Annotated in this window: 109 protein-coding genes, 4 pseudogenes and 1 riboswitch (1 of these 114 running past the window's edge); of the genes and pseudogenes, 22 read left to right on the top strand and 91 right to left on the bottom strand. The window is 28.3% G+C overall.

Annotation, left to right across the window (positions count from 1 at the left end; translation table 11 throughout):
• From B3603_RS09940 to B3603_RS23255, 3 genes are all read right to left on the bottom strand, one after another.
• Window positions 1-629: the 5' portion of a GNAT family N-acetyltransferase gene (locus tag B3603_RS09940; protein WP_291564036.1), read on the bottom strand. Its footprint begins 172 nt before the window's first position; 629 of the gene's 801 nt are visible here — the first part of the coding sequence; it begins with the start codon at window positions 627-629; its stop codon lies beyond the left edge, outside the window.
• A gap of 158 nt (window positions 630-787) precedes the next feature.
• Entirely contained in the window at window positions 788-1,363 is a 576-nt protein-coding gene (locus B3603_RS09935; protein WP_291564033.1) for a GNAT family N-acetyltransferase, read from the bottom strand.
• 163 nt (window positions 1,364-1,526) lie between these two features.
• Window positions 1,527-1,730 (bottom strand): 5' nucleotidase, NT5C type, encoded by a 204-nt coding sequence (locus tag B3603_RS23255; RefSeq protein WP_396153210.1) that lies wholly within the window; start codon window positions 1,728-1,730, stop codon window positions 1,527-1,529.
• Between the two features lie 95 nt (window positions 1,731-1,825).
• Here B3603_RS23255 and B3603_RS09930 point away from each other — a divergent pair, with 95 nt between their 5' ends.
• Window positions 1,826-2,713 carry an alpha/beta hydrolase gene (locus tag B3603_RS09930; RefSeq protein WP_291564030.1) on the top strand — a complete coding sequence of 296 codons (888 nt, stop codon included), beginning with the start codon at window positions 1,826-1,828 and terminating at the stop codon, window positions 2,711-2,713.
• A gap of 592 nt (window positions 2,714-3,305) precedes the next feature.
• Here B3603_RS09930 and B3603_RS09925 read toward each other — a convergent pair.
• From B3603_RS09925 to B3603_RS09855, 15 genes are all read right to left on the bottom strand, one after another.
• Entirely contained in the window at window positions 3,306-3,800 is a 495-nt protein-coding gene (locus B3603_RS09925; RefSeq protein ID WP_291564027.1) for a GNAT family N-acetyltransferase, read from the bottom strand.
• Window positions 3,801-4,049: 249 nt separating this feature from the next.
• Window positions 4,050-4,802: a carbon-nitrogen hydrolase family protein gene (locus B3603_RS09920; protein WP_291564024.1), complete on the bottom strand. Its 753-nt coding sequence runs from the start codon at window positions 4,800-4,802 to the stop codon at window positions 4,050-4,052.
• A 547-nt stretch (window positions 4,803-5,349) separates the two neighbouring features.
• Entirely contained in the window at window positions 5,350-6,075 is a 726-nt protein-coding gene (locus tag B3603_RS09915; protein ID WP_291564021.1) for a class I SAM-dependent methyltransferase, read from the bottom strand.
• Window positions 6,076-6,440: 365 nt separating this feature from the next.
• Window positions 6,441-6,977, bottom strand: a complete 537-nt coding sequence (locus B3603_RS09910) for a GNAT family N-acetyltransferase (protein ID WP_291564018.1) — start codon at window positions 6,975-6,977, stop codon at window positions 6,441-6,443.
• Between the two features lie 331 nt (window positions 6,978-7,308).
• The gene (locus tag B3603_RS09905; RefSeq protein ID WP_291564015.1) at window positions 7,309-7,812 is read right to left on the bottom strand and encodes a GNAT family N-acetyltransferase; all 504 of its coding nucleotides are present in this window, start codon (window positions 7,810-7,812) and stop codon (window positions 7,309-7,311) included.
• Window position 7,813: 1 nt separating this feature from the next.
• Entirely contained in the window at window positions 7,814-8,803 is a 990-nt protein-coding gene (locus tag B3603_RS09900) for a GNAT family N-acetyltransferase (RefSeq protein ID WP_291564010.1), read from the bottom strand.
• Window positions 8,804-9,074: 271 nt separating this feature from the next.
• Window positions 9,075-9,545: a hypothetical protein gene (locus B3603_RS09895; protein WP_291564006.1), complete on the bottom strand. Its 471-nt coding sequence runs from the start codon at window positions 9,543-9,545 to the stop codon at window positions 9,075-9,077.
• Between the two features lie 39 nt (window positions 9,546-9,584).
• Window positions 9,585-10,196 carry a CPBP family intramembrane glutamic endopeptidase gene (locus B3603_RS09890; protein ID WP_291564003.1) on the bottom strand — a complete coding sequence of 204 codons (612 nt, stop codon included), beginning with the start codon at window positions 10,194-10,196 and terminating at the stop codon, window positions 9,585-9,587.
• Between the two features lie 142 nt (window positions 10,197-10,338).
• Window positions 10,339-10,614, bottom strand: a complete 276-nt coding sequence (locus B3603_RS09885; protein ID WP_291564000.1) for a hypothetical protein — start codon at window positions 10,612-10,614, stop codon at window positions 10,339-10,341.
• A 305-nt stretch (window positions 10,615-10,919) separates the two neighbouring features.
• Window positions 10,920-11,390 (bottom strand): GNAT family N-acetyltransferase, encoded by a 471-nt coding sequence (locus B3603_RS09880; protein ID WP_291563997.1) that lies wholly within the window; start codon window positions 11,388-11,390, stop codon window positions 10,920-10,922.
• 293 nt (window positions 11,391-11,683) lie between these two features.
• Window positions 11,684-12,190, bottom strand: coding sequence for a hypothetical protein (locus B3603_RS09875; RefSeq protein ID WP_291563994.1), 507 nt, complete (start codon window positions 12,188-12,190; stop codon window positions 11,684-11,686).
• Window positions 12,191-12,544: 354 nt separating this feature from the next.
• Window positions 12,545-13,066, bottom strand: a complete 522-nt coding sequence (locus B3603_RS09870) for a GNAT family N-acetyltransferase (protein WP_291564261.1) — start codon at window positions 13,064-13,066, stop codon at window positions 12,545-12,547.
• Between the two features lie 153 nt (window positions 13,067-13,219).
• The gene (locus B3603_RS09865) at window positions 13,220-13,759 is read right to left on the bottom strand and encodes a nitroreductase family protein (RefSeq protein ID WP_291563991.1); all 540 of its coding nucleotides are present in this window, start codon (window positions 13,757-13,759) and stop codon (window positions 13,220-13,222) included.
• Between the two features lie 246 nt (window positions 13,760-14,005).
• Entirely contained in the window at window positions 14,006-14,920 is a 915-nt protein-coding gene (locus B3603_RS09860) for a peptidoglycan-binding protein (RefSeq protein ID WP_291563989.1), read from the bottom strand.
• Between the two features lie 446 nt (window positions 14,921-15,366).
• Window positions 15,367-16,410, bottom strand: coding sequence for a serine hydrolase domain-containing protein (locus tag B3603_RS09855; protein WP_291563987.1), 1,044 nt, complete (start codon window positions 16,408-16,410; stop codon window positions 15,367-15,369).
• A gap of 551 nt (window positions 16,411-16,961) precedes the next feature.
• Here B3603_RS09855 and B3603_RS09850 point away from each other — a divergent pair.
• Window positions 16,962-18,158: an alanyl-tRNA editing protein gene (locus B3603_RS09850; RefSeq protein WP_291563984.1), complete on the top strand. Its 1,197-nt coding sequence runs from the start codon at window positions 16,962-16,964 to the stop codon at window positions 18,156-18,158.
• A gap of 177 nt (window positions 18,159-18,335) precedes the next feature.
• Here B3603_RS09850 and B3603_RS09845 read toward each other — a convergent pair whose 3' ends face one another.
• The 3 genes from B3603_RS09845 to B3603_RS09835 all read right to left on the bottom strand — a co-directional run bounded on the left by B3603_RS09845 (window position 18,336) and on the right by B3603_RS09835 (window position 21,056).
• A complete protein-coding gene (locus tag B3603_RS09845) occupies window positions 18,336-18,797 on the bottom strand; it encodes a hypothetical protein (RefSeq protein WP_291563982.1) in 462 nt (153 codons plus the stop codon).
• A 154-nt stretch (window positions 18,798-18,951) separates the two neighbouring features.
• A complete protein-coding gene (locus B3603_RS09840) occupies window positions 18,952-20,343 on the bottom strand; it encodes a sensor histidine kinase (RefSeq protein WP_291563980.1) in 1,392 nt (463 codons plus the stop codon).
• Window positions 20,340-21,056, bottom strand: coding sequence for a response regulator transcription factor (locus B3603_RS09835; RefSeq protein WP_291563978.1), 717 nt, complete (start codon window positions 21,054-21,056; stop codon window positions 20,340-20,342). Before B3603_RS09835 ends, B3603_RS09840 begins: the two co-directional genes overlap by 4 nt.
• A 167-nt stretch (window positions 21,057-21,223) precedes the next feature.
• Between B3603_RS09835 and B3603_RS09830 the strand changes: the two genes are divergently transcribed.
• Genes B3603_RS09830 through B3603_RS09815 form a run of 4 tightly spaced genes read left to right on the top strand, consistent with a single transcriptional unit; the run spans window position 21,224 to window position 24,007 of the window.
• Window positions 21,224-22,135: an ABC transporter ATP-binding protein gene (locus B3603_RS09830; RefSeq protein ID WP_291563976.1), complete on the top strand. Its 912-nt coding sequence runs from the start codon at window positions 21,224-21,226 to the stop codon at window positions 22,133-22,135.
• Window positions 22,135-22,884, top strand: coding sequence for an ABC transporter permease (locus B3603_RS09825; RefSeq protein WP_291563974.1), 750 nt, complete (start codon window positions 22,135-22,137; stop codon window positions 22,882-22,884). Before B3603_RS09830 ends, B3603_RS09825 begins: the two co-directional genes overlap by 1 nt.
• A gap of 14 nt (window positions 22,885-22,898) precedes the next feature.
• On the top strand, window positions 22,899-23,630 hold the full coding sequence (locus tag B3603_RS09820; protein WP_291563972.1) for an ABC transporter permease: 732 nt from the start codon (window positions 22,899-22,901) through the stop codon (window positions 23,628-23,630).
• 23 nt (window positions 23,631-23,653) lie between these two features.
• Window positions 23,654-24,007 carry a YxeA family protein gene (locus tag B3603_RS09815; RefSeq protein ID WP_291563970.1) on the top strand — a complete coding sequence of 118 codons (354 nt, stop codon included), beginning with the start codon at window positions 23,654-23,656 and terminating at the stop codon, window positions 24,005-24,007.
• A gap of 336 nt (window positions 24,008-24,343) precedes the next feature.
• Here B3603_RS09815 and B3603_RS09810 read toward each other — a convergent pair whose 3' ends face one another.
• Window positions 24,344-24,733: a hypothetical protein gene (locus tag B3603_RS09810; protein WP_291563968.1), complete on the bottom strand. Its 390-nt coding sequence runs from the start codon at window positions 24,731-24,733 to the stop codon at window positions 24,344-24,346.
• A gap of 28 nt (window positions 24,734-24,761) precedes the next feature.
• On the bottom strand, window positions 24,762-26,144 hold the full coding sequence (locus B3603_RS09805) for a rhodanese-like domain-containing protein (protein WP_291563966.1): 1,383 nt from the start codon (window positions 26,142-26,144) through the stop codon (window positions 24,762-24,764).
• A 476-nt stretch (window positions 26,145-26,620) separates the two neighbouring features.
• Here B3603_RS09805 and B3603_RS09800 point away from each other — a divergent pair, with 476 nt between their 5' ends.
• Together B3603_RS09800 and B3603_RS09795 are read left to right on the top strand one after the other, a co-directional pair.
• Window positions 26,621-26,977, top strand: a complete 357-nt coding sequence (locus B3603_RS09800) for a hypothetical protein (RefSeq protein WP_291563964.1) — start codon at window positions 26,621-26,623, stop codon at window positions 26,975-26,977.
• A gap of 9 nt (window positions 26,978-26,986) precedes the next feature.
• Window positions 26,987-27,241: a hypothetical protein gene (locus tag B3603_RS09795; RefSeq protein ID WP_291563962.1), complete on the top strand. Its 255-nt coding sequence runs from the start codon at window positions 26,987-26,989 to the stop codon at window positions 27,239-27,241.
• A gap of 113 nt (window positions 27,242-27,354) precedes the next feature.
• Here the strand turns inward: B3603_RS09795 and B3603_RS09790 are convergent, their stop codons facing one another.
• Window positions 27,355-28,239 carry a LysR family transcriptional regulator gene (locus B3603_RS09790; protein ID WP_291563960.1) on the bottom strand — a complete coding sequence of 295 codons (885 nt, stop codon included), beginning with the start codon at window positions 28,237-28,239 and terminating at the stop codon, window positions 27,355-27,357.
• Window positions 28,240-28,363: 124 nt separating this feature from the next.
• Here B3603_RS09790 and B3603_RS09785 point away from each other — a divergent pair, with 124 nt between their 5' ends.
• On the top strand, window positions 28,364-29,554 hold the full coding sequence (locus B3603_RS09785) for a coenzyme F420-0:L-glutamate ligase (RefSeq protein ID WP_291563958.1): 1,191 nt from the start codon (window positions 28,364-28,366) through the stop codon (window positions 29,552-29,554).
• 324 nt (window positions 29,555-29,878) lie between these two features.
• On the opposite strand, the gene B3603_RS09780 is transcribed toward B3603_RS09785, so the two are convergent.
• From B3603_RS09780 to B3603_RS09680, 21 genes are all read right to left on the bottom strand, one after another.
• Complete coding sequence (locus B3603_RS09780) at window positions 29,879-30,298, bottom strand: acyl-CoA thioesterase (RefSeq protein ID WP_291563956.1); 420 nt, start codon at window positions 30,296-30,298, stop codon at window positions 29,879-29,881.
• Window positions 30,299-30,439: 141 nt separating this feature from the next.
• Window positions 30,440-31,633 (bottom strand): alanine racemase, encoded by a 1,194-nt coding sequence (gene alr, locus B3603_RS09775; RefSeq protein WP_291563955.1) that lies wholly within the window; start codon window positions 31,631-31,633, stop codon window positions 30,440-30,442.
• 212 nt (window positions 31,634-31,845) lie between these two features.
• Entirely contained in the window at window positions 31,846-32,238 is a 393-nt protein-coding gene (locus B3603_RS09770) for a GNAT family N-acetyltransferase (protein ID WP_291563953.1), read from the bottom strand.
• Between the two features lie 430 nt (window positions 32,239-32,668).
• Entirely contained in the window at window positions 32,669-32,872 is a 204-nt protein-coding gene (locus tag B3603_RS09765; RefSeq protein ID WP_291563951.1) for a hypothetical protein, read from the bottom strand.
• Window positions 32,873-32,921: 49 nt separating this feature from the next.
• The gene (locus B3603_RS09760; protein WP_291563949.1) at window positions 32,922-33,500 is read right to left on the bottom strand and encodes a DUF2628 domain-containing protein; all 579 of its coding nucleotides are present in this window, start codon (window positions 33,498-33,500) and stop codon (window positions 32,922-32,924) included.
• Between the two features lie 114 nt (window positions 33,501-33,614).
• Entirely contained in the window at window positions 33,615-33,857 is a 243-nt protein-coding gene (locus B3603_RS09755) for a hypothetical protein (RefSeq protein WP_291563948.1), read from the bottom strand.
• 415 nt (window positions 33,858-34,272) lie between these two features.
• A complete protein-coding gene (locus B3603_RS09750) occupies window positions 34,273-34,917 on the bottom strand; it encodes a helix-turn-helix domain-containing protein (RefSeq protein WP_291563946.1) in 645 nt (214 codons plus the stop codon).
• A 231-nt stretch (window positions 34,918-35,148) separates the two neighbouring features.
• Window positions 35,149-35,289 (bottom strand): hypothetical protein, encoded by a 141-nt coding sequence (locus tag B3603_RS09745; RefSeq protein WP_291563944.1) that lies wholly within the window; start codon window positions 35,287-35,289, stop codon window positions 35,149-35,151.
• A gap of 28 nt (window positions 35,290-35,317) precedes the next feature.
• Window positions 35,318-35,752, bottom strand: a complete 435-nt coding sequence (locus tag B3603_RS09740) for an NUDIX hydrolase (protein ID WP_291563942.1) — start codon at window positions 35,750-35,752, stop codon at window positions 35,318-35,320.
• Window positions 35,753-35,836: 84 nt separating this feature from the next.
• A complete protein-coding gene (locus B3603_RS09735; protein ID WP_291563940.1) occupies window positions 35,837-36,196 on the bottom strand; it encodes a hypothetical protein in 360 nt (119 codons plus the stop codon).
• A 93-nt stretch (window positions 36,197-36,289) separates the two neighbouring features.
• Complete coding sequence (locus B3603_RS09730) at window positions 36,290-36,517, bottom strand: hypothetical protein (protein WP_291563938.1); 228 nt, start codon at window positions 36,515-36,517, stop codon at window positions 36,290-36,292.
• 141 nt (window positions 36,518-36,658) lie between these two features.
• Window positions 36,659-37,183 carry a GNAT family N-acetyltransferase gene (locus B3603_RS09725; RefSeq protein WP_291563936.1) on the bottom strand — a complete coding sequence of 175 codons (525 nt, stop codon included), beginning with the start codon at window positions 37,181-37,183 and terminating at the stop codon, window positions 36,659-36,661.
• Window positions 37,184-37,478: 295 nt separating this feature from the next.
• Complete coding sequence (locus tag B3603_RS09720) at window positions 37,479-37,937, bottom strand: GNAT family N-acetyltransferase (RefSeq protein WP_291563934.1); 459 nt, start codon at window positions 37,935-37,937, stop codon at window positions 37,479-37,481.
• Window positions 37,938-38,392: 455 nt separating this feature from the next.
• Window positions 38,393-38,896: a hypothetical protein gene (locus B3603_RS09715; RefSeq protein WP_291563933.1), complete on the bottom strand. Its 504-nt coding sequence runs from the start codon at window positions 38,894-38,896 to the stop codon at window positions 38,393-38,395.
• 235 nt (window positions 38,897-39,131) lie between these two features.
• A complete protein-coding gene (locus B3603_RS09710) occupies window positions 39,132-39,563 on the bottom strand; it encodes a GNAT family N-acetyltransferase (protein ID WP_291563931.1) in 432 nt (143 codons plus the stop codon).
• 449 nt (window positions 39,564-40,012) lie between these two features.
• Window positions 40,013-40,633 carry an HD domain-containing protein gene (locus B3603_RS09705; RefSeq protein ID WP_291563929.1) on the bottom strand — a complete coding sequence of 207 codons (621 nt, stop codon included), beginning with the start codon at window positions 40,631-40,633 and terminating at the stop codon, window positions 40,013-40,015.
• An 81-nt stretch (window positions 40,634-40,714) separates the two neighbouring features.
• Entirely contained in the window at window positions 40,715-41,296 is a 582-nt protein-coding gene (locus B3603_RS09700) for a flavodoxin family protein (RefSeq protein WP_291563927.1), read from the bottom strand.
• Window positions 41,297-41,362: 66 nt separating this feature from the next.
• Entirely contained in the window at window positions 41,363-42,178 is an 816-nt protein-coding gene (locus tag B3603_RS09695) for a TIM barrel protein (RefSeq protein WP_291563925.1), read from the bottom strand.
• A 163-nt stretch (window positions 42,179-42,341) separates the two neighbouring features.
• Window positions 42,342-42,881, bottom strand: coding sequence for a GNAT family N-acetyltransferase (locus tag B3603_RS09690; RefSeq protein ID WP_291563923.1), 540 nt, complete (start codon window positions 42,879-42,881; stop codon window positions 42,342-42,344).
• Between the two features lie 396 nt (window positions 42,882-43,277).
• On the bottom strand, window positions 43,278-43,571 hold the full coding sequence (locus B3603_RS09685; protein ID WP_291563921.1) for a hypothetical protein: 294 nt from the start codon (window positions 43,569-43,571) through the stop codon (window positions 43,278-43,280).
• Between the two features lie 257 nt (window positions 43,572-43,828).
• Window positions 43,829-44,665, bottom strand: coding sequence for a GNAT family N-acetyltransferase (locus B3603_RS09680; protein WP_291563920.1), 837 nt, complete (start codon window positions 44,663-44,665; stop codon window positions 43,829-43,831).
• A 452-nt stretch (window positions 44,666-45,117) separates the two neighbouring features.
• On the opposite strand from B3603_RS09680, the gene B3603_RS09675 reads away from it, so the two are divergent.
• Window positions 45,118-46,062 carry an AEC family transporter gene (locus B3603_RS09675; RefSeq protein ID WP_291563919.1) on the top strand — a complete coding sequence of 315 codons (945 nt, stop codon included), beginning with the start codon at window positions 45,118-45,120 and terminating at the stop codon, window positions 46,060-46,062.
• A gap of 74 nt (window positions 46,063-46,136) precedes the next feature.
• On the opposite strand, the gene B3603_RS09670 is transcribed toward B3603_RS09675, so the two are convergent.
• The 7 genes from B3603_RS09670 to B3603_RS09640 form a co-directional block, all read right to left on the bottom strand.
• Complete coding sequence (locus B3603_RS09670) at window positions 46,137-47,012, bottom strand: FUSC family protein (RefSeq protein WP_291563918.1); 876 nt, start codon at window positions 47,010-47,012, stop codon at window positions 46,137-46,139.
• 499 nt (window positions 47,013-47,511) lie between these two features.
• Window positions 47,512-48,897, bottom strand: coding sequence for an MATE family efflux transporter (locus B3603_RS09665; protein WP_291563917.1), 1,386 nt, complete (start codon window positions 48,895-48,897; stop codon window positions 47,512-47,514).
• A 244-nt stretch (window positions 48,898-49,141) separates the two neighbouring features.
• Window positions 49,142-50,314: a GH39 family glycosyl hydrolase gene (locus tag B3603_RS09660; protein ID WP_291563915.1), complete on the bottom strand. Its 1,173-nt coding sequence runs from the start codon at window positions 50,312-50,314 to the stop codon at window positions 49,142-49,144.
• A complete protein-coding gene (locus B3603_RS09655) occupies window positions 50,295-51,233 on the bottom strand; it encodes an AraC family transcriptional regulator (protein WP_291563913.1) in 939 nt (312 codons plus the stop codon). The genes B3603_RS09660 and B3603_RS09655 overlap by 20 nt, the downstream gene beginning before the upstream one ends.
• Window positions 51,234-51,244: 11 nt before the next feature.
• On the bottom strand, window positions 51,245-52,111 hold the full coding sequence (locus B3603_RS09650) for an MBL fold metallo-hydrolase (protein ID WP_291563910.1): 867 nt from the start codon (window positions 52,109-52,111) through the stop codon (window positions 51,245-51,247).
• A gap of 562 nt (window positions 52,112-52,673) precedes the next feature.
• On the bottom strand, window positions 52,674-53,507 hold the full coding sequence (locus B3603_RS09645) for a hypothetical protein (protein WP_291563908.1): 834 nt from the start codon (window positions 53,505-53,507) through the stop codon (window positions 52,674-52,676).
• A 739-nt stretch (window positions 53,508-54,246) separates the two neighbouring features.
• On the bottom strand, window positions 54,247-57,501 hold the full coding sequence (locus tag B3603_RS09640; RefSeq protein ID WP_291563906.1) for a DEAD/DEAH box helicase: 3,255 nt from the start codon (window positions 57,499-57,501) through the stop codon (window positions 54,247-54,249).
• Between the two features lie 576 nt (window positions 57,502-58,077).
• On the opposite strand from B3603_RS09640, the gene B3603_RS09635 reads away from it, so the two are divergent.
• The 3 genes from B3603_RS09635 (at window position 58,078) to B3603_RS09625 (ending at window position 62,030) form a co-directional block, all read left to right on the top strand.
• Window positions 58,078-59,388, top strand: coding sequence for a putative DNA modification/repair radical SAM protein (locus tag B3603_RS09635; protein WP_291563905.1), 1,311 nt, complete (start codon window positions 58,078-58,080; stop codon window positions 59,386-59,388).
• Between the two features lie 191 nt (window positions 59,389-59,579).
• Complete coding sequence (locus B3603_RS09630; protein WP_291563903.1) at window positions 59,580-60,323, top strand: TIGR03915 family putative DNA repair protein; 744 nt, start codon at window positions 59,580-59,582, stop codon at window positions 60,321-60,323.
• A gap of 141 nt (window positions 60,324-60,464) precedes the next feature.
• On the top strand, window positions 60,465-62,030 hold the full coding sequence (locus tag B3603_RS09625; RefSeq protein ID WP_396152418.1) for a ClC family H(+)/Cl(-) exchange transporter: 1,566 nt from the start codon (window positions 60,465-60,467) through the stop codon (window positions 62,028-62,030).
• Window positions 62,031-62,285: 255 nt separating this feature from the next.
• Here B3603_RS09625 and B3603_RS09620 read toward each other — a convergent pair whose 3' ends face one another.
• The 13 genes from B3603_RS09620 to B3603_RS09560 all read right to left on the bottom strand — a co-directional run bounded on the left by B3603_RS09620 (window position 62,286) and on the right by B3603_RS09560 (window position 76,674).
• The gene (locus B3603_RS09620; protein WP_291563901.1) at window positions 62,286-63,092 is read right to left on the bottom strand and encodes an energy-coupling factor ABC transporter ATP-binding protein; all 807 of its coding nucleotides are present in this window, start codon (window positions 63,090-63,092) and stop codon (window positions 62,286-62,288) included.
• Window positions 63,073-63,930: an energy-coupling factor ABC transporter ATP-binding protein gene (locus tag B3603_RS09615; RefSeq protein ID WP_291563899.1), complete on the bottom strand. Its 858-nt coding sequence runs from the start codon at window positions 63,928-63,930 to the stop codon at window positions 63,073-63,075. Before B3603_RS09615 ends, B3603_RS09620 begins: the two co-directional genes overlap by 20 nt.
• Entirely contained in the window at window positions 63,927-64,694 is a 768-nt protein-coding gene (locus tag B3603_RS09610) for an energy-coupling factor transporter transmembrane component T family protein (protein WP_291563897.1), read from the bottom strand. Before B3603_RS09610 ends, B3603_RS09615 begins: the two co-directional genes overlap by 4 nt.
• 149 nt (window positions 64,695-64,843) lie before the next feature.
• Entirely contained in the window at window positions 64,844-65,446 is a 603-nt protein-coding gene (locus tag B3603_RS09605) for an ECF transporter S component (RefSeq protein ID WP_291563896.1), read from the bottom strand.
• 697 nt (window positions 65,447-66,143) lie between these two features.
• Complete coding sequence (locus B3603_RS09600; protein ID WP_291563894.1) at window positions 66,144-68,096, bottom strand: sensor domain-containing protein; 1,953 nt, start codon at window positions 68,094-68,096, stop codon at window positions 66,144-66,146.
• 275 nt (window positions 68,097-68,371) lie between these two features.
• Complete coding sequence (locus B3603_RS09595) at window positions 68,372-69,535, bottom strand: iron-containing alcohol dehydrogenase (RefSeq protein ID WP_291563892.1); 1,164 nt, start codon at window positions 69,533-69,535, stop codon at window positions 68,372-68,374.
• Between the two features lie 305 nt (window positions 69,536-69,840).
• Window positions 69,841-70,521 carry a ribose-5-phosphate isomerase RpiA gene (gene rpiA / locus B3603_RS09590; protein WP_291563890.1) on the bottom strand — a complete coding sequence of 227 codons (681 nt, stop codon included), beginning with the start codon at window positions 70,519-70,521 and terminating at the stop codon, window positions 69,841-69,843.
• A gap of 48 nt (window positions 70,522-70,569) precedes the next feature.
• Entirely contained in the window at window positions 70,570-71,115 is a 546-nt protein-coding gene (locus B3603_RS09585; protein ID WP_291563888.1) for a GNAT family N-acetyltransferase, read from the bottom strand.
• Between the two features lie 513 nt (window positions 71,116-71,628).
• Complete coding sequence (locus B3603_RS09580) at window positions 71,629-72,027, bottom strand: hypothetical protein (protein ID WP_291563886.1); 399 nt, start codon at window positions 72,025-72,027, stop codon at window positions 71,629-71,631.
• On the bottom strand, window positions 72,024-72,554 hold the full coding sequence (locus tag B3603_RS09575) for a sigma-70 family RNA polymerase sigma factor (protein WP_291563884.1): 531 nt from the start codon (window positions 72,552-72,554) through the stop codon (window positions 72,024-72,026). The genes B3603_RS09580 and B3603_RS09575 overlap by 4 nt, the downstream gene beginning before the upstream one ends.
• A 500-nt stretch (window positions 72,555-73,054) precedes the next feature.
• The gene (locus tag B3603_RS09570; RefSeq protein WP_291563882.1) at window positions 73,055-73,741 is read right to left on the bottom strand and encodes a cadmium resistance transporter; all 687 of its coding nucleotides are present in this window, start codon (window positions 73,739-73,741) and stop codon (window positions 73,055-73,057) included.
• A gap of 163 nt (window positions 73,742-73,904) precedes the next feature.
• On the bottom strand, window positions 73,905-76,040 hold the full coding sequence (locus B3603_RS09565) for a M1 family metallopeptidase (protein WP_291563880.1): 2,136 nt from the start codon (window positions 76,038-76,040) through the stop codon (window positions 73,905-73,907).
• Between the two features lie 259 nt (window positions 76,041-76,299).
• Window positions 76,300-76,674, bottom strand: coding sequence for a hypothetical protein (locus B3603_RS09560; protein WP_291563878.1), 375 nt, complete (start codon window positions 76,672-76,674; stop codon window positions 76,300-76,302).
• A 194-nt stretch (window positions 76,675-76,868) separates the two neighbouring features.
• Here B3603_RS09560 and B3603_RS09555 point away from each other — a divergent pair, with 194 nt between their 5' ends.
• A complete protein-coding gene (locus tag B3603_RS09555) occupies window positions 76,869-77,594 on the top strand; it encodes an HAD family hydrolase (RefSeq protein WP_291563876.1) in 726 nt (241 codons plus the stop codon).
• Window positions 77,595-77,937: 343 nt separating this feature from the next.
• Here B3603_RS09555 and B3603_RS09550 read toward each other — a convergent pair whose 3' ends face one another.
• The 9 genes from B3603_RS09550 to B3603_RS09510 all read right to left on the bottom strand — a co-directional run bounded on the left by B3603_RS09550 (window position 77,938) and on the right by B3603_RS09510 (window position 87,131).
• A complete protein-coding gene (locus B3603_RS09550) occupies window positions 77,938-78,345 on the bottom strand; it encodes a VOC family protein (RefSeq protein ID WP_291563873.1) in 408 nt (135 codons plus the stop codon).
• Window positions 78,346-78,618: 273 nt separating this feature from the next.
• Complete coding sequence (locus B3603_RS09545; protein WP_291563870.1) at window positions 78,619-79,857, bottom strand: nitrogenase component 1; 1,239 nt, start codon at window positions 79,855-79,857, stop codon at window positions 78,619-78,621.
• A 268-nt stretch (window positions 79,858-80,125) separates the two neighbouring features.
• Window positions 80,126-80,320: riboswitch (cobalamin riboswitch) on the bottom strand.
• Window positions 80,321-80,598: 278 nt separating this feature from the next.
• Entirely contained in the window at window positions 80,599-81,960 is a 1,362-nt protein-coding gene (locus tag B3603_RS09540; protein ID WP_291563867.1) for an MATE family efflux transporter, read from the bottom strand.
• Window positions 81,961-82,026: 66 nt separating this feature from the next.
• Complete coding sequence (locus tag B3603_RS09535) at window positions 82,027-82,851, bottom strand: MerR family transcriptional regulator (RefSeq protein WP_291563864.1); 825 nt, start codon at window positions 82,849-82,851, stop codon at window positions 82,027-82,029.
• Window positions 82,852-83,023: 172 nt separating this feature from the next.
• The gene (locus tag B3603_RS09530) at window positions 83,024-83,590 is read right to left on the bottom strand and encodes an NUDIX hydrolase (RefSeq protein ID WP_291563861.1); all 567 of its coding nucleotides are present in this window, start codon (window positions 83,588-83,590) and stop codon (window positions 83,024-83,026) included.
• A gap of 393 nt (window positions 83,591-83,983) precedes the next feature.
• Window positions 83,984-84,295, bottom strand: coding sequence for a DUF3795 domain-containing protein (locus tag B3603_RS09525; protein WP_291563859.1), 312 nt, complete (start codon window positions 84,293-84,295; stop codon window positions 83,984-83,986).
• Between the two features lie 125 nt (window positions 84,296-84,420).
• On the bottom strand, window positions 84,421-84,837 hold the full coding sequence (locus tag B3603_RS09520) for a pyridoxamine 5'-phosphate oxidase family protein (protein WP_291563856.1): 417 nt from the start codon (window positions 84,835-84,837) through the stop codon (window positions 84,421-84,423).
• A 68-nt stretch (window positions 84,838-84,905) separates the two neighbouring features.
• Entirely contained in the window at window positions 84,906-85,814 is a 909-nt protein-coding gene (locus B3603_RS09515; protein WP_291563854.1) for a helix-turn-helix transcriptional regulator, read from the bottom strand.
• Between the two features lie 480 nt (window positions 85,815-86,294).
• The gene (locus B3603_RS09510) at window positions 86,295-87,131 is read right to left on the bottom strand and encodes a class I SAM-dependent methyltransferase (protein WP_291563852.1); all 837 of its coding nucleotides are present in this window, start codon (window positions 87,129-87,131) and stop codon (window positions 86,295-86,297) included.
• A 584-nt stretch (window positions 87,132-87,715) separates the two neighbouring features.
• Between B3603_RS09510 and B3603_RS09505 the strand changes: the two genes are divergently transcribed.
• Window positions 87,716-88,537, top strand: a complete 822-nt coding sequence (locus B3603_RS09505; RefSeq protein WP_291563849.1) for a GNAT family N-acetyltransferase — start codon at window positions 87,716-87,718, stop codon at window positions 88,535-88,537.
• Window positions 88,538-88,903: 366 nt separating this feature from the next.
• On the opposite strand, the gene B3603_RS09500 is transcribed toward B3603_RS09505, so the two are convergent.
• A complete protein-coding gene (locus B3603_RS09500; RefSeq protein WP_291563846.1) occupies window positions 88,904-89,593 on the bottom strand; it encodes a Crp/Fnr family transcriptional regulator in 690 nt (229 codons plus the stop codon).
• Window positions 89,594-89,687: 94 nt separating this feature from the next.
• Here B3603_RS09500 and B3603_RS09495 point away from each other — a divergent pair, with 94 nt between their 5' ends.
• The 4 genes from B3603_RS09495 to B3603_RS09480 all read left to right on the top strand — a co-directional run bounded on the left by B3603_RS09495 (window position 89,688) and on the right by B3603_RS09480 (window position 92,921).
• Window positions 89,688-90,110, top strand: a complete 423-nt coding sequence (locus B3603_RS09495; RefSeq protein ID WP_291563843.1) for a DMT family transporter — start codon at window positions 89,688-89,690, stop codon at window positions 90,108-90,110.
• 11 nt (window positions 90,111-90,121) lie between these two features.
• On the top strand, window positions 90,122-90,586 hold the full coding sequence (locus tag B3603_RS09490; RefSeq protein WP_291563840.1) for a DMT family transporter: 465 nt from the start codon (window positions 90,122-90,124) through the stop codon (window positions 90,584-90,586).
• A gap of 358 nt (window positions 90,587-90,944) precedes the next feature.
• On the top strand, window positions 90,945-91,634 hold the full coding sequence (locus tag B3603_RS09485) for a YjjG family noncanonical pyrimidine nucleotidase (protein WP_291563837.1): 690 nt from the start codon (window positions 90,945-90,947) through the stop codon (window positions 91,632-91,634).
• A gap of 228 nt (window positions 91,635-91,862) precedes the next feature.
• Window positions 91,863-92,921, top strand: coding sequence for an NAD(P)-dependent alcohol dehydrogenase (locus B3603_RS09480; protein WP_291563834.1), 1,059 nt, complete (start codon window positions 91,863-91,865; stop codon window positions 92,919-92,921).
• A 60-nt stretch (window positions 92,922-92,981) separates the two neighbouring features.
• On the opposite strand, the gene B3603_RS09475 is transcribed toward B3603_RS09480, so the two are convergent.
• Both B3603_RS09475 and B3603_RS09470 read right to left on the bottom strand, forming a co-directional pair.
• Window positions 92,982-93,209, bottom strand: a complete 228-nt coding sequence (locus B3603_RS09475; protein WP_291563831.1) for a hypothetical protein — start codon at window positions 93,207-93,209, stop codon at window positions 92,982-92,984.
• A gap of 81 nt (window positions 93,210-93,290) precedes the next feature.
• Complete coding sequence (locus tag B3603_RS09470; protein ID WP_291563828.1) at window positions 93,291-93,437, bottom strand: hypothetical protein; 147 nt, start codon at window positions 93,435-93,437, stop codon at window positions 93,291-93,293.
• A 149-nt stretch (window positions 93,438-93,586) separates the two neighbouring features.
• Between B3603_RS09470 and B3603_RS09465 the strand changes: the two genes are divergently transcribed.
• Both B3603_RS09465 and B3603_RS09460 read left to right on the top strand, forming a co-directional pair.
• Window positions 93,587-93,772 (top strand): DUF4177 domain-containing protein, encoded by a 186-nt coding sequence (locus B3603_RS09465; protein WP_291563825.1) that lies wholly within the window; start codon window positions 93,587-93,589, stop codon window positions 93,770-93,772.
• Between the two features lie 16 nt (window positions 93,773-93,788).
• Window positions 93,789-94,298, top strand: a pseudogene (locus tag B3603_RS09460) (cob(I)yrinic acid a,c-diamide adenosyltransferase).
• 344 nt (window positions 94,299-94,642) lie between these two features.
• Here B3603_RS09460 and xdh read toward each other — a convergent pair.
• The 10 genes and pseudogenes from xdh to xdhA form a co-directional block, all read right to left on the bottom strand.
• On the bottom strand, window positions 94,643-97,198 hold the full coding sequence (xdh, locus tag B3603_RS09455) for a selenium-dependent xanthine dehydrogenase (protein WP_291563822.1): 2,556 nt from the start codon (window positions 97,196-97,198) through the stop codon (window positions 94,643-94,645).
• Window positions 97,199-97,346: 148 nt separating this feature from the next.
• Window positions 97,347-98,297 (bottom strand): carbamate kinase, encoded by a 951-nt coding sequence (arcC, locus tag B3603_RS09450; protein ID WP_291563819.1) that lies wholly within the window; start codon window positions 98,295-98,297, stop codon window positions 97,347-97,349.
• A gap of 15 nt (window positions 98,298-98,312) precedes the next feature.
• Window positions 98,313-99,530, bottom strand: coding sequence for a YgeY family selenium metabolism-linked hydrolase (locus tag B3603_RS09445; RefSeq protein ID WP_291563817.1), 1,218 nt, complete (start codon window positions 99,528-99,530; stop codon window positions 98,313-98,315).
• A gap of 25 nt (window positions 99,531-99,555) precedes the next feature.
• Complete coding sequence (gene ssnA, locus B3603_RS09440) at window positions 99,556-100,884, bottom strand: putative aminohydrolase SsnA (protein ID WP_291563814.1); 1,329 nt, start codon at window positions 100,882-100,884, stop codon at window positions 99,556-99,558.
• A 30-nt stretch (window positions 100,885-100,914) separates the two neighbouring features.
• Window positions 100,915-103,924 (bottom strand): annotated as a pseudogene (gene ygfK / locus B3603_RS09435) (putative selenate reductase subunit YgfK).
• A 49-nt stretch (window positions 103,925-103,973) separates the two neighbouring features.
• Entirely contained in the window at window positions 103,974-105,170 is a 1,197-nt protein-coding gene (gene ygeW / locus B3603_RS09430) for a knotted carbamoyltransferase YgeW (RefSeq protein WP_291563812.1), read from the bottom strand.
• 379 nt (window positions 105,171-105,549) lie between these two features.
• A pseudogene (locus tag B3603_RS09425) lies at window positions 105,550-105,852 on the bottom strand (amidohydrolase family protein); the annotation flags it as partial.
• A 26-nt stretch (window positions 105,853-105,878) separates the two neighbouring features.
• On the bottom strand, window positions 105,879-106,370 hold the full coding sequence (xdhC, locus tag B3603_RS09420) for a xanthine dehydrogenase subunit XdhC (RefSeq protein ID WP_291563809.1): 492 nt from the start codon (window positions 106,368-106,370) through the stop codon (window positions 105,879-105,881).
• Window positions 106,363-107,250 carry a xanthine dehydrogenase subunit XdhB gene (gene xdhB / locus B3603_RS09415; RefSeq protein ID WP_291563805.1) on the bottom strand — a complete coding sequence of 296 codons (888 nt, stop codon included), beginning with the start codon at window positions 107,248-107,250 and terminating at the stop codon, window positions 106,363-106,365. The genes xdhC and xdhB overlap by 8 nt, the downstream gene beginning before the upstream one ends.
• 15 nt (window positions 107,251-107,265) lie before the next feature.
• On the bottom strand, window positions 107,266-109,551 hold the full coding sequence (gene xdhA, locus B3603_RS09410) for a xanthine dehydrogenase subunit XdhA (protein ID WP_396152438.1): 2,286 nt from the start codon (window positions 109,549-109,551) through the stop codon (window positions 107,266-107,268).
• A 529-nt stretch (window positions 109,552-110,080) separates the two neighbouring features.
• Between xdhA and B3603_RS09405 the strand changes: the two genes are divergently transcribed.
• Window positions 110,081-110,218, top strand: a complete 138-nt coding sequence (locus B3603_RS09405) for a hypothetical protein (protein ID WP_291563803.1) — start codon at window positions 110,081-110,083, stop codon at window positions 110,216-110,218.
• A gap of 197 nt (window positions 110,219-110,415) precedes the next feature.
• On the opposite strand, the gene hydA is transcribed toward B3603_RS09405, so the two are convergent.
• The 4 genes and pseudogenes from hydA to B3603_RS09385 form a co-directional block, all read right to left on the bottom strand.
• Complete coding sequence (gene hydA, locus B3603_RS09400; protein WP_291563799.1) at window positions 110,416-111,807, bottom strand: dihydropyrimidinase; 1,392 nt, start codon at window positions 111,805-111,807, stop codon at window positions 110,416-110,418.
• 75 nt (window positions 111,808-111,882) lie between these two features.
• Window positions 111,883-113,278, bottom strand: a pseudogene (locus B3603_RS09395) (nucleobase:cation symporter-2 family protein).
• A 22-nt stretch (window positions 113,279-113,300) separates the two neighbouring features.
• Complete coding sequence (gene dpaL / locus B3603_RS09390) at window positions 113,301-114,512, bottom strand: diaminopropionate ammonia-lyase (protein WP_291563796.1); 1,212 nt, start codon at window positions 114,510-114,512, stop codon at window positions 113,301-113,303.
• Window positions 114,513-114,813: 301 nt separating this feature from the next.
• The coding region (locus tag B3603_RS09385; protein WP_291563793.1) for a helix-turn-helix domain-containing protein at window positions 114,814-115,343 on the bottom strand (530 nt) is incomplete at its 5' end.

The raw sequence follows: 115,343 nt of genomic DNA, 5'->3' as shown, positions 1-115,343 counted from the left end.
TGATATATGGGGTTAACAGCAAAATCTTCGATTTTCGCAATCCCATTATACATAAACAAATCGCAATTTCCAATTATATCTCCCTTATGATAACAAACATAAGAATTGACCCCTTTGTCAGAAACATATACTTTGCCACGTCTGTAACATCTCCTTGTGCAAAAATCTTTCCCAAGATTTTTCTCATCATGTTGCAAGTCACAAAATAAAATATCATCTACCATTTCTTCATTGTTGACCTTCTTTATTATGCAACCAGATAAAGCATTTAGTCTTGAAAAATAAGAAATATCAAAGGAATAATATCCATTTGTTGATATTTCAGCATTGTATTTAATAGTAGACATCAAAGAGCTGTTAAAATCAGAACTTAAAAGAATATTACAAAATTTACTTTTTTCAGATAACCTCAGTGAAATTTCATCTTGTATAATACTTTTCAACTCAATTTTACTCATTGCTTTTTTTATATATGTATAATTGTGATAATACATATCAATCAATTGATTATCACGAAACCTAATTATATCTTCATTTTCATAAAACTCTGAAAAGCACTTTGTGTATTCAAATTCACATTCTACAATCTTCCCATCTATTAGCATAATACATCCCCATTTCTTCTTCATATAATATAGATAATCTTTACTGCATATAAAATTACTATTGTGTCTTAGCACTTGAAAATATGTTCTTAACTATAACATGTTTTAAATATCGAATTATTGAGTTTCCTAGTTGTTATGCCTTATAAGAACATTAAGTAGTAATATAAAATTGCTACATTTTATTCATCGTTACTCTTTGCTTTTTGATTAATCCATTCTTCTTTTAAAATTGCATATATTACATCGTCTGCCCATTCATTATCAAACCAAAAGCTTTTCTTAAAATGTGCCTCTTTTCTCATTTGAATTCTTTCAAGCAATGCTATAGATTTTATATTTCTAGGGTCAACTGAAGCAATTATTCTATGCTTTTTTAAATTATTAAATAAGTAATCTATTACAGCAATGATAGCTTCAGTAGCATATCCTTTGCATTGATGCTCTAAAGATAGTGTAAATCCTATTTCTGCCTGTAAGTTATCTGAGTCTATAAAATGAATCCCCATATCCCCTACTAACTCATCAGTTTTCTTAAGAAAAATTCCAAGTTGATACCATGTATCTGGTATATTCGGAATTTTAGCAACTTTTTCACTAATAAATTCTTTTACCTCTTCAACCCTTTGTGGTTTCCAGCCTTGAAATTTATATATTTGTGGATTTGAACGATATTTAAATATGGACTCTGCATCAGAAATTCTAATAGCCCTTAATGCTAATCTTTCTGTTGAAATATTTATTTCATTGAAATTCATTATTTTTACCTCCGAATGTATAATTTAGTTAACCAAAATAAGACAGTTCGTTTTTAAAACTTAAAGCATCGATACCTTCACAGTTATATTGTATATATCTTGTTGTATATAATACAATTATACATTACATAACCATTAATTTGCTTCTTTTCTTAATACCGCATTATTCAATTTTCAAAGAACGGCGCATAAAAAAATAATTTCGGACTTCCAGCCAGTTATTCACTCTTAGGCATCCTATCTTGTGAATAATATTGCACGATGAAGTAAACAATATTTCTTGACTAGCAAACCGCTTAAGGTGCCTGACATGATCGTCAAAGACTTTCCGGGTTTTGCCCCTGCAGAGACGGTTTCTGGCAGCTATAAATCAAAGGAAGGAGAGTAGAGAAAATGGGATCACGAATAAACTCAGGTATTGCTGTAATTAGAGCAAAAATGTTATCATTTAGGAGGTTGCACATGAATATGATTAAAAACAAAAGAATAATTACTCTCGTGGGACTGGCTATAATTGCCTTTCTCGGCTTTCAAATCGGTAATCAATTTAATTCCGCAACAGTGGCAGTATCGAAACAAGTTCCTGAGGCTGAGGTGAAAAGAACGAGCAAAACGCAAGAAAAGCTGACCTTCGTTATCATTCACGGCTCCTGGGCTGACGTCAGCCAATTTGATGGAGTCGCTGCTGAGCTTCGCAAGCTTGGCCATTCAGTTTATGTACCGGAATTGCCAGGCCATGGTGTCTTGACAGATAAAAACGTAACCCACGAGCAAATCACTAATGCCGTCGTCGAATATATCGAGAAAAAAGATTTAAAACATATCATACTACTCGGACATAGCTTCGGAGGTACGGTTGTTATGACAGTCGCCCAACAAATTCCTGATCGAATCGATCGTGTCGTATTTTCTAACGCTTTTGTTCCTCTGGACGGACAAAGCTTATACGATCAACTTCCACCGTCTGTTCAAGAAACATTCAAACAACTGGCCGATGTTTCAGGTAACAATACGATTATGCTTCCATTCCCGCTGTTCCGCGATTCCTTCACAAACACGGCCAGCTTAAAGGAAGCGAAAGAGATATACAGCAAAATTACGCCGGAACCTGCGGGTCCATTGTTCCAAAAACTCGATTTGAAAAAGTTCTACAGCCTGCAGATTCCAAAAAGCTATCTTAACCTGACTGAAGATATCGCACTTCCACCCGGACCGTTCGCTTGGCATACAAACCAATCCAGTCACCTCGGTTTTTACCGATACATTCAAGGTGATGGAGACCATTTTACGACCTTCCAAACTGAACCGAAAATGATTGCCCAAAAATTCGTGGAAGCCGGCAGACCATAAGCAATCGGGTAAAATGGGTGGCTAACCACAGCATCGCGGGCGTTATATTTCGGGTAATATCCCATGTGCCTCGACGTGAGTTCGCCATGCTGAATACTGTTAGTAAAAAATCAGCAGCAAATGCCAAAGTAACAGAATTTTCATATTTGATTTTAGTAAATTATTCATTTTTTCAGTTATTACTTTAAATAAGAAAGTTATAAATTAAATATATTTACTTTAATTTCATATGTAGTATAGGAAATGGATTTCCTCGTCATCAAGTTCTGATCTTTTAAATATACCAAATCCCATATACTTATATAGGGTTCCTTAATAAAAATTTAACTTATGCATGATTTTGATTTCCATAACAAAAATTCTTTTCTATGAATGAAAAATTAANNACCTTTGAAGTTTTTTGAGAATGAATTTCATCCTAAATTTTTCATTTTTAATTATTAATCCTTAATTTTTAAGGGATTAAACTACTTTTATTGTATCCCTATAGAATCCTACACTCTGTATATTCTGCTCATTTACATCCACATATTTTATATTTAAACTATAATATGACTCTCCATTAAAATAGATTATTTCAATGCTATATTATTTATTCAACTTTTTTAATGTATATTGGCTCATGATTATCTGAATCTATTTTTCCACTATCCTTAAAGCCTAACGAACTCCAAAATGGTGCTCCGCTAACTTCCTCTGGTGTTAGGTACATATATTCTGCACCATGACTAAAAAAGGTTCTCTCTATATGCTTAAATATATCGCTTCCATAACCTTGATGGCGATATTGAGGCAACACATAAAATTCCATAATATATCCAAGGTTGGGAGGTAGAATATTTTTTATACCTCCCAAATCAACTGCATAAAAACAGAATCCAACCATGGTATTATCATCATAGCAAAGTTCAAAGTGCATATCTTCTCGTTTTCCTTGTATATCCACTCTTTGACGAGCATATTTAGTTATTACCGAATCACTTTCTTTGCTTCCTATTTCTTTTAAATATGGAATCCACATTTTTAATAGCTGCTCATATTGTTCATCATTGTCCTTTTGTATTTGAATATATTTCATATTTTTCATTAATTACTCCTTTTTAATATATTTATATAAGCCCATTATTAACTTCCAGTATATTTAATTTAAAAAGCTTAAAAGCTTATTTTAGAATTAAATTATTATCTTCCATTTCCTCTTCTAATTTATATAAAATTCTTTATTTTCAGATAATAGTATCAATAAATTTTTCTCATATATCGTTTTTTTATTATATATAAAAAAGAACCGACGAACATTGTTCGCCCTATAAAAAATTAACTTTTACTATATTGCTTATATATCAATATATAATATACCTTCACTTCCAATTTCTTTTTTAGCTATAACTTTTCCTAATTTATCTACTGCATAGGCACCTCCAAAGTAATAATATTCAGTACTCTTTGAATGTTCAATATAATTAATCATCAATGTTAATGCATTACACTTAGTAATTTGCTCTATATAAGATGGCATTTCTTCTACATCCCATCTTTCTTGAGAAACATGTCCATTATAAAAAGATCTTGCAAATGGAAATACTAATATATCAATATTCTCCTCTCTAATCTTATGAACCAACTTATCATCAAATAAATCTCCACAAATTAAATAACCATATTTTTTGTTTTTAATGTAAAATGTCTTAATTTCTTCTCCTTCTTTATATATTTCTTTATCAGCTTCATTGCCGTGCCATCCCTTTGTTATTCTTCTATATTTACATATTATCTCTCCAGAATCATCAATACATATTGTACTATCATATATAGAATTATTATCTTCTTCAAAAAAACCCAGTGAAATATATATTTGATTTTCCTTTGCAGATTTACATATAGATTGAATAACATTTGAATTTTCACTAAAAGCTAACTTAAAATCGTATTCAGGTATATCACGATTATCAAATCCTGTAATAGCAGATTCCGGGAATATTATAAATTCAGCATCATTGCTTTTTGCTTCCTTAATAAATTTTAATATTAACTCTACATTTAGATTAATATCAGATGTAACTTTATTCACTACTAATGCGTATTTCATTTTATCATCTCCTTTAAATTAAAATTCCATATTACAATAGATTTTAATTATAAAATAATACTAATTCACCTCTCTGAATTAAATCATCTGATGAAAATAAGTATATTTTCTATAAGTTATTTCAATTATAAATCATTTATGTATAATAGTTCCATATGGAATATATTTATCCTTCACATATACTAATAACTTTTAAAGTGAGTTAATAATTTTTTTACTTGTTATAAAAAAATTATAGTATATACTTTACTCTATATTCTTCTTCAAATAATATTTTTATTTTGTATAGCTAAAGATTCCAAGAGAGGTAAATACAAAGTGTTATATTTTGCTGCATCATATTAATGATATTTAATTATATTTATTTAAGTTTAAATTACATAATTAAATGACACAAACATTATTATATTTTATAAACAAATAAATTAAAGGGGCTATCGCCCTTGACTAAATTTTAATCATATTGCAACAACCCCTTAAGAATAATAAATTTAACTATTATTTAGATATCCTATTTTGATATTTTAATTAATTAAACATGCTATATTCAAGTCAATTTTCTTAACAAGATGTGATTATAAAAAGATATATTTCTATACTCATCTATATCACACACTTTCATTTCAACTTCAAACATTTTTTCTTGCCACATTGGATTATACTTAATTTCATTATTTTGCTGCAAAGCAAAAAACGTTCTAACTCCAAGAACCTTTTCAATATTAATATCTAAATCATCTATCCATTCTTTAACATCATTTATATTATAATAATCTACTTGTCCAAAATTCATAACTTTAGCTTCTCCACCATCAAGCAGAGATATTGCTTCATCAATGTTATTTTCAAAAACAACTTTTTGTATAACTCTTCCTGTATGATTGTGTTTTACTATGGATATTATTCCATTTGGTTTAAGAACCCTATATAGTTCTCTAAATATTTCTTTTCGCTCTTTAGCATACTCAAAGACATTATGGCATATTACAACATCAAAGGAATCATCATCTTGCTCTTTTAATTGTTCTATATTACCAATAATCTGTTTATAATTGTTCTCGCATATTCTCATATCTATCATGCCAGCATCTGGTTCTATTGCTACCACATCATTATTCTTCGCTAAATGATTTGCAGTAATTCCCAATCCACTTCCAAAATCGAGGACTTTACAATTAGTTACTTGCGGTAATTGCTCCCAAACCAATCTATAGTATAATGCACTCCAAGGCTTTTTCATATTTTCCAAATATGTCTTTAAATCATTAATCATTATATTCCTCCAATTACATAAATCATTTTCTATTGTGATATTTTTCATTTATGTAATATTCAATTTTTTCCTCCTAATATATTCCCTAAGAAATACTGTTCTCCTTCTTATTCCAACAAAAGTAGTAACTAACATAGTTCTATAAGTTACTTATAAAGTTAATATAAAGTGCAAAATATTTTAAATTGCGCAATAAAAAACACTGTAAAATCTATTTCTAAATGATACAGTGTTTTAAAAATTTATTCACTTTTGAAGTTGTTAAATCTAGTATATACGCATAATGCATTCTGCTAATTAAATCATATATCATATCAATTAATATTAAAATTATGAATTAATTAATAACTGTGAATCAGTACTATTTAATCATTATGCTCTGAATATTTCATAATTCTTTCTTTTAAGAATACATTAAATTTATTATATTCATCCTCAGATAGATTTTTATTAAAACTCATAATCTTTAGTTTATGACCTTTATACTCTTTTCTATATGGTGGATGAATATGCTCAAATTCTTGCAGCTTAAATCCTAGGTTAGAATAAAACCCTAATCTTTTAATTGATATATCATCTACTGGTGGGTCTATTTCTAAAACTATAGTTTCATTATTCTCGCAAAACTCCTTTAAAATTCTAGAACCATAGTTTTTTCCTCGTATACTAGGCGATATTGCTAAGTGTTCAATGTATTTACAGTTATCTAAATCCCAATATAATAATATTCCAACTAATTTATTGCTTTCACAAACAGCCATACAATTATATTTATCATCTTTTAAAACATCCATTTGATCTTTTATAGTTCTTTGCTCAAATATAGGAAAACTCACTTTATATATATTCATTACATCATCAAAATAATTATTATCACTAGAATTTATTCTTACAAACTCCATTTCTATTTCCTCCAAAAGTTTTATATTAACTATAGATTATATCATATATTAAAATAATCTAAAATTTATTAGTTTAAGATTTATTATTGTAACTTAGTTGCTCCAAATACACTCTTACTACGTAATATTTTGTAATTACATTATGTTTAGTTTTCAAAGAACATTGTTTGTATTTTTAAATTTAAATATGTAAGTTTTAACATAATAAAATTACATATTTAAAAATACCGTAGCATTCATTTCTGAATACTACGGTATCTTAGAAAATTATTTAGTTTTATAGTTGTTAGAACTTTATTTATAATATATTCTTATCATAAATCTGTTAAATTTAGCGTAATATTTCATAAAACATATGCTGCGCACCCCTGAAATCTCTAATTCCAAGACAAGTCATTCCAATTTTCTTCATAACTCTCATAGACCCAATATTTTTAGGATTAGCCATACCATATATTTTTGTTATATTACTATTTTTAAAAGCAGTTTCTATGACAGCTTTTCCAATTTCAGTAGCATATCCTTTATTCCAAAAATCCACTCCTAATTGCCATTCAATTTCTGGTTGCTTCAACAAATATGGATTCAAGCCTGTTAATCCTATAATTTTATTGCTTTCTTTTAATATAACTGCTCCATGAAAGTTATCTAATGATAAACTTTCTCTACTAATATTAAATTGGATATATCCCTTAGTTCTTTCTTTAGTCCAAACAGTGTCCCCAGTGTATATATGAACTCGCTTGTCTGACATTAAGTTGTACAGCTCATCAGCATAATCTAATGACCAAGGTTTTATATATAAACGTTCTGTTTCAATTATAATTTCCCCCATATCATTTATCTCCAATACTAATTGAATTTAAATGATTTCTTTCATCAATTCTTCTAATCATTGAATAGTAATATGGGGTAAAATGTTTAAGCCAAAAACGTCTTCCCTCAATATTAGCAGATTCAAAATCTGTAGAACAGCGTTTCAAGCCCTTTTCAATAGCCCAATCAGTTGCTACATTTAATAATCTTGACATTATATGCTGTCCTCTATATTCTGATAATACATAAGCTCCATTTATTGCCATTGTATAACCATCATCTAATTCATCCATATTAATTTCAGTTGTATTTGTTTTTAAATAACCTATAATTTTGCTATTAATCTCGGCAATCCATAAGTTATTACCTTCTGTTTTAAGCCAATCGCTATATTCATCTATATAGTTTTCACTAATATGATTATATAAATATATTGGTGATGATGAAAGATGCTTGTCTATTCCTTTAAAAAGATGTTCCATATCAATAAGGTCTGTTATATCAGCCTTTCTTATCAACATATTATTATCTATATTGGATATAGCTATTTTCTCAAGAGGACGTACAGCGTCAATAACCAACATACCAAATCCATTCATCACCCAAGAATCAATTACATTTTTATCATTAACGTACAACATTACAGCATGTGTATAACAACCTGAATTAACCCACAAATCAGAAGCTCTTCTATAGAGTTCATTATATAAATACCTTTTATCATATCCATCAGCTATTCCATGAAGTGAAGGTAATGATAATACTCCTTTTGCTGTTCCTTTAAACTCATTAATGCTAATTCCATTTATAAATCCAGTAACTTTACCAGATTTTATAGCTACAACAAAATTGTTGTTATCTACATATTTTTTAATTTCCTTTATGTGCATTTCAATATTTTCATATTTATCAGATAAAATAGGTAATGCTACCCTCGCATTTTTATAATTAGTTGAAATAATAGTAGCTATCTCTTCAACATGAGAATCATTTAAATAAGTATAGTACATAACAATCTCCTTCTAAGGTGATAAACAATATAAAACTATACTCAATTCACATGGTTAAATGAATAGAGAAATCTATAAAATAATCGCCTCATAATTTTTTTCTGTAATTTTAATTATCATAAAAACATCCTTCTTTCTCAGTATTAACCAATGATTAAATATTAACATTAATAGAATTTATAGTAGATAACTATTATTAATATAAAAAAATATATACATTAAAAACAGGTAGTCTAACTTCCACTGGCAATTAGACTACCTGTTTTTATTCTCATTTTATTCTTTTTAAATGCTGAATATGTATTCCTAAATGCCCTATACCAAGTATAATAGCAGAGGCAATCAACCAGATAACTTTCCCATAAATACCTAATAATAAAAAAGCTATGACAGGCAAACTTGTAAGAGGTATCGGAATTCCATAAAAACTACGATAAAAATTATATTCTGTATGTTCATTAATAAAATATCTAATCCAACAAATCTCATAAAGTATCATCAGTAAAAATGATATAATAAGCCATAAAGTCCATATTGAAAATGAAGTAATATTAAAATCATTAAAAATCAATACACTGAACGTACAACATACTTGACCTACACGTTCAAATAATAATAATATTTTATTTTCTTCAGTAGTATCGTAATTTATTGGCCGATTTTTACTCCAAATAATATTAGGAATAAATAGCATCAATAAATATATAAGACCTATATATGAAAATCCTAAATGACCTAACATAAAATACTCACTCCTGAAAAGTTACTATTTTCTATATAATTAAATTATGTTAAACATTGCCATGAATGATGCTAGAGTATTAGCACAACCATGAAGTAACCAGCTTGAAATTATAGATCCTTCTGATTGTTTTTCATTAATCCATCCCATTAACCAACCTGCCATAGCAGTGATTAAAGTAACTATTACAGCTCCTAATATTCCCGATAATTCCATAAACATAATTCCATGCATTAGTCCAAATAATAATGTTTGAATAGAATTTCCAATTTTAAATCCAAATCTTTTTATAAATCTTTTTGTTAAAAATCCTCTAAAGAAAAGTTCTTCAGAAAGTCCTGTTTGTAAAAAAGCATAAATTAGAGTGGGAAAAAGAGCAGAAATACCTTTTCCTTTAAACTGTGAAGTTGCCATATTAGAGTCGTCTACAAATAATGGCACAATTATAAAAGCTGCAAAGGATAAAATAAATATGGTGAATATAAAAGTTAATATATATCTACTTTTGTCTTTTACAATTGGCTTTTTTATACCTAAATACTTTAAAAAGTTTGACTGTTTTTTATCTCTTGTAACCCACCAAATAAATGGCAAAATTAAAAATAATATAACTTGAATAATTGCACTAATTAACAAATTAATAAATTCCATATTATAGCCTCCTATTATAATGCACTCTTCGCAAAATATAATAATTATGAATTATATTCTTAAAAAAATATTATCTCCCTAATCCTTATCTTAAAAGTTGATAGTTATATTGTAATATAATCATCCTATAACTTAACAACAGCTAATTTAACAATTCAGAAACAGATAAAAATGTAATTAAGACGCCCAAAATAATCCAACTTATTCCAGTAATCTTATAATAATTCTTATTTTCTTTTAAATTTGTTCTCTTTATAATATTAATTCGATCTACTCCATTAATAATATTACTTACACCTAAAAATAGAAAAGCAATATTCCTTTCAACAAAATGTAAAAAATATAAAATAACTATAATCGCGGTAATAATATTAAATGTCCACTGTATTATTGAAATAATTTTATAATTGTTTTTCAAAATTACCCTCTCCTCTATTTATAATAATTTAATTTATATAATCTAATATTTATATCTCCCTAAACTTATGTCTATAATACATTCTCTTTAACACTTCAAGTTCCTTCATATTCCAGTAAAAAGACGTCTATATATTTTTAGAAATGAATTATTAAATTTAAGATTGCTTGGTAAGCCATTCCTGTCACAAAATAAAAAACACCGCAAATTCACTTATGAATAATACGGTATCTCAATTTATATTTACTTTTTATATTAGTATTAATAAATCCTTATAATAATTTACGGCTCATTAAAGCTACCTATTAAATATTTTTAGACATATTTATATCAGTAGCAATAAATCCTGTCTTTTCATATAATGATAAAGCCCTTTTATTATGTGCGAATACATGTAATGAAATTTTATTAATACCAAGTCCTTTAACTACGTCATCAAGAGATTTAAGTGCTTGAGTGCCATATCCTTTACTACGAAATTCTTTAAAAACAATGAAGTCATATACAAAGGCTTCTTTCTCAATTAATTTTTCATAACATTGAAACCATAGATATCCAACCTTTATCTGTTTATCATCATCTATTATAGAAAAGAGATATTGATTTTCACTATAAATACCCTTTGGAAGTAATCTAGCAAAAGTTTCTTTAGATAGGTTTTCTGCTTCCTCTTGAGCCCAAGCACCTGCTTTAATTTTTTCAGCAGCATAATCCTTAATAGAGTTATTAATGTAGTTATCAAAATCAAATTCATTCATCTTTTCTAATCTAACCATATTCCCCTCCAATTATATAATTTTTTAATAAATATTTTAAAAACAACACAACTTATAATATCTCCAGATAAAGATTATGTTCATTCTAGAATGTATATTACTTTATATAAGATTTTAGTATATCAAATATTCACCACTCTTAAACATAACATTACCTCAATAAACAAGTTATATAGCTGTATTCCATAGCTCTTTAATCTTATTGAAAAGCTTTTGATAATCTAAGCTTATTAGCTATGTAAGGCTTTAATCATATTAGCAATGAAACATATATGCTATAAATAGTTTTTAATCTATTTAATTAAATTAAAATAATAAACTACATCTTTACATAATTGATTTAACTCAATAGAAGAAATAATAATCTTATAAATTGGGAAAATCATAATAATTGTAATAGACAGCTGTAAAGATTTTTTATTGTTTTCTCTTTTATATAATTGACTATCTTTTCGTAAATCTATAAAAATTTTTAAAATAAAAATTAAATATAGTAGAAATACAAATAAATGAAATCTTTTAACACTAATCTCACTAATATTATTTCTAAAGTTCTCAAGTGTTTCCTTATTAAAATCATTTTCAATAATATTGTTTTTAATGTTATTTTTAGATATTGCCATATCCCATTTTAAAATTTCTGTACTATTTTCATTTAAAATATCTATTTTGCAATAATACTTTCCACTTCTAAACTCTAATCCTTGGGAATAATTAGAAATATAGAGCATAAAAACTACAAGTATAATAGCAAAAATTACAGAGTCAATTAAGATCTTTTTTCTAGTTTTACTACTCATAACCGGTCTCCATTAATATACTAAATATTTTTTTAGTTTACATTATCTAACTATTTTTTATTATTGTATGTTTATAATTTAATTAAGATAATTCTTTACTAATAAATTCAAGATGGTATTCTGTCATATTCGTTTTAAAACCTAATTTTCTCACTAAATTAATTATTTTTACATTATTTTCATATACGTTAAAATATATTTCTTTTAAGATGCATTTTATCATTTCTTCCATAATCACTCTGATTATTTATGATATACATTAATATTTTTTACCATTGTGTAACAATTTAAGAAGAATATAATTCAATCTAAATAAGTATTCTACTTAGTTTGTTTATTTAGTAAATCTAATACTTAATTCGATGAGAAACTAATATAACTACTTTCGTAATATTCATTTTTTAGCATTGAATATATAATTTGATCTAAATAACCACGTTTAGATTTATAGCTTTGTCTTAGAACTCCATCTCGATGCATTCCAAGTCCTTCATAAAGCCTAATCCCTATCAAATTATTCGGATACACATCCAACCAAAAGCGATTAATATTTCTATTTTCAAATGCATATTTTAGTAATGCGATCATGGCTTCTTTTCCATATCCTACTCCTTTGTGAGAAATAGCAATTCTTCTTAGTTCAAAAATTTCTGATTTAAAATCTAATCTAATTAGAGCATATCCAATAATTGAATTGTCCATTTTTTGTCTAAATACAAAAAGCAAGTGATTTTTATCTTCAATTTCTGCTTTGTGCTCTTCATAAGTACCAATCCAAAGAAAGTCTCTATTATCCTCATGGCTTTCCAATTCGATAATAGTTTCAATATCTTCTTCAGTAGCATCAATTATGTAAAGACGTTTTGTTTCTATCATACTGGTCACCCCTACTTTTTAGCTATTCCTATTATTTAAATGTTTTTTATTTCCCCAATGATCATGTTACGTCACATATTCTATTTAAGCTTTATATATTTTCTTACATCCTTAATCTTATTGTAAATTAAAAAGCTTATTCTTATATGATTTTTACCAATTTTCATAGTGTATTATTTCTTCAAGATTCTTTCGCGGACGAGCTTTTGGAGTTTCATTTGTATATCCAATAGTTATAACACCTACTACATACTTATCAGATGGTATATTTAGTATTGGTCTAATCTCTTTCTGAATAAACCACCCAACCCAACAGGTGCCTAATCCTAAACTAGTAGCTTCAAGTAACATATGTTCTATAGAAATTGATGTATCTCTGATTATTTGCTTCAGCTCCATTTGTGGACTATCCTCATTTAGTACTATATCTATATCTTCTCCCATTCTAGAGCGTATATCGGCAACACATACAATAAAGACTGGAGCAGAAAGCATCCATTTTTGATTATGGGATACTTCAGCTAATCTTTTTCTAGTAGATTCAGATTTTACCACAATGAAATGCCATGGCTGCGTGTTGCTACCAGATGGTGCAAGTCTTGCACTATCAAGTATCTGAATTATTTTTTCATCTTCAACAGATTTAGCAATGTAATTTCTAATACTTCTACGATTTTCAATTTCTTTAATCATATTTTTAACTTCCTCCATTAAAATATAATATTAAAATTTACTTCATTTTTAATATATTCCCTAGTAAATACTTTTCACCTTCTTTTTATAAAAATCAAGGACTATTCAAAAGTATTTTGAATAGCCCTTAATTTTTAAAATATATTTTTAATAAAACTGTTAAAACTTCTTAAGGATAAATAACTATATAAGCTATTTCTATACAGCTACTGTAATACTTTGTACTTCTTTTAAAGTTTTCTGAATTTAATTTGCTCCATAGCCATCTATAATAGTTTTATTAAGCTTATAATAGTTCATTTTTACAGCATCGCTAGAATTTCCTTCAATAGTACGAATTGCTCCTTCAGAAGGTAAATATTCTACTACAATACCAGTATGATAATAAGAACCTGATGAATTTTTAAAGAAAATAACATCGCCTGGTTTTGGATTGTATCCTGAAATTCTTGTCTTGTATCTTCCACGAGCTTTATACCAATTTACTCCATCTGAACAAAGAGCATACCTTGGTACAATACTTCCAAGTATTCCAGCTTTATTAGCGCACCAAGACACAAACATAGCACACCAAGGTTGACCATTCATTCCATACCATTCGCCATAAGGATTTATATTGTTCCCATTAGTTTCTTTAAATCCTTTTTTAAGTTCTTGTTTTGCTACTTCAATAAATTTACTAACACCTGATCCACCTACAACTACATCATCATTCGAATTTGAAGAACTATTTAATGCCTTCCAAGTTGCTGGTCCTACTATTCCATCTGCTGATAATCCGTTGGCTCTTTGGAATTTTATCACCGCATCATGAGTACCTTGTCCAAATACTTCATCAGCTCCATATTGACCTACGCTATATCCTTTATTTATTAATTTTTGCTGTAGTTCTCTTACTTTATCTCCTCTTGATCCCATTTTTAATAGTTCTCCACCAGAAGAATTATTACCAGAAGAATTATTAAGTGCATTCCAAGTTGCTTGTCCTACTATCCCATCTGCCGATAGTCCATTGGCTCTTTGAAATTTAATTACCGCATCATAAGTACCTTGTCCAAATACTCCGTCAGCTCCATATTGGCCAACACTATAACCAAGTGAAATAAGTTTTTGTTGAAGTTTTCTTACTTCTTCTCCTCTACTACCCTTTTGTAATAACATAACATCCTCTCCTTAATTTTAAATTTGTTTTACACTATATAAAGAGAATGTAATAGTACCTTTGTAACCCTATCTTTAAATAAAATTTTAATTTTACATTTAAGATGCTAATCTTTTTATTTCTCTATAATAAAAAAGCACCTATCACGGTGCTATAAGGACTTGTTAAAGATTATATTAATTTAAACCATAAAAATTCTATAAAGATACAAGCTCAAATTTTAAATTATCCATAAACCTTAAAAATATTTTTATACAAAATAAATAATTGATTTTTAAGTAATCCCTGCTTAATATAAATAATTAAAATAAGATTATTATAAATAATCTTATTTTATATATACAAATATTCCATTATATCAATTTATCTAGACTATTATAAAAAGGAGAATAATATCAACTACTCTCCCTTCATCTCTTTAATTTATAATTTAAAAATTACTTTACTATATTTCTTCGAAAATAATTGTTCTTATCTTAGACACTCTCTTAAAAAAATGCTCACTTGGAACATTTGTTATCATAATAATTTGAACATCTTCCTCTGGGAAAACTTCATTTGATGCAAGAAATCCAGGTATTATCCCGCTATGGTCTACCCTTTCTCTGACTTTGCCTCCAAGTTCTTCAGAAATTAAATGTACTCCATATCCATAATAATCATTTTCTTTAACCTTAATATATTTTTCAGTTATTTTCTTTAATAATTCTTCACTAATAATTTTTCCTCCAATTAGTGCTTTATTCCAAATATATANNAGATCTTCAACGGTTGAGTATAATGCTCCTGCAGCATGGGGTATACTCATATCTATAAATTCACAATTTACCATCCCTTTTTCTTCGCCTTTTAGCTCATAACCATTAGCTCTCTTCTTAATTATTTTATAATAATCATCGTATCCAGTATCAGCCATTAAAAGTTTATTGAAGATATTTTCCTGTAAGTATTCTTCATAGCTTTTATTAGATACTTTTTCAATTATATATCCTAGTAAAGCATATCCAGAATTTGAGTAAGAGTATTTTGCTTCTGGTTCAAAATCATATGGAACATACTTAAATTCATTAATGAGCATCTCTAAACTATGTTTCTTCCTCATAGTATTCTCAATTGAGCCTTCAATACTAGTATAATTAAATATCCCTGATGTATGGGTCAATAAATGATGAATGGTTACCTTGTCTCCTTTGGGATAATCTGGAATATATTTATCTAATGTGTCATCTAAACTTAATTTTTCTTTTTCAAAAAGTTGCATTATTGCTACTGCTGTAAACTGCTTTGTTACAGAACCAATACGAAATTTTGTTTTAGATGTATTTAAAACATCTAATTCATAGTTTGCCATACCATATCCTTTGCTAATTATTTTCTCACCTTTTATAGAAACTAATATGGCGCCGCTAAACTTCTCTTTCTCTACAAGATCATTTAAATAATTATTGATATTTATACTAATCTTATCTAAGACTTTTTTATTTATCATAGTCTTTATATTCCCCCCTTTTATTCATAAATCCATAACCATATAATAAAATTTACTTTTATTATACATAATTTACTTTATAGCTAGTTCATTCTATATGATAACTAATTTAAAACTTCTCATTTTCTATAAATCTATGAATTCATCTCATTAATAAAGCTATTTTAGCATTTTTCAGAATTAACTGTCAATTTTTGCATAAGCAATAGATTTAAATGTATATTCTATAAAATCCTTATAATAAATTTTTCAACTTATCCTTTTCTTTATATATACTTTAATTAATTCAGTTTTGCATATACAATATAGATAAATCATTTTAAAATTTAATATATAACTGAGTATCTATTCTTTTAGATATTTCAGTTTGAAACTTAAAGAAATTAACAATTAAAAGTGGGCAATTGACAATTATAGTTGAGATTAATTCTCTCCGAATTAATTTCTTTAATAGGTTTTTAACTAGCAATACAGACTACTAATATTCCACCTCTGGGGAACAGTAGNNTCAATTTTCAATTGTATAAGTGTTTAATAAAGGAGAATGTTAAATGGAGAGACTTTATTATGAAAATCAATATATTAAAGATTTTATAGCAGAAATTATAGACGTTAAAGAAATTGATGATAAATTTCATATTGTACTAGATAAAACAGCTTTTTTCCCTGGTGGTGGTGGTCAGCCTTGTGATTTAGGTTTAATAGAAAACTTAAATGTTATAGATGTATATGAAGAAAATGGAGTTATATATCATGTCACTGAAAAGAAGCCTATAAAAATACATAGAGCTAAATGTTCTATAGATTGGATAAGAAGATTTGATGGTATGCAGCAGCACCTAGGTCAACACGTACTTTCTGGCTGTTTCTTTAAATTTTTCAATGCCAATACCTGCGGATTTCATTTAGGACAATTCGTTAGCACAGTGGACATAGAAGGTATTTTAGATGAAGAAACCATTAGAAAAGCTGAAGCTATGGCAAATGAAATTATTCATAACAATTTAAAGGTAGAGTTTTTAATACCAAATAAAAAGGAACTAAAAAAATTAAATCTAAGAAGAGATCTTCCAAAAACAGATGAACAAATAAGGGTAGTTAAAATAGAAGATTTAGATATAAATGCTTGTTGCGGCGTTCACCCTTCCTCAACGCTAGAACTTCAAGTAATCAAAATAAAAAGATGGGAAAAACATAAAAAGGCAACTAGACTAGAATTCTTAACAGGAAATAGAGCTGTTGAAGACTATCTAAAAAAAGATCACTATATGAATCTTATATGTAGATATTTAAATACCAATGAAGAAGAAGCTATAAAGGGTATAAAAAACTTGCATGAAGAACTTAAAAATACTATAGAAGAAAATAAAAAAGCTATGATTGAATTAACTAATTATAAAACTCGTGAAATTATAGATTCAGCTGAAAAAATAGGAGATATTTCTATAGTTAAAGAAATTTATGATAATGAAGATATGAAGTATGTAAGTAAATTAGTTTCAAAAATTACAGATAATCCTAAAACTATTGCCTTAATTGCTATTAAATCTTCTGAAAAAGCTAATTTAATATTTGCAAAATCAAAAGATGTAAAAAATATAAATATGAATAATCTTCTTAAAGATACTATCACCTTAATTGATGGTAGAGGTGGTGGAAGTGAGTTTCTAGCCCAAGGCGGAGGAAAGAACAATGGAAATGTAGATTCTGCCTTAAACAGTGCCTTTATAAAAATAAAAAATAGCTAAATTATATTTATATTATATAAATGATTATAAAAAAAGTGTAAGTAAATTTTGTCTCACATAATCTACTTACACTTAATTTTATTTAATTATAATCAGCTATTGAGCCCTTCTATTCTAAAAAGCTCCAAGGGCTTTGACGGTGGAGTTTTAANNTTTTCATTCTTAATTTTCAATTTTTCAAGAAAACTTTAGGTCTGTATTATCCTTAAGTATGATTACTTTATCTTCATAAGATTCAAGCATCTGTAGAATATTATCTTTAGATTTTTCAAAATCACTACTCCATTTATACATAGAAAAAAGCATTTTCATAGTTGGAATATAATTAGACTTTTCTAGTTTTAAATTTTGACGAATCCAACGCTTTGCAATACGATATTTTCGTTTGAATAATGGTGTATCTAGTAAAATAATAGTGTCTGCTTTATTAAATCCCTCTTTAAAGCATTGACGAAAAACACCTTCAATAATCCATTTCTCAGAATCAATAATTTTATTGAATTCAAAATCTCTTTCTTCTGGAGATTTTCTTACATCACCACTTGGTAACCTCAAATGAACTACATTATCTAATTCATACCATGAAACATTGAATTGGTCTGATAGTTTTTTTGCCATTGTAGTTTTTCCACTTGCCACTGAACCTATAATATATATTTTAGATCCTCTATAATGATTGTTTATAGTAACCTCTCCTCTCTAAGCCATATAAGCTAAGAATATTAATATTTACATATACTTTTTAATTTCTATTATTTTATATTAATAGGTTATAGTTCTAAAAATATATAATTTAACGCTCTATAACGGGGAGAATAATTATTGCCTTAAACCCTTTCTCCTCTTGACTTTCAAGTATAAATTTGCCATTATGAGCTTTAATAATCCTTGAGACCATAGGTAATCCTAACCCATGTCCATTATGAATGAAGCTCTTTCTTTTAGAAGAATAGGGTAATTCCAATAAATTTGGTATTTCACTTTGTGGCATTCCTTTACCATCATCTGATACAATAAAACCACAAGTTTTTTTATCTTCATCTAAGATTGATTGTAATAATATTCTACAACCTTCTTTATTATGAATAATACTATTTTGAACAAGATTGGTTATTGCACGAATTAATAGCTTCTCATCCCCATCTATTTTTATATATTCTTCTGAAACATCTAACTCTATAGTATATTTTTCCTCTAATCCATTATTTAAAAACTCCGACGCTACTTGTCTTGCAAGTGATGACAATTTAAGTATCTTTTTATTTAGTGGCTGCATATCATACTCTAGCATTGATACCATATTTAAATCTGCAACAAGAGAGCGTAAATTTTCCCCTTGATGACGAATAATACCTGCCTGCTGGCGCTGTTCCAAAGTTATAATTTCATTTTCCTCAAGGCTACTTGCATACCCAAGCATTATTGAAAGCGGTGTTCGTATATCATGAGATATACCTGCGATCCAATTGAACCGTGCTTCATCTCTTGCCCTTAATGCAGTATTTTTTTCTTCTAAAAGTTTAGAAGTATAATTAACACTTTCTGCAAGATCACTTAAGACGCCATTAGGCTCAATATCTACAGGCTTTTCTTCCGTTAGTGCATGAATACCACCAATAATAGATTTTATAGATTTTATTAAACGAGAACCAATCAAAAGTGACAATAATAATGCTAAAAGAATGTTTATTATTATTAAAGATAATATTCTTAAAGGCAAAGAACTTACCCACTCTATAGGAAAATTAAATTGATATTTAGCAAAACTATCTTTTGGGTATCCAACAACAAGAAGTTCATCGCTATGTTCCCATACATAGACAGGATAGTCCATTAAATAATTCCGTGAAAATTGTGCTACATCTGTAATGGAATAAGTATTAGGAACCTCCTTTGGCATTCTCTCATTCCATATCACATCACCTTCTTTATTTATTAGCATAGCCCAAGCCTTTTTTTCTTCTAATAGTTTTTTAACTTCATTATCCAAGCTATAACTTAATCCATTATTACTTAATCCTTCTGAAACCACTTTAACTGTATTAAGAGGCGATTGTCCTTGTGGTTCACTCATTCCTTTAAATATCAGTGTTCCAAGCATAATAAAATTTAAAATTACCAAGCCAATAGATATGAATATAGTTGCTCTTATGAAATGCCTTAAAATTTTATAAGCGCCATTCATATTTCTTTTTCCTCTACTATGAGTTTATATCCAAGTCCTCTAATAGTAATTAGGTATTTAGGCTTAGATGGTTCTGACTCAATCTTTTCTCTAATACGCCTTATGTGAACCATTAAAGTGTTTTCATAACCGAAATAATCATCTCCCCATACAGATTGGCACAGAGCATCACTTGTAGTAATACGTCCTTTATTTTCATAGAGTTTTAAAAGTAAAGCATGTTCTTTAGCAGTCAATGGTTGTTCACCTTTTTCGCTGCGTACCATTGCACTTTCCAAATCCACAATACAATCACCAACAGTAAAAATAGGTAAGCTCTCCTTAATTGATGAGTTATAAACCCGTCTTAATATAGCCATAAGCCTAAGCATAAGCTCTCTAGGTAAAAAAGGTTTCACAATATAATCATCTGCTCCTAAGCCCAGTCCTAACAAACGATCTTCATCCTCTCCCCTTGCTGATAAAAAGAGAACAGGTAATTGTGAAAATTTACGTATGGAGGAAAGCAAAGAAAAACCATCACCATCTGGTAACATCACATCTAGAATAGCAATATCAGGCTTCTCAGTCTGGCATAGCATTAAAGCTTCTTTACAATTTGATGCATGATATATTCGTGAAAATCCTTCTTTACGTAAAAAAATTTCTACCATATTTCTTATTTCACTCTCATCATCAATAATGAGTATCTTTCTATATTTTAAATCTTCCATATTTCATCACCCAACTTTATTATATAATACAAATTCTGTAACTTCTAATAAACTTCTTCTCATTACATAAATTTAAGGTTGTCGTAAGGTTCTTGTAAGTGGAAAGAAAGGTTGTGGTGCTACACTACTCCTAGAGAAAATTTTTAAAAATAAAAGGAGTGAAAAAAATGAACACAATTGTATCAACACATAATCTTTCAAAATACTACGATAAAATCTATGGAGTAAACAATGTCAATTTAACAATTTACGAAGGTGATGTCTATGGCTTTGTTGGTCCTAATGGAGCTGGAAAATCAACTACTCTCAAAATGTTATTAGGTCTTGTAAAACCCACTAATGGTAATATTAGAATTTTTGGAAAAGAACTTGCTAAAAATCGCCACTATATTTTAAGTAATACAGGTTCTCTCATTGAGTCTCCTTCTTATTATGGGCATCTTACCGGAATGGAAAACATGCGTATTATGCAACATCTCTGTGGTGGATCAGATAAAAATCTTCACAAAGCTTTACAAATTGTTCGATTAGAAAATCAGAAGGATAAAAAAGTATCACAATATTCATTAGGTATGAAACAGCGTCTTGGCATTGCAATGGCATTAATCAATTTTCCTAGACTGCTTATATTAGACGAGCCCACAAATGGCCTTGATCCTGCTGGTATAGGAGAAATTCGTGAACTTATTAAATGCTTACCACAACAATATGGAATTACTGTTTTAATTTCTAGTCACTTGCTATCGGAAATTGAGCAAATAGCTACATCTGTTGGCATCATAAATCATGGGGAGCTTTTATTTCAAGGCAGCATGGACTTATTAAAAAATATGAGCAAGCCTCATATCTCTATTAAAACACAAAATAATGAAGTAGCAGCAAATTTGCTTCAATATAAAGGGTTTTCACCAGTTGTTAATAATCATTCTCTGACTTTAGGAGATATGAAAGATAATGAGATAGCAAAAGTAAACAAATTTTTGATTGAGTCTGGTATAGATGTTTTCCGTATTGAAGAGCATAAGAGGAATTTAGAAAGTGTATTTTTAGAATTAACAGGAAAGGAACAAAGCCTATAATGAGAACAATTATATTAGAATTTTATAAATTACGTCGGAAACGTATATTATCTATGATTACCATATTCATCGGTGCAGAAATATTATGGGCATTTATGGCTATAAGTATGTCCATGAGTCGTAATCCAGAAAGTATAAAATGGGAAGCAATCATTGCAGTTATATCTTCTATGAATGGACTATTTTTACCAATTATTTCAGCAATTGTAGCTTCTCGTATTTGTGATATTGAACATAAAGGAAATACATGGAAACTCTTATTATCCACAAGTAAGAAAATTAGTCACATCTATGCATCCAAATATTTATGTTCTGCCATACTACTATGTTACGGAGTTATTATTCAAATTCTTGCTATCTCAATCTTTGGTATAGTAAAAAACGTACCTGGCTCTATACCTATTGCATTATTAATAAGATTTATAATATCTACTATGCTTACCAATATGGCTATACTTGCATTGCAGCAATGGATATCTTTTTCCATTAAAAATCAAGCTTTTGCTCTATGTTTAGGAATGATTGGTGGATTTTTAGGAATGTCAGCAGCACTTTTCCCAACATCTTTACGTCGTATCTTTATTTGGTCTTATTACATAGAGTTATCCCCTGTAACCTATATATATAATGGTACGTCAGCAGAATACATAATACGTACTATTGACCCTAAAATTATAGCTATAGTTTTATTAATGGGAATAGTTTTTTATATTGCTGGAAACGCTCATGTTTCTAAACAAGAAATATAACGGAGGGATTTTAAATGATTAAAAAATGTATTAAGGCTGAATTACTTAAACTTCGCCATTCTCATATATGGCTTATCCTAATTATACTTCCAATTGTCAGTATATTGATTGGAGGAGCAAATTTCTATTTTAATCAGGGGATTTTGCAAAATGAATGGTATAGTCTTTGGACACAAGTAAGTCTATTTTATGGTGAGTTCTTTCTACCTATTCTTATTTCTATCCTTTGTGCTTATGTGTGTAGACTGGAACATATGAATAAAAATTGGAATACGGTAATGACAGCTCCTGTTTCAATCTCAAGTGTATTTATAGCTAAGCTATTAATAGTTGGATTTCTAATCTTTATAGTACAAACTTTTTTTATTAGCTTGTATTTTTGCTCTGGAAAACTTTTTGGATTTTCATCACAAATTCCAAAAGAAATTTTTGGTTGGATGTTTCGTGGCTGGCTAGCATCTATATCAATAGGGTCAATACAACTTTGGATATCCATTCGTATCCGCAGCTTTGCAGTCCCTATTGGCATTTGCGTTTGTACAACTTTTATAGGGTTAGGAATATATGTTGCAAAATTTGGTATGTTTTTCCCATATTCATTTTTAACAATTGGTATGGGTGTTTTAAGTCAGGAAAGCTTAACTATTATAGAAAACAGTATATTTCTTTTAATGAATTTGGTTTTCATAATTATATTTTCTCATTTTACAATCAAAAGACTTACAAAAGTTGACATAATAGCTTAATAAAAATAGAAAGGGAGAGCTTAATGAAAAAGTTTTTTTCTATTATATGTCTAATAATGCTTATGATAATTTCTTTCTCAATTTTATTTCTTAATCCAAATAAATTAACACCAGAAAACCCAGCAGGCAAAAGTATTTACTATACTTCTATAAATAATAAAAATATATTTCTAAATGACGATGATAGATATGAATATATCCTAGATTCATATGATAATAAAGGTAATGTGAAATCTCTAACATTTACTGCAAGCAAAGAGCTACGAGAAAATGCTTATTTAGAGTTATATGTCGCACCATTCCGTGGTGTCACTTATTGGCAGGAAATACAATACAATGATTTACCAAGTATTGTTCAAAAAATATATGCAAAATAAATATATATATTTGTTATCTATTGTTATTACCAGAGGAGATTATCTATAAATAAACTACCTTAAAACTTAATNNCGAACACTGTTCGCCGCTACGGTTAATCAATTCTAAATTTCTCAGTTATCACTGAGAAATATCCGGAATTGTGAACTATAAATTTTGAATTTAGTAGTTTTAGGGACGACACCAATAAGTGTTAATTATTTTCAGAGATAGATTAAATTTAGGAGTGATATATCTATATCCAAATTGTAAAGATAATGTAATTTATTTCTTAATTCAAAAGAAAAGGCTGAGCTTCAAAAGAAACTCAGCAAAATACAGCCCTATAGTAAAGTTTAAAGAAATATAATCTTTAATAGTTCTATAACCAATACTATTGAAAATCCTATTAAAATTACATAGTAAGATAATAAAACTTGTGAATTAAAGATTACTCCAAAGAGAATTAAACATAAAGTAATTGCTATAACTCCAATGGAATACTTAAACTTATTAAAATTTTTATAAGCTTTAACACTTAAACTTATTAAAATTATCAGCAATAAAATTAACCCATAAATTATCTTTAGTCTTAAGGATAATTTATCATATACACTATTTCTATAAGTTAATGATCGCATTACTCCCATCTTTTCATCAGATAGATAATGAATAGTTAGTACAAAAATCACTAAAATTAATTGAATAGTCGTACTTGTCCATTTGAAAATTTTTTTAAACTTCATATTTCATACCTTATAAAATTTCTATTAATTATTGTTGTTTTTTAGGTTCTCCTGTTTCTACAGGTCCTGCTGGATTTCCGGTGTTTCCACTCCATTCATTCCAACCACCATCATAAAGAGAAATATCTTTTAGTCCCATCACATCAGCATATACTAATACTTCTGCTGCTCTCCATCCTGTTCCACAGAAAAAGGATAATCTTTGATCAGGTGTAATTCCCCATTCTTTCCACATAGCTAGAATTTCATCTTTATTACGCATTGTATTATCTAAATTTCTGTAGTCCTGTAAGCTTGATGAGTCTGTACCTGCATGTCCCCAAACAGCTCCAGCTGGACGTCCTGTTGGTTTAATATAGTCATAACCTGAGATTTTACCTGTATACTCTTCCCAAGCTCTTATATCTACTAATTTACTTCCTTGTTTATCTGCTAATATCTCTTTAGCTTCTGGCATATCAATAATATACCCTTTATTTGCTGGTGTAGTTACTCCAAAAGAACCTACTGGAGTAGCTTTATTCGATTCTTTTTCTAGTTCATATCCTGATGCTTTCCACTTTTCAGTTCCACCATTTATTACTCTAACATCTTTAACACCTAAATACTTTAATATAGCAGCAACTCTATAAGCTGCAGTTGAATCTGGTCCATATAATATAGTGGTTGTATCTACTGTAATTCCCTTGCCTTCTGCAAATTTTATAAGTTTATCATCTGAAAGACGATTCCAAAGAGGTCCTTCTTCAACTTCATCGGTATTTATATGTACTGCACCTTTTATGTGACCAACTTTTAAATAATCTGGTGATTTTGTCTCATCACCCCAGCTAACTTCAAATATTTTAAAGTCATTGCCATTATAAGTTTCGGGTTTCTTTCCTTCTACTAAATCTTTTACCCAAGATACTGGAACTACCATTTCATAATTTGGATAAGATTCCATTTCAAGACTTGAGTCCTTAGCCCACTCTTTAACGTCATAAGTATATAAATTCTCATATCCCTTTTTAGCTAAATAATCTGCTACTTCACTAGCATCTTTTTCATTAGCATCATAAAGAACAATATTTTTTTCATTTGAGATTCCCTTTGTTTTCAAAGCTTCATCTAATATTTTCTCCTTATCCTGAGAGTCAACCTTTAACCAAGAAGCTGAAAAGTCTGTAGCTCCTTTTACATGACCACCTCTTGTGACCTCATCAAATTTCCAACCATTAAAGGCATCACTTTCTCTCGTATCTACAATAACCCAATCATCTTTACCAATCTTATCTTTAAGCTCACTTGTAGAAATTGTTTTTCCTGTTGTCTCTACCTTAGACTCTTCCTTCTTGCCACAAGCTGCCAAAAGAACTATAGATAGAGATAAAATTAAGATAAGAGATAAATTTTTTGTTACTTTTTTCATTTTGTTTCCCTCCTAAAATTTTAATTATTTATAAGAATCTTAAATGTATTTTATCTAATAGTTATTTATTCTAATATTGACATTACCTATAAAGAGTACGTAAATAAATTTAATAAATGTTAAAATGAGATAAATATGTTTTTAAGCTAAATTTTACTTAATTAAATTTACTTTTACTTTTTATTCCTCATCTATAATAACATTTTTTAAATCAAAACATTATTTATTTATCAAATAGTTCACGTCATATCTATAGGTATAATTAATACAGAAAAATTGTCCTTTCTACTCAATTACTATTTCATAAATCTACTACTTAAAATATATAATTCAAAGATTATATTTACTAAATAAACATATTTTCATATAAATAAAGAAATTGGTATCTTATGTTATAATTAGTTACATATATGCAAAATAGAGGCCTTTTATTAATGCTTAAATTATATATCATGAATATTTTTAGGAGGTTTCAGATGATTAAAAAAGTTACTGTTATCATTCTTATTTTATTATTATCTATAAGTACAAATGTTTTTGCAGGAGATATACCAGAATCAATTATCTTAGACGAACAAGAGGCACTTTTTATAGGTAAAATCACTGATATTAATACTGACTTATACAACATTAAACCATTAACTATTATGATGGGAAGTATTGAAGAAAAAGAATTTCAAGTGAAAGAATTTGACAAATATTATGGAACAGAGGACATTCCTAGAATTGGAGACGTTATTGTAGCAATTTTATTAGATGATAATAAAATTAATGATACTTGGATATTTAAATGTACATCTGAAGATTATAAAACTTTAGAACTTATAAGTTAACCATATGAAATGGTACTTCGTTACCAACAATACATAAATGAAGGGAAATACTTTGAAGCACAAAAAAAGATTGATGAAGATAAAAAACAATCCGCTGCTGCAACTAATGCGAGCATACAAGATAGAGACACAAATCAAAATAACTATAAAGATAAATCAGTAAAGACTTTTCTAATTAATAATATATTTATGTTATTATCGGCTTTAATAACTATAATAGTATTTATAATTTTTATTATATATAAAAAGCAACATGATAACTAAACAAGGTATAACATAGGGCCTGTCCTATATGGTAAGCCCTATGTTCTAGAAATACATCAATAATTTTTACCTAGCATAACTTTATAGCTTCTTTAATATTTACTCTTTTAAATCTATTCACTTTCTAATATTTCAACAAATTTTGTTGAAGAGGGTGATAAAGATATATTTTTTAGAAAACAAATTCCTATGCTTCTTTTTGGAATCTCTTCAGTAAGCTTTACTTCATATAATAGACCATTTTTTAAATACTCTTGCGAAAATTCTTTAATAACACAGGATATACCTAAATTTATTTTTGCAAATTCTAATAATAATTCATGAGAACCAAGTTCAATTTCTGGTTTCATTTTGATTCCTTTTGATAGCATATACTTTTCTACATACAGTCTTGAATTTGAATTAGTTTCAAGTAATATAAGTGGTAGCTCAGCTAACTCTTCAAGACTTATAGGTTCAGATAATTTTTCTTTATATTTTTCTCCACAAACAAAAACATCTCTAATATCTATACATTTTCTTATCTCTAAAGAAGAGTCTTTAATAGGTAAATTACCAATTGCAATGTCAATTTCCCCTGACTTTAGCATATCACAAAGTTCTAAAGTTGTACGATTGATTATTTTTAGCTTAATATTTGGATATTTACTATGAAACTTTTCTAAAAAAGGTAATAAAAAATATCGTGAAATAGTATCTCCAACACCTATCTGTAAATCTCCAACCATTAAATTTTTAACTTCTTCTAATTTTTTTTCTCCTACACTAATTAAATTAATAGCGGAACTTGTATATTCATATAACAGTTGTCCTTCCTTGGTAAGATTAACTCCTTTAGGTGTTCTAGTGAAAAGTCTTATATCTAGTTCTTTTTCAAGTTGCATAATTGCTTGGCTTACAGCTGGTTGTGTCATGTAAAGTATTTTAGAAGCTTTAGAAAAACTTTCACATTCAGCTACTTGACAGAAAATTTTGTATAAATCTAATTTGTTTATCATATAAGCTCTCCTTATACCTAATATAATATCTATTTACTTTACTTATATCATAAAAATAGTATATAGTAAAAGGGTAAAGTACATTTTCAATCGAAAATAAATAATGCTTAAGGAGAGATTTTAAATGGAAAGAGTAGTTGGAACTGTTGTTAGAGGTCTTCGTGCCCCAATTATAAATAAAGGAGACAATATAGCAGATATTGTTGTAGACAGTGTATTAAAAGCTTCAGAAGTAGAGGGTTTTTCTATTAATGATAAAGATGTGGTTACTGTAACTGAATCTGTAGTCGCTCGTGCTCAAGGAAACTATGCAAGCATTGATGCAATTGCAAAAGATGTAAGTGCAAAATTTGGTGATGATACTGTTGGCGTTATATTCCCAATTTTAAGCCGTAACCGTTTTGCAATTTGCTTACGTGGTATTGCAAAAGGAGCTAAAAAAATTGTATTAATGTTTAGCTATCCATCTGATGAAGTAGGTAACCATTTAGTAGATATAGATATGCTTGATGAAAAAGGTGTGAATCCTTGGACAGATGTTTTAACTGAAAAACAATTCCGTGATCATTTTGGATATAACAAACATCCTTTTACTGGTGTTGACTATATTGATTATTATAAATCTTTAATTGAAGAATATGGTACTGAGTGCGAAATAATATTCTCAAATAATTCAAAAACAATTTTAGATTATACAAAAAATGTTCTTACTTGCGATATTCATACAAGATTTAGAACTAAAAGAATTTTAAAAGCTAATGGTGGAGAAAAAATTTATAGCCTAGATGATATTTTATCAACATCAATAGATGGTAGTGGTTATAATGAAAACTATGGTCTTTTAGGTTCAAATAAAGCTACAGAAGAAAGTGTTAAACTTTTCCCTCGTGACTGCCAACCTGTTGTTGATAGTATACAAGCTGCACTAAAAGAAAAGACTGGAAAAACTGTTGAAGTCATGGTTTATGGTGATGGTGCATTTAAAGATCCAGTGGGAAAAATTTGGGAACTAGCTGATCCTGTTGTATCACCAGCTTATACTAAAGGACTTGAAGGTACACCTAACGAAGTTAAATTAAAATATCTTGCTGATAATAATTTTGCTGATTTAAAAGGAGAAGAACTTAAAAAAGCTATCTCTGAATATATTAAAAATAAAGAGTCAGATCTTGTAGGTGCTATGGAATCACAAGGTACTACTCCTAGAAGACTTACTGACCTTATCGGTTCTCTTTCTGATTTAACTTCAGGAAGTGGAGATAAAGGTACACCTATTATATACATTCAAGGTTACTTCGATAATTACACTAAATAGTAATTTAAATTAATAAATACTCTAAAAATTCCTCCTTAGGTTGATGATTAATTATAATTTAATCATCTCTCTAAGGAGGAGTTTTTCATTATTTTACTTAATTATATTATCAACATCTCAATATATTTTCATCTATAGATAAAATAATGTATATTCCAATATATCTATGCCTTTAAATATTATAATTTACAACCTAATTTCTTTAATAGATTTTTAATAAAAGTGACCTTCTCACTTTTAAAAGATACAAATTTAAAACTTCTCTTATAAAAGAGAAGTATCAACAATTGTCCATTGTCAATCGTCAATTCTCAATTGCATAAGTTATTGACACTGATAATTACTCATAAGATTATCCCATAGCTCTTTATTGAAATTTTTTAAATTAATTATTCTGAAAGTTTTCCTATCTACAAAGGTTTGAAGAGTACTTCCTTTAGCTAATATTTTATTATCCTCTTCTCTTCGAATAACATAAGCAACTCTAACCTTAACTGGCGTTAATTGGCTAATAGTAGCCTCTACTACTAAATTATCATCATATTTAGCAGCCTCCATATATTTACATTGAGTTTCTACAAGTGGCAGCATAACTCCACTTTCTTCTAGTTCCTTATACGAAATTCCTAGTTCCTTAATTAAGTCCTCTCTAGCTACTTCAAAATATAAATAATAATTGGCATGATGTACTACCCCCATAGCATCAGTCTCTCCATATCTAACGGTAATCTTAGTAAAACTCATATACCTCTCTCCTCTCTTATACATCTTTTTCTTATTGTATCACTAAACCATTTATTGTTAAAATCTTTTATAATACTAACAATTTAAAAATAGTATATCTAAAGTAAAAATTGAAGTAATAATTTTAATAAAGATTAGAAATTAAAAATAATTTCTAATCTTTATAATCTCTCCACTTTTAATATATACCCTAGGAACTCTATGTTTAATCATACAAATCACTTCATAATTAATAGTTCCCATAAGTTCTGCTATATAATCTGCATCAATATTTAAATCGCCATCTTGTCCAATAAGTATAACTTCATCACCTATTTTGACTTCTCCTATATCAGTTACGTCAATCATGCATTGGTCCATACATATTCTTCCTACTATTTTCGCTAATTTCCCATTTATTATAACCTTAGCCTTTCCGCTTAAAAGCCTTGAATATCCATCTGCATAACCTATTGGCAAAGTAGCAATTCTGCTTTCTCTTTCTGTTTTAAAGGTTCTTCCATAGCTTATATACATATCCTTCTCTACTTTTTTAACATGTGCAACTTTAGTTTTTAAAGTAAGAGAAGGCTTTAAAGTTATTTTCTTTATATCTANNGCTGGTTTTAAAGATATCCTTTCTTTATTTACATAGGAGGATGGATAATATCCATATAATAATATACCAGCTCTAACTCCATCTAAGTAAGTCTCTGGTAAATCTACTATAGCCCCACTATTAGCTGCATGTTTCAGTGGTATGTTTATTCCCTTAAGAGAAAGTCTATTAGAAAATTCTTGTAGCTTTCTAAACTGCTCATAAGTATATCTCTTATCCTCTTCATCAGAACTTGCAAAATGAGTGAATATGCCTTCTATTATAAGCCCTTCCAAGGAGCATATTTCTAAAACCTCTTTAAAACTTTCTTCATTAGGTAAAAATCCTAATCTACCCATTCCTGTATCAACTGCAATATGAATCTTAGCTTTTTTCCCTCTTTTTATTGCTTCCTTTGATAATTCTTTTGCGTAGCTTAGACTATATACTGTTTGCTCTATATTATTTTCTATTATTTCCTCTGCAAAATCTATAGGTGTGTATCCTAAGATTATTATTGGTGCAACAACTTCTGCATGTCTAAGTTCCATAGCTTCTGTTATAACTGCTACAGCTAATCTTGCAGCTCCATTTTCTAATAATACAGTAGCTACATCAATAGCTCCATGTCCATATGCATCTGCCTTTATTACTGCTATTATTTCTTTATCCTTTAATAAACTTTTAAGTTGTTTCATGTTATATGCAATTGCATCTAAATCTATTTCAGCCCATACTGGTCTAATATTTGAATTCATATTTACACCTCTAATTATAGTATTTATTTGTAACACTATTATAAGAAAGTCTTCCATAAACAATAAGAACCACTATAAGGATAAATTTATCCCATAGTGGTTTAATTCCTTTTAAGCCGAAATATATTTTTAGTTAATACTTAAATTTAATCTTATCTTTTCTTTTAATGTAAATTTGCATTTATTTGCAATGTTCTCTTATGTTCTTAAATTTACTTTGCTCTCATTCCAATTGCAAAAACTTCAAAACCCATATTTTCATAATAAGGAAGTAATTTTTCTTCACAAAAAAATTGTATATGTAAATTGCTGCTTTTACAATATTCCACTAATCTCTTACTAATCTCAGTTCCAATCCCTTTGTTTCTATAATTGGGGTCTACCCCCAATCCACATAGATATGCATTTATAATACCATCGGAAATTATTCTACCAGTACCAATGAGTTTTTCTTGGTGATATGCATAGACTGAATACCAACTTTGCTCCATTGCTTTTAGTAATTGTTCTTGGCTTAATTGTAAAAAATCATTCCACCCAAGACACTCATATAAGGAAAATAGCTCCTTTTTTGTCGGTAAATTTACTGTATATTTTATCTCCACAGTGAAACCTCCTTTTACCTAATATAGACTTATTGACACATCATTATCTTAACTTTTAAACTGCACGATTTCACCTACTATTTTAATGTATTGATGACTATCAAGACCTATCTTATAATGAAATAATATTTATTGAAATGTGAACTGACTGTCCAATATCTGATAATGGAATTGGATTTGGATTTTCGGGAGAACACTATTCTCCCCTACAGGAAATAAATTTATTATTTTAAATATATATAGCTATAAAATAATATTTCCTTTACTCTAACTATCTGGATACTATTATTAATTTTTTTATTGTGTTGATTGCAAACCCTCTATGATCTACTCTTATCATAAATGCTAACATTCATCTATATCTTTATTACGCTCTTTGAAAAAATTATCCATTCTTTCATATAGTCTATTTTATTTATAGGAAAAGTATTTATAAAGAATTTATAAAATATTTATTATATAGTGAAGTGATAATTATTGAAGTTAAAATTGCTATTAATGCACCTTTCGCAGATTTATTAATATTTTTAAATTCAATTTTTATATCTTTAAAGTAAACTTTTCTTGTATAAATAATTGTAAATATGATTATTATAATACATTGGACGTAAATTAATGAGTCTTCACTCTCCATAATAAATTCTCCTCATTTTAAATAAGGCAATAATTCTTATATATGAACTTTATTGAAGTGTATATATAATTACATGAAAAATAAATATATTAATTATTTGAACCAATATAAATACAAATACAATTATAATATTTGTTCCACCACGATCTACTATTCTTGAATTTACATACTTATCATTAGCTTCATTTTTTTTAATTTTAGTAATTTTTTTTATCGCATGATTATAGTATAGCTTATTCCAATATACTCCTCCAAATATGCTTACAACCAATGCTATTAATGGTACCAATGGTTTAGGAATTATAAGGTATAAGAATAAAGAAATTAACATAGTTACAATTACATACACATACATTTTTCTATAACCCATCCAATGAAGGGGAAATAAAAAAGCTGCCCAATTCCAACCTGAAGAATTATTATTTTCGCTATACCTATTGAATCTCCACTTTGACATGTAATAATCCACATTTTCTCTTCCAACAAATAGTTGTAATTCCTCGGTAGTTACTCCTAAGGAGAATTCACCATCTGTTTTAAAATCCTCCTTTAAATTTAATTTTTGTCCACAATTAGAACAAAATGACATACTTTGATTAACTTCCTTCCCACATCCATTACAATACATGTCTGCTTTTCACTCCTTTATCACAACATATTACAACGTGAAATTTAAATCATTCTACTCATCTCGTTGATATTCAATACATTTTAACGTAAAATTAATTATGCGAAAATTATACTAAGATTGTGAGGTATTTGTTTTCTTAAACATATCTTTAACTTCTTTTAATTTCTCACTTACAATATAAGTACGTATCACAATAACTCCACACAGTGTCATCAATCCAGTGTATGTAAACATATGATATGATATTGTAAAATCATCCCATACAAAAATAAACTGACCAATTATAGAAAATATAAATGTGTTAAAAATATAAAAAATAATCATTGCTACAATATCCTTAGATAAGTGTTCCATTACAAAAATTTTTCCTTTATATCACTTAATTAATACAATTCATCTAATAAGAAAATTACAACATATTTTTTATATTTTTATAAAAATTCCCAACTTATAATATCCTATTATTTAGTTTTAAGAATGTTATTTTCCTTTTAAAATATACAATGTATTTTAAAAGATTGTTTTATACAAATAGTACAGACATTTAAATTTCTATTTATTTCTCATATATCCTAACAAGAATCATTTAAAATACTGATATAAGTTATTTGTTAAAGTTAATATAAAGTGTAAACTGTTTGGATTGTAATGCAAAAATACCGTAAAATTCATTTATGAATAATACGATATCTTAAGGAATTATTCAGTTTTTATTGTTGTTATATAAATAAGAAACAGATACATTATCTATAACTACTGATTATGCTCATTAGTCTTGGTTAATTTTAGACTTCTTTTTTAGAATAAATGTAGTAACTCCACAAGTTACAAAATAAAAAACTGCTGTAAATAGCGTTTTTTCTATAATTCTATAAGTCCATGGGATAAATCTAAAAATAGTTTCAGATAAAATAATTATAGGAAAAGGTAATATGAACCAAATATTCAGTAAATAAAATTTCTTTCTCGTTAATTGATTTTCTCCTTCAGTGGCATAACGGTCTTTTAAGCCCTCAAAGACCATAATACTAATAATTTGAACAATAAACCCAATACTAACAGAAAATAAAGTCTGCCAAGTGAATTGAGCTACAATTGACATAATTAACCCAATTATAATCATACCAGTGGTCACAGCAAATAGTGTTTTCATACCATATTGGTTCTTTAAAGAATTATTGCTATTTTTTACAACTGGAATATCCATATCACTGTCGATTTCATCATGAAGCAAATAATCAGTTGAAACCTGAAATATTTTACTTAATTGAATTATTTTATTAATATCGGGAAGAGATTCTCCTAGCTCCCATTTGGAGACCGCTTGTCTTGAAACATTAAGTTGCTCTGCTAATTGTTCCTGTGACAAGTCTCTAGTCTTTCTAAGTTGTTGTATTTTTTCACCTAAAGTCATATAAAGACCTCCTCTTATTTGATGTCTTTATCCTATCACCGCTTCTTGGTTGCACTCTACCAAGCAAGCCTTGAATATCCGCAACTAGCAGTTGCAACCCTTTATTTATAAGGATTATAGACTTTATCCTTATTTAATATTATTAAAAAACTTTATCTTAATTATTAGTGATTATATCATATACTTTTAATTAATTCATTTACTATAGGAATTCTTTGTTCAATTCTAGATTTACTTTGCGAAATATAGTCTTTCATCCATTGATTCATGAAAATTTCCAATTAAATTTAGAGTAGAAATATCTATACCGAATCGCCTTGTGTACTCTTCTAAAACTTGTATATTAAATAATTCTTTTACTTCCTTCTCCAATTTCTTCACTTCCTTATTGAAATAATCTCTACAAATTAATTACTTGCTCTATAGCCCACATTTGATGTTCTAAATACATTTTTTCTTCTAATTTTTTGATAGAAATCCATTCAAGTTTATGATCTGTTTCTATTGATTCTTGTACTTTACTCTTTAAGTCTGCAAGATAAAAATATCCAATAGGATGAAAGTAACAATTAAGTGAATCTGAATAGTGATATCTATCACTTTTACATATAAATTTTTTAATCTCTATATCGTATCCTGTTTCTTCAAGACATTCTCTTATAAGACACTCTCTATGCGTTTCTTCCTTTTTTATGCCACCGCCAATAAGAAAATAACCTTTTCCTGTTTTTACCGTAGCAACTTTACCATTGTTATTAAGAATTATTGCATAAACGCCTATTCTATCTTTATACTTCTCATTTTCTAATTTTGTTCCAAAAGTTTTTTCACGCATTTTTACCCCTAATGAGAAAACTATTTAATTTTCACATATAAACTATTCTCAAAATTAAAACTAATTTCAATATAGATTATCCTACTAATCTATATTACTCTCCATACATCTTATCAACTTTATATTTCTATTTGTATAATCTGAATTATCTATTACTATATCTGCAAATTTCTCAGGTTGATTATCCTTAAGATACATTGAATAAGCTTTATGATATCGCTGTTCAAATTTTCTTTTTGCTTCATCCAATCCACCTAAATCACAAGCATCTCTTAAAGTTCCTCTTTCTTTTGCTTTTTCTATTGGAACTTGTAGATATATTGTTAAATCCCATCCATCATATAATTTAGGAGTTAATAAAAATGCTCCATCTACAACACATATTGAATTCAAATTTACATAAACAGGATCTAATTTTATTGCTTTATCTTCTGTTAGATCCATAATTGCAGGAATATAATATGGTTTATCTTCTGTTAATGGTTTAAGTACCTTTTCATAAAATGAGTCTAAATTATATGCAAATTTATAATATCCTTATGCTGAATCTCTACCAAGCTGATATCTAATGTTAGATAGATTATGGAATCCATCAATAGTAACATGAAAAGCTTCAAAGCCTTTGCTCTTAAGAAAATCAACAAGTTCAGAAGCAAACATAGTCTTTCCAGAGCCTTGAGCTCCATTTATCAATATTCGAAATGGATGAGATTTTTGCTTATTCTCAATGGCATCTCTTATTTTCTTAAAAACATATTCATTCATATAAATTAACCTTTCTATATGCTTATAAACATATAGAAAATTATAATATAAAAACACATAATAAGTATAAAGTAAAGATACACAAAATATATTTTCTATTTTAAATATGGATAATTATGAAATAGTGTTGTCTAGAAATAATTATAATTCTAATACCATATGTATATCATATGGTTCTAACTCATATAACTCTTTATTTATTTCATTTGTTAATTTTGAACCTACAGCAAAATAAAAGTTTACTGTATTTTTAAATGGTGTTGCAGATATATAAAGACTTTTAGCTCCTAAATCCTTTGCCTTTTCACACAATAAATTTACTAAATTTTTGCCTATACCTTTTTTACGGTAATTATTACTTATATAAAGCATATCAAGTTTAAGTTGGTCATTATTTTTACCAATAAATTTACTTTCTAAGGCAGCTAAACCTATAATTTTATCATTATCAAATGCACCATATATAGTTCCATTTCTATCGTATATATCTTCTAATCTATTAATATAATCTTGTAATTCTTCTAAAATCCATCTTTCAATATTATAAAATTCATTTACTATTTCAAGTTTATTATTTTTAAAATAATAAACTTCATTTACTATTTCTTTTCTATCAATTTCACTTAATAATTTAAGTTCTGATTTTTCAAGTAATCTATAATTCAAAATAACCAGCTCACTTTCATATAAAATTATTTTTTAGTTTTAATATATAATATCATATTTAACTTTTTTCATTTATAATATATTCTCTAGAGAATATTGTTCTCCTTCTCATTTCAACAAAACTAGTACCTAACATAATACTATAATCTACTTATTAAGAATTACTATAAAGTCATAAATTATTTGAATTACGACGTAAAAATATCGTAAAATTCATTTCTGAATAATACGGTATTTAGAAAAATTATTTGATTTTATATTTTAATCGTTAAATAAGAAAAATGTAAAACATTATCTATCTATGTCCTTCTAATCTAGCCTTAATATATCCCATATATGTCATTGTTGAACTATCAGATATTTGAGGAATTTCAAATCCGCATTTTTTATAGAAGTCATAATTTTCTGGAGTTGTATGCGCCCACCAATTTCCATGGGGTAACTTTTCTAAACACAGGTCCACAAGTTTTTTACCTATGCCTTTTCCTCGATACTCTTCTTTCACAGCCAGATCTTGGATTGTTGCAGTCATAACTCTATCTGACACAACCCTTACCATAGCTATCATATCTTCCTTATCCCAGACAGTGAAAACCCATGATGAATTTTTAAAGCAGATTTCGTACTTTTCATCTAGCCATGACGGTTGACTTGCAGACACCCAACCAACCTCATTGTACATTTTTTTAATCGTATCCCCTTTAAGCCCATCTGCTCCTTCTCTAATAATCAATCCCTTATAATATTGATACATAAGATACCTCCCTAAAATTAATTTAGACGCAATTTCCTACAATTGTGATTAAAACATGTCCATTTTATCCATATTATAACATGCTTTCAAATACCGTATTATTCAATTTTCAAAGAACATTATTTAGTTTACAATATAATCAATTTGCTTAATCATATAAAGTAATAATATCTTTAATGGATAATACTGTATTAACTTTATAAAATTTATATCATACTAAATATCTTTTCATTCGTAATATATTTCTTAGGAAATACTTTTCTTCTTATTTCTACAAATCTAACCCTTATCATACTCTACAAGTTACCTATTAAACTCAATATAAAGTCGTAAACTATTTTGAATGATAACACAAAAATACCGTACATTCATTTCTGAATAATACGGTATTATATTGAATATTTTATACAATTAAAGCTAATCTTTAGCTTACCTTTTGAATATGTAGTTATCCTTTATTTACCAACAAATGTAGCTGCTCCATTATCTCCACTATAAGGAGGAGCTCCTTCAACAGTTACATAACAAATTATTAGTTTATATTCTTCTCCTCTAGGAATATCTTGGTTAAAAGTTAATATAAATGTTTTTGCTGAACCATCCTTCGAACTAATTTTAACTAAATTATCAGTAAGTGAATTACTTTCATTTACCTTATCATTTTTACCAAGAGTAGCTATATGTTTGGGTTTAACATTCTTTGTATCTTGAATCCAATAATTAGTTGCTTTAGTCCCTAATTTCTTATCTACATCTCTATCATAGCTTATTTGAATTTGATTAGGCGAAATCTGCTCAACCTTTACTAACTTTGGAATAGGAAATTTTTTATCCTCAGTGGAATTTAGAGAAGTAGCTGAAACCTCAACAACTGGTTTAGCACTTATATTAATTCCCATGAACGATTGAACTACCATTACAGTACATATAATTAAAAAATAACTTAAATATTTCTTCATAATTACCTCCTAGTATATTTAATAAATATTGTCGCAAAATTATCTTTCCCCAAATTTATTAAATATATCAGCCTAGAGAAATCATTTAATGCTTTAATATTCAGTTTTTATTGTTGTAATGCTAAATAATCACTTTCACGTAATTGTATAGAATAATATCTATTAAAATATTAACTTTCTGCATAATATTTGATAAAAGTTATAGTTTTTTAAGATTTTATTCTTACTGTAAATACTAATCATTAAATATTTCCATAAATTTTTCAGGATTACTTAAATCGCTAAATCCAAATTTTTTATAAAACTCATGTGCATCTTTCGTAGCAAGACACCAACGCCTTAAATTTTGTAAATCTGAATATTTAAAAACACATTGTAGAAACCATGCTCCTAATCCCTTATGTCTATAATCTTCAGCAATTACAACATCACATAAATATGCAAAGGTAGCACAGTCTGTGATAACTCTTATCAATCCAATTTGTCTATCCTTATGAAATAGAGAAAAGCATAATGAATTTTTTAGGGATTTAATAATTACATCTTTTTTGCGAGAATTGGCCCAATAAGATTGTGCCAGAAGTGAGCAAACAACATTAATATCTATTTTTTTAAAATCCGTTGTGATATAAAAATCATCTTTTTCATATTCTACTATTTGATACATAATAACTACACCTCATCCATTTAGAAAGTCTAAATAATATAGAATCAGTCTTAAGGTTATACTGCATTTTACTAAATACCTATTAATATATTTTTAAAATCTAATAGCCTACTTATTCGTCGTTACACAAAATATATTTTTTAAATACATATAACTATAAAATAACATCCTTCATTTAAATACTGTAATAATTTATATTTTTATAAATTTGTACCATATCTAATTTTTTATTCCTAATATATTCTCTAGAGAATACTGTTCTCCTCCTTATTTAAATAAAAATAGCACCTATCATAGTATTATAATTTACTTATTAAAATTAATATAAAAATCGTAAAGTATTTTAAATTATGCAATAAAAAACACCATAAAATCCATTTCTGAATAATATGGTATCTTAAGAAATTAGTCGCTTTCCTAATTATTACGTAGTAGTATCTAACAGAATATTATTTAAATGTATTTTCCGCTACATTAGGTAATATACTATAGATTGATTTACCAATTTTATCTTCAAAATAACGTTGATTTTCAAAGGTTGATTTCCACCTTGGTATTGTATATTCGTTAATCCCACCTCTTAATGCTATATCTACAAGTCTTTTCTCAATTAAGCAAAATCCATTTGGTAGTGATAAATAGTCACATAATTTTATTAATTTATCATAGTCTGTCTCATCTGTACCTGATAAGTATTCTTTTACAAAGTTATATTCTTCCTTTGTACCATCCCATTTTCCTACAATAATAACTTCATTGTTATATTTAAAGGCTGTATGACTTAAACAAGTTCTTGCTACTAAATCATATCCATTTCTAATTGCATAATTGTATCCATCTAGTCCATGCCTCATGCCATGTACCCCTTCTCTTCTTCCTATATCATGCAATAGCCCTAAAATATATGCTAATTCTGAATCTAGATTATCTGTTTGTTCTGCAATTAGTTTCGCCCCCTCAGCCACATACATTGAATGCTTGACCCAACCACCAGGATTTAACTTTTCCGCTTCCTTTAAAATTATCATTGCTTCTTCTAATGTTGGTACACTTTGATTATTATATTTCATATTATTTGCCCCCCTTGTACTTTAAGTTACTTCTTATAATCTTATAATGTATAATTGCCCCAAGAAAATTACACCATTATATCATTCACATTTATTATAAATTTTTAATGCAAAATCTTTAGCATTTTCAATAACTTCTTCAGTTTGAAAATCAATAATCCCATTAATGTCTCTAACTGTTAACATTCCTAAATAATCAAGATGTGAATGTATTGAAAGTCGCTTTAATACTTCTTCAAATAAATCTGCACCGCTTTCTATCTCATAACCACAGGTAGCTATAATTGCACACTTTTTGTTTTCCCATAATCCATAATGCTTTTTAGTATTTCCATAGAATTTATTCATACAGAAAAGCCTGTCCATAACTACCTTCATTGGTGCTGTACAGGACCAAGAGTAAATTGGAGTAGCAAAAACTATGCAGTTTGCTTCCAAAACTGATTTATAAATTTGTTCCATTTCATCTTTTATAGGACAACCTGGCTTATCATCGATATCTTGACAAACAAAGCAACTTTTACAAGGCTCAATATGTTTATCACAAAGCCATATGTATTGAACTTCTACATCTTGAGATTTCAGTTGTTCTACAAATGGTCGTATTAGCATTTCAGTATTGCCATTCTTTCTCATACTGCCCATTAAAACACATATATTCATTATTACTTCACTCCTAAAAAACAATTGCCATTATAATTTATGTCCTACTCAAATTTCTCATATATCTTAACCTATAATCTCTCTTACCCACTTTAATCCTTCTTCCACAACCTTTTTACTTGGATTAGTTTCTGGTGTATGTTCAAAAATAAAGGATACATCCTTACATTGTGCTAAAAATCTTATTATGTGTTCAACTTTATGACTGTATCCATTATGCTCTTGATCTGGATGAACTGGTATCCAAACATAATCCTCTCCTTCATAATGAATATTGTGTAAATGAACTTCTATTATAAAATCCTTCCACTTTTCTAAATAATCTAAAATTTCATCTCCTGTAGCAATAAGATAATCACCAATGTCTATACATATCTGTATGTTATATTTTTCCCATATTTCTATTGGAAAGTTTTGAAGGTATTTTATGCCTGCTCCAGAACGATTTAATCCAAGCTTTGGCTCACATATTAGCTTAATACCATACTTTTCTTGTATATAACTTAATTTCTTTAATCCCTCTTTAATTAACTGATTAGTATTAAGTGATACCTCATCCTTAAAATATGGAAAGTGGACTAAAAGATATTCTGCACCTAAATCTGCCATTCTTTTCGCTTCAATTTCTAGCATGTCCCATGCATCACTAGGCTTATATTTAACTTTTTCAAGTAAATCATATTTACTCCCATCACGTAATAATGGTGAATGAATTCCAAATGAAAGTCCTTTTACTTTATTTATTTCTAAAAATTTATTTAGTGCCTCTTCATTAGGGAATTCTCCAATTTCAATATGATCAATACCCTCTATGAATAATTCCGAATATAATTCTGGATTTGAATAAATTGTACTTCCTGACATCCCTAATCTATTTCTCATATACTTCTCCTTATGTACCCTATTATTTATAATTCTAAGCTCCTATTTGATTGGTGAGGCTTTTTTAATAAATATCTCTTATTTTATAAAGCATTTACTTTACCCTCTCTTTAAATATACGAATAAATTTAAAATTCTTTTTCAATATACTAATCATATATAATTATTTAATATATTCACGCTTTAAAATTGAATACATTTCTAAATCAACATAATTACCATTTTCAAATTCATATTCTCTTAATAATCCTTCCAATTTAAATCCGTTATTTTCTAAAGTTTTCTTACAACCTATGTTTCTTTTATCAACTAATGCTTCAATTCTATTATAATTTCTATCACTAAAACCAAATTCTAAAGTCTTTTTTATACATTCAGTCATTATTCCTTTATTCCAATACTCCTTTTTAAGCTTAAATCCAATTTCAATTCTATTATGATTTTTATCAAAATTAAAAACACCAATATCTCCAATATATTTATTGGTATCTTTATCTGCTATGACCCATCTTGCCCCTTTTCCTTCTTTTAAAAGGCTTATAAACCAATTAATTTCATCTTCTGCTTCTCTTATGTTTTTATATGGATCCATTCCATAATATTTTATAACTTCCTCATCATTAGTTACACTTAATAATTCTTTTGCATCTTCTAAATTAGCTTCCCTTAATCTAATAATATTGTTTTCAAATATTGTTTTCATTTTATTTCTCCTTACATATCAGTATTATCATATTCATTCTTTCAGATTTTAAATATTATAATGTAAGTATTAAACTATACTACAATATTTATCTTAACAGTCATACAATATATACAGATTCCGAACTTAATCTAATTATATTTTATATTAAAACATCATATCATCATTTACTATTTCTATGCATTATATTATATTCAAATCTCTTTTCTCAACATATTCCCTAGAAAATATCTTTTTCCTGCTTCTTATTACAACGAAAAATAGTATTATAAGCTGACTATTAAACTTAATATAGAATTATATTTCTATTAAAAAATACCGTAAAATTCATTATTGAATAATACGATATTTTAATAAAATATTTGAATTTTTAATCTTATATTTAACTTTTACCACTTAACCAATGTGTAAATTATTATTAGCTTTTATATTATCTACATACTTTTTTGCCTGTAATAAATCAAAACCTAATGTTTCTCTCACTAATTTTACTGCTTTCACATCTTTATTTTCATTTAATAAATTTCTGATTTCACCATCTAAATTTTTATCTTCTCCCTTTTTTAGCAATAAAATTTCATTTTCTAATTGCTCAATTTTTATTTTTAAAGCAGTCTTAGAATTAGATGTCTTTTCTAATATTAAAATAATTATTAATATTCCGCTTAAAACAGTCAAATAAATATTCAATTTCAATCCCTCCAATAATTAATATTTATTTTAAAACACTATTTATTAAAATCTCAAATTCTCTACCAATATCTGATATTGAAAATATATATGCAATTTCTAGCTTATAAATTTCCTATACCAATTCTCTTTATAAGTTCTGTAATCATATTCAATGTATTAATAGCCGAACTTTCAATGTTATTTTCAAAGTTCTCTCCCCCTCGATTATAGTAGTCTACACTATAAAATCTTTAACATCTCCTTATATTTAGAAATTATTTATATGTATATTCTGCAAAGCAAGCAATCTCAATAAAATTATTTCTTTCATATAACCTTTTAGCACTAACATTTGATTTTGTAACTCGAAGTCTTATATTTTTAACAAATTTATTTGTCATCATATTTCTAATGCAATGTGCTAATATATAACTTCCATATCCTTTGTTTTGAAAACTTGGCCTAACAACAATATCTGTTATATAATTCTGCTCAAATATATATGCACCTACTAGTTCATTATCTAACCAAAATGAACATACTTGATTCAATTTATCTAATTGATTAAGTTTATTATGAAATTCTTCTGCATATATAGCATGACTATCTATTTTCCATCCATTATCTTTATTCAACTGATAATATGAACTATCAAATAAATCGATAGATTCTTTTAACATACTACTGTTAAATCCTTTATTAATCATTTTGCAATCATTTATCATAGGTGCATCTTTACCAACATATTCAAGATGAAATCCCTCCATATCTATGTTAAACCCTAACATTCTTACCAAGTTGATTACTTTTGAGTTTTCCCCATATACATTAAAACAGATTTCCTTTGAATTTATTTTTGAAATATATTTATTAGTTTTATCTTCTATTACTTTCAAAACCTGCTCTATATTAGATTCATTAAGAAAAGAAGCATAAAAGATACAACAATCATCATTATCAACTATTAGAAATACACCCTTATTTTCTTCTGTTGACATAAAGTGGACTATCTCAACTCTTTTGTTATCAAACGCTTTACTTACATAATCTTTTGCATGAGGAGATATATTTTCTATTAATCTTAATATTTCTTCTAAATTCTCTAAATACATGTTTTACCTTTCTCCTTACCATTTGTTTAATCATCTTATGAAGATAATATTCTAAAATATTATTTGTTGAAATATAAACTATTAGTCCAATATATGATAATGAAATTCCATTTAAATTCTCTGAAGAACACTGTTCTCCCCTACATAAGATATATTTATTTTTTCTATTAAATAGTCACAACCCTTTCTAGTATGCTGTCTGTACTATACCTCAATTATAACACTATTTTCAACAGTTCAGTATAATATTGTTAAAAATAGGATTTACTTCTTGAACATATTCTTACAATGAAATTATTTCATAATTCTGTGTTTTCCATTATAATTAAAAGATGACTATAATCCATATTTAGACTTAGAAAAGAAAATGATTAACTAAATTACATGTGGTATTTTATTTTATACACTGACTAGTTATTTTTTAACATGCATTATAGAAAGAAGGGTTTTTAATGGTTATTCTTGATGCACTTCAAAGCGTTTTTACCATTTTTATAATGATGGGATTAGGATTTTATCTTACTAAAAAGCAATGGTTTAATAATGAAGTATCGAACTTATTCTCTAAATTAGTAATAAAAATATCTCTACCAGCTTTTATGATTTCTAATGTAGTAACTAACTTTACAAAAGAAACACTTTCTCAATCACTTATAGGTTTATTAGTACCTTTAGCAACGATGCTTATAAACTATCTATTAAGCTTTATATTTATCAAGCTTTTAAAAATTGATAAGAATAAACGTGGTACTTTTAGTGTTATGTTTTCTCTTTCTAATACTATATTTTTAGGAGTACCTATATGCACATCATTATTTGGTGAAAATGTAATAACCTATGTACTTTTATACTATATAATAAATACCTTAACATTTTGGACCATAGGAGTTTATGGAATTAAAAAAGATGGTGGTTTTTTAACAAATTCTTTTATAAACAAAGATAATTTAAAAAATATATTTTCTCCACCACTTATTGCTTTCATATTTTCTATGTTTTGTATACTATTAAATATAAAACTTCCTAAGGCTATATTAGATAGTTGCAAATATATGGGAAACCTAACTACGCCACTTTCTACTTTATTTATGGGAATTACTCTTAGCGAGCTTAAGCTAAAGGATTTAAAGTTAGATTTAAGTACTATTGTAATATTAATTGGAAGGTTTATTATATCACCTTTAATAATGATTTCTATTCTCCAATTTGTGGACTTGCCTTTACTTATGAAGAAGGTATTTATAATTGAAGCCGCCCTTCCTGTGATGACTCAAGTAGCTATTGTTTCAAAAAATTATAATGGAGATTATAAGTATGCTACAGCTATCTCTACACTTTCTACTGCCTTTAGTCTAATATTTATACCTATATATATGATATTATTTACCTATATGTAACTTTAAACCAGCAGAGTATCTGCTGGTTTTTATATTAAACTATTATTATTTTTACTATATTTGATTTACATATCCTATTTAAATTCCACTTTTAAAGAAGCTAAATTGTTCTTATTTTTTATAATGTTATTTATGTGATGCTTATAGACAACTTCATTTAAGTTAACACCAATATTTTCTGATATATAACTTTTATTGTCTTCAGTTGCTATTACATCAGTGGAATCATCCTTAGATAAACTCATGAGTATTTTAATATTGTAAAGTATGATTTTACTATGTTCTAAAACACTTTCAATATGTTTAACATTTTTCTTTTCTTTTTTTAAAAGTTCATGTTCTGATAAATAAAGCTCTAAATATTTTTCTAAAGTCTTTATTTTATTTTCAATAGAAATTAATTCTATTTCACCATCATAATATGTATCTTCACTTACTATATTAATAGTCTCATCTATAAGTTCTATACACTGTTTCTTTATTAATTCTATATGCTTAGGAGGACATATAAAATAGTTTACTAAAGAAGCTATTATTATTCCAATAAAAGTATCTAGAGTTCTATAAAATGCATATATGTACGGACTATCTCCATTTAGATTTAACATTATAGCACAAAACATTAAACATCCTACATAAGAAGAATTCTGCCATTTTAGCACATTCAGTAAAAATATTACTGTTACTATGCCTATAAAAATCATAACTAAGTTTCCTGGTGCAATTAAAGCTGAAATAAGTCCAATTATCGCACCTACTATCGTTCCTAATAATCTATCCCGTCCTACTTCATAACCTCTAATAAAAGATCCTTGCATTGCAAGAACAGCAGCAATAGCTGTAAAAAATGGATATTCTAAGTGTAAAAGCTCCGAAGTAGCCACACTTAAAGTTACTGCTAATGCTGTTTTAATATTTCTCATTCCTATATATTTTAAAACACTGTCCATATTTTTCCATACAACTCCTTTGCTCTAATTATAAGATATTCTTTATTTAGCTGTATAATTATATATTATAGACAATCAATGGAGAGTTGAAAATAGACAATTTACAATTATGGTGGAAATTAGTTTTATAAAACTAATTTCTCTAATTATTTTTTATAAGAAGTTACTTATGTAACTTCAAAAATAAATTAATTCTAAATTTCTCAGTCTCTGCTGAGAAATATCCATAATTGTGAATTTTGCATTGTGAATTGTGAATTAAATTAAGTTCTCAATTGTACAATATTTGTCTGTACATAAAAAAAGTGCAACTATAGTCAGTAGTATATTTTAAGTTAATATTTAGTAGGTGCTAAATTACTAAATATTAAACAAACATTGCAAAGGAAGAATTAAAATACATACTCTAACTATAGATTGCACATTTTAGGCATCTGAAATAAAATAACCAAAACATTGACTAGTTTTTTAAGACACCTTAATTTGTAATATTAAATTATTAATAGAAATTTAGAGATTCTATCTCTTTAGATTTTATATGAGCTTCTCTTTCTTCATCTACCAAAGCTATTGCTTTTCTAATATAATAATATCCAGTTACCGCTGAAATTATATCAGTTATTGGATAAGTAATCCAAGCTCCTGTTACTCCTAATGATTTTACTAGAAGTATTACTATAGGTATAAATAATATTAACTGTCTATATATTGAAAGTATAAAACTTGTTCTTGCTTCTTCAATTGATTGGTAAAAGTATATTGATACATAGTAAAGTCCTATTGTAGGGAATACTGATATACATATTCTAAATGCCTTAACAGCCTGTGGTAATAAATCTTTCTCTTTTAAGAAACTTCCTATTATAGGTTCTGCAAATATCAACATTCCTACCCAAAGTATTATAGAAGTTACTACCACTCCAATAATAGCTTTTTTAACTATTTCTTTTAATCTCTTATAATTTTTAGCTCCATAATTAAATGCTGCAATTGGCTGCATAGCAGAACTTATTCCTATTACTGTTATATATAAGAACATTGAAATTCTTGTTACAACTCCTACAATTATAACTGCTGCATCTCCACCTTCTGATGCCAGTATGTTATTTAATAATACAGCAACCACTGCATCCGATATCTCAATCATAAAGGTTGAAAATCCTATTGCCATTATAGTTTTACTTATAGCGCTGTTTAAGTTAAAGCTTAGTTTTAATCTTAATGCACTTTTAACTCTTGAAAACTTATAAACTACAAATATAAATGATATTATTTGTGATGTTACTGTTGCTATTGCCGCTCCCATAACACCCATTGGGAATATTACAACTAATACATAGTCTATAATTACGTTACATATAGCTCCTATTGATGTTGCAATCATTGTTATCTTATTATTTCCTAAGGCTGTCATTATATAGCAAGGTACAAATGTAAATGCCTGGAATATTCCACCAAATAATATGATACTTATATATTGATTTGCATATGGAAAAATAGTATTACTTGCACCTAACTTTGTTATAATAGATGATTTAAATGTAAAAATTATAAGTGGTATTACTGTAAGAGATATTAAAGTTAATATAAAGGCATTGTTTATAGTTTTCTTTAAATCATCATAATTTTCTTCTCCTAAAAATCTCGCTACCGCAGTAGAAGCTCCAACTGCAATTAATAATGCTATTGATGAAAGTAGTCTTTGAATTGGGAATGCTATTGTTAACGCACCTATAGCATTAGCCCCTACATATCTGCCTACATAAAAAGTATCTACCATATTATAAAGTTCTGCAACGAACATCGATATTACTGTAGGCAATGCAAATTTAAGTAATAACCGACCTACCTTTCCGTCAGAAAAAATTCTATTGTCCAATCCCATGCTATCCACCTCGTATTAATAGTATTAAATGTTAATTTTATTTCTTTATCTTTCATTTCTTAAATTATCACTCTCTTTCATCAATGCTTTTTGTACTAATACCCTTCTAAAAAACGTCTCTACTTCCTATACTACTATTATAATAGTACAAAAAAATATATGCACTCACCTATTTGCTCTATAAAAAGTACATTTTTAAGGACTTTGCGTTAAACTTTATTCTTCAAAAAAGTATAAAAGCACCCTAAAAAGGGTGCTTTTGTACTTTTTTGAGTAAAATTAGTGTTGCACCATAGCCATCTATATTAGGAGCTAAGTGAAATACTGTACTTTTTTTAGCATATTTAAATTTTATACTAGGAAAGGCTGCTTTACTTAAAAGTTCAATTTCATCTTCTTCAATAAATTGCGGTTTCCCTAAATTCAACCAATAATTAAAGGCTGACCCTTTCTTTTCACTAATTTCATACATAGTAACTCTATAATCATGATACAGATTCGTTATATTTAAGAAATATTTCTTTTCTTTAACATTTTTACTACCTCTTTTTTTTCTAAGTTCTTCAAGTTCAATAAGATTCCCTAGATCTTCACTATGAGTGTATAAAAGGATTTGTAAATCATCTCCCTTAGATGTTACAATATATCCTTCACCTTTACATACTAAAGTATCACCTAATTGACTTAAAAGATAGTAAGCAAAATAAGATGGTTTTTTAATTCCAAAGCTATTTATAATTCCACTATCACCTATAAAAAGCTGATTGTCTATATTTATATCCTTTTGTATTACATCTACCGCTTTTATAAAATCTTTGGATTCTGTCTCTAAAGTTGCCTTGTTTATTATATATGGGAGCATATAAGAGGTATCATATATGGGATTTACGGTTTTGCTTTCTGCATAAGACTCATCTATAAGTTGGAGGCTATATTGTTCTGTAAATAGCTCTATAATTTGTTCCTTTAGCTCACCTTCTATAGATTTGTGAAGCTGAAACTTCCACTTTTTAAATTCGTAAGCTCCATACTCTTCTGTAAAAAATTTTATAAAATATTTTAATATATATATTAAATTATCATCTTCAAAGTTTTTATTTTCAATTACAATAAAAGGTCTCAGCTGCATACTTAAAAGAAAGTCTACTATTTGCTTTATATACATAAAATTTATAAACTCACTGTTTTCAAATATTCCTAAGTGCTTTGAAAATAGTTTTGTAATTTTCCCATATTCAAATCCTATATTATCTTGAATATTTTTTATATATTTTCTATGATTTTCTTTTAAAAGATCATAACCATACCCTAGGTAAATCACTTCTTTATAATCATGATTAAAATTTCCCTTTGATTCAGCTGCATCTATTTGAAGTCTTATTATTTTTTCCTCATAATTAAATNNTAAATCTTTCATAATCATCTAGATATTCAGATACATAATCTATAGCTTCTTTTATATCTAAATAATCTATTTTTTTTATTTTTTCAAGATCCTTCTCATCTACTTTATATTTCTTTCTGTACTGTTTAGGGGTGAGTTTATAATGTTTTTTAAAATGCTTATTATAATATCTACTATGAGAAAATCCTACTTCTTCAGATATATCGGAAATTGTCATATCTGTATCTAATAAAAGCTTTATAGATTCCTCAACTCTAGTCAAGTTAACGAACTCTTTAAAACTCAATCCCATAGTATTTTTAATTTCATGTGAAAGATAATGCGTACTTAAAAATTCCTTCTTTGCAATATCTTGAAGACTTATCTTATTATTATAATTATGATAAATGTATTTAACTATTCTGTGATATCTTTCAAGTTGTTCTTCATTGTCCTTAAGTTCTTCTTTCTCGTACATTAAATAGTGGAAATTATTTATAAGATGATATAAAAGTTCAATTAATGTTTCTTCTATCATTTCATCATAATCATCCTGCTTTTGTACTACTTCACAAAGCACTATAGATAAATAATTTCGTATCACTTCATATTTTTCTTCATTTTGAACTCCCACGTCAGATGAATTAACGTAAAAGAACATGTTTTTTATATCTTCATAAAATTGCTCAAAAAATTTTAAGTCTATATGAAACATTAATACTTTGTTTTCTTCATCATCACTATAAATCCTATGAGCTTCTTCTGTATTTATAATTTCAATTTCTCTTTCTTCCACTTCATAGGTTTCTGATTCAATAGTTACATTAATAGTTCCTTTCAATACAAAAAGTATCTCAAGGTGTTTATGCCAATGTATAGGATATTCTTTGATATTTACTAGCTCAACTTCTACTGGTAAATTTTCTCTAAAACTTGTATATTCTAACCTCATTTAGCATCTCCTCACAAATTGATTTCCATACCATCATAGGCAAATTTTATATTCTGTTCTCTATACTTTTCTTCTAATTTAATATAATCACTATAAGATTTTCCCCAATCCTCCTCAATATGAGTTATTATTACTTCTTTTATATTGTACTTATTCTTAATTTCTATAACTTCCTCCATTGTAAAAAGAGTTTGTCTTAATATATTATCTTTTGGTATAAAATATCCACCCTTTAGTGGTTCATCCGGTATAACATTACCTAAAATCATACATTCAGCGTTATAAAGGGTTTCTTCATCTTTTGGAAAAGGTTTTATGTCACAAGGAGCATATATAAGTTTTCTTTCTCCCTCTTCAAAAACAAATATTGTAGATGTATCAGGAGTTTTTACCGGGATAAAACTTATTTTTATATTATCTATAGTTATAGATTCATGTTCATTTAAACTCTTAATTTCAATCAATCCTGTACTTTCATAATACCCTAGATAAGAGCCATATTTATTTCTTATTTGTTTTAAATCTTCAATAACGTCATAAAGTCCATAAAGAGATATTTTATTATCAGCAGATTTATTATCAACTAAAAACTCAAGCCATCTTAACTTTAGATGCTCTATAACTCTCATACCTAATGTATGATCCGGGTCCCAGTGACTATATAATATATTTTTAACTTCACTTATATTTTCTCTATTAATTTGATAAACACTATCCTCCGGAGTATCTATAATAGTTTTTATATCTTCAATAAATATTGAGCACCCACTTCTTGAAAAGGGTACCCCTTTGTTTCTAGCTTCATTGCAAACTTTACATTGGCAAGTAGGCAGTGGAAGTGCAACACATCCTCCTGATCCTAAGACTTTAATTTTCATAAATTCCCTCCTAAACAACTATATATCAATGGAGAATTGACGATGGACAATTGACAATTATAGTTAAAATTAATTCTTGCAAATTAATTTTTTTAATAGACTTTTCAATGCAAGTGACCCTGTCACTTCCAAAAGAAATCAATTCAAAACTTCTTCCACAAGGAAAATTATCCACAATTCTCCATTATCAATCATCAATTTTCAATTGCATAAGTGACTGTGTCACTTTTAAAAAGAATAAATTTAAAACTTCTCTTACAAAAGAGAAGTATCCATAATTGTCCATTGTCAATAGTCAATTCTCAATTATATAGGGTAAAATCCCAAATAATTAATAACATAAGTATATAAATATATAAGATTAAATTTGAAAGTAGCCAATCTATATTTATATAATACTACTTCAGCAATAATTAATCAAAATACATTGAAATATGTAAAAAACCAAGTTGAACACGATTGCTGTTCAACTTGGCTTTTATGGGGATTAAAGATTAATTTATGTTATTTTATCTTGCTAGCTTAATAGTATTTTTTAAATATACTTTAAATTAATTATGCTTTAAAGTATATTTATCTCTCTTTCTTCAGATTTTACTTCCTTAGTTTTAAAAATATATATACCTATTAATATAAAAATCAAATTTAAAATTATCCAGTAAACTAAAGAAAACATTATGGTAGGTTTTTCATCTACTGTTGCAAAGTTATGCCATGTAATCGCTGTATTATAATGTACAGCATAACTGTTATATTTAACTAGTCCTTTTATCTCAACCGCTTGACTTAAAACACTTGGGCTATAAGCTAATATAGTAGTTATAAAACCTTGATTAAATAATGTACTAACCACAAAAATTATCATTCCTATAAGGTTAAAATATAAAAATAAAAATAATATATTTAATAATATTGCTGTACTAGGTAAAATCTTTTCCATCATGGTTAATAAATTATTATCATTATAAACATTGAAATAGTTCTTGAAGAACTCACTCCACTCATTGTTAAATGGCAATTTTATAACTGTAAAAATAGTACAAATCATTACTATAGCTCCTATAAATATAAGGCTTGATACAAAGATAATTATTATAAAATTTTTATAATAATTTAATCTACTGTTGTATTTTAAAATTAAACATCTTTTTAATCGTTCACTTTTTCTTAAGTTGAAAATATAAAATATATATCCGGCCGTAAAAACAAAGGTTATACTAAAATAATCGCTTAATACATATATAAAAAAGTCATAACCTGTTCTAAAGACTCCTATTTCTTCGCCATTAAAAGCATGCATTTGATACCCTATAAATAGTATGAATATAAGTGCTATTAAATAATTCTTTTTATTTTCCATGTTTAATTTCAAAATAAATTTTAACCGCTTAATCATTCTTGAAAGTCTCCTTCTCTTTTAATCACCATATAACTTTAAATTATATATATAATAAAAGTAAATTATTAAACGCTATTGTATATAATTGTTATTTTGTATGATTCTCCAATTTTAATATAATATTTTTCTCATGCAAATAATAGAGTTGCTGCCTATTTTGACCTTTAAATGTAATAATTGTACTAATTTTTGATAAAACTCTTAAGTTTTACTCATAAATATATATAAATAAAATTAAGAGTGTGAAGCCTAATCACACTCTTAATTTTACTTATTAAAGATTTATTTTTTCTTCTTTATATGATTTAAATTTTGGATATTTTATAGCAATAGCTGAGAAATTTAGAATTGATTCTCTTTTGAAGTAACGCTGTCACTTCTTATAAAGAAACTAGTAGCTGTAGCTTCTCCATAGTATTAGTTAAATTTATTGGTGTTGTTTCAAGCTATACTGCACCCTTCTATAATTGAGAATAAAAAATTGACAATTGAGAATTATTGATACTTCTCCTTTATGGGAGAAGTTTTGAATTCATTTCTTTTTAAAGTGACACAGTCACTTTTATTAAAAGATCTATTAAAGAAATTAATTTGTAAAATTAATTTCAACCACAATTGTCAATTGTCCATCACTAATTCTCCATTGACTAAGTTGTGAATTTAACTACTCAATAGTATAGCTATAAATTAACTTTTTAGGTATCTTAGTCTATAGATTTATTATCACTCTCTTATTCTAATTAATAGAAAATAAATCTTCTATCTCTTCTTTACTCATTTTATTTATTATATTTTCATCTTTAAATTCATCTGATATTACATTATCAATCATTTCTTTTTTCTTTTTTTGAAGATGAAATATTTTTTCTTCTATAGTTCCCTTAGCAATAAGCTTTATAACCTCTACTGTTTTCTTTTGCCCTATTCTATGAGCTCTATCTGTTGCCTGATCTTCTACTGCAGGATTCCACCATGGATCAAAGTGTATAACTAAGTCTGCTGAAGTTAGGTTAAGCCCTGTTCCTCCTGCTTTTATGGAAATTAAAAATACTTGAGCACTTCCTTCATTAAATTCATTTACCATTTTAAGTCTATCCTCTATTTTAGTACTACCATCTAAATACATGTAGTTTATTTCATTTGTATTTAATCTTTTACCTATATTTTTAAGTACAGAGGTAAATTGAGAAAATATTAGTATTTTATGATTTCCATTTATACCTTCTTCAACTAAACTTTCTAATGCCTCAATTTTTCCGCTACTTCCCTCATAGTTTTCTATAAATACAGAGGGATCACAACATATTTGTCTTAATCTAGTCAATAGTGAAAATATCTTTATCTTACTTTTATTAAAACCATTATTATTAATTTCTTCTTCCATTTCATCTTTAAATTGAGCTAAATAAGCTCCATATATTTTTTTCTGCTCTTCTGTCATTTCAACTACTAATCTATGTTCAATTTTAGGGGGTAATTCTTTAATAACATCCTTTTTAAATCTCTTTAAAATAAAGGGTTTAATACGTCTGTTTAAAGACTCTAAAGAATTACTATCATTATATTTTACTATTGGTAGTTCATATTTTTTTGTAAATTTTGAATGGGATAATAAATATCCTGGCATAATGAAGTCAAAAATTGACCATAGTTCCGTTAATGAATTTTCTATTGGTGTACCACTAAGAGCAAAATACCCCTTTGCTCTTATCTCTTTTACAGAAGAAGCATTTATAGATGATGGATTTTTTATTTGTTGAGCCTCATCCAATATACAATAATTAAACTTAAAATTTTTATATTCTTCTATATCCCTTCTAATTAATGGATAAGAAGTTATTACTACATCATTTTCATTTAAATCCTTAATAAGTTCTTCTCTCGTAGATTTATTTCCTGATACAACCGTTACTTTAACCTCTGGTGCAAATTTTTCAAATTCACTTTTCCAATTATATACTAATGATGAAGGCGCAATTACTAGAGATGGAATTCCATTCTTTTCTGAAGCTAAAAAAGCAATGGTCTGAAGAGTTTTTCCAAGACCCATTTCATCTGCTAATATTCCTCCAAAACCATAAGTTGCAAGAGTCTTTAGCCACTTAAATCCAAAAACTTGATAAGGTCTCAGTATATTATGTAAATTATATGGAAGTGTATAATCTAGCTCTTTTATGTCCTTTATATTGTTAATAAGCTCTCTAAAATTTTTATTTCTTTCTATAGATTCTATATTGCTCTGTTTTATATTTTCATCTAAATAAAGTGCATTGTATTTTGATAATATTATATTATCCTTATCAAGCTGTGAATCTTTTATATCTAAATAATCAATTATATTAGCTACGTTCTTTAATTCTTTTTCCTCTAAAGATACAAAATCACCATTTTTAAGCTTATGATATTTTTTCTTTTCTTTCAAAGATTTAAATATATCTTTAAGTTCACTTTTATTAATCCCATCTATATCAAAGCTAAACTCTAAAAGATCATCATTATTTAATCTTATAGCAGCTTTATAATTTGATGACGTGTAAATTTTCATATTTTTAAAGCTATCAGAATAGTAAACCTCTCCAAAATTTTGAAGTTCATAAACTTTATCTAAAATAAAATCAATAATTTTGTCTTGATCTTTTAAGATAAAGGCCTCTTTATCTTCTACAAATCCACAATTATTTATATTATTTATAACTTTTGTTTCCTCTTTCAAATCTCTTATCAATATTTTGTTTGAAATTTTATCTAAATTATTTTTAATAGGATTTATACTTACATCCTCATAATCAAAAGAAATTTTAGCGCTTATATTTTCATCAACTTTATCTAAATAAATTTTAGTATTTAGATTTTCTTCATAAAAATTGTCCTGTATATTTTTATCTATTTTTACTCTAGCTCCACTATTTTTTAATGCTGGTATTATATAATTTGCTATATTTTCTCCTTGCTCCATAGAAAAAATCAATTGATTCTCTCTACGTTTTCTCATCTCATCAAAGATAGGTTTACAAAGTTTTATTTGTTCTTCTGTGAGTATATATATTTTATCCTTATAGTAGACTATACCTCCATCTTTAGTTAATACATTAAATTTATTACTGTGTGATAAATAAATTTTATTATCCTTGCTTTCAATATTAAAATTTAAAGGGAACATCTCATCTTCTACTTTTATATTCTTAATAGTTCCAAATTCATTAATTGTATTTATTGTTTTACCTTTAAATATTGTAAAAAACCTTTTAACATGCATATCTGTTAAATAAGCTTTTTTGCCTTTTAACATTTTAAAATTAACTGAAGAATAACTATTAGCTTCAATAATATTATTTAACTCGTGAATCTCAAGCAACAAATTAATAAGTTTCATATCATTATCATTAAAATATTGTTCATCAAGATTTAATGTAAACCCTTTTCCATACTCTAAACATTGCTTTCTATCTATAGCCTCTAAAAAAGATTTCATATTCTTAATCACATATTTTTTATTTACTCCTAATTTAAGTTCTATAGAACTATATTTTTCATATTTATCTATAGGATAATATATAATATCCATAGAAAGCTCTTGCTTTGAGTTTTTATTATCTTCAAAATTACTTTTATAGTTTTCTATTAAATTTTCAATAAAATTTTCTCTTGAGTTTTTTTCTTTTAATTCTATAGCCATTTGAGAATAGTTTAATAATACAGCTACAACGTGTTTACAAGCTTTTTGATGACCATAATCATTAAAAGCAAGACAAGTACAATTACAAGAAAGCCTTTTAAAATTTTCTCTTAAAGCTATTTCTACAATATAACTATTATAATAAGAACTAGACTCTACATTAGCTTTTATATATTGTATTTCTTCATCCAACATACTATTATATCCATTTTTAATATCAAAATTAAAAACTCGTCCTTGTCTATAGCAACTTAACCCTCTATTAAATGTACCTAAATCTGTCAATTGTTTTATACTTTGTGCATTAATACTCAAAACTTTAACACCTCGTTATGTTTTATTCCTATCTAAATATTATAACCTAATTTTATATTTGCAACATTAGACATATTTTAAAATAACTAGTTAACAAATTAATGTGTCTATTATAATAAATTATATCTTTATTATAATTAGGACTGTCCAATTCACAATGCAAAATTCACAATTGTGGAAATTTCTCAGCATAGGCTGAAAAATTTAGAATTAATTTATTTTTGAAGTTACGAAGTAACTTCTTATAAAAACTAGCAATTGTATTGCTAATAAAAAATTCATTAAAGAAATTAGTTTGATCAAAACTAATTTCCACCTTAATTGTGAATTATGAATTTTGAATTGTGCATTATTTTAAGTTATGAATTGAGGTATCTTCCTCTATTTTTAGATTAATAACTATAATATTTATAATAATTTTATATACTTACCCCCTACAGCCATGCGAACATATGTGCTATAATTGATTTAAATGTAAATATATACGCTTTAAAAGTCAATAAACATGTGAAAATATTAGAACAACTTTGCCAATTTACGATATGTTATCTTAATTAATTAAGGAGAAATATTATTATGAATATAATGGATAAACTTAAAATATTATCAGATGCTGCAAAATATGATGTCTCCTGTTCTTCCAGTGGAAGCAATAGAAAAAATACTAAAGATGGTATAGGTAATGCTAGCGTTAGTGGTATATGTCATAGCTTTGCATCAGATGGTAGATGTATTTCTCTTCTAAAAATACTCCTAACTAACTATTGCATTTATGATTGCGTTTATTGTGTGAATAGAATAAGCAACGATGTTCCTAGAGCCTTTTTTACTCCCCAGGAGGTCATTGATTTAACCATAAATTTTTATAAAAGAAATTATATAGAGGGGTTATTTTTAAGTTCTGCAATAATACAAAATGCTAATTATACTATGGAACTATTATTAAAAGTTATTAAAACTTTAAGACTAGAACATAAGTTTAATGGATATATTCACGTTAAAGCTATTCCTGGTGCTGATGATGCTTTAATTGAAGAAGCTGGAAAATATGTAGATAGAATGAGTATTAACATTGAACTTCCCTCCTCTCAAGGACTAAAATTATTGGCACCTCAGAAATCTAAAGAAAATATACTAAAACCTATGGATTTTATAAAAAATCAAATAATTCATTCAGTAGATAATAAAAAACGCTTTAAATCTGCCCCTTCCTTTGTTCCTGGAGGTCAAAGTACACAACTTATTGTAGGGGCAACCAAAGAAAGTGATTTTGATATATTAAAATTATGTGAAGGGCTTTATAACAAGTACTCTTTAAAAAGAGTATATTATTCTGCTTATGTACCTGTTAACAATAGTCCTAAGCTACCAGATATAAAAAATCCTCCACTACTTAGAGAAAATAGATTATATCAAGCTGACTGGCTTTTAAGATTCTATGGATTTAAAGCCTCCGAGCTTTTAAATGAAACTAATCCTAATTTTCACGAAAAACTAGATCCTAAAATTACGTACGCTCTTAATAACATAGATAAATTTCCTGTGGAAATTAATACTGCACCATATGAATTATTGCTTAGAATCCCAGGTATAGGAGTGAGATCTGCAAAAAGAATTGTATTAACTAGAAAAGTGTCCTTTTTAAGTTTCGATGATATAAAAAAATTAGGTGTAGTATTAAAGAGAGCTCAATATTTTATAACCTGTAGAGGAAAGTACTATGGTGATGTAGGATTTGATAGAGACAAAATAGAAAATAGATTATTAATAAAAGAAGAAAAACTTAAGACAACAAACTCCAATTATGAACAACTTTCTTTCTTCTCTACTGTTCCTACCATATATAAAAAAGAAGATAAAGTTAAAGCCATTACAGGAGAGATTTAATACAATTGAGAATTGACAATTGACAATTAAGGTTGAAATTATTTTAGACAAAATAATTTCTTTAATTATATGACGAACACTGTTCGCCGCTACATTTAATCAATTCTAAATTTCTCAGTTTCTGCTGAGAAATATCCACAATTGTCCATTGTCAATAGTCAATTCTCAATTGACTGCATAAGAGGTGTTCTATGATTGTTTATATTTTTGATGGAAGTTTTGAAGGGTATTTAACCTCCATTTATGAAAGTTACTATAATAATAAAAAACCCAATTTAATTATTACTGAAGCAAACTATAAGCCAAATTTAATAGATGAATTTATAAATATATCTACTAACTATGAAAAAGCTAATAAGGTTTATAAATCCATGAATAAAAATTTTTCTTATGAAGTGATAAAAAACATAATTTATTGTTTTTTAAGTAGCTATTCTAATACTTATACTTTACTTTATAAATATATTAGATTGGCCTTTAAATTGGGGAATGAAATTGAACTTCATCTTCATAATGAAATTGTAATGGAAATTGTTAAGATTGTAAGAAGAGTTAACGTTGAAAGGCATAGTATGTTGGGTTTTGTAAGATTTAAAAAAATAGGAGATAACCATTATTACTCAGCTATTGAGCCTGATCATAATATTTTAACATTAATTGCTCCTCACTTCTCTTCAAGGTTTTCTAATGAAAATTTTATAATCCATGACCTTAAAAGAAATTTAGCTATTATAAATAAAAATAACACTTGGAGTATAGATGTGTTTACAAAAGAAGATGGAAAAGTATTTCTAAATGCAAAAGATGAAGGAGAATATGAAACTCTATGGAAAAATTATTTTAACTCTACATCCATCAGTAGTCGTGAAAATTTAAAACTTCAACGTCAGCATATGCCTATCAGATATTGGAAACATTTAACTGAAAAATTATAATTAATATATAATCTTATCTGGTATAAATATAATATTTATACCTTTCAATTTTCTCATTATATAACTTTAATTTGAAAATTCTCCGTTTAATTCTTATAATAGTTATGGGCTTAATTTTTTAAAATTAAAGAAGGTGATATTTTGAGTAAAGATAGCAATACCCTTAAAGCTTTATCTCATTGGCAAAATTTTAAACAAAAGCTTATTATAAAATCAATTTTAGTAGGAGCTTTTTCTGGACTTATTGCAGTACTTTACAGATTTACTTTAGAAAAAATGGAACATTTAAGCCAAAATATCTATAAGTTTCAAAGAACAAATTATTGGTTTATTCCACTCTGGTTTATTCTTCTTATAGCTCTAGCATTAATAGTAGGTTTTATAGTAAAAAAAGAGCCTATGATTAGTGGTAGCGGTATCCCCCAAGTTGAAGGTACAGTTCTCGGGCCATTAAAAATGAATTGGTTAAAAGTTGCTATATCAAAATTTGTAGGAGGTGCACTTTCTATTTTAGGAGGGCTTTCCTTAGGTAGAGAAGGTCCATCTATACAGATAGGAGCTGCTATAGGTCAAGGTGTTTCAAAAGGATTGAATTCTGATCACAATGAAGAAAGATATCTAATCACTAGTGGTGCTAGTGCTGGACTTGCTGCTGCTTTTAACGCTCCTTTAGCAGGTGTTATATTTTCTTTAGAAGAAGTACACAAAAGCTTCTCTCCATTAATATTATTAAGTACAATGACAGCAGCTATAACTGCAGATTTTACTTCTAAACTATTTTTTGGCTTTAACACCGCCTTTAAATTTGACAATTTATCTTCATTACCTTTAAATAGTTATGGTTATCTAATTATCCTAGGTGTAATTATTGGTATAGGAGGAGTAATATTTAACTCACTTCTTGTAAAAGCCTTAAATTTATATAATAGTCAGAAATGGCTACCGCCTCAATTTAGAATTATAATTCCCTTTGTGATAGCTGGAATATTAGGGTTAATACTTCCTCAAGTATTAGGTGGAGGTCATAGCCTTGTAATGTCTATAATTGAAAAAAATCCTACATTAAAAGTTTTATTCATACTTCTAATAGTTAAGTTTTTATTTACTATGATAAGTTTTGGTTCCGGTGCACCTGGTGGAATCTTCCTTCCGCTCTTAGTAATAGGTGCAATTATAGGATGTATCTATGGAAACATTTTAGTGAACTTAGGGCTAACTTCTCCTAATTACATACATAATTTTATGATACTAGCTATGGCAGGATACTTAACTGCAATAGTCCGTGCCCCTATTACTGGTGCAGTATTAATTACTGAAATGACCGGATCTTTAAGCCACTTATTATCTTTATCTATAGTATCTATAATAGGATATTTAGTTGCAGACTTTTTAGGTTCAAAACCTATTTATGAAACTCTTTTACACAGATTATTAAGTAAAGAAAAAAATAATAATTTTGCAATAAATGAAGTAAAGAAAACAATACTAGAAATTCCTGTTTCTATATGTTCCTACTTAGACAAGAAAAAAATTAAAGATATTCAATGGCCAGAAAATTGCCTTTTAGTTGGAATACGAAGAAGTGGAGTTGAAATTATTCCTAAAGGAGATACCTATATTTTAGGTGGAGATTACCTTGTAGTCCTTGCTGATGAAGATAAAAGTAGTAATATTACAGAGTATCTTATGAAAATAGCATATGAATAAAAAATCCTGATTACTCAGGATTTTTCTATTGAAATTAAATATGTGAAAATAATTGATGTTTTTTAGTATTGTACATAACTTTTTCAATTCACAATTTTGGACATTTCTCAGCAATAGCTGAGAAATTATAATTGATTTATCTTTGAAGCTACGTAGTCACCTCTATTTAAAAATCTATTTAAAGAAATTAGTTTGATAAAACTAATTTCCTCCTTAATTCTTCATCTTTCATACTTAATTCTTAATCTCTATATTTTATCTATATACTCTTTTATACGTCTCAATAAACTCCTCCACTGTTAAAAAAGTATGGTTATATCCTAGCTTCTTACAAAGTTGAGTTATATGAGGTGCTTCTAAATAAGCCTTATTTATTATCTCTTCTTTTGAAAATACATCTCTTGTATTTCCATCTAGAAGTATTTGTCCTTTGTTAAAAACTATAGTTCTTTCAAAGCATTCTGCAACAAAGTCCATATCATGAATTACCGTTATTACTAGCTTTCTTTGTTCTTTTAACTTCTCTATAATCTGCTTTATCTTTTCTCTTCCTTTGTAATCTTGAGCAATAGTAGGCTCATCCAAGATTATAATCTCGGTGTTCATTGCTATAATAGAAGCAATGGATATTAATTTTCTATCAGATAATCCCAAATCATAGGGATTATCATTTAATTTATTTCCTAACTCTACCATTTCTAGTGCATTCATAGAATTTTCCATAGCCTTATCTTTAGGTAATCCTATATTTAACGGACCAAACATAACTTCATCTATTATTTTATTCTTAAAAATTTGATCATTAGGATTTTGAAAAACTAATCCTATATGCTTTGATAGCTCTGCCACTGTAATTTCTTTAGTATTCATATTATGAATAAATATATCTCCACTACAAGGCTTTAATAATCCCTTCAGGAGCTTTACAAAAGTTGTTTTGCCTGCACCATTTTGTCCCACTATAGCAGTAGCAGTTGAATCAAAATCTAAATTAATGTTTTTTAAAATCTCCTCATCTTTTTTATAGGAAAAGTTCAAATTATTAACTATAATTTTTTTCATTGCTCTTCACCACCAAATCATAAGCTTCTTCTAGAGTTATTGGATATAGTCCTGTTTTACTACTTTTAATATTTAATTCTCTACAAATTTTAGTAAAGGATGGATAATTTACTCCATAATCTAATAAATCATCTCTTGAAAATATCTTTTCTGGTACATCAAAATCTATAATTTTCCCATCATGAAGAAGTAATACCTTATTAGAATATTTAGCTATTTTCTCTATCTTATGTTCTACCATTATTACTGTCATATCTTCTTTGCTTAAATTCTGAACTGCTCTAAACACATCTTCTGAGCCTTGTGGATCAAGCTGTGAGGTAGGTTCGTCTAATATAATTATTTCGGGCTTCATTGCTATGATACTAGCAATTGCCATTCTTTGCATTTGTCCTCCAGATAAATCAAAAGGATTTTTATCCTTATATTTATATATATCTAAAAGCTTTAAAGCATAGTCTATTCTCTCTACCATTTCTTCTCTTTTAATTCCCATATTTTCAAGTCCAAAGGCTATTTCTTCATAGAGTGTAAGCTTAGAACCAGTAATTTGAGTAAATGGATTTTGAAATACAATTCCAACCTTTAAACATATATCACTAATATTGCTTTCTTTAATCTCCATTCCATCGATTATTACCTCCCCACCATAGGCTCCACGATAAAAATGAGGTACGAGCCCTACTAAAGCTTGGCAAAGTGTTGATTTCCCTGAGCCATTTTCTCCTATTATACCTATAAATTCTCCTTTTTCCACTTGAAATGAAATATCCTTTAAGGCCAACTCATCATTTAAAGGGTATCTATATTTTAAGCTATCTACAACTATCTTCTTCATAATTTAACTCTCCAAATTATTGCTAAAACTATGGACCATATTAAGAACCACTTAATTCCACTATCGTAACTTGAACTTTGACTTTCATTTAAAAAACTTTTCTCTATCTTCGAATTAAATCCTCTCACCTCTAAAGCCATGGCTCTTTCTCTAGTAACAACTAAGGAATTCATAACTACAGGTCCTATTAAGGGAAAAAAAGCTTTTATTCTTGTTAAAAGCTTTCCTTCTGTCTCCATCCCCCTTGATCTTTGAGCATCTGTTATAGTTCCCATAGTAGAGCTCATTTCAGGAATAATTTGAAGTACAGAACTCAACACATAACCTATTTTAGGAGATAATCCTTTTCTAACTAATTCTTCAATTAAATCTGAAGGCTTAGTAGTAAGTATTAATATTGAAAAACTACATAATATATTCAAAACTCTTATACAAATTTTCAATGCATAAAATAATCCTTCTTTATAAAAGATAAAATTCCCTACAGAAAAAGCAGGCGTTATGTTATCAGCCTTAAATAATCCTTGAATTACAATAATTGAAAATAATAGAATTAAACTAAAACCTAAAAGAGGAATAACTTTTTTAAAAACTTTACCAATTAATAATATAAAAATACTAATAGCTAAATATATGAGTCCCACAGTTATTTTAGGAATTATTATTGGTATAAGAATTGATACTACTATATACATAATCTTGTTTATTGGATTTATTTTATGTATTATGGTGTTCTGTTCTGAATATAGTGTTAAACTCTTCATTATATAAGCCTCCTTACAGTTTAGAGCAATGCACAATTTACAATCTTAAATCTTTCTTAAGTTTACTGCTAATTAATTCAATTATAAATTATGCATCCTGTATTAAAAGAAATTATGAATTAAAAAAGTTTAGATTAAGTTTTTCTATATTATAAAGTTTCTATATTACTATCATTTTTATAAAGAATTGTGAGCTTTTTAGGCAAATTTTTAAATATGCCGTAAGCAATAATCACCGTAGCAATCTTATCTGGAATATCCACAACTAACTCATCTAAAAAAGATGCTAACCATAATGGACTTTTATTTGCTGTTAATACTGCAAATACGCTATCTCCCCAAATATTTCCGGTTTGTCCACCCCAAAAAATTATATTCAATGGAGTAGATATAACTGTTGAAACTAATGCAACTATAAGACCTGTAAACACCGCTTTTGGTAATGTATCTAGCCATCCTTTATGGGCTAAAACCCCCACTGTAATTCCTATTCCCAAACTAGTAAATGCATAAACAAAAGATATTGGATTCATGGTTAGTCCATAAATTACATTGTTAACTACCCCACAAATTCCTCCTATTATTGGACCTGCAAGCATACTAGCAAGCAATGTTCCTATAGCATCTAACCATAGTGGAAGTTTTAATATTTCTGCAAAGCTTTTACCAATATAGTTAATACCTACAGCTGCTGGTATAAGAACTAATGCTGCAGTATTAAATTTAAATGACCAAATACTTTTTTTACTCATAGATTTTCCCCCTGTTATAATTTATATTTAGGGCAATATTTTAAGTTATTACATATATAGATAGACCAGTTCTAAAATCAATATATATAAACAATTGATATTTCTTAGTATCATAGCTGAAACTGTTGAATGCACAATTCACAGTTCACAATTACGGATGCTTCTCTTTTACAAGAAAAACTTTAAATTCATTTCTTTTTAAAGTGACAAAGTCACTTTTATTAGAAAATCTATTTAAGAAATTAATTTATAAAATTAATTTCAACCATAATTNNTCCATTCTCAATTCTCAATTGTTTTAAGGTGTAGCTTTATTCAGTCATAAATCAACTTTTCAGATAGTTTATCTATATTTTATTATAACTTATACATATATATCCTATCCCCATTATTATGTAAATTATAACATTAGTTTCTTTATTATACAATTTTTGATAATTAAATAACACATATTTACACATCATTTTTTATTTTTGTAGAAATTTATTTAAGGTATGAATAAAGAATTTCTATGAAAAAAATATAACAAATAGAACCATGATAAAATCATGGTTCTATTTGTTATAATATACCTAAAATTTTTGAACTAATTATATTTTTAATATATTTAAACTGTATCTCAAATATATTACTTCTATCTAATAAGTTTAGAATTATATAAATCTATAAAAAAGATACGTATTAAAAACTAACTTAATTATTTATTCTTTAAAAATTTAACTGTTTCTTCAAATATCATAGGTTTAGCATAGTAATATCCCTGTATAATGTCACAGTTATTAGCTTTTAAATACTTAATCTGTTCTTCCGTTTCCACCCCTTCAGCTATTACTGAAAGCTTTAAGCTATGTGCAAGTTTTATAAGTCCATCAATAATATGCTCACTTTTTTTATTAATTCCTATATCATCTATAAAGCTTTTATCTATTTTTAAACAATCTAAATTTAAAAGCTTTAAATACTTTAATGGTGATAATCCTGTACCAAAATCATCTAGTGAAATACTCATCCCATATTTATGAAGCTTATCTAAAACATCTAAATTTTTCTCCAATACGTCAATTATAACACTTTCTGTTATTTCTAATTCTATATATTTAGGATCTAAATTATATTTTTTTAATATATTTATAAAATTATTAGTCAGATTTTTATCTTCAAGTTGTACCTTAGAAAGATTTACGGATATTTTAAAATCATCATATCCCATATCTAAAAGTTCTCTGCATTTTTTACAAGCTTCATCAAAAACAAATCTTCCTATTGGTATTATTNNTATTCTATTTACTTTTTCTAAATCATTAAATTCAAATAAATAATACTGATCTTTTCCTAAACTTTTTGCTTTATACATAGCCATATCAGCTTTATAAACTAAATCAGAAAGTATTTCGCCGTGATCAGGATAAAGTGCCATGCCTATACTTACACTTATAAAAACTTCATTGTCAAATATCTTAACAGGAGAATTAAATAACTTTATAATTTGTTTAGCTCTATTCTCTAAATCTATATATCCTTTTATATGTTCAATGAGAAAGGAAAATTCATCACCACTAAATCTACAAAGTATATCATCTTCTCCAACCATTAATTTTAATCTTTCAGCAACTTGACGTAGAAGTTCATCACCATAATTATGCCCAAAGGTATCGTTTATATGTTTAAATCCATCTATATCTACAGATATTAATGCAATCTTCTCTTTCATTTTTAAAGAAGCATCTATTTCTTTTTTTATTAGTGCTTCTCGTAAAAAAAATCTATTAGGCAACCCTGTAAGATAATCATTATATTGCAATCTTCCATATTTACTTTTTTCAAATTTCTCTTTGGTTATATCTTTGATTGATACATATAGATAATCTTTATTGCCTAATTCATCGAAAGTAGCTTTACTTCTAGTTTCTAGCCAAACAATCTCATTATTTGCATTTAGTATTCTATACTGATCAGCATAATAAACTTCATTACTATTTAAAAATTCTTTAATACCTTTACAATAGTTTTCCTTATCTTCATCATATATATATTCCATCCAATGCCTATAGTATTTTATCTTTTCATTTGCCTTATCATCTCCAAGTATATTATTTATGGATGAACTAAAATTCATAATTTTTTTCTTTAAATCCACCTCACAAATACTATCTAATGATCCAGCAATGGTTAATCTATTTTTTATTTGACTTTTTACTAAAGCTAATTGTTGTTTTTTTTGTTCTGTTATTTCTATTATAAATCCTGATGCTAAGTTTATATTCTCTTTTTTACTTCTGTATATTTTTCCACTACATCTAACCCATTTAATATTTCCATCTTTCTGTATTATTCTATATTCATGGGAAAATTCTTTATCATTAGAAATTTTTATTTTTTCAAGAAAGCAAATAAAAAGAGGATACAAATCTTCCGGATGCACAAACTTAGACAAAGAGTTTATACTATTTATAGATTGTGAGCTACCTTCTATTCCTAATAACTGATCGCCTTTGCCACTTAAATAAAATTCATCGGTATTTAAATTCCATTCCCAAATAGCCCCATCAAAAGCACTTAAGGCTAAATTACATCTTTTCTCTTCTATAGAAAGAGAATGGTATTCTTCTGAGAAAAAATAATCATAATAATTTTTAGCTTTATCAATCAATTTTCAACACCTCATGCCTAATTAAGATTTCCATTGTCATCAATTCTTTGTAATCCAAAAAATTTGTATTATTTGCATGTATTTTGTAAATAAATATATATATTCATTTATCATATTCCATATTCTACAACTTATTCTAAAATCCTCTTACAATAAAAGGCTATTGATACAACATCAATAGCCTTTTATTTGTTAGCTTTCCAATTTTTATAATTATTTCTCAGTAGTAGAAATTAAGAAGCAGTAACCACTAATCACTGCTTCCCGTTATAATATTATAGTGCTCTTTTATATATTTCTAATATATCTTCTGAAGTTAAAGGCGGATAATTTCCTACTTTTCCGTCCCCTGCACATTGCTTAGCCATAATTTCTAATTTTTCTTCTCCTATTCCCACTTCTTTTAATGTCATAGGAATACCTAAAGATTTTATAAAATCTCTTGTTTTATTTATAGCTTCCTTAGCAGTTTTATATTTATCTTTATCAGCTGTTAAATTCCATACATTTATTCCATACTCAGCAATATCATCTACAGTATCATCATTTAAAATATATTCCATCCACACAGGAGTTAATATACCTAATCCTACTCCATGAGTTATATCATAAAACGCACTTAATTCATGTTCCATATCGTGTACTGACCAGTTTGTATCCTTTCCATAACTCAATAAACCGTTAATAGCAAGACTTGATGCCCACATTAAGTTTGCACGAGCTTCATAGTTTTCTGGCTCATTAAATGCTATTGGTCCATAATGAAAAACTGTTTTTAATAATCCTTCTGCCATTCTATTTTGAAGAAATGCAGTTTTTGTTGGAGTAAAATAAACCTCAAATATATGGCTCATAATATCTACTGCACCTGCTGCTGTTTGATTTTTAGGTACAGTATAAGTATAAGTTGGATCTAAAATTGAAAACTTAGGCAAAAGAGCAGGATGTCCTGTTGAAAGCTTTTGGTTAGTTTCAAGATTACTTATAACTCCTCCTCTATTCATTTCAGAACCAGTTGCCGCTAAGGTAAGTATTGAAGCTAATGGCAATGCTTTTGTAATATCTCCTTTGCCAATAAAGAAATCCCATGGATCTCCATCATAATAATATCCACCTGCAATAAATTTAGAACAATCTATTACACTGCCTCCTCCTATTGCAAGAATGAAATCTACATTATTTTCTCTACAAAGCTTGATACCTTCTCTTACGCTAGTAATACGAGGATTTGGTTCTACCCCTGCCAGTTCTACAAAGTCTATATTATTTTCTTTTAATATATTAGTAATTTTATCGTATAGTCCTGTTTTCTTTATGCTTCCTCCACCATAAACTAAAAGGACTTTATTCCCATACTTCTTTATTTGCTTACCTAAAACTTTTATTTTTCCTTCACCAAAAAATATTTCAGTCGGTATGCTGTAAACAAAATTTAACATAAATGCACCTCCAAATATAATACATGTTATTGTTTAGATATCTTCATACCTTAAGGCATCTTATAAAAATAACTTGTGAGTATAATAATCTATTTTATATCACCCTATGTTATCATAGCCTGTTTATAGTCATCTTATGAATATAAGCTATTTCCTTATCTGACATAAAATATTGATAACATCTTTCACTAGATATTTTACTTTAGACACCTACTTATAAATTTTATTCTCTCAATACATTAATTGTTTAAGATTATTATACACTAAACTATATTAAATATATCTATTTAAATTTATAATTATACCTATATTTTTTTATTGTATTTATTTATAATTTCAACTGTATTTTCTCTTCCTACTATAACCGTATCAGCAATATCAAGAAATAATCCTGTATCCACAACTCCAGAAATCATTTTTATGTTTTTTTCTAATTCGTAAGGATCTTCTATCTTTTGTATAAATAAATCTATTATATAATGTTGTCCATCAGTAACATAATAACCATTATAATTTTTTCTAATAACAGGGTTTAGACCTAACTCCTTTAATTTATTAAAAATTTGACGATATGCAAATGGAACTACCTCTATAGGAAGGTGAAATTTACCTAAAGACTTTACCATTTTATTTTTATCAACTACCCATATCACCTTTTTTGACGAGTTAGCAACTAATTTTTCATATAATAATGCGCCTCCCCCTCCTTTTATTCCATTTAACATATCATCAACCTCATCTGCACCGTCTATGGTCAAATCAACATAATCTACTTCATTAAGAGATATTATAGGTATTCCTAATGATTCAACAAGCTTAGTAGTGGAATTAGAGGTAGAAACTGCCTTAATATTTAGTCCTTCTTTTATTCTTTCAGATAACTTTACAATTGTATAATACACAGTTGATCCGGTTCCAAGTCCGACAATCATGTTATCTTTAATAAATTCAACTGCTTTTTCACCTGCTATTTTTTTACTATTCATCACTACACCTCACTTTTATTAGATATATTCTTTCGTATTCTAAATAATTTATACTTTTAACTTCATAACATCATATGTAAAATTTGAATCTTCAAAGCTGTAATGATATTTCCCTGTTTCTCTAAAATCGCATTTTTTATAGTAATTTATAGCCTTTATATTACTTTCAAGCACAGCTAACCAAACTGTAGCAGGAGAAAATTTTTCAAAAAACTTTTTACAAGTTCTCATAAATTCAAGTCCTATACCGAGCCCATGGTATTGTGATAATATATATATTTTCTGTAACTGTACTTGATTTTGGTCATCTATCTCGTCATAGAAAGAATTTTCTTTTATCTTAACATATCCAACAGGCTCATTATCCAAATATACTATAAAAAAATGATTGTTTTCTTTGCTCAAACTTGATTTGATTTTCTCAGAATTAAATGTTGTCTGTAAATATCTATCTAATACTTCTGGCTTAAATAAATAACCAAAAGTTTCATTAAAGGTTTCCTTCCCTAAGAAAGATATCTCATTATAATGGTCCATACTAGCTTTTATAATTTTTATTTCCCTATTTCCTATATAATTTATAACCTTTTCCATTATTATTCTCCCCATTCAATATATAATTTACAATATACATTTTCCTTTAAGAAATCATTAAAATGCTTAAAGGCTTTCTTATATTTAAATTATACTTACAACTTAATAGTTTTTCTTCCTAAATTTTGCTATGTAATTTTAATAATAATTTCTTCAATATTTTTTATATAGATTTTCAAATTATAATCTTATAAATCTATAAACAACGAATTAATGCTTATCCAAGTTGGATAAGCATTAATTTGTATATTTATTTTATATTCTAATATATTTTAACTAAATAATATTTCAATTTTAAAATAAAAAACTGATTAAAATTAATTATTTTTTTCTATTTTTTTCTTTTCAATTCTCTTTCTTACTATTAAATAGAGTATTAAATTTGTGGGAATGTTAAAAGAACATAATAGGCCCCAAAACCAATAATATTTATTTCCTCTTTTTCTTGCATCTCTAAAAACCCATGTTCCTTGTATAATAAGTATTATAAAAAGAAATATATAGATAATCTTGTTACCCATTATATTCACTTCCTTTTATCTGCTTAATGGATACAATTACTAATATAATCGGTGATACAATTACTGCTAAAATCAAATAAAACTTAACTAGATTTGGAAGAATTATAGAGGTAACTATTCCTATAGCTATAATTGATATACAAGTACACAAAAATATTAATAGCTCAAATTTTTCTTTTCTTCTATTTTTTATTTTCTCACCTTTTAAAATACTTTCTAATATATTTACATTTATTTTTTTATCCTCTTCTATTTTTATAGTTGATGTTAGCTTTTTTAGTTTTTGCTCCAATTCTTTTGCTTCTGATAGATTTTTTTCTATGATTTTATCATCAAATTTCTCCTCATAATACTTGTCTATAATATTTTCTTCTAATTTTTTTCTAGTCATTGATTATTACCTCCTTCCAATCTTTTCATTAAATATTTAACAGAATAATGAAGTCTGGATCTTACTGTACCTATCGGACACTTCAATATCTCACTTATCTCTTCATATTTATAGTTATAATAATGTTTCAATATAAATACTGATCTTTTTTCCTTTGGAAGTTCTTTTAATAGCATTAATATCTTTTCATAATCTAATTTAGTTATGATTTCTTCTTCTACATCTACCTTAGAAATTTCTTCATAACCTTCAAGAGATATAAATCTTTTTTTCCTTTTTAAATTATCCCTATAGATATTAGTTGCAATAGTAATCATCCAAGTAGAAAATTTACCGGTAGGCTTATATTTTTCTATATTTAATACTACCTTTACTATGGTATCATTTATAACATCAGAGGCTTCATCTGTACTTCCTGTTAACTTCAAGACATATCCTGATAAAATATCATAATTATTTAAAATTAAAGTATTTAATGCACTTTTATTTCCATTTTGTGCTTCTCCTATCAACTTTTCATCACTCAAGACGAAACCTCCTTTCTTTTATTTTTATCCTCATTATATAACTGTTTTCATCATCAAAAAGTTCAAAGTTTTATTTAACTTATTTTATATAGTAAACCTAAATTATTTACTTCTCTCTTTCCATTAACTATACTTGAAATTATTAGCTATACTACATTAATATTTTTAATAAATATGGCGAATAACTTTAATACTAGCAAAACATATAATATAGATTCTGCTACATTAAAATCTATAATTATTTTATCCAAATCTATAGTGATATGCTGGGCTTTGAAATTTCAGTACTATTCCTTTTACTTTTTTCAAATTTTTATTCATATTTATAGTGATTTTTTTAAAAAACACCTTTTTATATGTAAATTCTATTGAACTATCCTACTAAACAAAAAAATTGTATGTCATCTTATTAAACAACATACAATTAAGTAACCTAATATCTGTAAGTGATACTATAAAACTCATCAATCAATAACTAAATATCAAGTTGGATAGTTATATTAAAATATCTTTTTATAAATAAAAGCTAAAGTTTTACTATCTATTAAAATAAAAACTCCTAACATTATAAATATTATTGGAACAAAAATATGTCTATATTTTTCAATAAATTTTTGCACAAGTGGATGCTTTGAAAGCTTCAGAGCAATAAAACACCATATTGCTACTAGGAACATAAAAATTACTATTGTTACTATAATACTTACTAAATCCATCCTTGTAAAAAGAGGTATATAAATTCCAATATTGTCTCCACCATTAGCAAAAGTTACACTAAACACTTTTATAATAGCTGAATTAATAAATCTTCTACTGAAATCTTTCTGCTCCCTAATTTCAGTATTAGTTGTTTCTTCAAATTTATTATTCTCAATGTCCTTAACTTCTCGATAGGCTATATTTTCCTCGCTTTTACTTTTTTTCTTATAATCCACATATGCCTTTATCCCTAAATACATTGGTACAAATCCAAGAATACCTATATATTCATATGGTACTATAGATACCCCTAGTGCCCCTATAATACTTATTATAGTTAATGCTCCAATACCTAAATACTGTCCAATAATTATGTGATGAGTTTTCATAGTATCACTTGTTTCTGAGAAAAATATCATAAGTATAAATATATCATCAATGTTGGTACTAATAAAAGAAACAAAAGCCATTATTATTGTGCTAATCAATAAAATCCACCTCTATATTATAATCTTTTAGCTTATATCTTTAATTTATTATAATAAATACTTTAATATACAAATATATATTAAATCTATAGATATTTCTTAATAAAAAAGATATGTATCTTCTAATAACATTATAGAAAATACATATCTTTATCTTTAAATTTTATTTATCATAATTTCCCTTTAAAATTTTATCGTTAAAATTTAAAATAAATTGTTTGTCATATAAATCAGCACCATTTAATAAACTAAAACTTTCAAGTTTATCTATTCCTAAGAAAATTAAAACATTATTGTTTTTATTTTTTGGAGTGTTCCCAACTAACATTCCTGTTATATTTTTATTTTCTATAGTAATACCACTAAATTTAATTTCTTCTTTTGAAAAATCTATAGGGAGTTTGTCCATAAGAGAGCTAAGTGCTGTGTTTTCATTATTATCTCCAATAAATATTAAACTCTTTTCTTTAAGCTCATTTTCTGTAATATCTTTGTCTTCTTTAACTATAACATTTAATCCAAAGCCATTTTCTAAGTTTATTTTAACTGTATTTACCATTGAATTAAATTTATCCATATTTTCTTTAGCTATATTTGCTTTTGAAGGCTTTACTAAATATACATCATAATCATTTAAAGCTTGTACAAAAAATGCTCCAAAATTATCTTTTCCTTCTTTTCTTAAGTATTCAATAACTTGTTTAATTTGTTCTCTAGTCTCTTTACTACTCTCCTTTTTCATTTCTCTTAATTCAGCCAATTCACTCTCATTTAATTTAAGATTTTCTGGATAGAAATCTTTAGAATTAATATTTGACAATACTCGATTCTTTGCTTCTTTTCCGCCAACTCTTTCAGTTACATCCAAAAGTGAATCTAAGGTAGCATTTTTTAATGAGTTTTCAGTATAATAAGTTCTTATTATCTCTAAAAACTTTTCTTCCCCTAGTGTTTGTCTAAGATCCTCAAACACTAATGCACCCATAATATAAACAGTTTTTCCCCATTCTTCTGGATTTATTTTATCTACAGATGAATTTATCGGACTTGAAATATCTTTAGCATAGTCCATTAACTCTCTTAAACCAAGAACTACACCTTGTTCTGAATATTTTCCTTGAGTTTTTTCAAAATAATATGCAGTAGAAAAAGCTGTTAATGATTCATCTAAAAAAGAATTCTTAAATTCATTGTTACCTACAGTTACATACCACCATTGATGTGCTATTTCATGAACCATCGTTCCTGCTGTAAGTTCAGGATTACCATTGTATTTTCCCATTTGAATTAATTGAGGATACTCCATAGCAAATCCCTGTACATAGGTTTCTACAGTATCAAATTCCTTATATGGATACTTACCAAAGTTTTTACCAAAGAAACTTAATGCATCTATGGTTAAATTTAGTAATTCTTCAGCAGTTTTAGTAGTATTTTCATTTCCATCATAAATATAAAAGCTATTTACTGTTATACCATCTACTTCTTTAGTAATAACTTTAAATTCTGGACTCATAATAAATGTAAAATCTCTAACTTTTTCAGCTATAATATCATAGATTTTAGTACCATCTTTTTCGTCTTCACTCGATTTAGTTATACCAGTAGAAGCTAGTTCCATATTACCTGGTACATTTATAGAAACCTTATAATTTGCTATATCACTATAGTTTGACTCTCCTACAGGATGGAAAGGGTTCTCATCCCAAGTATCAGTTCCAACATCGTAAATAGATATTATAGGATACCAATTTGTGACAGAATAAACATTATTATAATATCCTAATCTACTTTGACCCATTGGCAATTTAAGTGTGAAATTTATTTTTATATCTACAACTTCATTTGGCTTTATAGCTGCTGTAGGTATAATTTTTAAGATTTGATTATCTTGAGTAAATTTCATTTCTTTATTTCCAACAGTAACTTTAGTTATGTTTATATCACCAATCTCTTCTTCTTCAAGCTTTTCCTTTTGTATACTCATACTAGGCATTGTTTCTACACTTTCATATGAATCAGCATATAAATGAAATACTAGTGATTTAAGATCTTTTCCATAAGTATTAGTAAATTTAACACTTTCAGTAGCTGTGAAAGTTTTATTAGGTTCATCAAATTTAACATTAATATCATATTGAGTTAAATTACTTTCAATATTAGTTACAGAACTTTTTAACTTATCATTAGATAATTGCAATTCTGTCATTGCAAATACTAAAGATGAATTAAAGGATAGTAGCATTACTAATACTAAAATACTACTTAAGATCTGTTTGAAAAATTTTCTCTCGAACAATTAAAATCATCTCCATTTACTATTATTTTTTACCTGCTATGCATATTATATCATATTTTGTAAAATTATATATGTATTTACTATATATATAATTAATGTAATAATTAAATAATTTCAATAAAAAATGATGGATATCTTGGCCTTTTACCAAGTGTATCCATCACTTCTAATATACTAAGATTATTTTTATTCGGTTTTAATAAATCGTAAAATGATTAAAACTTTCGATTTTTTGCAAGCTCTTTTCTATTTATTTATATTAACTAACTGGCTTACATGATTGAATTTTTAGAGCTGGTGATTGAGGTGGAATTGAACTAGTCATTACTTCACTTAATCTAATAAACACAACATCACCTTTTGCAAAATTGCCTTCTTTAACTTCTTTACCTTCACAATCTAAAATTTTAGTATCTGGTCCAACTATAGCTATTAATTTTTCTTTATATACCTTCTGTCCTTTTATGTATCCTTCTGCCAATACCATAGTATTTCCCTGATTATCTTTATTAACTTCTAAAACTTCACCCATAAATATTGGTCCTCTATGTTTTTCTCTAGCCATTACAGGAATACCTATAGAAACAATAAAAAGAGCAACTAAAGCTGATATTATTATATTCTTCATCTTCATAATTTTAAATACCTCCTTATATACTTTATACAAAATTATCTTTCGCTATTAATAAAATATTATTCTTTATATACTAAAATACTTTTTTAAATAATATTATATTTTTAAATTTATAGTTTCTTCAATACAGAAGTTTTTTAATTATTTGCAAAATGTTATTATTATAATAATTACTAAATCATGGAGGATGGTATATGTTTAATAATATTAAGGTTATATATTTTGACATGGGAAATACTCTTTTACATTTTCATTACGGTGATTCTGATGAAGAGAAAGATATGGTCGGACTTTACAAATTAACTCAATATTTAAATAAATTTCACTCTAAAATAAGCTTTGAAGAAGTCAGAACGGGATTTTATAATAAATGGATGAGTATTATGAATTTAAGAAAAGAAACTCTCATAGAATATCCTATTGAAGAATTTCTAAATGAATTTCTTAAAACCTATGATGTATATCTTACAATTAATCAATGTATTGAAGCAATACATATATTTTATGGTGAATATAAAAAACAATTATTCTTTGAAAAAGACCTTCATAAAACACTAATTAAAATAAAAGCAAAAGGATATAAAATTGGGGTAATTTCTAACACTTGTTATTACGATGAGGTTATGATTGATTGTTTTAAAATTGCAAATTTGTATGAATTAATTGATGATTTCACCTTTAGCTATTCTCTAAAATTATGTAAGCCAAGAGAGGAAATATTTAAAAAAGCCTTTAAAAAAATGAATGCATGTGGAAAAGAGGCTATTATGGTAGGTGATAATTTAAAATGTGATATTAAGCCAGCCTTAGATTTAGGTATGAAGACTATATGGTTAAACAAAAATCAAAGTAAAAATCCTACAGAAATAAAACCACATATTATAATTTCTAATTTACATGAAATAAATGAGTTTATATAATCAATTCACAATTAAGAATTGATTAACTGTAGCGGCGAACAGTGTTCGCCATATATTACTGAATAAATATTAAATTGTAAGACGCAAATTGTAAGTTGTGCATTGCTAAAGCCCTATGGTACAGTAACTATATACCTCTTATTGAACAGTATTATAATTATATTACTTATCTCCAAAGTTTTAATACAAATTAGCTGATTTTTGTTCCAAGTTATACTGCACCTCAGGGGAACCCTAAAGGGCTTCACTACTGTTCCCCAGAGGTGGAAAATACATTAAAGAAATTATTTTGATTAAAAATAATTTCAACCATAATTGTCAATTTTCCATTATCAATTGTCAATTATTTAATATCCATATCTCTCATTTCAATTTCAGTACCTTCCGGAGCTTTAATTTTAAATAGATATCCATCTTCAACTTTATAAATTTCTTTTCCATTTTTAATCTTGAAATTGCTATAACCTAATTTTTTTATCCTATCAAATTCTTTCTGAACATCATCAACTAAAAAACACATATGTACTATTCCTTCATTTAATGAACTCCAGATCTTTAACTTATCTCCCTTTTTAGCAGTCTGTAATTCAATCATAAATGTTCCTAGCCTCAACCAAGTATTAAAATCCCGATTATGAAAATTTGCCGTTTCTGTAACTAATTCAAATCCTAAAATTTTAGTGTAAAATTCAAGTGATTCTTTATATTTTTCTGTTTGAATGCAGACATGATGCATCATCTTTGCGCTCATAGTATATTCTCCTTTATATGTCTAATTTTAAAATAGTATTTTCTATTAAATTATATAGGATATTAATATAAGTTCAAATAATTAAAATTATCATATATATGATGAAAAACTTAAATAAATTTAATAAAGAAAAAAACCGTGGTTACCCACGGGAAAAAATTTTTTTATTGTATCAGAAGGGAATACTAATTGTGACTTAGTTATCAACCTACTAAGTCACGATCAATATCTATGATAATATTAAAGATTATTAGCTTTTAATTAAAATATTTTTTATGAGATTATTCCTTGCAATATTTCTTCCATTATAAATCTCATTCCATTAAAACCAACCAGTGGTTTTCTATCATATATAAGTATTTTTTTCACATTTGGACTACTAATTTGTATTTTTGAGGATGCTTCATTTAAACTATAAATAAATTCTCCATCCCCTAATAGTAGATTAGTCTTACTATTTATTAGTTCGTTTTTCTTACTCTCTGTAGGGTTTACATATAGCTTTCTTTCTATCTTCTCATTAAGCTTCATATATTCACCTTTTAAATTGTGGTTTATTACTACAGATTCTACTTCAAGACCTAATTCTTCCTCTACAAATCTACTCATTCCATTTACAACATCGTAATATCCAGTAACTAAACACTTAGTATTATTTATTACCTTTCTTGTATGATGTTTAAATCTTACAAGAGCTTCTCTACATTTAATCTTACTTTTTTCTAAATAATCACTATTGCATTTTATTCCTGTTAACTTTTCTATAGATTCAATAAAATTCAAAGTACCACTGGTTCCATAAAGGCATGGAGTTATATATTCCATATTATATTTTTTCTTTAGTATTTTTGAAGCATCTATTCCTTCTGATCTTACAACTATGTTAAAGCTTGCTTCAGAAGCTTTTTTTATTTTTTCAATTGAACTTCCATTTGTAAATATTGTGTGTATTTTCATTCCAAAGCCTTGTAACATAATTTCTTCTATTTCTAATAAATCACTATTAAAATTATAGTAATCTGGAGTAAATCCAATTATGTTATAAGTCATATACTTTTTCTCCTTAGGAGGCTCTACAATTTTATTACAGAGTATTTTCAATGCTTCTCTTACACCTAAAGAGAAGTCTCCTTTTGCTTTCCCAAAATATAGGGGGATGACTTTTCCTTCTAATTTACCATCCATCTTAAGAAGAAAATCTTCGCCATCAAATCCAATGATTGAACATAAAGTTGATGGAGCTACGAAAATAATCTCGGGTTTTCTATCATCATATATTTCTAAAATTTCTTTTTTAAGCGGTTTTATGTCTCCAGAAATAATTTGAGATTCATCTAATTGGCAGCAATGAACTTCTCCTTCTCTATCAACATTAAATTTTTCATACATGAAATTTAAATAATGAGCTGTACTTATAGCTCCATACTCCACAATTGTGCTATTTTTAATGTTTAAAAGTGTCCATAAAAAACCCATTCTAAAGTTAGGTAATGGTAAAAAACTATTATTCATGTCTATCCCCCTTTACAATTTTATGATTCTTTCTATCTTAAGAAAGCTACTACTAAAGATAAATTTATATTTATTAATTAAATCATAAATATTTTTATAATCTTAAATTCAATCTATGCTATATTAATAAGATTTTAAGTTATGATTTTAAAATATGCGTAAAAAAACTTCTCAACCACAAGGATTAAGAAGTTATACGCCAATATAAATATACATCAATTATGTATATTTAACAATTCCAAAATAACACTCACCATCTCTCGTAGTTTAACTGTGTTTAGATATAGGCAGGTCTTCTGGCTAAAGAATCAACACTTTCCTAACCTTCCCAAACAAAAGTTCAGTGGCACAACTAGGAAAATTCCTCTCTTACAGCGACGGGATCGCGTGGGATTTACACCCAACTTCCCTTTTAATCAATTAAAATATTTACTTTAATTAAACCTAATCTATTCTATTTACTTTTCAACATTTAAAATGTTATCATAATTCAAAATATTTTTCAAGTAGCAAATTATAATATTTTTCTCTATTTTAAAAATATATTAAATAACTTATGAAATTTTCATAATGAAAAGTAGAGAAATACCCTATCAGTAATTTTTTATGATATAACTTTTTACTAAACTCATTCTACTTTTAAAAAATATATCTTATAAATTAAAAATAATGATATAACCCTTTCAAATAATACTAACAAATATTATATTTAAGAATAAAGTACTAGATAAATCTAGCACCTTATTTTTCTACTACTTCTGCTTGTTTTAATGTGTAACTTTTTTTAAATTTCTTAAAACATATAAATGATACTATTAAACTTATGCTTTCAGCAAAAGGTACTGTTAACCATACACCATTAATCCCAAAAATTTTAGGTAATATCATAAGTCCTATTAAAATAAATATAATACCTCTGCTAATAGAAACTATAGATGATGCTCTGGCGTTTTCAATTGATTGGAAATAGGAAACCATAGAGATATTGCATCCCATAAATATGAACGCCATGAAATAAAGTTTTATACCTCTTACAGCCATAGTCATTAATTCAGTGTTCTCATTATTAAATAAAGAAACTATAAATTTAGGGAAAATTAAACCTATAGAATAAAATATTATTCCAAATATTCCTGCTGTTACAATAGCTAATTTCAAAGATTTATAAACTCTTTTTTCTTTTCTAGCACCATAATTTATACTTATTATTGGCTGTATTGCTTGTGCTATACCATAAAATATAGCTGCACAAATTAATGAGATATTAGCTATTATACTATAGGCAGAAACCCCTATAGAACCTACTAATCCCCAAATTACATTATTAAAAGCAAATATTATCATTGCATTTGACATTTCCATTATAAAACTTGGTGTGCCATTCTTAAATATTCTAGTTATAGTATGAATATTTAATTTAAATTTATTAATTTTTACTTTTAAAGTATTATTACCTTTTATAAAGTGAAGACTTAATAAAAGTAAAGTTATTGTTGGAGAGCAAACTGTAGCTGTTATTGCACCTTTCATTCCCCATCCTAATTTCATTATAAATATATAATCTAGCACTACGTTTGAAAGATTACCTATTAGCACACTCCACATAGCAAGCTTTGGATTTCTATCATTCCGAACAAATACTGATAGCATTTGAGATAATATAAATGCAAAACTAAACATCATTAATAGTCCTAAATAATCTTTAACTAGTGGAAATATTTCTTCTGTAGCTCCTAAAAAATAACATAATTTATCAATGAATACTACACCAAAAACAGTAAATAAAAATCCTAAAAATATACTTATTATAATAGAAGTTGTAAATATTTCATTAACCTTATCATACTCTTTTTGCCCCATAGATACAGAAGCCGCTGTAGCACCTCCAATTCCTAACAAAAGCCCCACAGCACCTAGTACATTATACATTGGAATAGCAATACTAAGAGCTGCCAATCCTTCACTTCCTACTCCACGTCCAATAAATATAGTATCAAAAAGTATATTTAAAGATATTCCAAGCATACCAGCAATGCTTGGAATTAAATATTTAATAAATATCTTTTTTATATCATCATTTAATAAATCTGCTCTCTTGCTCATATTATTACCTCCCTTAAAATAAAATTGCAGCTAAAAGTTATTTTAAAGGTTATAGTAGCTATAATGTCAAGAGTTTTTAATAGGAATTTGTATTTCTTTTATATATTCCCCTTTATAATCGGAAAAAGCACTATCTATTATAGTTATTAATATACCATCACCTATAACTTCTAATTTATTATCTTTTATATATCTCATCAATTCTTCATAATATTTTCCACATTCATCATTATCTCCATTATATGCAATAGTGGCATATTTACCTTTATGTAAAATATTTAGATGTTCTCCATTTATTATATCTTCCTCAAATATTAGTCCTACAGTTTTACAATGATTATAGTTACCTTTTTCTATATCTTCCTTTGATGTAATACATGCTATTACTCCGTTAAAAAGTGAAAGATCATCTTTAAGCATTTTATATAGTTCTTTCAAACCATACTCAAAATCTATAGTGTCAATATGATGCTCTAAATTAAAATATGCTATTTTTCTAGACTTCAACTCTATAATAGAACATTTATAGGCACTATCATTATTTTGATAACTTTCAATTAGTTCTACCCTACTTCTTATACTATTTAAATGTTTATTAAGGGTTTCTATTTCTCTTATTATCATTTTTTCCTGATGTTTTAATAATCTTATCATAGAATTTAAATCTCTATCATGAAAATAATCTTTGATTTCCTCTAATGGAACCCCTAATTTTTTAAAGAATAGTATTGAATCTAAGGTAGCAAACTGCTCAATGTCATAGTATCTATACTTATTTTCATAATCTATATGTTGAGGTTTAAAAAGACCTATTTTATCATAATATCTTAGGGTTTGTGCGGATATATTATGAAGTTTAGCCATCTCACCTATTAAAACTTTATTTCTCACAAGCATCCATCCTTTCAGAATATTTTTTATTTGATTTTAGTATCTGAAATAAAACAATAAGTTAAAGATATTTGTATATTTTATATACAAAAAGCCTTGTCATAAAAACAGACAAGACCTTTAAACATTATATTGCACTAGCTTAAAAAATATATAATAAACAACACATATATTATTTAGTGTATTGCTTTGCTCTTTTTATAAGTTTGCCATATAAATAAACATCATGTGCATCAAAATGCTCAACTGTAAACATTTTGGTTTCAAACCATGCTACATCAGTATTCTCGTCTGGCTTTACTACCAATTTCTCAAGTTCATTACATATAAGTATATATGCTATTGATAAATGCAGATGAGAACTGACATATTTTCCTCTCTTATTATGGCCAAAAACCGGAAGAATATCAACAGATGCAATTTTTTTAGATAGAGGGGCTATATTTAGTACACCGGTTTCTTCTCTTGCTTCCTTAATAGCTACATGCAATAAATCTGAATCACCATCAGCATGTCCACCTGTCCATGCCCATACACCGCGAATATTATGATGAATCATTAATACTTTATCTAATGATTCATTCATTATAAATCCTGAGCTTGTAATATGTGCAATCTCATTTGTCCTTAGCAAAACATTATCTCTATACTGGTCAATATAATCTAAAATTATCTTTTTGTCGTTATATTCCTGCTCGTTATCCGGTATGAACTTAACGACTTCTTCTACAAAACCCATCCTCTCTATACCTCCAAAATTATGTACAATGTAAAAACTATTACTTCATACTTACAATGTCCCATATGTATATTCCATCCACCTGATAAAATTCCTTTGCATTAGCCCTTTTTTGAATTAAAAACTCTCCTTTAAGGTTACATATATTCATGTATCACTGTACAATACTGTCCTTCTGGTGAACTCTCACCCTTAGGTGCTATTTTACCACTTCTGCTTTCATCTTTATTTAATATATCAAAATATTCCATAAACCCTCTTCCTAAATTCATATATGTATGTTTCATAATTAAAACTATCTTTTAAAAAATTATACCATATTTAACTAAATATACATCAATATATTTAGTTAATATGATATAATTATTTAGAATTTTCTTTCAATTTAAATTGCTATTTATCTTGATTCAGTGTCCTTAATTTTAGATAAGTTTCTTTGCCACTTGCCCAATTTTTTAAATTAATTAACCGTTCACCATTATCTCCATGCTCTTCATTATTAAAGGCCTCTTGCAGTCCTTCGCAGGGCAGCTGTGAACAATGTCCACAATGATTATATCCCTTATCAATTGAGCATTTTGCAATTGAACATTCTCCCCAAAAGGGCTTACTTTCACAACCTTGACAGCCTGGACAGTTTGTTTTTTCCTTCCATTCACATACTCCACAATAGGCACCACACATTCCAATCATTTTTTTATCCATATATGATTCCCCATTCTTATTTTGAAAAATATTTTATTGAAAAAAAATTTCTCCTATATAATAAATCATAAAATTTTCATTTAATTTATTAAAGATTTTCTCATAAAAAAATATCTCTAAAACTGCTAATTAAGAAATCTTAAATCATCGAATATATTGTCAATCCAAACTTGAATATATTTCGTTTCAAATTTTAATATGCAGTATTCAGGATCATTAATTCCAAGTGGGAAATGTTCTATAAACCAATCTTGCCAAAGTGCCTCTTTTATACTTTTATCCTCTACAATAGTAATATCGCCATTTAATGTAATGTTATTACGATCTACATTATAACAAATGCTAGCCTTACAATTCCTTTGAAAATTCTTAGTCTTATTAGAGCTTGTCCCTGTAGAAAACCATGCAATATTTATTCCTTCAGTTTTTAAATTTGAGATTGTAGCAGTTCTTGGATAGCCGTCTTCATCAATGGATGAAATAGTAGCCACTTCTGCTCTCTCCATTAACTCTCCAGCCTTTATAAGTAAATCTTTTGTCATATAAAAAACATCCTCTCTATCTTTTTTCTATATGATATCATAGTGAACTTGCCAACTGTATGTCATGTTCATTTATACTTATTTAAAATATTCCCTGCAGATACTTTTAGCTGATCTATTATAGATTTAGGTGATAAAACCTCTACCTTATCACCTAGTCCCATTATGAACTTCATGGCAAAATCATGATTAGTATAATGCAAATTAAATTTAATACGATTGTCTTCAGTGATTTCATAGGAATTTACTCCATAACTCTCAACCACTTCATACTCAATAGATCGATCTATAAGCATAGTGATAACTTTTTCATCTTTAGTAAAATAGTTATCTAATTCAGTTAGTTCAGTTGGAATGTGACGAATAGTAAATTTTATATCACTTTCTTTAACAGAATTCATTCTATTAATCTTAAAAAGTCTAAAATCCTTACGTGATTTACAATAACCAAAAACATACCATGCAGACCATTTAAAAGTAATAAAATAAGGTTCTATACATCTTTTAGATATTCCCTTGGGGGAAAAATATTCAAAGGTCACTTCACTTTTATCATAAATTGCTTTTCTTAATATACTTATTTTGTGAGAAAGGCTTGTTTTATAAAATGAAGATAAATCTATAAACATGTTATTACTAACTGATATAATATCCTCTCTCTTTGGCATAAGCTTTTCTAAAAGTAACTTAACATTGCTATCATGTGATATACTTTCTATACTTTTTAAGCCTATCATTATATTATCAAGCTCCTCAATGGTCAATATATTTTTATTAATCACATATCCCTCTGAAATACCAATACCTCCATTGCCACCTTGATAGGTTACTATTGGTATGCCAGCTTTACATAAATCTTCTATATCTCTATATATGGTACGTATTGATACTTCAAATTTTTCAGCTAAATCCTTTGATTTTATTTTATCATTATTTAAAAGGACTGTTATTATACCTAGTAATCGATCGATTTTCATTGTAATACTTCTCCTTTGATAATATTTCTGCATAACCGTAGCGGCGAACAGTGTTCGCCACTACAATAAAACACTAGCAAATGTAGCCTCTCCATAGTATTAGTTAAACTTATTAGTATTGTTCCGGGCTATACTGCACCTCAGGGGAANNATTAAAGAAATTATTTTGATTAAAAATAATTTCCATCTTAATTGTGCACTTTACATTGTGAATTGTGAATTAAAATACTAAAAGTTTTAACGTAGTTTATCTATATATTACAGCTTATTATAGTAAAATAAAACACCGTAAAACTTGCTGTTAAGTAATACGGTATTAAAATATACATTAATATCTTTAAATCTTATTTATTGAATTATTAGTACATCATTTAATACGATAATCATAATCATCTTCATTTTATATTATGAATTAAAAAGAATGCTCTGATAAAGCAAAAGTTTATTCAGAGCATTCCAGTTGTAGATATTATAAAATACCTATAGCTTTTCGATTACATAAATAATGTTCATTCCGCAGTCTAACGTCCCTGGTAATTTAGTAAATTCAATCTCTTTTCTTATAAGGAGTTCCCAAAATTCTTTATCTTGTTTTGCTTTGGATAAAGTTTCTTCTTGTGAATGCATAAATAACCCTGCAGAACTTTTTTCCAGAATCTTTACCTGCTTTCCTTCGAACAAAGCATCAATTTCCTTACTTGTCAGCATGTGTACATAATGCTTACTCTCTACTGGATAATGCTCTTCATCTTGCATACCAGTGGTAAATAGCCATTCTGTCGCATCAATTCCGAACATACCTTTTTCATATATTACCCCATCAAAATGGTACACTAATGCACCTATTAATGACATTGACCCAAGAATCAACTTGCCCTGCGATTTAAGTATTCTCAGCATTTCGTTTATCGCATTTTCTTCCTTATCGAATAAATAGTTAATAGGTCCTCCAATACATACAACAACATCATAAGTGTTATCTGCGATGCCTTCCAAATTAGTTATATCCAAAATTTTGAAACCTTGAACTTTATCAACTAACCCCAACTCCTCCATTTTTCTTTTGTTGATTTCAATTTGAACCGGGGATAAATCAGACGTAACTAAGGACTTGGACATATTCACAATATCTTTTGTGAATCTTCCTGCTCCTGCACCTAGTTCAATAACATGATCCGAACAAGAGATATAGCGTTTTAATATATCAAGATGTACATGATATAATAGTTCTCCTAATCTATCCTTTTCCAGTCGTTCCCACTCTCTATTTCCAGATTTGTCATAGCGGGCTCTTGGAATTTCTGGGTTATACTTCATATTCATCACTCCTAAAATAATTAATTATTGCAGTATCTATATAAAAAATATCGCTAATGTCATCGCCAATCATAGCTATCACCTCCTAAAGTAACTTTTGATTTTTGTGGTACAAAAAAGAAAAACTCTCGTCCCTATAACAGGACGAAAGCCTAAATTTCGTTATACCACCTATTACGACATACCAACATATGCGTCCTTATTAACGGTAGGAAACCGGCATCCCCTACTACCATAGAGTATTCTAATGATTTCAGGTTACAACTCAGGAGGGATTTTCAGATGTTTTTCTACTAGTGTCGGCTCACACCATTTCCGACTCTCTGCAACTTTCAATAAACACTTACTATCTCCGTCATAGTATTTAATATATTTACTATATTATAAATGAATTAAAGATATTTGTAAATATATGTATATAAAGCAGCTTTTCTACTTACTGAGATAGTACCATATAGCTTAGTCAATTATTCACACAAAAATGCATACACAAAACCTTGTAAGCATTTCCTTAAAATAGTATAATATAGAAAATTATTCTAAACTATTCTAGAAAGTAAAGCTAAAAATGGGGGTTACGTTCTATGCATACAATTAAAGGTAGTGAAAGAGAAGACATGTTAGAAGCTTATGATAAATATAATAATTTAGTAGGAAAAGCTGTTATTTCACCTTTTATGGAGTCAGATTTATATGAAAAGTCTAGATTAAATATTTATATTGATATTATGGTAACAGATGTTACAAATAAGATTGAATTAAAAGATCAGCTCTTTGATGAAATAATGAAGCGTTCACGGGCTATAAAAGAGAAGAATAAAGATCTTGATGTAAGAGTTTACCATTGTTGTTTTTCAGATAACAAAGAGAACATAGCATATTATTCTTCTAAAGAAGGTTTTAAGTATGATGAAGGTATGCATATAATAAAAAAAGAGATAACTGAGGATAGCTTTGAAATTTTAGATATTGATGGTATTAACTTTACTAAACTTAAGTTTATAGATGAAGATGAGTTAATACAACTGGTGGAAAAACAAAATAAAGTATTTGCTTGGGGTTATTCTGTTAACGATTTAAAAAAACTGAGAAATGAAAATCAGTGGTTTAGTATAGCAGCTAAACATGACGGTGAGATTGTAGGCAATATAGTTATTGTTATGAAAGAAGATGAAGTAAACACCAAATATGGTTGGGTAGATGATTTATTTGTCTCAAAAGAATGGCGAAAACGAGGCATTGGTAAAAATCTACTTATAAGAGCTTTTAAAAATTTAAAAGATTTAGACATTAAAGAGTCAAGATTAGAAGTTTGGAGCGCAAACAAAAGAGCATTATCCCTTTATAGTAGTGTAGGATATAAATTTTATAAAGAAACAGAGTCTTCAATTGGTATGTTCCTTTAGTGTTTATGCTATCTGAAATACTAAAGCTTAACAATAGTATTTCTTAATATCTATATACCCATAGATATTAGTATTAAACCACTAACTTACATTAAAACATATTTAAATAAAAGTTAGAGCAATTTAAAAAGAGAATAGCAACGCTATTCTCTTTTATCAAATCATATTTATCATCATAAACTATTTCCTCTGAATTAGGATATATATTCCTTTGGAAACTATCATGCTGCAAAAGTACATTGCTACCTCAATGATAGTATTTTATATTGCATTACTTCATTTTATACAAATTAAGTATAATACGTTATATAGTAGATTAGTAAAATGCTTATTTAACATAATCATACATTGTGCAGCATTCTAACATTATAGAGATTTTATATACAAATTTTTAGATAATTCTCGAAGTCTATTCTCATCTAATATATATACTGTTTTATTGTCACATTTTATAATTCCTTCTGTTTCAAGCTCTTTAAAAGTTCTGTTTAAGTGCCTATAGGTTGTTCCTAAAAACTGAGCAATTTCTATAAAAGATGAACTTAAAATTATATAATCTTTATCTGTTATATGTTCAACTAAATAGCTAGATAATCTATTTATAAGGGGATATACAAAGTTGTAGGAGCTATTATTAATAGTTGCATAAAGTTTTTCACTTAAAGAATCTATTAAATGGTGCAAAAACTTTATATTGTTTAAATATTTTTTTCTAAGTATATCTGTAGGTATTGCTACCAGATAAGTATCTTCTATTGCATCTATATTGCATCTTATAGGTATATTTTTTAAAAGCTCTAAATCTCCTATAGTATTAAACTCTTTATAAAATTTTAAAAACATGGACTTCCCATTTTCAAAAAGATAAGAAATTTTAATTTTTCCATCTACAAGTAAATAATAGTACTGAAGTTCAGATTCTGCTTCTAGTATATATTCATCTTTTTCATAAAAATGAAGTTGTGCATACTTTAACATATCTTTATCAAAAATATTTTCCATATTATGTTTATCAATGTAATGGTTTAAAAGATTATTGTCTGAAATTCTTCTCATAAGATCCTCCTAACATGACATATGTCATGTTCAAGCTCATAAAAATATTGTAATTTATTTATATAGTATTGTAAAGTGTAGGAGGAATTTATGTATGTATAAAAACTTAGCACTTATAAATGGTGTTATACTTGCCATAATGATTTTTTTAAATGGAATGCTAGCCAATATAACAGGACCGTATATAAGTACTCTAATATTTCATATAATAGGATTTATATTGATTATAATTATATCTATAATAAAGAAAAATAGGCTTTCAAACTTGAGGAAATTACCACTTATGTTTTTTCTACCGGGTATACTAAGTGTTGTAACTATCCTTTTAAACAATATATCTATCCCTAAAATAGGATTAACTCTTACTATAGGAATAACTTTATTTGGACAACTTGTAATGTCTAGCTTGGTAGAGCACTTTGGATTGTTTGGAATGCCAGTTAATAAATTTAGGAAAGAAAAAATATTAGGATTTTCAATAATTTCGCTTGGAATAATAGTTATGATTACTATGTAAGGAGGAGTAATATGATATATATATTCTTATCATTCCTAACTGGAGTGACAATAGTTATAAGTATGATGTTAAATGGAAAAGTTGCTCAAAAAGAAGGCATGATAAATGGAGTTATTATAAACTACTTAATGGCTACCATATCATCTATTTTATTATGCGTCATTATGATAAACTCTATGCCATCTTACTTTTCTATAAAGTCTATTCCCATCCCCTATTTTTTAGGGGGATTCATAGGAGTTTTAACAACTTATATGTTTAACATTATAGTTCCTAAAGTACCAGCAGTATATATAGTTATACTTCGCTTTATAGGTCAAATGCTTGCAAGTGCTGTTATAGATTATATATACCTAGGTATTTTTTCTCAAGGTAAGGTAATAGGAGGAGCACTATTTCTTATAGGACTTATAATTAATGCAAGAATTGATAATAAGTATAAACAAAAAAACCTTAAATTAAATAAAAATGTTTAAGCCTATTGGATTATTCAATATTCTAGGGCTCTTTTATAAAAGAATTTGTATGTTACAATTAGAACTATTAAATTCAATGGATCTTGCTCCGATGTATACTGCATCCCTTATACAATGGAGTATTGACGATTGAGAATGGAGAATTATTGATACTTCTCTTTTATAGGAGAAGTTTTGAATTGATTTATTTTTAAAGTGACACAGTCACTTCTATTTAAAAAATCTATTTAAAGAAATTAGTTTGATTAAAACTAATTTCATCCTTAATTATGAATTTTGAATTGTGCACTCTTTAAGGTTGTAGCTATCTATCTATACATTTAATCTAAATTAATTTATATATATGAGGAGGTTTATTATGAAATACGAGATTATAATATTTGATGCAGATGATACTTTATTTGATTTTAGAAAATCTGAAAGAGATGCTTTTAAAAATACTATGGTTGAATTTAATATAGAATATGATAAAAATTATCATTTAAAAGTATACAGTGATATAAATACAGCTATATGGAAAGATTTTGAGGATGGACTTATTACCCAAAAAGAATTAAAAGTTGAAAGATTTAAAAGATTATCTGATAAATTAAATATTGACTTTGATGAGGTTGAATTTGCAAAATCATATATGAAGCATTTGTCTTTTGCATCCTTTTTATATGATAATAGTATGGACCTTATAGAAAGTTTACATAAAAATTATAGACTTTCTATAATAACTAATGGTCTTACAGAAGTTCAAGATAATAGAATAAGAAAATCTGCTATAGCAAAATACTTCGAGAATATAGTAATATCTGAGGAAGTTCAAGTATCAAAACCAGATCCTAAAATATTTGAGCTGACTTTAAACAACATGAAGTATACTGATAAAAGTAAGATATTGATGGTAGGAGATAGCTTAACATCCGATATACAAGGCGGAATAAATTTTGGTATAGATACCTGTTGGTTTAATCCTGATAAAATTACAAATAAAACAGGAATGAAACCTAATTATGAAATTTCTAATTTAATGGAGCTTAGGGATATACTTAGGGAATAAATGAGGTATCCAATATTAAAACTTAAAATATATTGTAGAAAATAAATCTTCTATTAATCTTTATATAATTATAATTATAAATGAACATTTCTAATAAACAAATGCATCTATCTGTTTCTATAAAAACTATTATAATTGTATTGCTATTAATGTAAGTATGGTATAATTTGATATAAAAAACAAGTTATTGTTTATACACATAAAATACAATTTTAGGAGGTGCACTTTATGAAAGGTTTTGGAATGAAATCAATAAATCAACCAGGATGGTTAGAAAAGGAGAAGCCTGTAGCAGGCCCTTTAGATGCAATTTTACGTCCTATCGCAGTTGCTCCTTGTTCTTCTGATGTTCATGTTTTACATGGTGGATCTAGTGAAAAGAAGGATTTAATATTAGGTCATGAAGCTATTGGAGAAATTGTAGAAATAGGCAGTATGGTTACTCGTTTTAAAGTAGGAGATATTGTAGTTGTTCCTGCTGGTACCCCTGATTGGCTTGCTTTAGGTGTACAGGGAAAATACAATGCTCATGATACTGGATTAATGGGAAGCTTTAAGTTTTTATCTTCTAAAGATGGTGTTTTTGCAGAATATTTTCATGTAAACAATGCAGATTCCAATTTAGTCTTATTACCTGAAGGCATGGCACCAGAAGCAGCGCTTATGACTGTTGATATGATGTCTACAGGATTTCACGGTGTAGAACTTGCAGAAATTGGTTTTGGAGATACAGTGGTAGTATTAGGTATCGGTCCTGTTGGACTTATGGCAGTAGCTGGAGCTAAATTAAAAGGAGCTGGAAGAATTATTGTTGTAGGTACTAGGCCAAACTGTATTGAAATTGCAAAAGAATATGGTGCAACAGATGTTATAAGCTATAAAGAAGGTGACATTGTTCAGCAAATTTTAGGGCTTGTAAAAGGTGGAGTTGACGCTGTTATTATTGCTGGAGGAAATCAAGATAGCTTTGCTCAAGCTATTGCTATGACAAAAGAAGGCGGTATAATTGCCAACGTAAATTTCTTCGATGTAAAAGATACATTGAGTATGCCTGCTTATCTTTGGGGGCTTGGCATGAGTAATAAAGACATCCGCGGTGGATTTTGCCCTGGTGGCGCATTAAGAATTCAGAAACTTCTTAACATGGTACAATATAACCGTGTTGATACAACTAAATTAATTACTCATAGATATTATGGGTTTGATAAAATTGAAGAAGCATTTGATATAATGGATAAGAAACCAAAAGATTTAATTAAACCTGTAGTATTTATCGATTGGGATTAATTTAAGAAAAAATTTAACTAGCTATAGAGTGCAATCCGTACCTCATAGCTAGTTTTTTATTTATTCTCTTTTTGTAAAAATATTTATTCCAGAAATAACTGCTGCTAGGAACAATAAAATCAATCTAAGCCAATCCATTAGAAGCCAAAACTCTCCTCCATTTACAACTGCAGGAGTTAAATTGTATTCATCTACAAATATGCCCATATTCCAAAATAATTTAAGCGAAATAAGTAATGAAATAACACTAAATATAAACACTAAAATAGACATTGTTTTTTTCTTCACTTTTCTCCCTCCTTACCCACATCATATCTTATCTTTTTACTAGGAAATCATCTATATACTTATTTAATATCCATGAATTATCTAGCTATTCTCTTTATTCTTCATACATAAGGATAATCCTCCAAATCCACTCATAATAGATATACAAGATCCAAAGGCATACCACCAAATGCTGCTTACAACTTCATAAACTCTAATACTCTTACTAAAAATATCTATTATAAGCAAGATTGACGCTGCCCATATTTTTTAATCTCAGCTATAATCTACGCTATTACTTTATATAATAAATTTAAACTTCATATTATCTAAATTTGTTGCATAAATAGTATAATTAAGTTAAAATAGAAAAATTTTAATTTGATGAAGGGATAGTTATGTATGAATATAAATATGTGCCAACAACACTAGGAGGATTTTTTTCTGATGCTGACCATCATGAAATCATAGATGAATATGCGAAAAATGGATGGAAATTAGTACAAGTTCTTCCTATGTACTATAATTCTCATGGAAGACCTAGAGATTATGAAATAATATTTGAAAAAGAAATTACTGAATAGCATCGGAGGGATATATATGGCTTATATACATGTCTATGCAGGAAATGGAAAAGGGAAAACCACAGCAGCCTTTTGGGTTGCGCTAAGAACATTATTTAATGGTGGAAAAGTATATGTAGGACAATTTGTTAAAGATATGGAATATAGCGAAACCCATTTAGAAAAACATTTTTCCAATATAATTATAGAACAGTTTTGAGATGGATGCATAATAAATAGAAACCCTAATGAAAGAGATAAAAATTTAGCTAAGGCTGTTCTAGATAAAATGAAGGATATAATAACCAGTGGAGAATATGATTTAGTTATTTTCGATGAAGTAACCATAGCTTTGTATTTTAAATTTTTAACAATAGAAGAGGTCCTAGAGACTTTAACTCATAGACATGAAAATTGTGAAATAATAATTACTGGTGGATATGCACCTAAAGTGCTAATAGATGCAGCTGATTTAGTAACTGAGATGAAAGAAGTTAAACATTACTATACTAAAGGAGTTTTATCAAGAAAAGGTATAGACTGTTAGGAGTGTATGAGTGTGAATTTAAAATTAGCTGCTCGGCAGAATCTAATATCAGCTTATACCTAATTAAAATACTTATATAAAAAAGATTACTTAAAAATATCATAAGAAGCTATTTTATTATCAAAAAAAATTAAGTACTAGGAGAAGATTTTTATAATTAGGCATGAAAGTCATGTTGCGACTTCCATGCCACTAAAATGATTATCATAGAAAGTTATCTACAGAAAAACTTCATGCTTTCTTACAATTATAAATTCTAATAATTTATAGTTAGCTTCTATTATCTTAATCTTTTATACTAATCCTTTATTTAAATCTGTTTATTTAAAAAAATATTCAGACAATTATTTCTTTTTCCTATAAGCTGTATCATCAAAAGGAAGTTTTTTTCTAAATTGTCCGTCAAACTTTAAATAAGCTCCTTGAGCTGCTGGAGCTGTTGGTATAGTTGTGATTTCTCCTACTCCTTTTGCACCATAAGCTAAATCATTTGTGTTCTTTTCAATTATTATGGATTCAATTTCTGGTATATCTGTAGCTCTAAATAATCCTAAAGTTCCAAATTTAGCAGTAGGAACAGAGTTGTTTAATGGATAATCTTCTGTAAATGCATATCCAAGTCCCATAACTACTCCACCTTCAATTTGTCCTTCTACATTAGTAACATTTATAGCCTTTCCTACATCATGTGCTGCAACTACTTTTTCTACCCTTCCATCTTCATCAAGGATAACAACTTGTGTTGCATAACCATAAGCCACGTGACTTACTGGATTTTCTTTATCCGAATTAATAGGATCTGTGATACCTTTATATTCTCCATAGAATTCTTCCCCTTCACACTCTTCTAGTGACTTAGTTAATAACCTTTCTTTAAGCTTTAATGCCGCCACTCTTGTAGCTTCTCCAGTAAATACCGTTTGCCTTGATGCTGTAGTTGTTCCTGAGTCCGGTGCAACCATTGTATCTGGTAAATCCAAAATTATCTGCTCTGGTAATAAATTTGTTGTTTCACATATTATTTGTGTAAGGATTGTTCCAAGTCCCTGTCCTATACAAGCTGCACTAGTTCTTATGTGAACTTTTCCATCTATCACTACTAAATTGCATCTACCAACATCAGGTAATCCAACACCAATTCCTGCATTTTTCATACAACAAGCTATTCCAGCATATTTATTATTTTCATATGCATCTTTTACAGCCAATATAGTTTCTTTGATAGCAGTTCCTGCATCTGCAATTTGTCCATTAGGCAATACATCTCCCGGTTCTACTGCATTTTTAAATCTTATCTCCCAAGGGGATATACCTACTTTTTCTGCTAAAAGATTTAAATTACATTCTGATCCGAAAACTGACTGAGTTACACCAAAACCTCTAAAAGCTCCACCTGGGGGATTATTGGTATATACTGCTGTACCTTTAATCTCCACATTTGAACATCTATATGGTCCTGCTGCGTGAGTACAAGCCCTTTGAAGTACAGGTCCACCCAATGATGCATAGGCACCAGTATCTGCTATAATTTCAGCTTTAAATGCTGTTAAATTTCCTTCTTCATCACAAGCAGTAGTAATAGTCATTTCCATAGCGTGTCTCTTAGGATGGATCATTATACTTTCCTTACGGCTTAAAGTTACTTTTACAGGCTTTTTCATATGCCAAGCAAGTAGAGCAGCATGATGTTGTACACTCATATCCTCTTTTCCACCAAAGCCGCCTCCTACATATTTACTTATAGCTCTTACTTTTTCACTAGGAAGTCCTAAAAGCTCAGAAATTTCTCTTTGTTCATCATATATCCCCTGAGATCCAGTATAGATAATAACCCCGTCACCATCTGGCATACCTATAGCACTTTCTGGTTCTAAAAAAGCATGTTCAGTAAAAGGAGTAGAATAATGATTTGTAACTACATATTTAGAATTAGCTATAGCTTCATCCACATTACCTCTTTTTACTTTTTCCACTCTTAAAATATTTCCATCAGGATGAATTTTAGATGCATTTTCCTCCATTGCCATAGAAGGACTACTTAAAGGTTTTAACTCTTCATATTCTACTTTTATAAGATTAAGTATTTCTTTTAAAGCTTTTTTACTCTTTGCTGCAACTAGTGCAACTGAATCTCCAACATATCTTGTTTCTTCTCCTACTGCTATTAAAGCTGGCCAATCTTTTGATATATGTCCTATAAATCTCTTTCCTGGTATATCTTCTGCCGTAAGTACCGCTTCTACTTCTGGATGTTTTAAAGCTTCTGAAATGTCAATACTCTTTACTAATGCTCTAGGATATTTCGTTCTTAAAGCAGAACCATAAACCATTCCCTCTACTTTCATGTCATCTACATACTTTCCGGTACCTAAGATTTTATCCTTTGCATCTATTCTTGGAATATTTTCACCTATTTTACCTTTATATTTTTCATCAGGTAAAATTCCGCCATTTCTAAATGCTTCTGCTGCCATTTCAATAGCTTTTATTATTTTAACGTATCCAGTACATCTACAAACATTTCCTCTAATAGCAGTTTTAATTTCTTTTTTACTTGGATTTAAATTCTTATCTAAAAGTGCCTTTGCACTTATAATCATACCTGGTATGCAAAAACCGCATTGAACTGCACCAGCCTTTGAAAAAGCCCAAACAAACACATCTTTCTCTTTTTCTGAAAGCCCTTCAACAGTCAATATATTTTTTCCATCTGCTTTTACAGTTGTAAATAAACAAGCTCTCATAGCTTTGCCATCTACAATTATCATGCAAGCACCACAAGCTCCTTCTGCACAACCGTTTTTCACTGAGGTTAAATTTCTATATTCTCTTAAATATTCAAGAAAATTCATATCTTCTTCAATGTTGATTCTTTCACCATTTAAAATAAATTCAGACATAAGAGCTCACCCCATAATTAATATATTTATATTTTATTACTCATAAAGAAACTTTTAGAATAAACTATAGTTAAAAATTGAGAGCTGAAAGTTAAGAAGTTTTTTAGCCCTCAATTCTTTACTTTCAACTCTCAAATTAAATTTAATCTTATTTATTTAGTGTGATAACTGTTCCTGTCTTACCTTCTAGTGCATCTACAGCACTGTAAAGTGAAGTTATTATAGCTTTATGATTTGGGTTCGCTTTTGCAAACATTACTGCTGCCTTAACTTTTGGAAGCATTGATCCAGGAGCAAAATGTCCCTCTTCCATATATTTTTCAGCTTCCTCTACAGTAATATGATTAAGATCAGCTTGATTAGGTTTATTAAAGTTTATTGATACCTTTTCAACCTCTGTAAGTATCATTAGAGTATCTGCATTAACATCCTCAGCAAGTTTTTCAGCTGCAAGATCTTTATCTATAACTGCGGCAACTCCCTCTAATGATCCATCTTCTTTTTCAATAACTGGAATACCGCCGCCGCCTGCTGCTATACATATAGTTGAATTCCATAATTCTTTAACTGATGAAATCTCTACTATTCTTTTAGGTACCGGTGAAGCTACTACTCTTCTCCATCCCCTTCCAGAATCTTCTTTCATTACATAACCCTTTTCTTCTTGAAGTTTTTTAGCTTCTTCTTCACTATAAAAAGCTCCTATAGGTTTAGTAGGGTTTTTAAAAGCAATGTCATCTTTATCAACTACTACCTGTGTAACAATTGTTGTCACTTGTGTATTCTTATTTCTATCAGCTAAAGCTTTTCTAAGGGATTGCTGAATATGATATCCTATATAACCTTGACTCATAGCACCACATACATCAAAAGGCATAGATGGTGTAACATTTGCAGCTGCTTCTGATGCAAGTAGAATCCTTCCTACTTGTGGACCATTTCCATGAACTATTGCAATTTCATATTTTCTGCAACTAAGCTCTGCTATATACTCACAAGTCTTTTTAACTACTTCTAATTGGGCTTCTGCTGTCGCAGGGGTTCCAGATTCTTGAAGTGCGTTTCCGCCTAATGCTATAACTAATTTACTTAGCCCCATATCCTATACCCCCTACTATTTGTTAGCAAATTCTTTTACATAAGTTATTGGAATAAGTGCATACATTGCTGCACATTTTACTAATTCATCTTTCCAAGTTCTTTCATTAGGAGCATGAGCTTGATCTTCATGTCCTGGTCCAAATCCGATACATGGTATTCCATATCTACCCATTATAGAAACTGCATTTGTAGAGAATGTCCATTTATCAACTTTTGGTTCACTCTTGAATAGGTCTTTGTAGCATTTTACAGCTGTTTCACATGCTGGGTGATCTTCTTTTAATACCCAAGTTGGGAAGAAACATTCTGTTGGATATACTAAACCAGTATATGAAGGTCTTTCATAGCTATACATTTCAACTTCAGCATTTGCAGCTTTAACTGCTGGTAAATTCTTAATTTGTTGAACTGCATATTCCCAAGTTTCACCATCAGTAAGTCTTCTGTCTACAGATATAGTACATCCATCTGCAACAGCACATCTTGAAGGTGATGAGAAGAATATTTCAGATACAGTTAAGCTACCTTTTCCTAAGAATTCATCATATTTTAAGTTTTCATGTAAAGCTTTTAATTCATTTAGTATAGGAGCCATTTTAAATATTGCGTTATCTCCTCTTTCTGGTGCTGATCCGTGGCAGCTAACACCACGAGTTGTAACTTTTATTTCCATTCTTCCTCTATGTCCTCTGTATATATTTAAGGAAGTTGGTTCTGTAATTACAACAAATTCTGGTTTTATTTTGCTTTCATTGATTATATATTGCCAGCATAGTCCATCACAGTCTTCTTCTTGAACAGTACCAGTTACTATTAATGTGTAATCATCTTCTAGTCCAAGATCTTTGATTATCTTTCCAGCATAAACCATAGAGGCCATTCCGCCTTCTTGGTCTGTTCCGCCTCTTCCTATTATTATTTCATCATCTTCATAGCCCTCATAAGGATCATAATTCCATAGATTTCTATCACCTATTCCAACTGTATCTATATGAGCATCCATAGCTATAACATGTTTTCCATGACCTATATATCCTAATACGTTTCCCATAGGATCTATTTCTACTTTATCAAATCCTACTTTTTCCATCTCTTCTTTTATTCTAAGTACTACTTCTTTCTCTTGACAGCTTTCACTTGGAATTCTAATCATATCTCTTAAGAATTTTGTCATCTCTGGTTTATATTTCTCAGCTAATTTTAATATTTCTTCTTTTTTAATAGTTTCCATTTAAATCCCTCCAAAACCTTATAAATTAAAATCTTTCCCAAACTTCAGTTGCTAGTTCTCTGCTTCTAGCCATAATTCTCTCTTCATCAACATGAAGAAGTTTTCTATCTTCCATTAGAACTTTACCATTTATAATAGTTGTATCAACATGTCTTCCATTGATACCAAATAATATATGGCTGTTAATATTATTTTCATTAATTGGTGTTGGTGGATTATAATCTACTACAATTATATCCGCTAGTGCACCTTCTTTTAAAATTCCAACCTTACCATCAATAAATCTTTCGGTAATTTTTCTGTTGTTCTCAAATAACATTTCAGGAATTTCACCCCATGCCACAGTTGAATCCTTAGCAGCATGTTTATGAATAATGTTAGCAACTTTATAAGATTCAGTAACATCTGGAGTGTATCCATCAGTTCCTAATCCTAATAAAATTCCCTTTTTATACATTTTAAGCACTGGAGAAACACCTACTGCATTTCCCATGTTTGACTCAGGATTATGAACTACTATTGAATTCTTTTCTTTGATCATTTCCATTTCATCATCTGAAACATAAATACAATGTACTGCTATGGTTTTATCACAAAGAACTCCTGCATCGTACCATCTTTCTATAACGCCCTTGCCATACTTCTCTTTTGAATCTTCTAAATCTTCAATACCTTCTCCGCAATGAACATGGAAGCCTGTGTTTAAACTTTTAGCTGCATCCACACATTTTTCTAAGGTCTTTTCAGAAATTGTCATAGATGCATGAAGTCCAAACATTCCTTTAATCATATCATCATTTTTATCATTGCAATATTTAATAAATTCTGTATTTTCGTCGATGCCTTCTTGTGCAATTTTTTCTCCATCTCTATCAGAAGTTTCATAACACAAATTACTACGAATTCCCATTGTCTCTGCTGCCTCTGCTATTTTAAATAAGCTTCCTTTGACAGCATGAGCACTAGCATGATGATCAAATACAGTGGTTACACCATTTTTTATTTGATCCACCATAGGTACCATAGCACTATAGTAAACATCTTCTAAATTCAATGCTTTATCTAATCTCCACCAAAGACCTTTAAGTATATCAGGGAATGATTTTGCTGGAGGACTGTCATTAGCCATCCCTCTAGCAAAAGTACTATAATAGTGCATATGAGTATTTATAAATCCCGGCATTATGAGTTTGCCTTTTGCATCTATAAATTGGTATTCTTTATACTTATTCTTTAACGTTTCAGTTGATCCAATTTCAATAATTTTATTTTTCTCAACAGCAACACATCCATTGTCTATGATTGGTCTAGTATTATCTCTAGTTATAACTTTTCCATTTCCAATCAACAACATTTGATTCACCTCCCCAATTCTAAATATTCTTTATGACATATAGCTATATTTATTTATGAAAGTTTTGATCATATTTTCCATCTCATTTGAGATGACATTTAATTCACCAATGGTATAATCTACAACTTCGGCATTTTCTTTTCTAACTTTGCAGATTCCTTTATCTTTATCTATGATTAAAAATCCTTTGTTTGTACTATCTTCAAAGTCTTCTTTGCTCCAGAAAACTGTTGTTTTATCTTTATATGGATTTCCTTCATAAGGACAGAATATACCACAGTTACCACACTCATTGCACATTCCATCTAAGTGTATTATTTGATGTGAAGATTGGAAACCTTCATCCACATTAACGACTATATTTGCTCTATTAGGACAAACGTCTACACAAATTTCACATACCTTGTTACAAGATAGGCATCTCTCTGATTCTTTTTCTAAACAATCAGAAGCTTTTAATATACCTTTCTTGTTATATGTTTCCTTTTCATTTGCAGTAAAGACTTTTTTATCAAAATCGTTACTTAATCCTTCTTTTAATAAAATATCCTTAGATACCGCTTTACCATCAGCTATAGCTTTAACAATAGTAGATGGTCCTTCTTTCATATCCCCAGTAACATATACATTAGTAATGTTTGTCTCACAAGCTTTGCTTACCTTAGGGAAACCTTTATAATCCAATTCTATTTTATTTTTTCTAAGTAAATCACTGTCTATTTGCTGTCCTACAGCAGAAATAACTGTATCTGCTTCTATCTCCACAATTTTGCCAGAACCTACAGGTCTTCTTCTTCCTGAAGCATCTTTTTCTCCTAATTTCATCTCTTCACAAATTAGTTTGGAATCTTTTATTGATATTGGTGAAAGTAATTCTTTGAATAATATGTCTTCTGATTGAGCTAACTCTATTTCTTCTAAGCTAGCTGGCATATACTTTTTAGTTCTTCTATAAACTATAGAAACTTTTTCTACTCCTGGAGTTCTTTTAGCTGCACGTGCTGCATCCATAGCTACGTCACCACCACCGATGACACATACATGCTTTCCTAAATTCATATTTCCTTTAGAACTTTTGTGATTTTCAAGGAATGAAATAGCATCAATAGCTTTTTCTCCACCTTCTTTTAATGGTAAATTACCTGGTTTCCAAGCACCTATTGCTAGTACCACATAATCATATTCTTTCTTTAGTGCATCTACATCTAAATTTTCATCAATACCAAATTTAAAATTAACTCCCTGTTTTTTAACAAGTTCAAAATCTCTTTTAATCATTTCAGAAGAAATTCTAAACTCTGGAATAACATATTCTATAACGCCATAAGGTCTTTCTTTTCTATCCATTACAGTTACATCTACACCATTTCTTCTTAAGAAAAGTGCAACAGATAGTCCTGCTGGACCTGCTCCTATAACTGCTACTTTTTTATTACTCTTTATGTCTGCTTTTTTAATATTTGCAATATATTTATCTGCAGCATTTAAAACTGCTACTTTTTTCATGTCTCTAATTAAAACTGATTCATCATAATCAAGTCTTGTACATTTGTATTGACAATTGTGATTGCATATAGTTCCTGTAATTGCTGGTGAAGCATTATCTTTAACTATTAAGTTGAAAGCTTCATCATATTTTTTCTCACCAACTAAAGCTACATATTCAGGTATTTGTTGATTTATAGGGCATCCTATTGTACAAGGTGCTATTGCACAATCATAAATTGGAAGTTCAGAAGAAATCTTCCTGCTGCTTACAGGTCTAAGATCTTTAAGGTGATATTTATCATTTAAAGCTGACTTTGCAAACTCATTTAAATATTCTGTATTTATACCTTTAAATGCACCTTTAAGATTATCTTCTACCTTTTTAGCCATTTGAGTTATTCTTTCATAACCACCTGGTTTTAATATAGTAGTTGCAAAAGTGATTGGTTGAATGCCTGCTTTTAAGATTTTTTCTACATTAAAGAAATCTGCACCACCAGAATAAGATATCTGTAAATCTCCATCAAATTCTGAAGCTAATTTGCTTGCTAAAGATATAGTTAGTGGGAAAAGAGAGCGGCCTGACATATACATTTCTTCTCCAGGTAATTCGCCATTTTCAATTTTAACTGGCAGAGTATTTGTAAGCTTTACTCCTATTTCTAATTTTAATTCTTTAGCAATAACTTTTAGACGTTTAAGCATAGATACTCCATCTTTATATTGCAAGTCATTTACAAAATGTTTAGGATTAAGAACTACGTAATCATATCCCATTTGATCAAAGGTATNNTTTTTCTCCTAAAAGAGTTGGATTCATTTTTATAAAAGTATGAAGATTTTTTTCTTCTAAAAGATACTTTGCAATCTTTTCAATTTCTTCTGGTGGACATCCATGTAGTGTAGATAAAGTAATGGACGGGCAAACTACTGGTGAAATTTTGTCCAAATCTTCTTTACTAAAATTAGAGAATAAATCCATATTAGAAAGTAATCTTTCTTTACATTCCTTCCAAACCTTTGTAGTGGATGCATTTCTCATTCCTTCTATATAAGCATCAACTTTAGGAGATTTTATACCTTCTAAATCATAGCCTACACTCATGTTAAACATGAAATCTCTTTCTTTGCTTAAGTTTAATTCTTTCATTAAAACATGAAGTAAGAACCAAGCCTTTATATACTCATCATAAGCTTCTGGCACTGTTAGTTCTGTAGACCATTCCACATTATAGCATTCATCTTCTGCATGGATACATGGTTTAGCTACGGGTAAATCCTCTCCATCAATAACTTGCACTGTTTTTAATTCAATAAAACGGCTCCCTGTTAAGTAAGATGCAACTATGTTTTGTGTTAATTGAGAATTAGGACCTGCTGCAGGACCAATTGGAGATGCCAGTTTTTCTCCAAATAATTCTATATATTTATTAGTATTATTTTTGTAAAATTTATCCTTGTGGATTCCAAAAATAGATTCCTTTTCTTTAAGTTCTTTTATAATCCATGTAATCATTCTTTCAAATGAAATTGGTCGCATCTTGTCGCCCATACAAACTTTTCCCCCTTAAAGATATAATAAATTTTTTATTACATCATAATTATTTTCCGTAAAATCTTGGATTATTTGCTTTTAAAAGCTTCTCAATTGTTTCAACTGGATTTTTAACTTTGCTTAAGAATATCATTGAAGCAATAATATAAGGTTTATATCCGGCTTCTTTGTAAAGTGGTTCACGGTAACGATCAAATACTGATGCAGCTACTTCTCCTTCACTACAGCTAACTCCTGTGATGTCAGCTGGTAAGCAGTGTAAATATAATGCTTTTCCATCTTTAGTAAGCTTCATCATTTCTTCTGTACATTCCCAATCTTTATGTTTAGCATTTTCTTGTAATAATTCTTTTTCTAGTACATCTATTTCTTCAAATTTACCTTCTCCATATAGGTCTGTACGTCTTTCCATGAATGCAAAAGGTGCCCAGCTCTTAGGATATACTATATCTGCATTTTCGAAAGCTTCTTTCATTGAGTTAGTTTTTATAAATTTACCGCCACTTGCTTCAGCATTTTTTCTTGCTACTTCTTCTACTTCAGGCATTAAGTCATATCCTTCTGGATGAGCAAGTACAACTTCCATTCCCATTCTTGTCATTAATCCAATTACACCTTGTGGAACTGAAAGTGGTTTACCATAAGATGGTGAATATGCCCAAGACATAGCTATTTTTTTACCTTTAAGATTTTCTTCTCCTCCAAAATGATGAATTATATGAAGTAAATCTGCCATACATTGAGTTGGATGGTCTATATCACATTGAAGATTTACAAGTGTAGGACGTTGTTCTAAAACTCCTTCTTTATATCCATCTTGAACTGCCTCAGATACTTCATGCATATATTTGTTTCCTTTACCTATAAACATGTCATCTCTGATACCTATAACATCAGCCATGAAAGAAATCATATTCGCTGTTTCACGTACTGTTTCTCCATGAGCAATTTGTGACTTTCCTTCATCTAGATCTTGAACTTCTAATCCTAATAAGTTACATGCGCTTGCAAAGCTAAATCTTGTTCTTGTAGAATTATCACGGAATAGTGAAATACCTAATCCACTATCAAATATTTTTGTAGATATATTATCTTCTCTCATTTTGCGTAAAATATCTGCTACTGTAAATACAGCATTAAGTTCGTCATCTGTCTTTTCCCAAGTTAAGAAGAAATCATTATTATACATTTTTTCACATTTGAAATTTCCTAATTTTTCAGTTAATTTTTTAATATCTTGCATGAATACGCCTCCTAAATTTTTATAATTAAGTTTTAAATTTTAAATTTACATACTAATTATTTAGAATCTTTAAAATGAAAAATTTCTATATTTTCTTTTTAACTTTTGGCCTCCTCCTTTACCATATTTAATAAGCAATATCTATGCCAAATAACTTAAAGCCTATAAATGGTTAATTTAGAAAAATTATATGGATAAATTTATTATTAAAATGANNTCATTTTAATAATAAATTTATCGAATGTTGTAAATATTCACTCTAATACCCAACTTAGTAATATATCTTATCATATTGATAAATTAAGAAAAAAGAACCTTTTTAATCTACAAAAGGTTCCTTATAACTACAAAATTATTATTTAGTCAATAGTAGAAAGATCTACTTTTTTCTTTTTAGAAATTGTCCATATCCTTTTTCTCCAATAAATACATTATCTTTTACTATAACTTTTACTCTTGAAATTGTCATTATTGGATATCCTTGAAGTTCAAACCCTTCATAAGGAGTATAATCGACATTTTCATGTAACATTGACTTTGTAATTTTAACTTTCTTATTAGGGTCAATTATAACAATATCTCCATCGGAGCCAATTGCAATAGTCCCTTTCTTGGGGCATAATCCAAATATTTTTGCAGGTTTTGTACTTACTAAATCTACAAATTTATTTATTTTAATTCTTGCACTACTTGATTTTCAAACATGCCCTAATTCTGATTAGTTCCACCTTCTTCCATCACTTTTTCTACTGCCGATACAATATTGTGATATCCAGTACAGCGGCATAAGTTTCCTGCCATATGCTTTTTAATAGCTTCTCTGGAAAGTTTTTCTCCTCGTTCTAATAAAACAGTAGCTGACATTACAAAGCCTGGTGTGCAGAATCCGCACTGAACTGCTCCTTCTTCAATAAATGCCTCTTGAATTCTGGTTAATTCCCCATTTTCTCCAAGGAGTCCTTCCAATGTTCTGATATTCTTACCTTCTGCCCATACGGCCAAATAGATACAAGAATCAACTGTTTCACCATCGATAATTACGGTGCAGGCACCGCATTCGCCTACTTCACAGCCTTTTTTTACCGAAGTAAGTCCTAAACGGTTACGTAGCATATCCAATAAGGATTCCCTCACGTCTACATATTCGGCTACTTCTTTTCCATTTACGATGCATTTTACCAGCCGCATCTCTTTATTCATGATGATTCCCCCTTGAAAGTTCTATTGTTTTTGCCAGTGCCCTTTTTGCAATCTCTCCACCGATCTGAAGGCGAAATGCTTTAGAAGCTCTCCATGAATCTCTTGGATTAATCTCTTGGCGAATGGTGTCTTCTACTACTTGACAAAGAGATTCCTCAATCATTTTTCCTTTTATGGCATCTTCCGTCATATGGCAGCGGTAAGGAACAGGCGCTGCAACTCCAAAGGTAATTCTTACATCCTCTAAAACATTGGTCTGAGGATTTACCTTGCTTACAACACTACAGCTTAGTGTAGCAATATCCATAGCATTTCTCATAGAATATTTAATATAGCGTCCCCAATATCCCCAGTAATTCTCTTTAGGGATAATAATATGCGTAAGCAGTTCGCCTGGATGCAAGTCCACACGTCCCGGTCCTAAATAGAATTCTTTTACCGGTACAATTCTTTCACCGTCACTGCTGACAATCTTTAATTTGGCATCCAAAGAAAAGACTGTGGGAGCACTATCTGCACTAACCGCACCATTACAGATATTACCGCCGATTGTTCCAATATTTCGAACCTGCGGTCCGCCAACTTGATCTACTGCTTCTCCCAAAACAGGAATATATTTTTGGATAATCGGATCATTTGTAATATGGCTGAAAGTAGTGGCAGCACCGATATGAATATCTTTATTTTCTGTTAAAGTAACTCCCTGGAGTTCCTTGATGTCACGAATACAGAGCAGATCTGTTCCTGCCATTTTTCCTTCCCGAATCTTGATTAGCACATCACTTCCTCCTGCAATAATTCTTGCATTGGAATGTTCCTTCAGAAGGGAAACTGCTTCTTTTATTGTTGCTGCATTATAATAATGATTAATATCGTACATAACATTCCCTCCTTTCTATATTAAACCTGCTTTGGTAAAAGCATCGATTAATCTTTGAGGAGACATAGGAATCTCATGAAGGCTGACACCAGTTGCATGTAAGACAGCATTACGAATAGCTGGAGCTGGCGGAATGGCTGGTGGTTCTCCCAATGCTTTATTGCCATAAGGTCCTGTAGGTTCTTCTAATTCTACGAAATCAACATCCAGGTCCGGTAAATCCATTGTTGTCGGCATTTTGTAATCTAACAATGTACCATTTAAGACTCTGCCTGTTTTCTCATCCACAAGCAATTGCTCGCTTAATCCATAACCAATTCCCATGGACATTCCTCCATGTATCTGCATAACAGCAAGCTGAGGATTCAGTAATACTCCACTGTCATGGACATTGATTATTTTTATAATCTTTACTTTTCCAAGCTTAATATCTACTTCTACTTCTGCAAAGCAGCATCCAGTTGCTATGGCATTCTTTTTCGTCTGAAGAGATACTTCCGATGTAATAACAGAGGAATTGCTGAGGCTGTAGTAACTTTCCATAGCTAACTCTTCTAAGGACAATACTTTTTTCCCATCTCCTAATATCCATCCGTCTTCAATCTCTAATTGGTTATATTCTTCTTTCAGAAGTGTTTTGGCATAAGTTAAAATCTTTTCATACATCTGTTCTGCACACTGTTTTACTGCGGTACCTGTTACATAAGACTGTCTGGATGCATAAGCACCTGTATCAAATGGTGTAACATCCGTATCCTGAACAGATTGGATATGAACATCTTCCACATTTATATGCAGAGTTTCCGCTACCATTTGTGAAAATACCGTATCTGAACCCTGTCCTATCTCAGTAGCTCCAACCATAAGTTGTACACTGCCGTCTTGATTCATAACCAGCCTTGCACCTGCTATTTCAAGAGAAATAGGCCATACACCAGTTTTATAACTAAACACCGACATACCGACTCCCCTGCGGATATTCCCTGTCTGATTTCGGTATTGTTCTCGTTTTTTCTGCCAATCAATATACTTAGCACCCTTATCCATACATTCCATAACACCATTTGTATTGGCTGCTATAGGAGTAAGATAAGGATCTTTAAAGTATCCCTTAATTAAATTCTTCTTACGGAACTCTAATGGATCCATATTAATTTTATAAGCAATATCATCTATAAAAGCTTCACTTGCAAAGCACATCTGTGGAATGCCATATCCTCTCATGGCTCCACCTACAGGAGTATTGGTATAGACCGTATAAGCCGTTGCTTTAATATTGTCTACATGATACAAATGTCTCCATGCAGTTGCACCGTTGGCAGCAATCGCATGACCATGAGAAGCATATGCTCCTTGATTGGAATAAGCATGCATTTCTTTGCAAATGATTATTCCTTCTTTATCTACTCCTGCTTTAAGATCATATTCTATGGAGTGTCTTGTTCTAGTGCAAATAAAGGTTTCCTCTCTTGTAACATCTAATTTTACAGGACGGCCACCTACCTGTGTTGTTAAAAAAGCATTCAAGGGCTCATATAACACATCCTGTTTATTACCGAATCCTCCGCCGATATAAGGTTTTATAACTCTTACTTTTCCCCATGAAATTCCCAATGCCTGTCCTACAACCCTTTTTACAATATGGGGAATCTGTGTAGAGCTGACAATCACAATACGTCCTTTCTCCATATACGCATATGATATAGGATTTTCAATATGGCAATGCTGCACAACCTGGGTTTTATAAGTTCCGTCTACAACCACTTCCGCCGATTCAAAAGCTTCTTTCACATTGCCGATTTCATATTCGCTTTTGGCAAGAATATTATCAGGCTTTTCTTCATGAATCGGAGGATTGCTCCCTTTCATAGATTCTCTTGGATGTATCTCAGGCTTATATTCTTCGTACTCAACTTTAATTAATTTTAAAGCCCTAGTCGCGATTACTTCATCCTCTGCAATAACAGCCGCAATATCATCTCCATAATAACGGACTCTTCCTGTCAAAATATTACGGTCTGCCACATCTTGATGAGCAGGTTCCACCGACCAGGGATGACCTGGAGTAGGATAAGTTTGTTTTGGTACATCTTTAAATGTTACAACCTTTACGACCCCGTCTAAAGCTTCTGCTTCACTGGTATCAATTGACTTTACAATTCCATTGGCAATGGTAGAATGATACACTTTTGCCACAAGACATTGATTTAAAATCAAATCATCCGTAAATTTTACTCTGCCAGTAACTTTTTCGTAAGCATCTACTCTCGGAATGTTTTGTCCAATCACATTATTCAATATTTGTCACCTTCTCAATTTTTTATTTAAAATATAGTTAACGATTACAAATTTAAATTATTATTGTATGATATTTATAAGTAATTTCTATATTCAATTATTATTTTATCACCGTTGTAAATAAATGTAAAAACAACATTCCATTTTTTACATTTATAGTATAACGAGATATCTCTAATTATGTTATACAATTACTATCCTTTATTATTTCTGCTTTTTCACAAGAACTTCTGCAGCCTTTTCATAAATATTTCTTTTTGATTCCAGATGCATAAGGCTAAGCTTTTCCTATGTATTTCTAAATTCCTATACATTCAAGAGTATTCATTCATATATTAATTAGCTACTAATTTGGAGATTGATCATTCTGCATTGCTGATTTCACTAATTCTTTATTTTCTTTACCCATTGGAAAAAGAATACTTGCTATAATTGAAACGATACAGCATACGTAGCCGGTGAACTTATAAGAGGTTGTACTCCACTAAGGAATGGCTGCAAAAATTGTGGAAATGTATCAATAGCAAGCTTCATGGTGGTAAGACCAATACCAAAAGAAAATGTAATGCCGATTATAGTTGTATTTCTTTTAGAAAAGCCTGCTTTAGCAATCATCTTAATGCCATCTAGTGTAATCATGGCAAATACTTTAAAGCCTATAAATGGTTAATCTTTAAAAATTATAGTCATAAATTTATTATTAAAATGATGAATTTATCATTTTAATAATAAATTTATCGAATGTTATAAATATTCATTCTAATACTCAATTTAATAACCTATATATCTTATCATTTTGATAAATTTAGAAACAAGAACCTTTTATTTTACAAAAGGTTCTTTATAATTAGAAAAATCGCTATTTATTTAAATATTGGAAAAGTCTGTTTTTTCTCTTTTTAAAAATTGTCCATATCCTTTTTCTCCAATAAAGTCATTATCTTTTACTATAACTTTTCCTCTTGAAATTGTCATTATTGGATACCCTTGAAGTTCAAATCCTTCATAAGGAGTATAATCGACATTTTCATGTAACATTGATTTTGTAATTTTAACTTTTTTATTAGGGTCAATTATAACAATATCTCCATCGGAGCCAATTGCAATAGTCCCTTTTTTGGGGTATAATCCAAATATTTTTGCAGGCTTTGTACTTACTAAATCTACAAATTTATTTAATGATATTCTTTTCTTCATAACTCCCTCTGAAAAAATCAACGGAATTCTAGTTTCTATTCCCGGTACTCCACCTGGACATTTAGTAAAGTCATCTTTTCCTAGTTGTTTTTCTACATTGAAATTAAATGGACAGTGATCTGTTGCAATAACTTGTATATAGCCATCTTGAATTCCTTTCCACAATGCATCTTGATTAGACTTTTCTCTTAAAGGAGGACTAGCAATATATTTTAATCCTTCATTGTTTTCACCATTATATTTGATTTCATCTAAAAAAAGATATTGAGGACATGTTTCTGTAAAAACATTCTTTTGTCCATTATCCATAGCCATTTTTATATAATCTAATCCGAGCTTACAGGAAAGATGCACTATGTATAAAGGAGAATCTCCTGCCATTTTAGCAATATTGAGCATTTTATTTATAGCTTCTCCCTCACAACATACCGGTCTGCTCTTTGAGTGGTATATCGGTGCCGTAAGACCATTGCTTGAATAGTATTCTCTAAGATAATTAACAACGTCATTATTCTCTGGATGTACAGCTGTGATTATACCAATTTCTTTAGATTTAATTAGTACTTTAAATACTTCTAAATCGCTTAATCTATAATCGTAGGTTAAGTAAATTTTATTACTTGTTATTCCTTCACTAGATAGCTCTTCAAGTTCTTCTAATATATTATCGTTTACATGTTGTATAACACCATGAAATCCATAATCTATAACTGCATTATCGTTAGCATAATTATGATATAAATTTACTTGATGATGTAAATTACATCCTTTTGGTCCAAATGCTAAATGATCAACTATAGTTGTAGTACCACCACATGCAGCTGCTACAGTTCCAGTATAAAAGTCATCTGTGGCCACAGCTATTCCTACATCTAAATTTAAGTGAGTGTGAACATCTACACCTCCAGGAATTACATATTTTTCATCAGCATCAACTATTTCATCAGCTTCTTCAATTAAATTCATGCCTATTTTAGTTATGATACCATTTTCTATATAAATATCTCCTTTAAAAATATCTCCTGAAGTAACAATAACTCCATTTTTTATTAAAGTGGCCATTGTAAAATTACATCTCCTTTTATGTCTATATAAAACATAATTTTAAAGTGTTATTTTCATTTCTTTTTTAATCTGTTACGCTTTACAACTATCTTTATTAACTACTTCTTTATTATCTTGTATTGGTAATTTTTTATTTTTTCCAAGCTCATTAAAGAATAAATTTAAAAGTATAGCAGATAAACTACCAGTTGTTATACCACTATGGAAAAGAGTGTCTACCCATTGTGGAAATTTAGCATAAAAAGTTGGTACTGCTAAAGGAATCATAGCAAGTCCAAGGCTTACTGCTACTATCATTCCATTTTTAGTTCCATTAAATTCAACCTTGCCAAGGCTTGAGATTCCACCTGAAGCCACCATACCAAACATAGCTATTCCAGCTCCTCCAAGGACAGGATATGGTATAGAAGCTACTACTGCTCCTGCTTTTGGGAATAATCCCAATAATATCAAAATTATTCCTGAAGCAGCTACCACAAAACGGCTTTTAACCCCTGTTAAATTTACAAGACCTACATTTTGTCCAAAAGCAGTGTGTGGGAAGGTATTAAATATACCTGCAAGCATTGTGGCAAATCCATCTGTTCTAAGTCCTCTAGTTAAGTTTTTATCATCAATCTCTTTACCAACCATTTCATGTATAGCTATCATATTTCCTGTAGATTCTGTCATCGTAACTAACATAACTAATATCATTGAAATTATAGCCGTTAAATTAAATTTAAGTGATCCAAAATAGAAAGGTACATCTATATTAATCCATCCAGAACTACTAACCCTGCTAAAATCTGTCATGTTTAACATTGAAGCAGCAATAGTTCCTATAACTATACCCAATAATATAGATATATTACCTAAAATCCCTTTAAAGAATTTATACATAGTCAGGATTAAAATTAGAACAAATAAAGCTAATAAAATATTTTTAGGACTAGCGAATGTTGGAGAGTTTATATCATTGCCTGCACACCATTTAACTGCTACTGGAAGTAACGATATTCCTATTATAGTTATTACAGTACCTGTTACTACTTTTGGGAAAAATCTTATAAGTTTTCCAAAGAAAGGTGCCATAATAAAGCAGAATAATCCAGCTACAAATGTAGCTCCAAAAATAGTTGTAATGCCTGTTATAGGATCTCCTGGATAAGTATTTGCAATAGCTATCATTGCCGATACAGATGCAAAACTTGCTCCTTCAATAACAGGAACCTTTGCCCCANNCCCCAATAAAATTCTTTATACCTAAAGACTGTATTAAAGTTGCTATACCTGCCACAAAAAGATCTGCATTTATAAGAAATATTACTTCTTCACTAGATAATTTTAATGCACTTCCTATTATTAAAGGAACAGCAACTGCACCTGCACACATTGCCAAAACATGTTGTAAACCTAAAATAAATAACTGCTGTGGTGGAAGCAATTCATCAACAGGAGCTATTGCTTTTTTCACTTTATCATCCATTTTTATACCCCCATAATTTTTTTTATTTTGAATATTCCCCATTCCAAACAATTTGTCTATATTTATCTGGATCTGTGTCTCCTTCTGTACTAAATAATAGTATTCTAGAATTTTCATCTAGTTTTAATTGTTCCCTTAATTCTTTCATGTCATCTCTTGTCATTATTGCACTTATGAGTCCAGTTGTTACTGCTCCTGATTCTCCAGATATTACTCTTCTATCTTCTTTTACAGGATTTCCTAATATTCTCATACCATTAGCTGCAACCCAATTCGGACAAGATACAAAAGTTGAACTGTAAGATTTTAGTACTTCCCATCCTATAGTATTTGCTTCCCCACAAGCAAGTCCTGCCATTATAGTAGGCATATCTCCAGTTACCGCTCTTGCTTTTCCATCTCCAGCTACTGCTGATTCATATAAGCAAGCTGCCTCTTCAGCTTCTACTACTACAGTTATTGGACATTCATCTTTAAATACTGAAGCAAAATATCCTTGAACAGCTCCTGCTAAAGAACCAACTCCAGCCTGTACAAATATATGTGTAGGTCTATCTACATTTAGCTCTTTTAATTGTTCTAGTGCTTCTGATGCCATAGTTCCATATCCTTGCATTATCCAAGTAGGAATCTCTTCATATCCTTCCCAAGCAGTATCTTGAACCACAACCCATCCATTTTTTTCTGCCCCAGAAGCTGCAAGTCTTACAGCATCATCATAATTCATGTCAGTTATAGAAGCCTCTGCTCCTTCTTTTCTTATATTTTCAAGCCTTGTTAATGAAGATCCTTTTGGCATATACACTATTGATTTTTGTTTTAACTGTGCTGCAGTCCATGCTACTCCACGACCGTGATTTCCATCTGTAGCTGTAATAAATGTTATATCCCCAAGTTCCTTTTTTATTTCCTCTGATGTAAGTTTTTCATAGCTCAATTCTGAGATGTCTTTTCCTATTTTTTTTGCTAAGTATTTACCCATAGAAAAAGATCCACCTAATACTTTAAAAGCATTTAATCCAAAACGGTAAGATTCATCTTTTACATATACTCCACCTACACCTATATGCTTTGCTAAATTATCTAAATTTACTAAAGGAGTCTTAGTATATTGAGGAAAACTTTCATGAAAATGTCTAGCTTTTTTTATTTCTTCCTCTCCTAAAAATTCAACAGATGCTTTATTTTCCTTCTGCATCATAGTATTTTCTTTCCATTTTATTTTTTTACACATCGCTATTACCTCTTTTCTTCTTTGCTTTTGAAAAATTTTTACTTTCCGAAAATAACTATAAGCAATAGCCATGCCAATTTTTGTCTATTAAATTTTATTTATATATTTAACTTTCCTTTAAATAATGGATTTTATCTAAATTATGAATACTTTATTAAAAAAAATACAAAGCTTATTAATAGCTTTGTATCTTCATATAATTTTAAAGTATATAATTTTATTATCAAAACAATAATTAGTTATCATTACGATAAAGCATGTATTTTTATTGATTTATAAGATAATAGATATAAAAAAATTATTATTTTGATAACTCTTTTATCCCTTCTAATTTTCTATATAGAGTAGCTATACCTATTCCTAAATGCTTCGCTGCCAATTGTTTGCCTTTGGTATCATGACCGTATATATCTAAAGCTTTTAGAATATATTCTTTTTCTATATCTTTTAAAGGTCTTATCTCTCCCTCTATATAACTTCCATAAGAGTTAAGATTTTTACTCTCTACTATATTTGGCGGGAGCATATCAACAGTCACAACTCCACTATCATCTGCCATATTTATCATGAATTCTACAGCATTTTCTAGCTCCCTTACATTTCCGTACCATGGATAATTCGTTAAAATATTTATACATTCTTTATCAATTTTATAAACAAACTTACCAAGTAATTCATTATATTTTTCTACTAACATGTCCATAAGAAGTTCTATATCTTCTTTTCTCTCCCTTAAAGGTGGTATTTTTAATGGTATAACATTAAGTCTATAATACAAATCTTCTCTAAATTTATTTTCTTTTATAAGTTTTTTTAAATCTTTATTAGTAG

Origin of the sequence: Clostridium sp. UBA2485 (assembly GCF_002341865.1) — a bacterium.
Lineage (GTDB): Bacteria > Bacillota > Clostridia > Clostridiales > Clostridiaceae > Clostridium_J.
This window is presented reverse-complemented; position numbering and strand designations above follow the sequence as displayed.

Bases quoted from the DNA above. Each gene is read 5' to 3' on its own strand.
- B3603_RS09635 (WP_291563905.1), top strand. From the start codon at position 58,078: ATGAATATAATGGATAAACTTAAAATATTATCAGATGCTGCAAAATAT.
- B3603_RS09700 (WP_291563927.1), bottom strand. From the start codon at position 41,296: ATGAATATATGTGTTTTAATGGGCAGTATGAGAAAGAATGGCAATACT.
- xdh (WP_291563822.1), bottom strand. From the start codon at position 97,198: ATGTCTGAATTTATTTTAAATGGTGAAAGAATCAACATTGAAGAAGAT.
- B3603_RS09610 (WP_291563897.1), bottom strand. From the start codon at position 64,694: ATGAAGAGTTTAACACTATATTCAGAACAGAACACCATAATACATAAA.
- xdhC (WP_291563809.1), bottom strand. From the start codon at position 106,370: ATGAATAAAGAGATGCGGCTGGTAAAATGCATCGTAAATGGAAAAGAA.
- B3603_RS09810 (WP_291563968.1), bottom strand. From the start codon at position 24,733: ATGAAGTTTAAAAAAATTTTCAAATGGACAAGTACGACTATTCAATTA.
- B3603_RS09525 (WP_291563859.1), bottom strand. From the start codon at position 84,295: ATGGATAAAAAAATGATTGGAATGTGTGGTGCCTATTGTGGAGTATGT.
- B3603_RS09915 (WP_291564021.1), bottom strand. From the start codon at position 6,075: ATGATTAATGATTTAAAGACATATTTGGAAAATATGAAAAAGCCTTGG.
- B3603_RS09930 (WP_291564030.1), top strand. From the start codon at position 1,826: ATGAATATGATTAAAAACAAAAGAATAATTACTCTCGTGGGACTGGCT.
- B3603_RS09730 (WP_291563938.1), bottom strand. From the start codon at position 36,517: ATGAATGAATATGTTTTTAAGAAAATAAGAGATGCCATTGAGAATAAG.
- arcC (WP_291563819.1), bottom strand. From the start codon at position 98,297: ATGGGGCTAAGTAAATTAGTTATAGCATTAGGCGGAAACGCACTTCAA.
- B3603_RS09545 (WP_291563870.1), bottom strand. From the start codon at position 79,857: ATGAATAATAGTTTTTTACCATTACCTAACTTTAGAATGGGTTTTTTA.
- B3603_RS09515 (WP_291563854.1), bottom strand. From the start codon at position 85,814: ATGAAAATCGATCGATTACTAGGTATAATAACAGTCCTTTTAAATAAT.
- B3603_RS09520 (WP_291563856.1), bottom strand. From the start codon at position 84,837: ATGACAAAAGATTTACTTATAAAGGCTGGAGAGTTAATGGAGAGAGCA.
- B3603_RS09680 (WP_291563920.1), bottom strand. From the start codon at position 44,665: ATGTATTTAGAGAATTTAGAAGAAATATTAAGATTAATAGAAAATATA.
- B3603_RS09505 (WP_291563849.1), top strand. From the start codon at position 87,716: ATGCATACAATTAAAGGTAGTGAAAGAGAAGACATGTTAGAAGCTTAT.
- B3603_RS09765 (WP_291563951.1), bottom strand. From the start codon at position 32,872: ATGGAGAGTGAAGACTCATTAATTTACGTCCAATGTATTATAATAATC.
- B3603_RS09595 (WP_291563892.1), bottom strand. From the start codon at position 69,535: ATGTTAAATTTTGTTTACAGCATACCGACTGAAATATTTTTTGGTGAA.
- B3603_RS09510 (WP_291563852.1), bottom strand. From the start codon at position 87,131: ATGAAGTATAACCCAGAAATTCCAAGAGCCCGCTATGACAAATCTGGA.
- rpiA (WP_291563890.1), bottom strand. From the start codon at position 70,521: ATGAATAGTAAAAAAATAGCAGGTGAAAAAGCAGTTGAATTTATTAAA.
- B3603_RS09645 (WP_291563908.1), bottom strand. From the start codon at position 53,507: ATGATTAAGCGGTTAAAATTTATTTTGAAATTAAACATGGAAAATAAA.
- B3603_RS09530 (WP_291563861.1), bottom strand. From the start codon at position 83,590: ATGGGTTTTGTAGAAGAAGTCGTTAAGTTCATACCGGATAACGAGCAG.
- B3603_RS09665 (WP_291563917.1), bottom strand. From the start codon at position 48,897: ATGGGATTGGACAATAGAATTTTTTCTGACGGAAAGGTAGGTCGGTTA.
- B3603_RS09760 (WP_291563949.1), bottom strand. From the start codon at position 33,500: ATGTATTGTAATGGATGTGGGAAGGAAGTTAATCAAAGTATGTCATTT.
- B3603_RS09710 (WP_291563931.1), bottom strand. From the start codon at position 39,563: ATGTATCAAATAGTAGAATATGAAAAAGATGATTTTTATATCACAACG.
- B3603_RS09830 (WP_291563976.1), top strand. From the start codon at position 21,224: ATGAACACAATTGTATCAACACATAATCTTTCAAAATACTACGATAAA.
- B3603_RS09715 (WP_291563933.1), bottom strand. From the start codon at position 38,896: ATGAAGAAATATTTAAGTTATTTTTTAATTATATGTACTGTAATGGTA.
- B3603_RS09785 (WP_291563958.1), top strand. From the start codon at position 28,364: ATGGAAAGAGTAGTTGGAACTGTTGTTAGAGGTCTTCGTGCCCCAATT.
- B3603_RS09870 (WP_291564261.1), bottom strand. From the start codon at position 13,066: ATGATAGAAACAAAACGTCTTTACATAATTGATGCTACTGAAGAAGAT.
- B3603_RS09835 (WP_291563978.1), bottom strand. From the start codon at position 21,056: ATGGAAGATTTAAAATATAGAAAGATACTCATTATTGATGATGAGAGT.
- B3603_RS09755 (WP_291563948.1), bottom strand. From the start codon at position 33,857: ATGGAACACTTATCTAAGGATATTGTAGCAATGATTATTTTTTATATT.
- B3603_RS09405 (WP_291563803.1), top strand. From the start codon at position 110,081: ATGGTGGTAAGACCAATACCAAAAGAAAATGTAATGCCGATTATAGTT.
- B3603_RS09720 (WP_291563934.1), bottom strand. From the start codon at position 37,937: ATGTATCAATATTATAAGGGATTGATTATTAGAGAAGGAGCAGATGGG.
- B3603_RS09740 (WP_291563942.1), bottom strand. From the start codon at position 35,752: ATGCGTGAAAAAACTTTTGGAACAAAATTAGAAAATGAGAAGTATAAA.
- B3603_RS09670 (WP_291563918.1), bottom strand. From the start codon at position 47,012: ATGGACAGTGTTTTAAAATATATAGGAATGAGAAATATTAAAACAGCA.
- B3603_RS09650 (WP_291563910.1), bottom strand. From the start codon at position 52,111: ATGAAAATTAAAGTCTTAGGATCAGGAGGATGTGTTGCACTTCCACTG.
- B3603_RS09905 (WP_291564015.1), bottom strand. From the start codon at position 7,812: ATGGGGGAAATTATAATTGAAACAGAACGTTTATATATAAAACCTTGG.
- hydA (WP_291563799.1), bottom strand. From the start codon at position 111,807: ATGGCCACTTTAATAAAAAATGGAGTTATTGTTACTTCAGGAGATATT.
- B3603_RS09780 (WP_291563956.1), bottom strand. From the start codon at position 30,298: ATGAGTTTTACTAAGATTACCGTTAGATATGGAGAGACTGATGCTATG.
- B3603_RS09735 (WP_291563940.1), bottom strand. From the start codon at position 36,196: ATGGATCTAACAGAAGATAAAGCAATAAAATTAGATCCTGTTTATGTA.
- B3603_RS09795 (WP_291563962.1), top strand. From the start codon at position 26,987: ATGGTACTTCGTTACCAACAATACATAAATGAAGGGAAATACTTTGAA.
- B3603_RS09465 (WP_291563825.1), top strand. From the start codon at position 93,587: ATGTATGAATATAAATATGTGCCAACAACACTAGGAGGATTTTTTTCT.
- B3603_RS09605 (WP_291563896.1), bottom strand. From the start codon at position 65,446: ATGAGTAAAAAAAGTATTTGGTCATTTAAATTTAATACTGCAGCATTA.
- B3603_RS09895 (WP_291564006.1), bottom strand. From the start codon at position 9,545: ATGTTAGGTCATTTAGGATTTTCATATATAGGTCTTATATATTTATTG.
- B3603_RS09805 (WP_291563966.1), bottom strand. From the start codon at position 26,144: ATGAAAAAAGTAACAAAAAATTTATCTCTTATCTTAATTTTATCTCTA.
- B3603_RS09675 (WP_291563919.1), top strand. From the start codon at position 45,118: ATGGTTATTCTTGATGCACTTCAAAGCGTTTTTACCATTTTTATAATG.
- B3603_RS09910 (WP_291564018.1), bottom strand. From the start codon at position 6,977: ATGGAGTTTGTAAGAATAAATTCTAGTGATAATAATTATTTTGATGAT.
- B3603_RS09865 (WP_291563991.1), bottom strand. From the start codon at position 13,759: ATGATTAAAGAAATTGAAAATCGTAGAAGTATTAGAAATTACATTGCT.
- B3603_RS09495 (WP_291563843.1), top strand. From the start codon at position 89,688: ATGTATAAAAACTTAGCACTTATAAATGGTGTTATACTTGCCATAATG.
- B3603_RS09490 (WP_291563840.1), top strand. From the start codon at position 90,122: ATGATATATATATTCTTATCATTCCTAACTGGAGTGACAATAGTTATA.
- B3603_RS09920 (WP_291564024.1), bottom strand. From the start codon at position 4,802: ATGAAATACGCATTAGTAGTGAATAAAGTTACATCTGATATTAATCTA.
- B3603_RS09875 (WP_291563994.1), bottom strand. From the start codon at position 12,190: ATGAGTAGTAAAACTAGAAAAAAGATCTTAATTGACTCTGTAATTTTT.
- B3603_RS09925 (WP_291564027.1), bottom strand. From the start codon at position 3,800: ATGAAAAATATGAAATATATTCAAATACAAAAGGACAATGATGAACAA.
- B3603_RS09580 (WP_291563886.1), bottom strand. From the start codon at position 72,027: ATGACTAGAAAAAAATTAGAAGAAAATATTATAGACAAGTATTATGAG.
- B3603_RS09615 (WP_291563899.1), bottom strand. From the start codon at position 63,930: ATGAAGAAGATAGTTGTAGATAGCTTAAAATATAGATACCCTTTAAAT.
- B3603_RS09480 (WP_291563834.1), top strand. From the start codon at position 91,863: ATGAAAGGTTTTGGAATGAAATCAATAAATCAACCAGGATGGTTAGAA.
- B3603_RS09555 (WP_291563876.1), top strand. From the start codon at position 76,869: ATGTTTAATAATATTAAGGTTATATATTTTGACATGGGAAATACTCTT.
- B3603_RS09585 (WP_291563888.1), bottom strand. From the start codon at position 71,115: ATGGAAAAGGTTATAAATTATATAGGAAATAGGGAAATAAAAATTATA.
- B3603_RS09815 (WP_291563970.1), top strand. From the start codon at position 23,654: ATGAAAAAGTTTTTTTCTATTATATGTCTAATAATGCTTATGATAATT.
- B3603_RS09880 (WP_291563997.1), bottom strand. From the start codon at position 11,390: ATGGTTAGATTAGAAAAGATGAATGAATTTGATTTTGATAACTACATT.
- B3603_RS09620 (WP_291563901.1), bottom strand. From the start codon at position 63,092: ATGAAAAAAATTATAGTTAATAATTTGAACTTTTCCTATAAAAAAGAT.
- xdhB (WP_291563805.1), bottom strand. From the start codon at position 107,250: ATGTACGATATTAATCATTATTATAATGCAGCAACAATAAAAGAAGCA.
- dpaL (WP_291563796.1), bottom strand. From the start codon at position 114,512: ATGTGTAAAAAAATAAAATGGAAAGAAAATACTATGATGCAGAAGGAA.
- B3603_RS09630 (WP_291563903.1), top strand. From the start codon at position 59,580: ATGATTGTTTATATTTTTGATGGAAGTTTTGAAGGGTATTTAACCTCC.
- B3603_RS09840 (WP_291563980.1), bottom strand. From the start codon at position 20,343: ATGAATGGCGCTTATAAAATTTTAAGGCATTTCATAAGAGCAACTATA.
- B3603_RS09935 (WP_291564033.1), bottom strand. From the start codon at position 1,363: ATGAATTTCAATGAAATAAATATTTCAACAGAAAGATTAGCATTAAGG.
- B3603_RS09500 (WP_291563846.1), bottom strand. From the start codon at position 89,593: ATGAGAAGAATTTCAGACAATAATCTTTTAAACCATTACATTGATAAA.
- B3603_RS09860 (WP_291563989.1), bottom strand. From the start codon at position 14,920: ATGTTATTACAAAAGGGTAGTAGAGGAGAAGAAGTAAGAAAACTTCAA.
- ssnA (WP_291563814.1), bottom strand. From the start codon at position 100,884: ATGTTGTTGATTGGAAATGGAAAAGTTATAACTAGAGATAATACTAGA.
- B3603_RS09705 (WP_291563929.1), bottom strand. From the start codon at position 40,633: ATGAAATATAATAATCAAAGTGTACCAACATTAGAAGAAGCAATGATA.
- ygeW (WP_291563812.1), bottom strand. From the start codon at position 105,170: ATGCAAGATATTAAAAAATTAACTGAAAAATTAGGAAATTTCAAATGT.
- B3603_RS09445 (WP_291563817.1), bottom strand. From the start codon at position 99,530: ATGGAAACTATTAAAAAAGAAGAAATATTAAAATTAGCTGAGAAATAT.
- B3603_RS09695 (WP_291563925.1), bottom strand. From the start codon at position 42,178: ATGAGAAATAGATTAGGGATGTCAGGAAGTACAATTTATTCAAATCCA.
- B3603_RS09850 (WP_291563984.1), top strand. From the start codon at position 16,962: ATGGAGAGACTTTATTATGAAAATCAATATATTAAAGATTTTATAGCA.
- B3603_RS09790 (WP_291563960.1), bottom strand. From the start codon at position 28,239: ATGATAAACAAATTAGATTTATACAAAATTTTCTGTCAAGTAGCTGAA.
- B3603_RS09900 (WP_291564010.1), bottom strand. From the start codon at position 8,803: ATGTACTATACTTATTTAAATGATTCTCATGTTGAAGAGATAGCTACT.
- B3603_RS09890 (WP_291564003.1), bottom strand. From the start codon at position 10,196: ATGGAATTTATTAATTTGTTAATTAGTGCAATTATTCAAGTTATATTA.
- B3603_RS09800 (WP_291563964.1), top strand. From the start codon at position 26,621: ATGATTAAAAAAGTTACTGTTATCATTCTTATTTTATTATTATCTATA.
- B3603_RS09485 (WP_291563837.1), top strand. From the start codon at position 90,945: ATGAAATACGAGATTATAATATTTGATGCAGATGATACTTTATTTGAT.
- B3603_RS09820 (WP_291563972.1), top strand. From the start codon at position 22,899: ATGATTAAAAAATGTATTAAGGCTGAATTACTTAAACTTCGCCATTCT.
- B3603_RS09540 (WP_291563867.1), bottom strand. From the start codon at position 81,960: ATGAGCAAGAGAGCAGATTTATTAAATGATGATATAAAAAAGATATTT.
- B3603_RS09750 (WP_291563946.1), bottom strand. From the start codon at position 34,917: ATGACTTTAGGTGAAAAAATACAACAACTTAGAAAGACTAGAGACTTG.
- B3603_RS09550 (WP_291563873.1), bottom strand. From the start codon at position 78,345: ATGAGCGCAAAGATGATGCATCATGTCTGCATTCAAACAGAAAAATAT.
- B3603_RS09560 (WP_291563878.1), bottom strand. From the start codon at position 76,674: ATGAAGATGAAGAATATAATAATATCAGCTTTAGTTGCTCTTTTTATT.
- B3603_RS09690 (WP_291563923.1), bottom strand. From the start codon at position 42,881: ATGAAAACAATATTTGAAAACAATATTATTAGATTAAGGGAAGCTAAT.
- B3603_RS09825 (WP_291563974.1), top strand. From the start codon at position 22,135: ATGAGAACAATTATATTAGAATTTTATAAATTACGTCGGAAACGTATA.